Source organism: Pseudomonas sp. Pme6b (genome assembly GCF_058129925.1).
Genome location: NZ_CM176704.1, coordinates 172549 through 287891, shown reverse-complemented (window position 1 = coordinate 287891; position 115343 = coordinate 172549). Strand labels below are relative to the sequence as shown.

Genomic DNA, 115343 nt, shown 5'->3' with positions numbered 1-115343 from the left:
CCGAAGTCCATCGGTGTCGGTCAGTATCAGCATGACGTCTCGCAGCTCAAACTGGCGCGCGGCCTGGACGCGGTGGTTGAAGACTGCGTGAACGCTGTTGGCGTGGACGTGAACACCGCTTCGGTGGCGTTGCTGGCGCGGATTTCCGGCCTTAACACCACACTGGCGCAGAACATCGTTGCGCATCGCGATGAAAACGGCGCGTTCAAGACGCGTGCAGCGCTGAAGAAAGTCAGCCGTCTGGGCGAAAAGACCTTTGAACAGGCCGCAGGCTTCCTGCGCGTGATGACCGGTGACAACCCCTTGGACTCTTCTGCCGTTCACCCGGAAGCCTATCCACTGGTGCAGCGTATTGCGGCAGAAACCGACCGCGATATTCGCTCGTTGATTGGCGATGCGAGCTTTCTCAAACGCCTGGACCCGAAGAAATTCACCGACGAGACCTTTGGTCTGCCGACCGTGACCGACATTCTGCAGGAACTCGAAAAACCGGGTCGCGACCCGCGTCCGGAGTTCAAGACGGCAGAGTTTCAGGACGGTGTCGAAGAACTCAAGGACCTGCAACCGGGCATGATTCTCGAAGGCGTGGTCACCAACGTCACCAATTTCGGTGCGTTCGTCGATATCGGCGTGCATCAGGACGGTCTGGTACACATCTCGGCATTGTCCGAGAAGTTCATCAAGGACCCGCGTGAGGCGGTCAAGGCCGGTGATGTGGTGAAAGTGAAGGTCATGGAAGTCGACATTCCGCGCAAACGCGTCGGCCTGTCGATGCGCATGAGCGACACGCCCGGCGAGAAGGTCGACGGTGCACGCGGTGCACGCCCAGGCTCCTCGCCTCGCCAGCAGAACAGCGCTCCACGCAAGGAAACCACGGCACCCGCGCCCATCAACAACGCAATGGCTTCGCTGTTTGCCAATGCCAAGCAGTTGAAGAAGCGCTGATGGATATTCCTGAAGATCTGACCCAAAGTGCCTACTTCAAGATGCTCGGCTGCGAACTGCGGCGTCTGGACGAGGGCGTGGCGGAGGTTGCGTTGCCGCTGGAGGCGCATCTGCGCAATCGCGGCAACGTGATGCACGGCGGGGCAATCTTCAGTCTGGTCGATATCGCCATGGGGCTGGCCTGCTCCAGCTCCCACGGTTTCGACCAGCGCAGTGTCACCATCGAGTGCAAGATCAACTACGTGCGTGGCGTCTCCGAGGGAGAAGTCCTGTGCATCGCCAAGGTGCTGCACGCGGGTCGCCGCACGCTGGTGGTCGAGGCTGAAGTCGTTCAGGGCGACAAACTCGTCGCCAAAGCCCAGGGCACATTCGCACTCATCTAGACTGCGATAAAGGCTGATGAAAGCAATCACTGTGAACAGAACCTAGCCGTATCGACATCATTTAGGTTAATTTCGGCACCATTAGCGTGGTGCCGAGTCCATTTGGGTGGTACGACATAGAGCAGTGATTGTGAACAGGCGCTACAGACCAACCAGGCGACTACGCCAGTTCCTTTCTTCACCCTTGTAGACCGTCAAGTCCACCCCCATATCGGGGCGACCGATGCGTGAAGGATTACACCTTGAGCGAACTTTTAAACCGTCGTCTTGCATTGCTCGGCGAGCGCAACAACCTCTCTCTGCTGGAGCAGTGCCTGCACGGTATCGAGCGCGAGTGCCTGCGCGTTACCGCAACCGCAGAACTGGCACAGACGCCTCACCCGCAAGCTCTGGGTGCTGCACTGACCAACGGTCAGGTCACGACCGACTATTCCGAATCGCTGCTGGAGTTCATCACGCCTGCGCTGAAGAACCCGGCCGAGACCATCGATAGCCTGGACAAGATCCATCGCTTCGCCTACAGCAAGCTGGGCGACGAGTTGCTCTGGAGCCCGTCGATGCCATGCCCGCTGCCCGATGAAGAGCACATACCGATTGCCTATTACGGCACGTCGAACATCGGCAAGCTCAAATACGTGTACCGCAAAGGCCTGGCGCTGCGCTATGGCAAGACCATGCAGTGCATCGCTGGCATTCATTACAATTTCTCGTTGCCGGAGGACGCCTGGGCGCTGCTCAAGCAGACCGAAGACTTCGCTGGCGACGCGCGCGACTACCAATCGCATTCCTACATCGCGCTGATCCGCAACTTCCGCCGCTACAGCTGGCTGCTGATGTACCTGTTCGGTGCTTCACCAGCGCTGGATGCGGGCTTCCTGCGCGGCCGCAAACATCAGTTGGAACAACATTTCGACGCCGACACACTGTATCTGCCGTACGCCACCAGCCTGCGTATGAGCGATCTGGGCTATCAAAGCGACGCCCAGGCCGACCTGACCCCTTGCTATAACGACTTGGTCAGCTACACCGACAGCCTGCGCAAGGCCGTGGCCACGCCTTATAAGCCTTACGTCGATGTCGGCACTCATGACCAGAACGGCGAGTGGGTTCAGTTGAACACCAACGTGTTGCAGATCGAGAACGAGTACTACTCCAACATTCGCCCCAAGCGTGTGACCTATAGCGGCGAGCGCCCTATTCAGGCGCTTGTGGCCCGTGGTGTGCAGTACGTTGAAGTGCGCTGCCTGGACATCAACCCGTTCCTGCCTACCGGTATCAGCCTGGAGCAATCACGCTTCATCGATGCGTTCGTGCTGTACTGCGCGCTTGAGGAAAGCCAGCAACTGGCAAGCCATGAGTGTTCCAATGCAAGCTCGAACTTCCTGGCAGTGGTCAAGGAAGGTCGCCGTCCGGGCCTGAGCCTGCAGCGCAACAACAGCCCTGTTGATCTCAAGACCTGGGCAACCGAGCTGCTGGAAAAAATCACACCGATTGCCCGACTGCTGGATCAGGCCCAGGGCATCGATGAGCATATCAAGTCGATTGCCGTGCAACAGGCAAAGATCGACGATACCGCGCTCACACCGTCTGCTCAGGTGCTGGCCAGCATGGAAGCGCATAACGAGGGCTTTACCGCGTTCTCCCTGCGCCAGAGTCAGGTCCACGCCGAATACTTCCGCACTCACCCGCTGAGCGCTCAGGAACAGGCAGACTTCGAAGCCCAGGCCAAAACCTCGATCGAAGAACAGGCCGAGCTGGAAGCGACCGAGGAAGTGGTGGATTTCGACACATTCGTGGGGTCTTATCAGGCGAGCATTCTGTCGATCAGCAATTGATACGCGCAATTACTGTGGGAGTGAGCAAGCTCACTCCCACAAAATACTTATCGTGCGACGCTCCGCGTCGCATGCCGTTCTGGATGCTCTACGTCCACCCTCAGGCTTAAATCGCCTTTTCGAAGATCTTCGAATTACGCTGGTAGTTGTACAGCGACGCGCGGGCGCTTGGCAGGCGGTCGACGCTGCTGGGCTCGAAGCCACGCTCACGGAACCAGTGCGCGGTACGGGTGGTAAGGACGAACAGGGTCTTGATACCCAGCGCTCTGGCGCGGTTTTCAATGCGCTCCAGCAACTCGTCCCCGCGCCCACCGTGGCGATATTCCGGATTGACGGCCAGACATGCCAATTCGCCTGACTCCGAGTCCGCAATCGGGTACAGCGCCGCGCAGGCAATGATCAGCCCTTCCCGCTCGACCACGCTGAACTGTGTGATCTCGCGCTCCAGCACTTCGCGGGAACGACGTACCAGAATGCCCTGCTCTTCCAGCGGCGTGATCAGGTCCATCAAGCCGCCGACATCCTCAATGGCCGCTTCGCGCACCAGCTCGAACTGCTCCTGCGCAACCAGCGTACCGCCACCGTCGCGGGTGAACAGCTCGGTCAGCAGTGCGCCATTCTCGGCATAGCTGACGATATGGCTGCGCGCCACACCACCGCGGCAGGCCTCGGCCGCTGCATCGAGCAATTCAGCCTGATAGTTGGCACCCAGACGCTGCAAGTGCGCAGGTACCTGTTGCGGACGCAGCTCGCGCACCAGTCGGCCCTGCTCGTCCAGCAACCCGGTTTCGGCACCGAACAGCAGCAGTTTGTCGGCAGCCAGATCAATGGCCGCACGCGTGGCAACGTCTTCACAGGCCAAATTGAAAATCTCGCCGGTCGGTGAATAACCCAGCGGCGACAGCAGCACGATATGACGCTCATCCAGCAGGCGATTGATGCCCTTGCGGTCAACCCGACGCACTTCGCCGGTGTGCTGATAATCGACACCTTCCAGCACGCCGATAGGCCGTGCAGTCACCACATTGCCACTGGTCACCCGCAGCCGCGAGCCCTGCATCGGTGAAGCAGCCATGTCCATCGACAGGCGCGCCTCGATCGAGATGCGCAGCTGACCCACAGCATCGATCACGCACTCCAGCGTCTCGGTATCGGTGATGCGCATGTCGCGATGGTAACGCGGCGTAATGCCGCGCTGGGCCAGGCGGCTTTCGATCTGTGGACGCGAGCCGTGCACCAGCACCAGACGCACGCCCAGGCTGTGCAGCAGCACCAGGTCATGGACGATATTGCCGAAGTTAGGGTGCGCAACGCCGTCGCCGGGCAGCATGACGACGAAGGTGCAATCACGGTGAGCATTGATGTACGGAGACGCGTGGCGAAGCCAGTTGACGTATTCGGGCATGACAACAAGAGCCTGTAGAGAAAATGGACGAAGAGAAAAAGCACGCACAACGGTGTGGTGGTTATCGTCGGAACAGGCTTGGCAACACGCGCAATCTCCTTTTATTCAACGTTGATAGTACCGGGCTCACTGGGGAGTCAGGCAGTAATGTTCGATCAATTGACGTAACAGACGCACTGTAGGGTCCAGACGTGACATTTCGAGGTATTCCCCCGGCTGATGCGCACAGGCGATATCGCCCGGGCCGAGCACCAGCGTTTCACAGCCAAGGCGCTGAAGATAAGGCGCTTCGGTGCCGAATGCTACTGCTGCAGCCGTATGACCGGTCAGTCGTTCAGCAACGCGCACAAGTTCAACGTCAGCAGCCTGTTCGAAGGGCGCACACTCGGGGAACAGCGGAGCATAGTCGATCTTTACCTGGTGCAGCTCGGCCAGCGGCTCAAGCTTGTGGCGAATGGCTGCCCGCAGCACCTCAGGGTCCATGCCCGGCAATGGGCGCAGGTCAAATTCCAGCGAGCACTGGCCACAAATCCGGTTCGGGTTATCGCCACCATGAATGCAGCCCAGGTTCAGGGTCGGTTGCGGCACAGTGAACTGCGGGTTGCGGTATTGCGCTTGCCATTGCGTACGCAGGCCTTTGAGTTCGCTGATCGCGTCGTGCATGGCCTCCAGCGCGCTGTGGCCAAGGCTGGGGTCTGAAGAATGGCCGCTGCGCCCAAGGATGTGGATGCGTTCCATCATTACGCCTTTGTGCAGGCGAATCGGCTTGAGCCCGGTCGGCTCTCCGATAACTGCTGCGCGGCCCAGCGGACGTCCGGCCTCTGCCAGTGCGCGAGCCCCGGCCATCGAGCTTTCTTCATCGCAGGTGGCGAGGATCAGCAGCGGCTGTTTGAACGGTTGATCAATAAGCCCACGCACCGCCTCGATGATCAGCGCAAAGAAGCCCTTCATGTCGCAGCTGCCCAGCCCGACCCAGCGGCCATCGACTTCGGTGAGCTTCAACGGGTCGGTTTTCCACAGCGCCTCGTCGAAAGGTACGGTGTCGCTGTGGCCCGCCAGCACCAGGCCGCCCGGACCTGTGCCATAAGTTGCCAACAGATTGAACTTGCCGGGGGAAACCTGCTGGATGTCGCAGGCAAAACCCAGATCCCCGAGCCATCCGGCGAGCAGATCGATGACAGGCCGGTTGGTCTGGTCCAGAGAAGGCTGCGTGCAGCTCACCGATGGCGCAGCGATCAAGGCGGCGAACTGGTCTTTCATGGACGGCAACGGCATGGGCGCTTCCTGTAATCAAGACGAAACACGGCCCATCATAGGGCCATAGCAACCCAGGAATAAACCGTTTCGGGCCATGTCCTGTACACTGACGGCCTTAGCAGCCGTTCAGTCATGGGCTGCGCTCCCGTTTATCAGTATCAGCGTTTGGATTCCCCCGGCCATGCAAAAAGAAACAGAAATCAAACTCCGCGTCAGCCGCGAGACCCTCGCTGCACTGCGCGAACACCCGTTGCTCAAGAAGCGCAACAAGAGTGGCTGGGAGCGCCTTGAACTGTCGAACCAGTATTTCGATACCCCAGAGGGCGAGCTGGCACAGGCCAAAGTCGCCCTGCGCATCCGTCGCGATGGCGATCAGATCATCCAGACCATGAAGACGCGCGGGCAAAGTGTTGCCGGCCTGTCCGAGCGCAATGAATACAACTGGGACCTGAGCAAAGCCAAGCTCGACCTGAAAAAGCTCGAAGGCGATTGCTGGCCCGAGCAACTGGCCGGGCTGGACAAGAAAACCATCAAGCCGTTGTTCACCACCGATTTCATCCGTGAAAAGGCCGAAATTGCCTGGGGTCGTGGCAAGGCCAAAGTGGTGATCGAAGCCGCGCTGGACCTGGGCCAGGTGGTTGCAGGCAAGCAAAAGGAAGAAATCTGCGAGCTGGAGCTTGAACTGCGCGAAGGCGAACCTGCCGCGCTGCTGGAACTGGCCGCCGAGCTGGCTGCAACGCTGCCGTTGATGCCGTTGATGCCGTGCGATATCAGCAAGGCAGAGCGCGGTTATCGTCTGCTTGATGCCGGCAGCTACTCGCTGAGCCTGCCAGCACCCGCACTGAATGCAGAAACTCCGCTCGACGAAGCCTACTCCGCGCTGGCCTGGCACCTGCTGGGCAGCAGCCAGCGTCTGGCCGAGCAATACCGTTTCAACGGCCACTGGCGTCTGCTGCAGGACTGGGTCGAGATGCTCGCCGAGTTGCGTGCCCTGACCAGCAGCCTTGGCCAGGCCGCCCCACGGGCCTCGACCGCGCAACTGCGTACCTCGCTGGACGCCTTGCTGGAAGACTGGCGCCCGCTGGTTCAGGCCGGGCAGGAAGATGCCGATGTACGCGGTGCCGCCCACGAGCAGTTTCTGGAAGAGTTGCAGGACACCCGCTGGGGCGAGTTCTCGCTGAACACTTCGCGTTGGTTGCTGGCGCGCAGCTGGACCACAGAGCGCAATACCCGTGGCAATCGTCAGGGCGCTGCGCTGTTGAGCAGCTGGCTGCCACGCCTGCTGGGTGAAGAAGCGACGTCGCTGCAACTGAGCCGCTATCAGCAGCAGCCAGAAGACCTGGCCGAACAACTACCGCGCATCGAGCGCATTCAGGCCTGGCTGCACTGGGCACGCGGCGCGCTTGAGCTGCCGGAGCTGGACCGCCTGTACGGCGAACTACGCAAGCTGGAAGAACTGGCCAATATGGACATCAGCGATGAAGTCCTTGATGCACGCGTGCAACAGGCAATCACCGTATTCCAGAGCCGCGCGTGGAAAACCCTGTTGCGTTTGTAACGGCTGGATTTCGTGGCGTTGATTATCGTCCCCACGCTCCGCGTCCGATCTTGAACATGTGGTGCGGCGCAAATTTGTGACGCAGAGCGTCACGAACTGCATGCCAACGCGGAGCATTGGCACGATAGTCATCTTGATGCGTAGGTTAACTATCGTTCCCACGCTCTGGTATGACCCCCGAAGGTTGGACGCAACCTTTGGAGGCGTCATGGGTAAATATACAGTGCAGGCAAAACTCGCAGCCGTGAAAGAATATTGTGCCGGCAAGGCAGGGTTGAGGGATGTTGCGCATCGCCACGATGTGGACTTTTCCTGTCTTCGTCAGTGGGTCGCGGCTTATCAGATCCACGGCCCAGCGGCTCTTAAAGAGAAAAAGCGGCAGCGTTACAGTGACGAGTTCAAGCTAGCTGTTTTGAAGCGCATGCATGATGAGCGATTATCACTGCGCCAGACAGCGGCCTTGTTCGATATCCGTCAGTTCGGCATCATCAATCTATGGCAGCGCCTTTTTGACGAAGGTGCGCTTAACGCCTCCTCAAAGCCCCCTGAGAAAGCTGGACGCCCAAGAAAGATGACGACGACCCTTCCCCCTGTGAATTCCGCTCCAGTCGACGATGAATCGCGTTCGCGTGACGAGTTGCTTGCCGAGGTGAAGCAACTGCGGATGGAGGTCGATTATCTAAAAAAGCTCGATGCCTTGGTTCAGAAGAAGCAACGAATAGCGCAGCAGAAAAAGCGCAAATCGTAATAGAACTGAGGCCTTTGCATTCTCTGGACGGCCTGCTGAAGTTTGCCGGTCTGGCACGCAGCACTTTTTACTATCAACAAAAGGTACTGCTGGCAGACGACAAATACGCAGGGCTGAAGGACCTGATTCAGGCAACGTTCTACGAGCATAAGGGCCGGTATGGCTATCGTCGCATCACGGCAGTCTTGCGCAGGGCGGGCCATCTTGTGAACCACAAGACGGTGCAGAAACTAATGGGGCAGCTAGGCCTGAAGAGCCTGATACGCGTGAAGAAATACCGTTTCTACAAAGGCGAAACAGGTAAGGCCGCGCCTAACCTGCTAAAGCGTGATTTCAAAGCGCAATACCTTAACCAGAAATGGGCCACCGACGTGACCGAATTCAAAGTAGGAGGCCAGAAACTCTATCTGTCGCCGATCATGGATTTGTACAACGGCGAAATCATTTCCTATGCGATTGCCAGGCGCCCGCTGTACTCCATGGTCGACGAAATGCTTGACGGAGCATTCACGCGGCTTGGACCGGATGAAAAGCCGATTTTGCATTCTGACCAGGGCTGGCAATATCGGATGCCTATTTACCAGCGACTGCTCCATGAGAATTCGATCACAGCCAGCATGTCGCGCAAGGGTAACTGCTATGACAACGCGGCTATAGAGAGCTTTTTTAGCACGCTGAAATCCGAATTTTTCTACCTGAACAAATTTAACGATCTGGATGAGCTTCAAGCGGGTATCGAAGAGTACATTGAGTATTACAATCACTCACGCATAAAACTGAAGCTTAACGGCCTGAGTCCTGTGGAATTCAGGATGCAGGCCGCCAAGGCAGCGTAAGTGGATAATTGTCCAACCTTCGGGGGGCATACCACTCCGCGTGGGGACGCCGTTCTGGACGCTCTGCGTCCGATCTTGAGCATGCGGGATGGTCAAAAGCGCACGTTCAGCCACCCTGGCGCAGCAGCGGCAGGCTGGTGGTGGATTTGATCTCGGACAGCGCCACTGTCGAGTTCACTTCCTGGATGCCGGGCACCAGCGACAGCTTTTCGAAGAAGAACCGCTCGTATGCCTCGATATCCGGCGTCACGATGCGCAGCAGAAAATCCACCGACCCCATCAGTACATAGCACTCCAACACCTCCGGGAAGCCACGAATCGAGTCGGTGAACTCGGTGAAGTTGGAGCGCCCGTGGGCGTTGAGTTTTACCTCGGCGAAAATCTGTGTGTTCAGGCCGATTTTCTTGCGATCCAGCAACGCAACCTGACGACGAATGACCCCTTCATCCTTGAGCCGCTGAATGCGCCGCCAACAAGGCGATTGCGAGAGGCCGACCTGCTCGGCAATCTGCGCGCTGGAGAGCGACGCGTCCTCTTGTAGCAGCGCCAGAATCTTGCGGTCGTAAACGTCCAGCTCGGTTTGCATAATTAATTTTCCGCATTGGCTTTTTACGCATTAACAAGTCCAATCAAGCCTAATCCAGACGATGATGGACCAGAAATTTCTTTTTTGGCATGTAAAGATTTTCCCACTGTTCTGGAGTATCCACATGCCTGACCTTGAAGCCGTTACCGCCCCCTTGCAGCGTCCCGACAACTGGTCATCCAGCAATGCGGCATGCTGTGCGCGCTACCAAATTGTTGCTGCAGCCGAGCCTGCATTGCTTTGTCAGGTGCTGAACCTGTTTGCAATGCAGTACCTGATTCCCGACCAGCTCAGTGTGGCGCGACAAGAGAAGACGCTGCTCATCGGCCTGCAAGTTGCCAGCCTGAGCTGGCACAGAGCGCAGGTGATCGGCGAAAAAATGCGTAACCTGATCGATGTATGCTCCGTGGAAGTCGAACAGATCGACGCGCAGAACAGCCCACAAACGCACGTGGCCCTGGCGACCGGCTGACTCAATTTAGCCGCTTCGGCAATTCCCGGTCGCATAGAACGAGTAACGCTGTCACGCTTGGCGTCTACTCTTGTTCATCGTCCAATGACGAAGTGCCTCAAGGAGCCCACATGGCAGCCCTGGCCCCCTCTTCACAGGATCGCTGGCTCGATCTGAATGATGTGTTGCGTGATCTGGTTGCCGAAGGCTATCTCGGCCAGGACGACGCGGAAACGGCACTCACCCAACGTCGCAGCGCGGTGAACATCCAGCTGCATCCCCTCGAGTTTCTCGCTTCGCTGCAGTTTGACGACCTCAAGCGGCCGGGCAAGAAGCTGGACGTGGAAACCCTGACCGCCTGGCTGGCCAAAACCTGTGGCCAGCCTTACATGCGTATCGATCCGCTGAAGATCAACGTCGCGGCGGTCACGCCACTGATGTCCTACGCCTTTGCCCAGCGCCACAAGATTCTGGCCGTGGCGGTTGACCGCGAGTCGGTGACCATCGCCAGCGCCCAACCCTACGTGCGCTCCTGGGAAGGCGATCTTACGCATGTGCTCAAGCTGCAGATCAAGCGTGTGGTCGCCAACCCTACAGACATTCAACGCATGGCGATGGAGTTTTTCAGGCTGGCCAAGTCGGTCAGCGGTGCCAGCGCCTCTGAGCAAAAAATGAGCAACATGGGCAATTTCGAACAGTTGCTCAAGCTAGGCGCCAGTGATCAGGAGCCGGACGCCAACGACGCGCACATCGTCAATATCGTCGACTGGCTGTTCCAGTACGCATTTCAGCAGCGCGCCAGCGATATTCATATCGAGCCGCGCCGCGAACAGGGCACCGTGCGGTTTCGCATCGACGGCGTGCTGCATAACGTTTACCAGTTTCCGGCGCAGGTGATCATGGCGATTGTCAGCCGCCTGAAAAGCCTTGGCCGGATGAACGTCGCCGAAAAACGCAAACCACAGGACGGGCGGGTCAAGACCACCACACCCGAGAATCGCGAAGTGGAGTTGCGCCTGTCGACCCTGCCGACCGCGTTCGGCGAAAAAATGGTCATGCGGATCTTCGACCCCGAGGTGTTGCTCAAGGACTTCGACCAACTGGGCTTCTCCAGTGACGACCTGCGGCGCTGGCAGGAAATGACCCGTCAGCCCAACGGCATCATTCTGGTCACCGGCCCGACCGGTTCGGGCAAGACCACCACGCTGTACACCACCCTCAAGAAACTGGCGACCTCCGAGGTCAACCTGTGCACCATCGAAGACCCCATCGAGATGGTCGAGCCGGCCTTCAACCAGATGCAGGTGCAGCACAACATCGAACTGAGCTTTGCCGCCGGCGTGCGCGCGCTGATGCGACAGGACCCGGATATCATCATGATCGGCGAGATTCGCGACCTGGAGACCGCTGAAATGGCCATTCAGGCGGCACTCACCGGGCATTTGGTGCTGTCGACGCTGCACACCAACGACGCACCCAGCGCCATCAGCCGTATGCTCGAGCTGGGTGTGCCGCATTACCTGCTCAAGGCGACCATCCTTGGCGTCATGGCCCAGCGTCTGGTGCGGACCCTGTGTCCGCACTGCAAGGCACCGATCAATCTGAACGAAACCGACTGGCAAACCCTGACCCGCCCATGGCAGGCCCCCGTACCGCCCGGCGCACATCAGGCGGTCGGTTGTGTGGAATGTCGCGATACCGGCTATCGGGGACGGGCCGGGGTTTACGAGATCATGGTCATGTCCGACAACATCAAGGCATTGATTTCTGCGGACCTGGACCTGACCGCCATGCGTCGCCAGGCCTTCAAGGAAGGGACGCGCAGTTTGCGTCTGTCCGGTGCCCAGAAAATCTCGGCAGGGCTGACTACACTTGAGGAAGTGCTGCGAGTGACACCGCAGAGCGAGCAACGCTGATCAGGGTTGAAAGCGTTGTTCCAGACGGCTGTGCATCGTGGTGAGCCAGCTAAAGTGAACTACGCGGTACACCTTGATTGAACTAGTTCGTAGCTTTGGCTATCCAACCCCTCAGAACCACCACAGCTGGAGTAATTCATCATGCGTCTCAAGTTCGCTGTCGCCACCGTAGCCTTGCTTTCCATCCCAATGGGTTCAGCGATGGCTGACACCTTCTGGCGTAATGTGCTGTCTTCCGGTGCAACCACCGGCTCGACTTACCTGACCTTCAAGGATCACAAGCTGATCGTTGCCGCCCAGGACGACGCAGGCAGCTTCGTCGCCAGCGACGGCGGCATCCGCGGTCCGTTCCTGGAAGCTGCCATCGAACAGGTACGCAAAGACAATCCAGGCCTGAAAGCCACAGATATGGAACTGGCCAACGCGATCCTGGATAAGAATCTGGTCGCTGAAAACCAGTAAGCCCTGCTGGCAAATACTGCGCATAAAAAATGCCGCTCGATGAGCGGCATTTTTTTGTCCGGCGATTGGTTATTCGCCGATCGCGCTTTTGTAACCTGCAGCATCCAGCAATTTGGCCAGATCGCGGCTTCAGCGGCAGTTGGCTTGAGCTTGAAGATCCAGGCGTCGTACGGATCACTGTTGAGCGACTCGGGCGAATCGCCCAGCGCTGCGTTGACTTCGATCACCTCGCCAGCAACCGGCGAGTAGATATCCGAAGCAGCCTTGACCGACTCCACAACACCAGCGGTGTCAGCGGCAGCAAACACTTTGCCGATTTCCGGCAGCTCGACGAAGACCACATCGCCCAGCGCTTCCTGTGCGTGGTCCGAGATGCCGACGGTCACGGTGCCATCTGCTTCAACACGTGCCCATTCATGACTTTCGGCGAAACGCAGCTCGGCGGGAATATTGCTCATTTAGTCATCCTCAACATCGGGTCAGCGGAAAACCCGCCATAGGTTAAATCAGGGCCTTGCCGTGGCGCACAAACGCTGGCTGCACCACCCTCACCGGATACCACTTGCCGCGGATTTCCACCTCGGCCCGGTCAGCGGTTGCCATCGGAACGCGCGCCAGAGCAATGGATTTGCTCAGCGTAGGAGAGAAACTACCACTGGTGATCTCTCCTTCGCCAATTTCTGCGACACGTACCACCTGATGCGCCCGTAAAACGCCGCGCTCTTCGAGCACCAATCCCACGAGTTTGAAGGCGGTTCCTTCAGCCCGTTCGCTCTCCAGCGCCTCGCGACCGATAAAATCACGGTCGGCAGGTTCCCAGGCAATGCTCCAGGCCATATTCGATGCCAGCGGCGAAACATGCTCGCCGATGTCCTGACCGTACAGGTTCATGCCTGCCTCCAGGCGCAACGTATCGCGAGCGCCCAGACCGATCGGGGAGATACCCGCGCCGACCAGTTCATTGAAAAAACGCTGGGCCTCTTCGGCAGGCAGCATGATTTCCAGGCCGTCTTCACCGGTATAACCGGTGCGCGCGATGAACCAGTCGCCATCATCAAGACCTTCAAACGGCTTGAGCTGGTGGATCAGTTCGGCGCGGGCGCTTGAAACCAGCTCGGCGATACGGGTTCTGGCCTTTGGCCCCTGAATCGCGAGCATCGCCATTTCGCTGCGCGCGATCAGTTGTACATCGAAGTCGCCCAGCTGCGACTGCATCCAGGCTAGATCCTTGACCCCGGTCGCGGCATTGACCACCAGCCGATAACCTTCGGGCGTGAGGTAGACGATCATGTCATCGATGACCCCGCCTCTTTCGTCCAGCATGGCGCTGTACAAGGCTCGACCCGGGGTCTTCAGTTTTTCCACATCGTTGGCCAGCAGGTAACGCAGCCAGGTTCTGGCTTGACGGCCAACCACATCGATCACGTTCATGTGTGAGACATCGAAGACCCCACAGTCGCGACGCACCTGATGGTGTTCCTCGACCTGCGATCCGTAATGCAACGGCATGTCCCAGCCACCAAAATCGACCATTTTCGCGCCAAGGGCGAGGTGCAGGTCGAACAGGGGGGTACGCTGTCCCATGGGTTTCTCCTTCCGGGCGTGGCGAAGGTGCGGGCAGAAAAGATCGGCAAGCCCCCAATAAACCGGAGTTTGCAGCACTTACAGCTGGCCGAATTTTCTGACAGACCGCACCAATTGCGGCGCATTGTAGCGGCAAGGTGAAGGGCCCGCACCTAGCCAATCTGACGGGCAGAGCGACGAATCAACCCGATGACGGGTAATAATCCTACAAGCACCAGCGACAAAGCTGGCAATGCCGCTCGTGCCCACTCACCCTCGCTGGTCATTTCAAACACGCGTACCGCCAGCGTATCCCAGCCAAACGGGCGCATCAGCAGGGTCGCAGGCATCTCTTTGAGTACATCGACGAACACCAGCAACCCAGCACTCAAGGCTCCCGGAACCAAAAGCGGCAGATACACGTTGAGAAACAACTTTGGTCCGCTGACCCCCAGACTGCGTGCGGCTTCAGGCAATGAGGGACGGATACGCGACAGGCTGTGCTCCAGCGGGCCGAAGGCGACCGCGATGAAACGTACAAGGTAAGCCAGCAGCAGCGCCGAAAGGCTGCCCAGCAACAACGGCTTGCCTGCACCGCCCAGCCAGCCGGAAAGCGGAACGACCAGCTCACGGTCCAGATAACTGAACGCCAGCATGATTGAAACGGCCAGTACCGAACCCGGCAGCGCGTAACCCAGGTTGGCGAGGCTGACGCCAGAGCGGATCGCAGGTGTGGGTGCCATGCGCCGCGCGAAGGCCAGAATCAGCGCCACGCTGACAGTGATCAACGCCGCCATACCGCCCAGATAGAGCGTGTGCAAAATCAGGCCGGTATAGCGCTCGTCGAGGTCGAATCGGCCGCGCTGCCAGACCCAGACAATCAATTGCAGCACCGGCACGACGAAGGCACAGAGAAAAACCAGCCCGCACCATAAACTGGCTCCCCAGGCCTTGATACCGCTAAGCGGATAAAGCGCAGCGCCACGCGGCCGTTCATTGGTCGGTCGGCTTGCACCGCGGGCACGACGTTCGCCATACAGCAGCACCAGGACTGCCAACAGCAGCAGGCTGGCCAGTTGCGCGGCGCTGGACAGGCTGAAGAAGCCGTACCAGGTCTTGTAGATGGCGGTGGTGAACGTGTCGAAATTGAACACTGATACCGCACCGAAATCGGCCAGGGTCTCCATCAGCGCCAAAGCTACGCCCGCACCGATGGCTGGACGCGCCATTGGCAGCGCCACACGCCAGAACGCCTGCAAGGGCGTGTTGCCCAACACTCGTGCAGCTTCCATCAGCCCCTTGCCCTGCGCCAGAAACGCCGTGCGCGCCAACAGGTAGACATAGGGATAGAAGACCAGCACCAGCACGATGATCACCCCACCGGTGGAGCGCACCCGAGGCAGGCGCAGGCCGGAGCCGAACCATTCACGCATCAGGGTTTGCACCGGGCCGGAAAAATCCAGCAGCCCGACAAATACAAACGCCAGTACGTAGGCAGGGATTGCGAACGGCAGCATCAACGCCCAGTCCAGCCAGCGCCGCCCGGGAAACTCACACAGGCTGGTCAGCCACGCCAGACTCACCCCCAGCAGCGTTACACCCACACCGACACCCAGCACCAGAATCAACGTGTTACCCAGCAGACGGGACATCTGGGTTTCCAGCAGGTGTGACCATATCTGTTGGTCAATGGTCTCCCACGACAGCAGCAGCACGCTCAGCGGCAATAACACCAGCGCAGCGATGGCGAAGACCAGTGGGTACCAGCGGCGTTGGACAGGATGGGCCACGGAGGTTCTCGAAATGAGGGGGTTCAAGAGGGTAAGCAGAGCGTGCGCACAGGTCTGCTTCTGATTCTGGCTGAAAGCCGTAGGAGCGGACTTGTCCGCGAAGCCGTCAGTTCAGATAGTGCATTTTCTGAGAATGTACCGGCCCTTTCGCGGACAAGTCCGCTCCTACGCCCTGCGGGCAGAAGCCTGAAAGCCACGCTTTTCGGGCTATTCAAGATTTGTGTAATTAGCGCGAAGCGTATCAACGAGAGCCAGGCACTGGGTATTAAATCAATTCCAGCCCGCGCGATCCATCATGCGGATCGCTTCTGCCTGACGCTTGCCTGCCACTTCGACCGGAATGGTGTCGGCCTTGAACCGGCCCCAGCTCGCCACTTCTTCTGACGGCGCCACGTTCGGGTTGGCCGGGAACTCCTGATTGACGCTTGAGAAGATCTTCTGTGCATCGGGACCGGTCATCCACTCGACCAGCGCCTTGGCAGCCTCAGGGTGCGGTGCGTACTTGGTCAGGCCGATACCCGACAGGTTTACGTTTACACCCCGGTCCGCCTGATTCGGCCAGAACAGCTTCACCGCCAGGTCAGGTTTTTCCTTGTGCAGGCGACCGTAATAGTAGGAATTGACGATGCCCACGTCGCACTGCCCGGCGTTGATCGCCTCAAGCACTGCGATGTCGTCGGAAAAAACATCGGTGGACAGGTTGTTCACCCAGCCCTTGAGGATTTTCTCGGACGCTTCGGCGCCATGGGTTTCGATCAATGTAGCGGTCAGCGACTGGTTGTAGACCTTCTTCGCGGTGCGCAGGCACAGGCGCCCTTCCCAGTTCTTGTCGGCCAGCGCTTCATACGTGGTCAGCTCGACAGGTTTCACCCGGTCAGTGGAGTAGGCGATGGTTCGTGCGCGAAGGCTCAGGCCGGTCCAGCCGTGAGTGGATGAGCGGTATTGCGGCGGAATGTTGGCTTCTATCACCGGTGAGGTGAATGGCTGCAGAATGCCCATCTGTTCGGCTTGCCAGAGGTTACCGGCATCGACCGTCAGCAACAGGTCGGCAGTGGCATTCTCGCCCTCGGCCTTGATGCGCTGCATCAATGGCGCTTCCTTGTCGGTGATGAACTTTATCTTCACCCCGGTCTTGGCCGTATATGCATCGAACACCGGCTTGATCAACTCGTCGATCCGGGACGAATAGACCACCACTTCATCAGCAGCCTGAGCGGTACTGCCCAGTAAAGTCAGTGTCAGAGCAGCCAGAAGACGCTTGCTTGCCTGCATCGGGGGTATCTCGCGTTCGCAAATGAGGCGAAATGGTAGTGAATCCCATTTGCTATCTCAATCGAAGAGGCAGTGGAGCCGTTACCGGATGTTTCTGGCTGACAGCCTGATCAACAAACGGTCCTGGCTTTGGAAAAGTTCGCAACCCTGCGCAGCTTGTCCACATCGAACACTTCCAGCTGCCCTTCTCCCAGGCGCACGATCTTGCGTTCATGCAGATCCTGAAGCACTTCCAGCAAGGCCGGCGGGGATAGCGCGAGGCACTCCACGGCCTGAATGTCCTCCAGCACAATCAGGCGGCGTGCATGGCTCAACGGACCATAACCCTCACTGAGCATCAACAGACGCCATGCGACCCTCGCTCTGGGAGGCAGTCGGCGCATTTTCTCGGGGTTCTGCAGCGGCAAACCGATTTTCTGGCTGAGTAACGCGGCAAACCAGCGCCAATATTCCGGGTGCCTGTCGAGCAACTCGAGCAGAAATTGCTGAGGGACATGCAGAAAGATACTTTGCTCCAGTGAGCAGACCTCGAAACGGCGCGGCAACCCGTCGAACAGCGAGACTTCGCCAAACCACATAGGCGCACGCATCGGCTCCACACCCGAAAGCCGCTGCTCATGGGCAGCGCCGATACGCACACAGCCCTCCAGCAACACATAAAGACCGCAAGGCAGATCGCCTTTCTCGAACAGCGTCCTGCCAGGCGTCCTGCGCTGCTGGCGAGCAGCGTCCAGCAGGCTATCCTGCAAACCGGCAGGTAAATGAGAAAACCAGTAATCGGATAGCAGTCGTGACCGCCACGACACTCCATTTGTCATTTTTGCTCCCTTTTATTTCAGGCATGCGTGTTGTACAACAACCCTGGCTCAAACCGATCATCGTCTCAGGCAGGAATAATAATGAAAACCCTTGTCGATCATCTCAGCCAATACGCTGCGTATCACCGTGATTCACGCAATATCGTGACGCACTTCGTGGGCATTCCATTGATTGTACTGGCCGTGGCGGTACTTCTGTCGCGTCCGGGCTGGACTGTAAGCGGCGTGTGGGTTTCGCCTGCGGCCCTGCTAGCCCTGGGTTCGACGATTTTCTATCTGCGCCTGGACCGTCCGCTGGGCGTGGTCATGGCAGTGCTGCTGGCACTGTGCATCTGGGCCGGGGCCAACCTTGCGCAACAGAAGACCATGGTTTGGCTGAGCGCGGGCGTCGGGCTCTTTGTGATCGGCTGGATCATCCAGTTCATCGGCCATTACTACGAAGGGCGCAAACCGGCGTTTATCGATGACGTGACTGGCCTGATCATCGGCCCGCTGTTCGTGATTGCGGAGCTGGCGTTCCTGATGGGCTTGCGCAAACCGCTGCAATACGCCATCGAAGAACGCTCCGGCCCAGTGGGGCGCAATACCCGTAAGGCTGCGATGTAGCGACTGTTAACGATCAGTCTCCGTGCTCTGGCCCGTCAGTCCGCTGGTCCCGCTGGTGTGGTGCAGCCCGGCCAGCAGCAGTCGCTGATACAACTCTTCGCGCAAGCCCTGAGGCTGGTCGAGTTGCATTCGTTGCAAGTGCTCCGGGAAGGCTTCGGGGTCGGGAGCGTCCAGAGTGGCCTTGCCCAACTCGAGGATTTCGGTGAGTTTGAGCTTGCTCTTCAGCCAGTTCAACGCACGCATCAGGTCGCGCTCTTCACCTGTAAAATCGCATCCCAGCGGGTATTCAGTAAACAGCGACGGATAGCGCGATGCCGTGTCCTTGAGGCGTTTCGGGGTGTTTTCTGTGAAGCGTGGATCAAGGCGGAATTCCTTGGGCAGCTTTCCGGCCTTTTGCGCCTGCTCGATCAAGCCGGGCTGAAAGCGCGAGTCAGTGATGTTGAGGATGCGCTCGATCACCGTGGCGTCGGTCTGACCGCGCAGATCGGCAATGCCGTATTCGGTCACGACAATATCGCGCAGGTGCCGGGGGATCGTGGTGTGGCCGTACTGCCAGACGATATTGGAGCTGACCTCGCCACCTGACTCACGCCAGCTGCGCAGCATCAGGATCGAACGAGCGCCCTCCAGGGCATGAGCCTGCGCCACAAAGTTGTATTGGCCACCCACACCGCTGAGCACTCGGCCATCTTCCAATTGATCGGCCACGGCTGCGCCCATCAGGGTGACGGTGAACGCACTGTTGATGAAGCGCGCATCGCGGCGTTGCAGGCGTTTGAGTTCTTCCTGACCGTAAAGCTCGTTGATATAGCTGATGGCAGTCATGTTGAACTGCGCCAGTCGCTCGGCGGGCAGCTCGCGCAATCGCTCATAGAAACTGCGCGGGCCGAGGAAAAAACCACCGTGCACCACCACGCCATCAGGATGGGCGTCTTCATCCAGCGTGCCCAGGTTGGCCAGCCGTTGCAGCTCTACGTTGGCGTACACCTTGCGTCGCACGATGCCGGCATCGGCCAGTACCAGCAGGCCGTTAACGAACATTTCGCTGCAACCGTAAAGGCCGCTGGCGAACGGCTGAACGCCGCCTTCGCGGTCGATCAGGGTCTGCCAGTTACTCATGTTCAACTCGGCCAGCAGACTGCGCCAGGTTTCATTGTCGGCTTGCCTGGCCAGCAGTGCGCCGGTCAGCGCATCGCCCATCGAGCCGATGCCGATCTGTAGCGTGCCGCCGTCGCGCACCAGTGTACTGGCATGCAGACCAATCAAATGGTCTTGATAACCCACCGGCATGTTCGGGGTGGAAAACAGCGTACTGCGCTCATCTTCGTTGATCAGCAGGTCAAACGCATCGACATCCAGCTCCGAGTCGCCCGGCATGTAAGGCAGGTCGGCGTGGACCTGACCCAGCATGAGGATGGTTTCTCCGGCAGCGCGGCGTTTGGCGATCATGGGCAGCAGGTCGAGGGTCACATCAGGGTTGCAACTCAGGCTCAGCTTGCCCGGGTACTGATCGTCACGGGACACCAGTTGCGCGACCAGATTCAGGCCGTTGGCATTGATATCGCGGGCGGCATGACTGTAATTGCTGCTGACGTAGTCTTGCTGGGCTGACTCGCTGTTCAGCAGGCTGCCCGGCTGCATGAAGAATTGCTGCACGCGAATGTTGTGTGGAAGTTTGTCGCGACGCAGCGCGGCTAGAAACTCCAGTTCCGGATAGTCACCGAAGACCCGCTCCAGAAACGGTTCCAGAAACCGCGCCTGCAAACCCTCTCCCGGCGTTGGCCGCCCGAGTGTCAGCGCGGTGTAGATCGTCAGCCGTCGCTCGGGCAACTGGCTGATGCGCTGGTACAGCGCATTGACGAACCGATTGGGCTTACCCAGCCCGAGCGGCATGCCGAGGTGAATATGCTCGGGCAATTGCGCCAGAACGTGATCGACAGCGTGCTCGATGGAACAGGAATACGGCATCCCAGCTCTCCTGAATTGTTATTGGTGCAGCTTGGACCGGTGGCAATCTGAAATTGCTGCATGCTCGCTGCGCAACTATCGTTCCCACGCTCCAGCGTGAGAACGGAGTGCACGTCACTTCAACCCGGACATGCTCTGGATAGCGCTCTTCAGTTCGTCGTCAGTGCAATCGCCGCAGGTGCCTTTCGGCGGCATGATGCCAATGCCTTTGATGGTGCTGGCCAGCAGGCCGTCAAGGCCGCCTTTTTGTCTGGCCCGTTCTTCCCAGGCGGCCGTGTCACCGGTTTTCGGCGCGTTGAGCAGGCCGACGCTGTGACACGCGACGCAATGGGCGGCGATGATGTCGTCAGGGGCTCGGGCGGTATCGGCGGCTTGCACATTGAACGCCCATAACGTCAGAACGCCTGCGGTGCTCAGAATCTTCCGGGTCAGCTTCACGCGTCACTCACTGAAAGGGGCGGGTCAGAAATTGGCTGGCGTTGCCGCACTGATCAATCGTGCCGGTACGTCGAACGGGTTGCGGAAGCGATGCGGCCGGGTGCTTTCAAAATAATAGCTGTCCCCGGCTTCCAGTACGTAGGTGTCGAGACCCACCACCAGCTCCAGTCGCCCCTCGACGAGGATTCCGGTTTCTTCACCGTCGTGGACGAGCATTTCTTCACCGGTATCGGCACCCGGCGGGTAGGTTTCGGTAAGAAAGGCGATGGCACGGCCCTGGTGCGACTTGCCGACCAGCTTCATGGTCACGGCACCGTCCGAGATATCAATCAACTCGCTGGCCTTGTACACCACCTGCGCTGCGTTTTCCGGAACGGTTTCTTCCGAGAAAAACTCGACCATGGACATGGGAATGCCGCCGAGCACTTTGCGCAGCGAGCTGATCGAAGGGCTTACGCTGTTTTTTTCGATCATGGAGATGGTGCTGTTGGTCACGCCTGCGCGCTTGGCGAGTTCACGCTGGGACAGGCCCTTGAGCTTGCGGATCGATTGCAGTCGTTCACCCACGTCCAATGCGATATTCCCCCAGGTTTTGTCAGGTCTAGTCGAGATGAACGCCATCATGGCAACAGCGTTCAATATTTACAACACTTCGACAGACACCAGACATACAGCGGCCTGACGGACAGGAGCTCGATCAGTCTTGGGAATAGATACGCGGAACGCGACGCAGATTGCAGAAGATTTCGTAGGGAATCGTTTCTGCCCGTGTGGCCACTTCACTGGCGAGCACGTGCTTGCCCCATAACTCGACCCGGCTGCCAAGCCCGGCCTGCGGAACGCCGGTCAAGTCTACGCAAAGCATGTCCATGGACACTCGCCCGAGCAGCCGGGAGGGCTGACCGTCGATCTGCACAGGCGTGCCGGTCGGCGCATGACGCGGGTAGCCGTCGGCGTACCCCATCGCCACCACGCCAATACGTAATGGCCGATCACAGACAAACGTCGCGCCATAGCCCACGGCTTCACCGGCAGGCAGCTCACGCACACTGATGATCTTCGATTCAAGGGTCATGACCGGTTGCAGGCGGTCAGCCAGCGGGTGCGCCTGACCAAACGGCGTGGCACCGTAGAGCATGATGCCGGGGCGCGACCAGTCGCTTGGAATATGCGGCCAGCCCAGAACGGCCGGGGAGTTTTTCAGGCTGGTTTCTGCAACCAGGCCTTTGCGAAAGCTCTCGAATACAGCGAACTGTTCATCACTGCATCCACTGTTCAGTTCATCGGCGCGGGCGAAGTGGCTCATCAGGACGATTCTGGCCACTTTGCCGGTTACCAGCAGGCGTTGATAGGCGGCCTGATATTCATGCGGGTACAGGCCGACGCGGTGCATGCCCGTGTCAATCTTGAGCCAGACCGTTAAAGGTTTGGCAAGCTGCGCCTGTTCGATGGCCTCCAGCTGCCAGGTCGAATGCACGACCGTCCAGAAGTCGTGCTCGACAATCAGCGCCAGTTCATCGGCTTCGAAAAAACCTTCAAGCAGCAGAACAGGTGCGTGGATGCCTGCCGCGCGTAGCTCGAGCGCTTCTTCGATGCAGGCCACTGCGAAACCGTCGGCCTGGGCTTCCAGTGCCTGGGCAACACGTACCGCACCGTGACCATAGGCATCGGCCTTGATCACCGCGAGCGCTTTGCCGCCGCTGTTTTCACGAGCCAGTTGGTAGTTGTGACGCAGTGCCTGAAGATCAATTAAGGCGCGGGCTGGACGCATGATGACGTTTCTTGCCTGAAGGGTGAAAAGGGTCAGAAAAACCCCGACGCAGAGATGCGTCGGGCACAACAGTATAAAGACAGCAGACTCAAGGCAGCGCGGCGACAACCGACAGTTCGACGAGGATTTCCGGCTCGCACAACTTGGCCTCGACGGTTGCACGCGCAGGCGCGACACCCTTGGGCAGCCATTTGTCCCAGACGCTGTTCATGCCGGCAAAATGAGCATCGATGTCTTTCAGATAGATCGTGACCGACAGAATGCGAGTCTTGTCAGTACCGGCCAGGTCGAGCAAGCGCTCGATACTGTTCAGAACCTCGCGGGTCTGTTGCTCGACACCTGCAGTCATGTCATCGCCGACCTGGCCCGACAGATAGACGGTGCCGTTGTGGACAACGACCTGACTCATGCGCTCATTGGTGAGCTGGCGCTGGATTGACATGCTGTGCATTCTCCTGAGTGTTGCCGTAACGAGAGATATCGAGGCCTTCGGCACTGATACAGGGTGTCTTGCGGGCAATGAGGTCTGCCAGCAAGCGACCGGAACCACACGCCATCGTCCAGCCCAATGTGCCATGGCCGGTATTGAGGAACAGGTTACGGAACGGTGTTGCACCCACAATCGGTGTGCCATCGGGAGTGGTCGGACGCAACCCGGTCCAGAAACTGGCCTGGCTCAGGTCGCCACCCTGAGGATAGAGGTCACCGACGATCATCTCCAGTGTTTCGCGTCGACGAGGGTTGAGCGACAGGTCGAAACCGGCGATTTCCGCCATGCCGCCGACCCGGATGCGGTTGTCGAAGCGGGTGATGGCGACCTTGTAGGTTTCATCGAGAATGGTCGAGGTCGGAGCCATGGCCGGGTCAGTGATCGGCACCGTCAGCGAATAGCCCTTCAGCGGGTAAACCGGAGCCTTGATACCCAGCGGTTTGAGCAGTTGCGGAGAATAGCTGCCCAGCGCCAGCACGTAGCGGTCGGCTGTTTCCAGCTTACCGTCGATCCACACACCATTGATGCGGTCGCCAGCGTGGTCGAGGCGCTCGATGTTCTGTCCGTAGCGGAACTCGACACCCAGCTCTACGGCCATTTCTGCAAGGCGCGTGGTGAACAACTGGCAATCGCCGGTCTGGTCATTGGGCAAACGCAGCGCACCGCTGAGAATGCCGGTCACACCGGCTAGCGCGGGCTCGACACGGGCGATGCCGTCGCGATCGAGCAGCTCGTACGGAACACCGGACTGCTCAAGCACGGCAATATCCTTGGCGGCGTTGTCCAGTTGCGCCTGAGTGCGGAACAGCTGAGTAGTACCCAGGCTGCGCCCTTCGTAGGCAATACCTGTTTCCAGGCGCAGTTCATCCAGGCAATCACGGCTGTATTCGGACAGGCGCACCATGCGCTCTTTATTCACGACATAGCGGCTGGCGGTGCAGTTGCGCAGCATTTGCGCCATCCACAGGTATTGATCTATATCTGCCGTGGCCTTGATCGCCAATGGCGCGTGGCGCTGCAGCAACCACTTGATCGCCTTCAGCGGAACACCCGGCGCGGCCCATGGCGAGGCATAGCCTGGCGAGACCTGGCCGGCATTGGCAAAGCTGGTCTCCATGGCGGCGGCTGGCTGGCGGTCTACCACGGTCACCTGAAAACCGGCACGCGCCAGATAATAAGCACTGGTTGTACCGATGACACCACTTCCAAGGACCAGAACGCGCATGTAGATGACCTCATCGCGGATATCCGCTGACGTTTTGAAGTTTTAAGCAAGAATGTGCGCAGTATATTGAGCAATGGGCAGTGCTTCTCACTGTATAAACATCTATATTTGGCGTTTATTCCCGGCGATAAACGCTTTGGTAGAGGGGAAATAACCCATGCGCACTCAACACCAGTCAAATCGTGAACTGGACAAGATCGACCGCAATATCCTGCGCATCCTCCAGGCAGATGGGCGTATCTCGTTTACCGAACTGGGCGAGCGCGTCGGCCTCTCGACCACTCCGTGTACCGAGCGGGTTCGCAGGCTGGAACGCGAGGGCATCATCATGGGCTACAACGCCCGCCTGAATCCGCAAAGCCTGAAGGCCAGCCTGCTGGTGTTTGTGGAAATCAGTCTGGACTACAAGTCTGGCGACACCTTCGAGGAGTTCCGCCGTGCCGTGTTGAAGCTTCCGCATGTGCTGGAGTGCCACTTGGTATCAGGCGACTTTGACTATCTGGTCAAGGCGCGCATTTCCGAGATGGCGTCCTACCGCAAACTGCTGGGCGATATCCTGCTCAAGCTGCCGCACGTGCGTGAGTCCAAGAGCTATATCGTGATGGAAGAAGTGAAAGAGAGCCTGAACCTGCCGATTGCCGACTGATTGCGCTAGACCAGCACTTGTCGGGTGGAAGCCATATATTCGTGTATCTGCTTCTCTACCCGCGGGTGAATCAGTTCGACCGGGCGACGGCCATTCGGGCATGGCAGGCTTTCGGTGGTGCCAAACAGACGGCAGATCAACGGGCGTTCGTCATACACGGTGCAGCCCTGTGGGCCAAGGTGCACGCAATTGAGCTCATCGAGCGCGGCGTCCTGTTCGGCGGCAGTCTTGCGCGGCAGGCGCGACATTTCTTCGGGCGACGTGGTAACCGGGCCGCAGCAGTCGTGGCAGCCAGGCACACACTCGAACGAGGGAATCTGGCGGCGCAGATCACTTATTTTCTGACGGTTGCAGCTCATTGAATCAACCATTCCTACACAATGCGCTGATTTTGCCCCAGTTGGCAGGCTCATGACAGCGGCTTATCCTCCCCACACGCAAACCGCCACCGACAGGACCCGCTCATGAACGCCCGCGTTCAGCACCCGACTCTTCACGACGACCAGCATGTTGCCTCCTACTACGCCGCCAGCAGCCATCCGCAACCGGATCACCCTGCGCTGCAAGGCGAGGTGAAGGTTGATGTGTGCGTGGTGGGCGGCGGATTTTCCGGCCTCAACACTGCCATCGAGCTGGCCGAGCGCGGGCTGAGTGTCGCGTTGCTTGAGGCACGCAGGATTGGCTGGGGTGCCAGCGGACGCAATGGCGGCCAGCTGATTCGCGGGGTCGGCCACGGTGTCGAGCAGTTCGCCAATGTCATCGGCAGCGAGGGTGTGCGGCAGCTGAAGCTGCTGGGCATCGAGGCGGTCGATATCGTGCGTCAGCGCATCGAGCGGCACGCTATCGATTGCGACCTGAAATGGGGTTATTGCGACCTGGCCAACAAGCCGCGCGACCTGCACAGCCTTGCCGAAGATGCCGATGAACTGCGCAGCCTGGGTTACCGTCATGAGCTTAAGTTGCTGCAAGCCGATCAGATGCGCAGTGTCGTAGGCTCCGACCGTTACGTCGGCGGTTTGATCGACATGGGTTCCGGACATCTGCACCCGTTGAATCTGGCTTTGGGAGAAGCTGCCGTAGCGCAGTCATTGGGCGTTCGGTTGTTCGAACATTCTGCAGTGACGAGAATCGACTACGGCCCGCAGGTCAAAGTGCATACGGCTCAGGGGGCGGTGCTGGCGAAAACTCTGGTGCTGGGCTGCAATGCCTACCTCAACGATCTGAATCCGGAAATAAGCGGCAAGGTATTGCCCGCGGGCAGTTACATCATCGCGACCGAACCCTTGAGCGAGGCTCAGGCCCGGGAAGTGTTGCCGCAGGACATGGCGGTCTGTGATCAGCGCGTGACTGTAGATTACTACCGGCTGTCAGCGGATCGGCGTTTGCTGTTCGGGGGCGCCTGTCACTATTCGGGCCGCGACCCACGGGACATCGCCGCTTACATGCGGCCGAAGATGCTCGATGTGTTTGCGCAACTGGCTTCAGTGAAGATCGATTACCAGTGGGGTGGGATGATCGGCATAGGTGCCAATCGCCTGCCGCAAATTGGCCAGCTCAAGCAGCACCCCAACGTTTTTTATGCGCAGGCTTATTCGGGGCATGGTCTGAACGCGACACACCTTGCAGGTCGCTTGCTAGCCGAAGCCATCGCCGGGCAACACAGCGATGGCTTCGAGCTATTCGCCAAAGTGCCACACATGACCTTTCCGGGCGGTAAACACTTGCGCTCGCCGTTACTGGCATTGGGCATGCTCTGGCACCGACTCAAAGAGCTGCGCTGAACGGCTCAGGACCTCCAGAACGGTTTCATCGCTTCGACCCGCGCCTGCTGGAAATCCAGCCCGATGTCGCGCAGCTGATCGTCCGTCAGCTCCAGCAAAGTGCGGCGAGAGGTCCAGCGGTGACGATACAGCGCCCAACGACCCATGCCGGCCAATAGATCGGCCTTGTTTGAGCGGACCGTTCTGACCGCAGTTGGCCGATAGTCATTCAATTCCTGGCTGTGAAGCGCAAGGCGTACATCGCTGAACCCGTTCATTTCCGTTTCCCTCATCCTGGGTGGGTGTGGGTCTATGATGAAACGAACGGCCAAACCATTACAGATTCAAAAACAGGTTATATTTTCCATACAGATGAGACGAAAACAGCACTGAATGCTATATTTTTGACCAATCTGTATTGCTATACCACGCTCACCAGCCTGAGAGTACGTCATGACGCTTTACGTCAACCTCGCCGAACTGCTCGGCTCGCGGATCGAAAACGGCTTCTACCGCCCCGGCGACCGCCTGCCATCGGTGCGTGCGTTAAGTGTCGAACATGGCGTCAGCCTGAGCACCGTGCAGCAAGCGTATAGGGTGCTGGAGGACAACGGCCTGGCAGCGCCGAAACCCAAATCCGGCTATTTCGTATCGGTCAGTCGAGCGGCACCTGCACTGCCTGCTGTCGGGCGACCCGTCCAGCGGCCTGTGGATATCTCTCAATGGGATCAGGTGCTGGACCTGATTCGGGTGGCACCTCTCGAAGCGGTCACGCAACTGGGACGCGGCATGCCCGATGTCACCAGCCCTACCCTGAAACCGTTGATGCGTGCGTTGAGTCAGTTGAGTCGCCACCAAGACATGCCGGGGCTGTATTACGACAACATCTACGGCGTTCGCAGGCTGCGTGAGCAAATCGCCCGACTGATGCTCGACTCGGGCTGCAACCTGACCGCCAATGACCTGATCGTCACCAATGGCTGCCATGAAGCGCTGTCAGCGAGTGTCCGGGCCATTTGCTCGCCGGGTGACATCGTTGCGGTGGACTCGCCCAGTTTCTTCGGCGCCATGCAGACGCTCAAGGGTGTGGGCATGAAGGCCCTCGAAATTCCCACCGACCCATTGACCGGCATTAGCCTCGAGGCGCTGGAACTGGCCCTTGAGCAATGGCCGATCAAGGTCATTCAGCTGACGCCCAATTGCAACAACCCGCTGGGTTACGTCATGCCCGAAGCCCGCAAACGTGCGTTGCTGACGCTGGCGCAACGTTTCGATGTGGCGATCATCGAGGACGATGTGTATGGCGATCTTGCTTACAACTACCCTCGCCCGCGCACCATCAAATCCTTCGATGAAGACGGTCGTGTCCTGCTGTGCAGCTCGTTTTCCAAGACCCTGGCACCCGGCCTGCGAATTGGCTGGGTAGCGCCGGGGCGGTATCTGGAGCAGGTGCTGCACATGAAATACATCGGCACTGGCTCGACTGCACCGCAGCCACAGTTGGCCATCGCCGACTTCATCGAAGGCGGCCATTACGAGCCGCATGTGCGGCGCATGAGAACCCAATACCAGCGCAGTCGCGACCAGATGATCGACTGGGTGATGCGCTACTTTCCCGAAGGCACCCGCGCCAGCCGCCCGCAAGGCGGTTTCATGCTGTGGGTGGAACTGGCCGAAGGCTTCGACACGTTGCGTCTGAACCGCGCCCTGCTGAGCAAGGGTGTACAGATCGCGGTGGGCAGTATTTTTTCCGCCTCGGGCAAGTACCGTAACTGCATGCGCATGAACTTCGCGTCTAAACCGAGCCGCGAAATCGAGAACGCTGTGCGTACCGTGGGCGAGACAATTGCACTACTGAATGCGCAAACTGACTGACACAGGCAAATCTTTCCCGGTTTTTCGGGTCATAACGCCAAGTCGAGCCATGTACAGACGCGGAAGATCAATTTGAATAACTCATGGGCCTTGCCCTTTTGCCTGCTGGTTGCACTGTGCGTCAGCGGTTGCGCACATCAGCAACTTGCCAGCGAGCCGAGCCAGGCCATGCCGCCATCAAGTTCTGCTTTCGGCCGCTCTATTCAAGCCATGGCGATGCCCCACGACGGGCGTTCCGGCTTTCGCCTGCTGCCCGACAGCAGCGATGCATTCAAGGCGCGCGCCGAACTGATCCGTAACGCCAAAAGCAGCCTCGACCTGCAGTATTACATCGTCCATGACGGCCTGAGCACGCGCGCTCTGATCGACGAACTGCTCAAAGCGGCAGACCGTGGCGTGCGGGTGCGCATCCTGCTGGACGACACCACCAGCGACGGGCTGGATCAGGCCATCGCCACCCTCGCCGCGCACCCGAACATTCAGATTCGCCTGTTCAACCCGCAAAATCTGGGGCGCGAGACCGGCATCACGCGCAGCCTGGGGCGTTTGATGAACCTGTCGCGTCAGCACCGGCGCATGCACAACAAACTGTGGCTGGCCGACAGCAGTGTGGCCATCGTTGGCGGGCGCAATCTGGGCGATGAATACTTCGACGCCGAGCCGAACCTGAACTTCACCGATATCGACATGCTAAGCGTGGGACCGGTCGCCGAACAGCTCGGCCAGAGCTTCGATCAATACTGGAACAGCACGCTCAGCAAGCCCATCGATGCGTTCATGTACTTCCTGCCCGACGGTGAGGATCTGGCCCAGGCGCGGCAGCGACTGGACGATTCACTGGAGCAGGCGCATCAGCAACACAAGGCTCTGTATGAGCGATTGATGGCCTACAAGACTCAGCCATGCATGAAGACCTGGCTCAACGAGCTGGTCTGGGCGCACAACCAGGCATTGTGGGACGCGCCGACCAAGGTACTGGCGCAGGGAGATCCGGATCCGCACCTGCTACTGACTACGCAACTGGCCCCCGAGCTGCTGAACACTCGCAAGGAACTGATGCTGATTTCGGCGTACTTTGTACCGGGTCAGGAAGGTTTGCTGTACCTGACCGGCCGTGCCGATGCCGGTGTCAACGTCAGCCTGTTGACCAATTCACTGGAAGCCACCGACGTGCCTGCCGTGCATGGCGGCTACGCGCCTTACCGCAAGGCGCTGCTGGAGCATGGCGTGAAGCTGTTCGAACTGCGCCGCCAGCCTGGCGATACCGAAACCATGCGCGGCAGCGGTCCGCACTTGTTCAAGAAAAGCAGCTCGTTGGTCAGTTCGGAATCAAGCCTGCACAGCAAGGCGATGATCTTCGATCGGCAGAAAGTCTTTGTCGGCTCATTCAATTTCGACCCGCGTTCTGTGCTGTGGAACACCGAAGTCGGCGTGCTGGTCGACAGTCCGCAACTGGCCGAAGAGCTGCGCGAGCTGACGCTGCAAGGCATGGCTCCGTCGCTCACTTACCAGGCGAAGCTGGAGGATGGCAAAGTGGTGTGGGTGAGCGAAGACAATGGCCAGATCCACACGCTGCACACCGAACCCGGTGACTGGTGGCGACGTTTCAACGCATGGATGAGCCGTGCCATTGGCCTAGAAAGAATGCTTTAGGCGGGCGCAGCCTGGGCAACCCCGAACGCTCCACGTCGCCTGATCAGAATCAGCAGGCCAAAGGCACCTGCCGCCATCAGCAGCGGCAAGGCCTCACCGCTGACCCACTGACTTCCCGCGCCCGCTATCAGGGGCCCGATCAGACACCCGATGCCCCACAGTTGAGCGACATGCGCATTGGCGCGGACCAGTGAATCATCTCGGTAACGCTCGCCGATCAGGATCAGCGACAGGGTAAACAACCCCCCAGCACTGGCGCCGAACACTGTCCAGAGCGGCCAGATCAGAACGGTATCGATCAGTAACGGCACCAGCAGACTGGACGCCAGCAACAAAACGGCGCATCCGGTAAACATTGCGCGGCGCGAGATGCGATCAGCGAGCATGCCGATCGGCAGCTGCAGTAACGCGTCACCTATCACCACCACACTGACCATGATCAGGGCGATTTCCGGGGTGAACCCGTGGCGTATGCAGTAGAGCGGCAGCAGCGTGAGGATCAAGGCTTCGAATGCAGCGAACAGCGCCACCGCCCAGGCGATAGCGGGCATGCCGCGACAGAAGCCCGCCAGATCAGTGAAGGTCACGTTGCAGGATTCGGTCGATGGCGCCCCCGTGCGACCCAGCAGCAGGAATGGGGAGCCAACCAGTAGCAGCACACCAATCCAGAAGCCGTAGTCGGCCTGAGTGCCGATAACGCCCAGTAACAGCGGGCCAGCCAGTTGGCTCAAGGCGTAAGTGCTGCCATACAGCGCTACCAGCCGTCCGCGCAGACGCTCGATCACCAGTTGGTTGATCCAGCTTTCACCCAGCACGAAGACGATGGTCAGAATCACCCCGAGCGCCAGACGCAAGACCAGCCAGACTCCGTAATACGGCAGCAGCGCCAGTGCGCCGACCGAAACGGCGCCGCCCCACAGGCACAGGCGCATCAGCTTGGCGGTACCGAAGCGCGCGGCGAGACGACTGGCCAGCGCCGCACCCACCAGCACACCCACCGCAGGCATCGCCGCCATGATGCCAATGGCAAACGAGCCGTAGCCCCAGCCTGCCAGACGCAATGAAACCAGCGGCATGCTGACGCCCATTGCCAGCCCGACGCCCAACACGGACGCCAGCACGGCAAAATAAGTACCCCAACGCATTATCAAGCTCCTGCTGCCCTAACGGCGCAATCAAGACCGGACGCAGAGCGTCCAGAACGGCATGCGACGCGGAGCGTCGCACGATAGTTAAGGTTATCGTTCCTCACGCTCCAGCGTGGGAATGCCGTGCGTGACGCTCTGCGTCACGAATCTGCGCCGCGCCGCTAACGCAAGCCAGGACGCGGAGCGTCGCACGATAGTTAAGGTTATCGTTCCTCACGCTCCAGCGTGGGAATGCCTTGCGTGACGCTCCGCGTCACAAATCTGCGCCGCGCCGCAGACGCAAGACCGGACGCGGAGCGTCCAGAACGGCGTACCGACGCTGGAGCGTCGGCACGATAGGTGTCGCGCTCCTGACTTACAGCTTGATCCAGGTGGATTTCAGCTCGGTGTATTTGTCGAAGGCATGCAGCGATTTATCACGACCGTTGCCTGACTGCTTGAAGCCACCGAACGGGGCAGTCATATCGCCGCCGTCGTACTGATTGACCCATACGCTGCCCGTGCGCAGTGCCTTGGCGGTCAGGTGTGCTCTGGAGATATTGGCGGTCCACACGGCAGCAGCCAGGCCATAAGGCGTGTCGTTGGCTATCTGTATCGCTTCTTCGTCGCTGTCGAACGTCAGCACTGAAAGTACCGGGCCGAAGATCTCCTCTTGGGCGATCTTCATGGCGTTGTTCACGCCGTCGAAAATGGTCGGTTCGACGTAAGTGCCGCCGGTTTCCTGCAGAATGCGCTTACCGCCCGCAACCAGTCTGGCACCCTCGGTGTGACCGGCTTCGATGTAAGACAGCACTGTGTTCATCTGCTGGGTGTCGACCAGCGCGCCCACATTGGTCGCAGGGTCCAGCGGATTGCCGGGCTTCCAGGTGGCCAATGCCTCAAGCACCATCGGCAGGAAGCGTTCCTTGATAGAGCGCTCGACCAGCAGCCGAGAACCGGCAGTGCAGACTTCGCCCTGATTGAAAGCAATTGCGCTGGCAGCTGCGTCGGCGGCGGCCTGCAAATCCGGCGCGTCGGCAAAGACGATATTCGGGCTTTTGCCACCGGCTTCCAGCCAGACGCGTTTCATGTTCGACTCGCCTGCGTAAATCATCAGTTGTCTGGCGATTTTGCTCGAACCGGTAAACACCACGGTATCCACGTCCATATGCAGCGCCAGCGCCTTGCCGACGGTATGACCGTAACCCGGCAATACGTTGAGCACGCCCGCAGGAATGCCTGCCTCGATGGCCAACTGCGCAATACGAATGGCGGTCAGCGGAGACTTCTCCGACGGCTTCAGGATCACGGAATTGCCGGTGGACAGTGCAGGACCAAGCTTCCAGCAAGCCATCATCAACGGGAAGTTCCACGGCACGATGGCGGCGACGACACCGACCGGCTCGCGAGTCACCAGGCCCAATTGGTCATGAGGCGTTGCGGCGACCTCGTCATACAGCTTGTCGATGGCCTCACCGCTCCAGCTCAGGGCTCTGGCAGCACCAGGAATGTCGACGCCGAACGAGTCGCCAATCGGCTTGCCCATGTCCAGGGTTTCAAGCAAAGCCAGCTCTTCGGCATTTTGCTTGAGCAGCCCGGCGAAACGGATCATGGTTTCCTTGCGTTTGGCCGGAGCCAGTCGCGACCAGGCACCTGAGTTGAAGGCGCTGCGCGCACTGTCGACAGCGCGTTGCGCGTCAGCGGTGTCGCAACTGGCGACCTTGGCAAGCATCCGGCCATCGACCGGGCTGATGCAATCAAACGTCTCGCCGGAGGAGGCTGCGGTGTATTCACCTTGAATGAAGGCACGGCCTTCGATCTTCAAATGCTGGGCGCGTTGCTCCCAGTCAGCACGAGTCAGGGTGGTCATTTGCATGTCCTCCTCTTGTTGAATGTGGGTGTGTCATGGTTGATTAAAGACACAATCTGAAATTTTTCAGGAAGGCCGTTACCCTAAACCAGCGGCCCGACAAAACCAATATATTTGACATAAATAGCCGCCAAGGCGCTTTTTTGTTGATTTTATTAAACAGCTCCGCGCGCGCGGGGCACTAACGCACAGCACGCACGTCAAACCCTCAACGCATTCAGGACAAGGGGCCCATCATGAGCATCGAAAGCATCGTCGACTTCAGTGAAGCCAGCACCGCCGCCGAGCACTATCGCCCTGCACCGGAAAAGGTCTTTAAGGGCGATCCGGCACAAACCCTCTACAACCACTACAACAGCCCCTGCGGACAGATGAGCGCGGGGGTCTGGAATGGCGAGCCCGGGCAGTGGCAGGTGAGTTACTCGGAGCATGAGTATTGCGAGATTGTGCAGGGTGTTTCAGTCCTGCGCGACGAGCAGGGCAACGCGAAAACCCTGCGCGCAGGCGACCGTTTCGTGATTCCGGCCGGCTTCAAGGGCACTTGGGAGGTGCTGGAAACATGCCGCAAGATTTATGTGGTGTTTGAAGCCGCTGCGGATAAATAAGTACTGCCCTTGCAGCTATGCCAGGAGCGCAGACACAAAAAAACCCGCCGAGGCGGGTTTTTTTGTAGCCGACAGAATCAATTACTTGATTTTGCCTTCTTTGTAGATCACGTGCTTGCGTACAACCGGATCGAATTTTTTGATTTCGATTTTATCCGGGGTAGTACGTTTGTTCTTGTCGGTGGTGTAGAAATGGCCTGTACCAGCGCTCGACACCAAACGGATCAATTCACGCATGATTCTCTCCCTTAAATTTTGCCGTCGCGACGCAGTTCAGCGAGCACAACTTCAATGCCACGCTTGTCGATGATACGCATGCCTTTAGCAGATACGCGCAGACGAACAAAACGCTTCTCGCCTTCAACCCAGAAGCGGTGATGCTGCAGATTTGGCAGGAAACGACGACGGGTTTTGTTGTTTGCGTGGGAAATGTTATTCCCAGTCACCGGACCCTTACCGGTAACTTGACATACTCTCGACATGCCTCAGCCCTCTAAAACCACATGCCCAACCCGGCATGGGTTGGCCGCTTAATCTCTCAGTCATTTGGCGCCAGGCGCCGCGTTTCTTTAAGGGTCTTACCGGCTACACCTACAGTGAAGGAACCGGGCCCCTAGAAAAGAGCGCTGCTTTATACCAGAAACCCTTGGACGCAACAACAGGCAAAGCACTTTGACCCGAATGAATCCGCTCTGCGCGGCGGTATGCTCAAGCAATGCGGGGGCACAGGCAAATCGACCGCTCGTCGCACCGTAACGATTGTTCTACGCCAGTACATGGTCTAGGGTTAGTCCCTCACCAGACTGCGCCGGCAGATGGGGCCCTTTCTGAACAGGAAATAACGCCATGCGCCTAGCTGCACTCCCTTTTTTGCTTGTTCCGTTGCTGCTTCCGATTGCCGCCCAGGCATCGAACCTTGTGGTCTGCACCGAAGCCAGTCCCGAAGGCTTCGACGTTGTGCAGTACAACTCCCTGACCACCACCAACGCATCGGCCGACGTGCTGATGAACCGTCTGGTGGACTTCGATGCCCAGAGCGGCAAGCTGGTGCCGAGTCTGGCAGAAAGCTGGACCGTGTCCAAAGACGGCCTGACTTACGACTTCAAGCTGCGCGCCGGAGTGAAATTCCACACCACTGACTATTTCAAGCCGACTCGCGAGCTAAATGCGGATGACGTGCTGTTCAGCTTCCAGCGCATGCTCGACCCGCAGAACCCGTGGCACAAGATCGCCCAGAGCGGTTTTCCGCATGCGCAATCCATGCAGTTGCCCGCGCTGATCAAGAGTATCGAAGCGCCCAATGCACACACCGTGCGCTTTACGCTCAACCATGCGGACTCGACCTTCCTGGCCACGCTGAGCATGGGTTTCGCCTCGATCTATTCAGCCGAATATACCGCGCAGCTGTTGAAGGCGGGCACGCCGGAAAAACTCAACAGCCAGCCGATCGGCACCGGGCCGTTCGTGTTCAAGCGCTTCCAGAAAGACGCCGCGGTGCGCTATGAGGCGTTCGACGATTACTTCGCCGGCAAGTCTGATATCGACACGCTGGTGTATGCCATCACGCCGGACGCCAATGTGCGCCTGCAGAAAATCCGTCAGGACGAATGCCAGATAGCGCTCTCGCACAAGCCTCTGGATATTCAGGCAGCCAGCAAGGACGACTCGCTCAAGGTCGAGAAGACTGAAGCGTTCATGACCGCGTTTGTCGCGATCAACAGCCAGCACCCGCCGTTCGACAAGCCGGAAGTTCGCCAGGCCATCAACCTGGCGTTCGACAAGGACAATTACCTGAAAGCCGTGTTCGAAGGCACCGCTGAAAAAGCCAATGGCCCTTATCCGCCCAACACCTGGAGCTACGCCAAAGACCTGCCCGGCTATCAGCACGATGTCGCCAAGGCCAAGACTTTACTGGCCAAAGCCGGTCTGAAGGATGGTTTCAAGACCACTATCTGGACCCGGCCTTCCGGCAGCCTGCTTAACCCCAACCCAAGCCTGGGCGCTCAATTGTTGCAGGCTGACTTGAAGCAGGTCGGCATTGATGCCGAGATCAAGATCATTGAGTGGGGCGAACTGATTCGCCGCGCCAAGGCTGGCGAGCATGACCTGCTGTTCATGGGCTGGGCGGGCGACAATGGCGACCCGGATAACTTCCTGACCCCGCAGTTCTCGTGTGCAGCCGTGCAGTCGGGCACCAATTTCGCCCGTTATTGCGACAAGACGCTGGACAAGCTCATCACCGATGGTAAGTCCGTCAGCGATCAGGGCGAACGCAGCAAGCTGTACCATCAGGCGCAGCAGCAGGTCCAACAGCAGGCACTGTGGATACCCCTCGCCCACCCGACCGCAGCAGCCTTGGTACGCAAGGACGTCACGGGTTATCAGGTCAGCCCGTTTGGCAGGCAGGATTTCTACAAGGTGCAGGTCAAGTAAGTCGTCAGACCTAGGCCTGTCTGCGTAACTGGCGTGCCAATGCCCTGCATTGGCACGCCCCACCTCAAGACCGGACGCAGAGCGTCCAGAACGGCATTACCACGCAGAGCGCGGGAACGATAAGCCGAATCCCGCCCTATCGCTCCGCGTGAGCGCTACATCAACCCGCGCTCAACCATCGACAGTGGCTCGCCGTCGCCCACGATCACGTGGTCCAGCACATGAACATCCACCAGCATCAGTGCTTCCTTGAGGCGCTTGGTCAGGTCAATGTCGGAACGGCTGGGCGTGGTGATGCCGGAAGGATGGTTGTGGCAGAGGATCAGGCTGGCGGCGTTGTGAGCCATCGCTCGTTTCACCACCTGGCGCGGATGCACATAGGAGGCGTTGATCGTCCCGCGAAACAGTATCTCGAAGGTCATGACCCGGTGCTTGTTGTCCAGAAACAGGCAGGCGAAAACTTCATGCTGTTCATGTCTGAGCTGAGCCTTCAGGTAGTTGCGCACCTGAGTGGGGTTTTCCAGCGCTGAGTCACGGCGCAAGGACTCGGCCATGTGCCGGCGCGCCATCTCCATGACAGCCTGCAACTGAGCAAATTTGGCAGGCCCCAGCCCGAGTTGGGAGGTAAACGTGGACAGGTCAGCATCCAGTAATGATCTGAGCCCGTCGAATTGATTCAGAAGATGACGGGCAAGGTCTACGGCGCTTTTTCCGGCCACCCCGGTGCGTAAAAAGATAGCCAGCAACTCGGCGTCGGAAAGGCTCCCCGCCCCCAACTCCAACAAGCGTTCCCGCGGGCGTTCGGCCGCGGGCCAACTGCGAATACTCATAGCACCTCCATGTGATTGGGCACCGCTGTTGCGGTGCAGTCGCTGTGCTATCTTAGCCCATCTTTTTTGCGCGACGGCCTGGCCTGGGGAGGCGTCATGGACGTCGCGTATTCACTCGACCAAAAAGGCAGGTCTATGCAGCGGCTGTATCGAAAACGCATCGTTCTTGGCGTCGGCGGCGGCATCGCGGCCTACAAGAGCGCCGAGCTGGTCCGCCGCCTGCGCGATCAGGGCGCAGAAGTGCGTGTCGTCATGACCAAAGGCGGAGCAGAGTTCATTACGCCGCTGACCATGCAGGCCCTGTCCGGGCACCCTGTGCACCTGGACCTTCTCGACCCGGCCGCAGAGGCCGCGATGGGCCATATCGAACTGGCCAAATGGGCCGACCTGATCCTGATCGCTCCGGCCACCGCCGACCTGATCGCGCGCCTGGCGCAAGGCATCGCCAACGACTTGCTGACCACCATCGTGCTGGCAACCGATGCCACCGTCGCCATCGCACCGGCGATGAATCAGGCAATGTGGCGTGACGCCTCAGTGCAAGCCAATACCAGGCAGCTTGAAGAGCGTGACTTTCGTGTGTTTGGGCCAGCGTCCGGCAGTCAGGCCTGCGGCGATGTCGGCTTCGGTCGCATGCTGGAGGCCGACGATCTGGCCCAGTGCGCAGCGGACTGTTTCCAGCGCCTGAGCCTGACCGGCAAGCATGTGCTGATCACCGCTGGCCCGACCCAGGAAAACATCGATCCGGTGCGCTACATCACCAACCACAGCTCCGGAAAAATGGGCTTTGCCCTGGCCGAAGCGGCTGTGGAAGCCGGTGCGCGCGTCACGCTGATCACCGGGCCAGTCAATCTGCCGACGCCGGATCGCGTCTCGCGCATCGATGTGGTCAGTGCCCGCGACATGCTGGCGGCGTGCGAGGCTGCCATCCCCTGTGACCTGTTCATCGCCTCGGCAGCGGTGGCTGACTACCGTCCGGAAGTTGTCGCCCCGCACAAATTGAAGAAAGATCCTTCAAACGGTGACGGCTTGCTGCTGCAGATGGTCCGCAATCCGGATATTCTGGCGACCATCGCAACCCGCCCGGATCGCCCTTTCAGCGTCGGTTTCGCCGCCGAGACCGAACACCTGCTCGACTACGCTGCCCGCAAGCTCAAGGACAAGAACCTCGACCTGATTGTCGCCAACGATGTCGCCAACCCGAGCATCGGCTTCAACAGCGAGGAAAACGCCTGCAGCGTGATTGACCGAGGGTTGCACGCAACACTTTTCGCCCAGACCAGCAAGGCCAAGATCGCTCGCCAGCTGGTCACTTTTATCGCCGACCGCATGAATCAGGTTTAACTACGAATGCACGCTCTACAAGCCAAGATCCTCGACACTCGCATTGGCAACGAATTTCCACTCCCGGCCTACGCCACTGTTGGCTCGGCAGGCCTGGACCTGCGTGCCATGCTCAAGGAGGATACCGTCCTCGAGCCCGGCCAGACCCTGCTGATCCCTACCGGCCTGTCGATTTACATCGGCGATCCGGGCCTGGCCGCGTTGATCCTGCCGCGCTCCGGCCTGGGTCACAAACATGGCATCGTGCTGGGTAACCTGGTGGGTCTGATCGACTCCGATTATCAGGGAGAATTGATGGTGTCGTGCTGGAACCGTGGCCAGACTGCATTCAACATCGCGGTGGGCGAGCGTATTGCGCAACTGGTGTTGGTGCCTGTGGTGCAGGCGCATTTCGAGCTGGTTGAAGCGTTCGACGAAAGTCAGCGTGGCGCTGGCGGCTTCGGTCATTCCGGCAGTCATTGATCGCCATTCGGCACATAATCCGGGTTCGGGACAAGACTCAGGGAGAGGTCGGTGAAAGGTAGTCAGCACAGCGCTTCACAGCACGCCATACACGCCGATAACTCGCCTCCGGCTGCGAGCCTCAAAGGACTCGCGCCTGGCCTGGTGCCTGCCGCCATCGGCCTGCTGATTGCTGCGGCACTGGTCTGGACAGCTCTGGCCACCGGTCCGCAGCAACAGGACCAGCTTGTTCAGGCCTGGGGCGGCAGTCAGGCAGCAGCGGTGGGTCTGGCGCTGCATCAGATCAACGCGGACACCCAGTCGGCGGCCTCCGGCGCAGCACTTGTGCAGACGCTTCAGAGCAATGACGCCGCTGCCCTGCTGGCCGCTCAGGAGCGATTTACCCGTTGGGACGGCCTTGCAGGCGCTCGGCTGTACTCCAAGGGGCTGGCCGATGTGGACACGCAAGGCGCACTGCCCGTCAGTTTCGCCACCCTGGACATGCTAAACAAGGCCGCACAAGGTGAGACGGTCGCCCCGGAAGCGCGCAAGGTCGGCGAGCGCTGGTTGATCTACAGCGCAGCACCGGTGCGTGCCACTGCCACTCAGCCGGTGATGGGTACGCTGCTGCTGGCCTTTGACCTGCAGCGCTTGCTCAATGCCTTGCCGACGCTGCCTGCCGATGCCGGGCAAGTGGTGCTCAGCCAGCAATTCGGCAGCGGGCCCGCTCAGGTTTTCCTGCAGCGCGGTCAGGCCGTTGACGGCAAAGCACAGGCCTTCGATACCGGTTATACAGGCTGGAAACTCGAGTTCACGCCCGGTCCCGGGCTGAAAACCTCTCCATCCGTGATGCTTCTGCTGCTGGCATTGATTATCGCTGCAGCGGGCGTGCTGCTTGGCTTGCACCGTAATGAACGGGCCCTGCAGAAGCGTATTTGCGCCGACGCACGGCAACTGGATCAGTTGCTCCAAGAACTCTCACGCGGAAAAGCCGTCAAACCCTTCGGTTTGAGCCTCCCGGCCCTTAGTGGTCTGGCTCAGGCCCTTGCTCGTGTCTCGCTTCGTAGTCAGCCTCAGGCAGTGCCTGTCCTGGCGGCGGGCGAGCAGCGCGATGCAGATATTGCCAAAGGCAGTGCTTCGTCCACCGTGGCTGCATCACGCACCGACTGGACCGATCCGCTGTTTCAAGATACCGATATCCTTGATATCGACCTTCTCGACGAAAACCAGGACTTCCTGAGATCGGAGCATAACCTCGCTATGAACAGCCCAGCATCCGTGGCACCCAACCTTCCCGAGACTATTTTCCGTGCCTACGACATTCGTGGCGTGGTCGGGGACACCCTCAACGCTGAAACGGCTTACTGGATCGGCCGCGCCATTGGCTCTGAAAGCCTGGCGCAGAACGAACCCAACGTCAGCGTTGGCCGCGACGGTCGCCTTTCAGGCCCTGAACTGGTAGAGCAACTGATTCAAGGTCTGCACGACAGCGGCTGCCACGTCAGCGATGTGGGCCTGGTGCCAACGCCTGCGCTGTATTACGCAGCCAACGTGCTGGCCGGCAAGACCGGCGTCATGCTGACCGGCAGCCACAACCCCAAGGACTACAACGGCTTCAAGATCGTCATCGCCGGCGACACCCTCGCCAACGAGCAGATCCAGGCGCTGCACGAGCGTATCAAGACCAACAACCTGACTTCGCAGAAAGGCAGCATCACCAAAGTCGACATCCTCGATCGCTACTTCAAGCAGATCAAGGACGACATCGTCATGGCGCGCAAGCTGAAGGTCGTGGTCGACTGCGGCAACGGCGCGGCAGGCGTGATCGCGCCGCAGCTGATCGAAGCGCTGGGTTGTGAAGTGATCTCGCTGTTCGCGGAAGTGGACGGCAACTTCCCCAATCACCACCCGGACCCGGGCAAGCTGGAAAACCTGCAGGATCTAATCGCCAAGGTCAAGGAAACCGGTGCCGATCTGGGCCTGGCATTCGACGGTGACGGCGACCGTGTCGGTGTCGTGACCAACAAGGGTAATGTGGTTTACCCGGATCGCCTGTTGATGCTGTTCGCGCTGGACGTGCTCAAGCGCAACCCGGGTGCCGACATCATTTTCGACGTCAAATGCACACGTCGCCTGACTCCGCTGATCAGCGAACATGGCGGTCGTCCGGTGATGTGGAAAACCGGCCACTCGCTGATCAAGAAAGAAATGAAAAAGAGTGGCGCGCTGCTCGCAGGTGAAATGAGTGGCCACATCTTCTTCAAGGAACGCTGGTTCGGTTTCGACGACGGTATCTACAGCGCGGCACGTCTGCTGGAGATCCTCAGCCAGGAGTCGGCCAATGCCGAAGACCTGTTCGAAACCTTCCCGAACGATATTTCGACGCCTGAAATCAACATCAAGGTGACGGATGTCACCAAGTTCAGCATCATCAAGGCCCTTGAAACCGACGCGCAGTGGGGCGACGCCAAACTGACCACCATCGACGGTGTCCGCGTGGACTATCCGAAGGGTTGGGGTCTGGTTCGTGCGTCCAATACCACGCCGGTACTGGTGCTGCGTTTCGAGGCCGAAACCGAGGCTGAGTTGCAGCGCATCAAGGACGTGTTCCACGCTGAGCTGAAAAAAGTTGCACCGGATCTCGACCTGCCATTTTGATTGTTTTTCCTTTTGACTGGAGCCCTGAATGACCCTCGAACGTGATGCCGCCTCTAATGTAGCCAAGGTCCTTTCCGAAGCGCTGCCTTACATTCGCCGCTTTGTCGGCAAGACGCTGGTTATCAAGTACGGCGGCAACGCCATGGAGAGCGAAGAGCTGAAAACCGGCTTTGCGCGCGACATCGTGTTGATGAAGGCGGTGGGCATCAACCCGGTGGTGGTTCACGGCGGCGGGCCGCAGATCGGTGATCTGCTCAAGCGCCTGTCCATCGAGAGCCACTTCATCGATGGCATGCGCGTGACCGATGCGCAGACTATGGATGTGGTGGAGATGGTGCTGGGTGGCCAGGTCAACAAGGACATAGTCAACCTGATCAACCGGCATGGCGGCAGCGCGATCGGCCTGACCGGCAAGGACGCTGAGCTGATTCGTGCGAAGAAACTCACCGTCACGCGCCAGACGCCGGAAATGACCAAGCCCGAAATCATCGACATCGGTCAGGTCGGTGAAGTGGTCGGGGTCAACACCGGGCTGCTCAACATGCTGGTCAAAGGGGATTTCATTCCGGTCATCGCGCCTATCGGCGTGGGCCCGGACGGCGAGTCGTACAACATCAACGCCGACCTGGTCGCAGGCAAGGTTGCCGAGGCCCTCAAGGCCGAGAAGCTGATTCTGCTGACCAACATCGCCGGCCTGATGAACAAGCAGGGCGAAGTCCTGACTGGGCTGACCACCGAACAGGTCGACGGCCTGATCGCCGACGGCACGATCTACGGCGGCATGCTGCCGAAGATCCGTTGCGCGTTGGAAGCGGTTCAGGGTGGGGTCAATAGCTCGCACATCATCGATGGACGAGTGCCCAATGCGGTCCTGCTGGAAATCTTCACCGACAGCGGTGTAGGTACTCAGATCACCAACCGCAAGCGGCACTGATTCAGGCGTAACACCCAAAGGCCCCGTGAGCTGACGCTGACGGGGCCTTTTTGTTGGTTGATGATGATCGCTGATTATCGTTCCCACGCTCCAGCGTGGTAACGCCGCTCTGGACGCTCTGCGTCCTGTCCTGAATGTGTGGCGCGGCGCAGATTTGTGACGCAGAGCGTCACGACAGGCATTCCCACGCTGGAGCGTGAGGAACGATAGGTGTCTGGCTTCGACCCCTTTCGCGAACAAGTTCGCTCCTACGGCCTTCGGCCAGAATCAAAAACAGGCGTGGGCATGCGCTTCTGGACGCTCTGCGTCCTGTCATTGAGTCAGCCGCTGTACGCGCAGGCGATCTTCGGCGAAATCTGCTTCAGCCTTTACCCGTGCGGCCTGATACCCGGCGATATCGGTTTGCAGCTTCTGCTGCTGATCGCGCAAGTCATTCAACTGATCGACCAGCCCCTGCTGAACAGGACGCCCCGCACGCTCCAGGTTGGCTGCCTGACCTTGCAGATTGCGCTGCTGAGCCGCCAGCCCCTGAATGTTGCCCTGAGCAACGCCAATCAGCGCATCCAGCTCGGCCAGTTTGCGGGCCTTGACGCGGTCCACCTCATCGACACTGCTGTAAAGGCTTAACAGCTGTGCATCCGCAGCGGCCTGGCGCTTGTCTGCTTCGGACTGACGAATCTGCTCGGCAGTCGGCGCAGGCGGTACGACCTGAACCACCCGACCACGACTGTTGAGCACTTCATAGCCTTTGGCAACGTAGTCGGGCGGCACGCCTTGCGTGTCGATCACCGTCACCCCGCGGCTGTCGACGTAGCGATAAAGCCGTGGCTCAGGTGCGTCGGCCGCTTGGGCGAGCATGGGCGCAAGCATGACCACAGCCAGCAAGGCCCGAAAACCGCTCAGCGCGCCTGAAACCGATCGCCAAGACCTGCCGCCGACTGCCATAGGCACGTCCTCAGATTCCGAATTGCGCGCGATAGGCTTCGACAGCAGGCAGATGCTGCTTGAGTTGCGGATCGTCGGCCAGGAACTCGAGCACCTGATTCAGCGACACGATACTCACCACCGGAATCCCGAAGTCACGCTCGACTTCCTGAATCGCCGACAGTTCGCCATTGCCACGCTCCTGACGATTGAGCGCGATCAGCACGCCCGCAGCTGTCGCGTCCTGGTCCTTGATGATCTGCATGACCTCACGGATCGCAGTGCCCGCAGTGATCACGTCGTCGATGATCAGCACGTTACCGGTCAGCGGGGACCCCACCAGACTGCCGCCTTCGCCGTGCGCCTTGGCTTCCTTGCGGTTGAAACACCACGGCAGATCACGGTCATGATGCTCGGCCAGCGCCACAGCAGTGGCCGATGCGAGCGGAATGCCCTTGTAGGCCGGACCGAAAAGAACGTCGAAGGCAATACCGCTTTCAACCACGGCTGCCGCGTAGAAACGCCCCAGCTGTGCCAGTGCGGAACCGGTGTTGAACAGCCCCGCATTGAAGAAGTACGGACTGGTGCGCCCGGACTTGAGAGTGAACTCACCGAAGCGCAGAACACCGCGATCGATGGCAAAACGAATAAAATCGCGTTGATACGCTTGCATGAAAAAAGCTCCGAATACCACGGATTTAGCTAATTAGGTAGAGCTCGGGTATCATACACGCACGTGATTTTTGGGGCCATTTATGCGGATCATCAGTGTGAACGTAAATGGCATTCAGGCTGCGGTCGAGCGTGGTTTGCTCAGCTGGCTGCAAGCTCAGAATGCCGACGTCATCTGCTTACAGGACACCCGCGCCTCCACCTTTGAACTGGATGATCCAGCCTTTCAGCTGGACGGTTACTTCCTCTATGCCTGCGAAGCCGAGGTTCCCGCTCAGGGTGGTGTGGCGCTGTATTCGCGGTTGCAGCCGAAGGCGGTAATCAGCGGCCTCGGCTTCGAGACAGCCGACCGCTACGGGCGCTACCTGCAAGCAGATTTCGACAAGGTCAGTATCGCTACCCTGCTCTTTCCGTCAGGGATGAATGGCGATGAAGACCTGAATCAGAAATTCAAGCTCATGGACGATTTCGGCAAGTACATGGACAAGCAACGCCGCAAGCGTCGCGAATACATCTATTGCGGATCGCTCTATGTCGCGCAGCAGAAGCTCGACATCAAAAACTGGCGTGACAGCCAGCAGTCTCCTGGCTTCCTGGCGCCTGAACGCGCCTGGATGGACGAGATTGTCGGCACCATGGGCTATGTCGATGCCCTGCGTGAAGTCAGCCGCGAAGGTGATCAGTACAGCTGGTGGCCGGATAACGAACAGGCCGAGATGCTGAATCTGGGCTGGCGCTTCGATTATCAGATACTGACCCCAGGCCTGCGCCGCTTCGTGCGCAGCGCCCGTCTGCCACGCCAGCCGCGCTTCTCGCAACACGCGCCGCTGATCGTGGATTACGACTGGACCCTGACTATCTGATAGCCAGGCGAACAGCGCACACGAAAAAGCCGACTTCAAGTCGGCTTTTTGCGTTGCTCGCGCTATGCATTATTTCAACAGGCGCCAGGTGAAGGGGTAACGATATTCCAGTCCGCTGTTTGCCTTCACCCCGGCGATAACCGTAAGTATGAAAGCACCGAGGCACACCAGCATGAACAGTGCGATGCCGATTACCACGAACATCAGCATTATGCATATCAGGCCTGCAATCGCGGCAGTGATCTGAAAGTTCAGCGCTTCTTTGCCCTGCGAATCAATGAACGGGTCTGTCTCCCTCTTCATTTGCCAGAGAATCAATGGCGCAAGGAGATTGCCGAAGGGGAAGACCAGTCCAATGAGAGCGGATAAATGACAGAACATCGCCCACTGACGGGCTTCCCGGCTGGGTTTGTACAAGGGCTGCGGACTGTCATTCATCATCAAACGCTCCTTATTTATCAATCGGCCAGTGCGGCACGCTGCAGTTCAAACAACTCGGTAATGCCCTTCTGTGCCAGCGCCAGCATCGCGTTCAGCTCTTCAGGCTGGAATGGCGCGCCTTCGGCAGTGCCCTGTACTTCAATGAAGCCGCCTGCACTGGTCATGACCACGTTCAGGTCGGTTTCCGCAGCGGAATCTTCCAGGTAATCGAGGTCAAGCACCGGCTCGCCCTGATACATGCCGACCGAAACGGCTGCGATCATCTGCTTGAGCGGGTCACCGCCCTTCAGGCCGCCACGCTTCTTGATCACTTTCAAGGCGTCTGCCAGAGCAACCATTGCGCCGGTGATGGACGCGGTGCGAGTGCCACCGTCCGCTTGAATGACATCGCAATCGACGTACAGGGTCACGTCGCCCAGCTTGGACATGTCCAGCGCAGCGCGCAGCGAACGACCGATCAGGCGCTGGATTTCGAGTGTACGACCACCCTGCTTGCCGCGACTGGCTTCACGCTGGTTACGCTCGCCGGTAGCGCGCGGCAGCATGCCGTACTCGGCAGTCAGCCAACCCTGGCCCTGTCCCTTGAGGAAGCGTGGTACGCCGTTTTCGACGCTGACGGTGCAAATCACCTTGGTATCACCAAACTCGACCAGTACAGAACCCTCGGCGTGTTTGGTGTAGTTGCGGGTGATGCGGATCGAGCGGAGCTGATCGGCGGCGCGACCACTTGGACGTTTCATCTGGGATACCTGTACTGAGACGGAAAACTGCTGGGCATTATAGAGGCCACAGCTGCTGCTGGGCATCTCTAAAAGCCGCCAATGCCGATTTGCTACGAACAGAAGGCTCTGGATCAATACTTTCGACGCTCTGGCGTGATCGCAAGGAATGCCTTGTGTCACTTGTAACGCTGCCGGATTGGGAGCCTGCGCCGCACTGCGCTACAATCCTGCGCCTCTGCAGCCAGTCGGCTTTCACGACACCCATGAGCGCCGATCCTGTGCACTCATGGGTTGAATCACGCTCCTGAATCGATAAGAGGTACTTCCCATGGTGCACAGCATGACTGCCTTTGCCCGCGTAGAGCGAGCCGGTGCCCAAGGCACACTGAGCTGGGAACTGCGCTCGGTCAATCACCGCTATCTGGAGCCGCACCTGCGCCTGCCGGAGTCGTTCCGTGATCTGGAAGGTGCGATTCGCGAAGCGCTACGTCAGGGGCTTTCGCGTGGCAAGGTCGAATGCACATTGCGTTTTGTCGAGGAAACCGCTGGCAAACCGCTGCAAGTGGATCTTGAGCGTGCAGGCCAGTTGATCGCCGCAGCCGAATCGGTTGCCGGCCTGATCAAACAGCCTGCCGCGCTGAACCCCCTTGAAGTTCTGGCATGGCCCGGCGTACTGGTGGCTGATGCCAGCGATCCGCAGGTGTTGAACACCGAAGCACTGAAGCTGTTCAATGATGCGCTGACTGAATTGAAGAGCGGGCGCGGGCGCGAAGGTGCAGACCTGGCCAGATTGCTTGATGACCGACTCTCTTCCATCGTCGAGGAGGTTGCTACCCTGCGCACCCTGGTGCCGCAGATGCTGGCAACTCAGCGCCAGAAAGTACTGGATCGCTTTGCCGACATGAAAGCCGAACTGGATCCGCAGCGTCTGGAGCAGGAAATGGTTCTGTTGGCACAGAAAAGCGATGTTGCCGAAGAACTGGACCGCCTCAGCACACACGTCACCGAGGTCCGTCGCGTGCTCAAGGCTGGCGGTCAGGCAGGCCGGCGCCTTGATTTCCTGATGCAAGAGCTTAACCGCGAAGCGAATACACTGGGCTCCAAGGCCTTTGACCCACGCAGCACGCAGGCTGCCGTCAACCTTAAAGTGTTGATCGAGCAGATGCGCGAGCAAGTGCAGAATATTGAGTAAGGCTGAACCTGACATGACCCATATCACTGGCACCCTGTATATCATTTCCGCCCCGTCCGGCGCGGGCAAGACCAGCCTGGTCAAGGCCCTGATGGACGCCCAGCAAGAGCCTCAGCACGGCGCGCAGGCGAAGATCCGCGTCTCGGTCTCGCACACCACCCGGGCCATGCGCCCCGGCGAAGTGAACGGCGTGAACTACAACTTCGTCGATCGTGCCGAGTTCGTGCGCATGATCGAGCACGGCGACTTTCTTGAGCAGGCCGAAGTCTTCGGCAATCTGTACGGCACCTCGCAGAGCCACCTGCAGCAGACCCTTGACGAAGGCCACGACCTGATTCTGGAAATCGACTGGCAGGGTGCCCGGCAGGTTCGCGCGCAAATGCCGCAGGCCCGGTCGATCTTCATTCTGCCGCCTACCCAGCAGGCATTGCGTCAGCGCCTGACCAATCGCGGCCAGGACAGTGACGAGATCATTGAAGCGCGGATGCGTGAAGCGGTCAGCGAAATGAGCCACTACAACGAGTATGAATACGTTGTGGTCAATGACGATTTTGCCGGTGCGCTGGAAGACCTCAAGGCGATATTCCGCGCCAATCGCCTGACCCAGCAGCATCAGCAAGAGCAATACAGCGAGCTTTTTCAGGAATTGCTGGCTTGATCGAGTCGTTTCCAGACATCAGGCAACAGGTTAAAAGCATGCCGTTGGTGGCTTGCCGCTTGATGCCTGGTGCTGTCCGCTTGTAAACTATCGAGTCCGCTCGCCCATCCGGGCATCGCGCATCCGCATTTGCTACGAGGAATACCCATGGCCCGCGTAACCGTTGAAGACTGCCTAGAACACGTGGATAACCGCTTTGAGCTGGTCATGCTCTCTACCAAGCGTGCCCGTCAACTGGCAACCGGCGGCAAAGAACCAAAGCTGGCCTGGGAAAACGACAAGCCTACCGTTATGGCACTGCGTGAAATCGCGGCTGGCCTGATGGATTACGCTGTAATCGCAGAAGCCGAAATCGTTGAAGATGAACCATTGTTCGCAGCGTTCGAGGACGAGTCCAACGAGGCCGTCTAAGCCTATGCCAGGTCGACGTAGTACGGCGCAGGGTAAAAGCCATTGGCAAGGGGTAGCGCCTTGCCGAGCATAGACGCCCTCGCCGAAAGACTGTCGGCCTACCTCGGCAAGGACCAGGTCAACCTGGTTCGCCGAGCGTATTACTATGCCGAACAAGCCCACGATGGCCAGCGCCGTCGCAGTGGTGAAGCCTACGTTACGCACCCTCTTGCGGTAGCGAACATTCTTGCCGACATGCACATGGACCATCAGAGCCTGATGGCTGCGATGCTGCATGACGTCATCGAAGACACCGGCATTGCCAAGGAAGCGCTCAGCGCCCAATTTGGCGAAACCGTCGCCGAACTGGTCGACGGGGTCAGCAAACTGACCCAGATGAATTTCGAGACCAAGGCCGAAGCCCAGGCAGAAAACTTCCAGAAAATGGCCATGGCCATGGCGCGCGACATTCGCGTGATCCTGGTCAAGCTCGCCGATCGCCTGCACAACATGCGCACGCTGGAAGTGCTGTCGGGCGAAAAGCGTCGGCGCATCGCCAAGGAAACCCTCGAAATCTATGCACCCATCGCCAATCGACTGGGTATGCACAGTGTGCGCATCGAATTCGAGGACCTGGGTTTCAAGGCGATGTACCCGATGCGCTCCTCGCGCATCAACCAGGCGGTCAAGCGCGCCAGGGGCAATCGCAAGGAACTGGTCAACAAGATCGAAGAGTCCCTCAGTCATTGCCTGGCCGTTGACGGCATCGAAGGCGACGTGAGCGGGCGGCAAAAGCATCTTTATGGCATCTACAAGAAGATGCGCGGCAAGCGTCGCGCCTTCAACGAGATCATGGATGTCTACGCATTCCGCATCATCGTCGACAAGGTCGATACCTGTTATCGCGTACTGGGCGCTGTACATAATTTGTACAAGCCGCTGCCCGGCCGCTTCAAGGACTACATCGCGATCCCCAAGGCCAACGGCTACCAGTCCCTGCATACGACCTTGTTCGGTATGCATGGCGTACCGATCGAAATCCAGATTCGCACCCGCGAAATGGAAGAGATGGCCAACAACGGCATCGCTGCACACTGGCTGTACAAATCCAGCGACGACGAGCAGCCAAAAGGCACTCATGCCCGTGCCCGGCAGTGGGTCAAGGGTGTGCTGGAAATGCAGCAGCGTGCGGGCAACTCTCTGGAGTTCATTGAAAGCGTCAAGATCGACCTGTTCCCGGACGAGGTTTACGTTTTCACGCCCAAAGGCCGGATCATGGAGCTGCCCAAAGGCTCCACGGCGGTGGATTTCGCCTATGCGGTACACACCGACGTCGGCAACAGCTGCATTGCTTGCCGGATCAACCGCCGGCTGGCGCCGCTGTCCGAACCGCTGCAAAGCGGCTCGACCGTCGAGATTGTCAGTGCGCCCGGCGCACGTCCGAACCCGGCATGGCTGAACTTCGTCGTGACCGGCAAGGCGCGTACGCATATTCGCCACGCGCTCAAGCTGCAACGCCGCTCCGAGTCGATCAACCTCGGCGAGCGCCTGCTGAACAAGGTGCTCAACGGCTTCGAATGCAGTCTCGACAAGATCACTCAGGAACGCATTCAGCTGGTGCTCAACGAGTACCGGGTCGAAGTGCTGGAAGACCTGCTCGAAGACATCGGGCTGGGCAATCGCATGGCCTATGTCGTCGCTCGCCGCCTGCTGGGCGAGGGCGAGCAGTTGCCAAGCCCTGAAGGTCCGCTGGCGATTCGTGGCACCGAAGGCCTGGTGCTCAGCTACGCCAAGTGCTGCACACCGATCCCGGGCGACCCGATTGTCGGCCACCTGTCTGCAGGCAAGGGCATGGTTGTGCACCTGGACAACTGCCGCAACATCAGCGAAATCCGTCACAACCCGGAAAAATGCATTCAGTTGTCCTGGGCCAAGGATGTCACCGGCGAATTCAACGTCGAATTGCGTGTCGAACTCGAGCATCAGCGCGGCCTGATCGCTCTGCTGGCCAGCAGCGTCAACGCGGCCGACGGCAATATCGAAAAAATCAGTATGGACGAACGCGATGGTCGCATCAGCGTGGTCCAACTGGTGGTCAGCGTGCACGACCGTGTGCATCTGGCTCGTGTAATCAAGAAACTGCGCGCCCTGACCGGTGTCACACGCATCACCCGGATGCGCGCGTAGGCCATCCATCATCAGGAGTTCTCATGACCAAGACTGTCATCACCAGCGATAAAGCCCCTGCGGCCATCGGCCCTTACTCACAGGCCATCAAAGCTGGCAATACCGTCTACATGTCTGGACAGATCCCGCTGGACCCGAACAGCATGGAACTGGTTGAAGGCATCGAAGCCCAGATCACTCAGGTTTTCGAAAACCTCAAGTCGGTTGCCGAAGCGGCGGGCGGATCGTTCAAGGACATCGTCAAATTGAACATCTTTCTGACCGACCTGGGCCACTTCGCCAAGGTCAACGAGCTCATGAGCACCTATTTCACTCAGCCTTATCCGGCCCGTGCGGCCATCGGCGTTGCGGCATTGCCGCGTGGCGCCCAGGTTGAAATGGACGCGATTCTCGTCATCGAATAATCCCCCGACGGAGCGTGCCTTGCGCTCCGTTCTCCCTGAAGGAAGGAATCCGTTATGCGCTCCGCGCTCGCCATCTCGCTGCTCGCCGTCATTCTGGGCGGCTGCGCCAGCCACGCCGACCGCAATCCGGACGGCACCTGGATCAACCAGACCGCCATCGACGCCGCCGTCAAACAAGGCAACCTGCGTCAGGCACTGCTCGCCAACGGCCCCAATCTGGAGTGGAAAATAAACTCCAAAGCCAATCAGGCCATTTACTCCAACGGTTTCGAGCTGGGTGAAGGCAAGATCGTCAGCGCTGCTGAAGGCAAGCTGCACATCGACTTCTACGGCAACTTCTTCGAAGACCTGAGCGTAAAGGGTGATGAACTGGTTCAAGCGGCCAGCGAGTCAGGCCCTGAACAGCACTTCCAGAAGCCGGAAAACCCGGCTCCGGAAGGCGCTCAGCCTGGCACAAGCTTCGAGAAAGCCTTGTATAGCGCCTACATGGGCGGCAAATGGACTGTAGTGGAAGGCGATGGCCAAGGCAGCACCGTGCAATTCATGCCTGACGGCAGTGTGCAGGGGCTTCCCGAAAACGATCGCTACGCACTATGCCTGGCGGGCGATTGCGCAGCCATGAGCGGCGAATACGACAGCATGTGGCTGGAGAAATCCGAAAAAGGCAACCCGTGGATCTTTGCTCGCAAAGGCAAGCAACTGGAGATATTCCAGGCTATGAACAATGCCGGTGCTGACCAGATGCCCGAGCTGCGTCCAGGCCCACGTCGCTGGTTGCTCGAACAGCAATAAGCGACTCACGCTTCAGGAGCGCCCTTCAAGGCGCTCCTGACGGCGACTTGTTTACCCCAGCAATGCCGCATAGCCAGCCCGATAATCCGGGTACACCGGCACCCATCCCAGTGCGCGCGCCCTGGCATTGCTGCAACGCTTGCTGCCCACGCGCTGCACGCTGACCTCTTCCGACCATTCGGTCACCCCCAGATACTCACGTATCCACGCCACCACATCGGCAAGCGCAGCCGGATCGTCGTCAACGCCTAGATAGCAATTCTCCAGTGCCACACCTCGTTGATCCGCCTGAAGCAGATGCTCCAGCAAACTGGCGGCATCGTCCGCATGAATGCGATTGGCGTAGACCGGAGGATCAATTCTGACACTGTGCCCCTGACGCACGCGGTTCGACAGATCACTGCGTCCGGGCCCGTAGATACCGGTCAGCCTCACCGCCGTGGCTGGCAGTCCGCTGTTCAGCGCTAGCTGCTCGGCTTCCAGCATCACAGTGCCGGTGTAGTTGGCCGGTTCGGTGACGGAGTCTTCATCAACCCACTCCCCGTTCTGCTGACCGTAGACACCGCTGCTTGAGACGAAGATCAACCGCTTTGGACGCTGCCCGGTCTGCTCAAGCCAGCTCAATACATTGCGCAGCCCCTCGACATAAGCCATCCGGTAACCCGCTTCGTCACGCTGCGAAGGCGTTGCGCAATACACCACATAGTCCAGTGCCGCAGTGGGCCACAGGGCAGGCTTGCAGGTATCGAACAAATCGCCCGCCACACCGTGAACACCGGCAGGCAGCTCGGAAACAGTACGCCGCAGCCCATGCACGGTCCAGCCGTGAGGCAGCAGGCGGGTCGCAAGTCGCGAACCAATGTCACCGCAGCCGGCGATTAGAAGCGAAGGGGCAGTCATTCGGTATCTCCATAACAGGTGGTGTCAGCGCCGTACAAAATGATCATCGGCAGGCGAAAATTCGGGCGAATATGTAAAAAAGATACTGTATTACTTTTGTTAACAAGAACGATTTGCAATAATGGCAGCCCATTTGTTCCCTGTGAGCGTCGAGAGCACTGAACGACGCACTGGAACCATCCCCTATTTTTCTCTCAGGTCCGGCCAGCATGACACGCATTCAATCAATCGCTTCGCCTACCGGGATGCCTCGCCTGCCTCGTGCATGGCGCGGTGTCGCAGCCCTCGTCTTGAGCCTGATGTTCGTACCCATGGCCCTTGCAGATCAATCGGCACCGACTGCGGCCCCTGCAACCTCTGCCGCACCGGCGGCGACAGCTCCTGTCGCGCCTGATGCAGCCCCCCCCGTGCAGGCTCTGGAGCCTGCAGCCGAAGACAACAGCCTGGGCATGGCACATGACCTGTCGCCATGGGGCATGTACCAGAACGCCGACGTCGTGGTCAAAGCGGTCATGATCGGTCTGGCCATCGCATCGATCATTACGTGGACCATCTGGATCTCCAAGGGTTTCGAACTGCTGGGTGCCAAGCGCCGGTTGCGTGGTGAAATCGTCAACCTGAAAAAAGCCCGCTCCCTGAACGAAGCGAGCTCGACCGCCAGCAAGGAAGGCACCCTCGCCCACCTGCTGGTGCATGACGCTCTTGAAGAGATGCGCCTGTCGGCCAACAGCCGTGAGCGCGAAGGGATCAAGGAGCGTGTCAGCTTCCGCCTCGAGCGCCTGGTCGCAGCCTGCGGCCGCAACATGAGCATGGGCACCGGCGTACTGGCGACCATCGGCTCTACCGCACCGTTCGTGGGTTTGTTCGGTACGGTATGGGGCATCATGAACAGCTTCATCGGCATCGCCAAGACCCAGACCACCAACCTCGCTGTCGTGGCACCGGGTATCGCCGAGGCCCTGCTGGCCACGGCACTGGGTCTGGTTGCCGCAATTCCTGCGGTAGTGATCTACAACGTGTTCGCCCGCTCCATCGCCGGTTACAAGGCTCAGGTTTCTGATGCTTCGGCCCAGGTTCTGCTGCTGGTCAGCCGCGACCTGGATCATCTGCCAGAACCGACCGAGCGCAATCAACAACAACCGCACATGGTCAAGGTGGGCTAACACGTGGGCCTGCATCTTAACGAAGGCGGCGATGATCTCGCCGAGAACCATGAAATCAACGTGACGCCGTTCATCGACGTCATGCTGGTGTTGCTGATCATCTTCATGGTGGCTGCACCGTTGGCGACCGTGGACATCAAGGTCGACCTGCCGGCATCCACTGCCACGCCACAGCCCAGGCCCGAGAAGCCGATCTTCCTCAGCGTCAAGACCGACAAGAGCCTGTATCTGGGTGAAGAGAAGGTTGCCCGCGAGCAGATCGGTCAGGTGCTGGACGCCCGGACCAAGGGCAAGAAGGACACCACGATCTTCTTCCAGGCCGACAAGGGCGTGGATTACGGCGATCTGATGGAAGTCATGAACACGCTTAGGGGTGCGGGTTACCTCAAGGTTGGTCTGGTGGGTCTTGAGACGGCTGGTAAGAAATGATCAGTACGCGCCAAAAACTGACGCGCTATAGCGGTAGTCTGTTGTTGGTGCTGGCCGTGCACGCTATCGCGATCATCATCGCCGTTCGCTGGCCCGCCTCTCAGGCGATCGAGCTACCGCCAGCGGCCATGATGGTCGAGCTTGCGCCTCTGCCTGAGCCCGCACCGCCGCCACCACCAAAAGTCGTTCAGCCACCTCTGCCGCCAGCCCCTGAAGAACCAGAGCCTATGCCGGAAGTCGCGCAAGCGCCGAAGCCGGAAATCGTGGTGACCAAAAAGGTTGAAAAGCCCAAGCCAAAACCGCAGCCGCCAAAGCCGCAGAAGAAGCCTGAGCCGCCTCAGGAAAAACCTGCTGACGAAAAACCGGTCGACACGCCGCCTACGACTGCCAAACCGGAAAAAGCAGCTGCTCCGAAGCCCGCTCCTGCGCCTGCGCCGCCCAGCAATGCGCTGCCAAGCTGGCAGGGTGACCTGTTAAGTCATCTGGGCAAGTACAAGAAGTATCCCGAGGATGCGCGTCGTCGTGGCATGCAGGGTGTTGCACGCCTGCGCTTCGTTGTCGATGCTGACGGCAACGTGCTGTCTTACTCGATTGCCAACAGTTCAGGCAGCCCGGCGCTGGATCGAGCGACCATGGAAATGATCCGTCGCGCTCAGCCGCTGCCCAAACCGCCCAAGGAAATCCTCAACAACGGCACCATTGAAATCCTCGCACCGTTCGTTTATTCACTGGATAAACGCTGAATTGTACTTTTGTTACTTGTGAGTGCTTCTGATAACGTGCGTCTATCGATCGCACCCGCTATGCTGGGGTCGCAACTTCATGGACGCACGTTATGACTCTTACAGAATTACGCTACATCGTCACGCTTGCCCAGGAGCAGCACTTTGGCCATGCGGCTGAGCGCTGCCACGTCAGCCAGCCAACGCTGTCGGTGGGCGTCAAGAAACTAGAAGACGAACTCGGTGTGCTCATTTTCGAGCGCAGCAAGAGCGCCGTGCGCCTGACACCGGTCGGTGAAGGCATCGTTGCGCAAGCGCAGAAAGTGCTGGAGCAGGCTCAAGGTATTCGTGAGCTGGCCCAGGCAGGCAAGAATCAGCTGACCGCGCCGCTGAAAGTCGGCGCTATTTATACCGTCGGCCCTTACCTGTTCCCTCACCTGATTCCACAACTGCACCGGGTTGCGCCGCAGATGCCGTTGTACATCGAAGAAAACTTTACGCATGTGCTGCGCGACAAGCTGCGCAACGGTGAGCTGGATGCCGTCATCATTGCCTTGCCGTTCAACGAAGCCGACGTGCTGACCCTGCCACTTTACGACGAGCCGTTCTCCGTCCTGATGCCGGCCGATCACCCATGGACTCAGAAAGAGACCATCGACGCCTCGGCACTCAACGACAAGAGTCTGTTACTGCTGGGCGAAGGTCACTGCTTCCGTGATCAGGTTCTGGAAGCCTGCCCTACCCTGGGCAAAGGCAATGAAGGCGCCAAGCACACGACAGTAGAATCCAGCTCGCTGGAAACCATTCGGCACATGGTCGCTTCCGGGCTGGGTATTTCGATCCTGCCGCTTTCGGCCGTTGACAGCCACCACTACGCGCCTGGCGTGATCGAAGTCCGCCCGCTGACGCCGCCTGTGCCTTTCCGCACAGTCGCCATCGCCTGGCGCGCAAGCTTCCCGAGACCCAAAGCCATCGAAATTCTCGCTGACTCTGCTCGCCTGTGCTCGGTGGCACGTCCGAAAACAGTCGCAAGTTAGGCAGAAAAGAAATGAGCGAGCTTTCCAGGGTCTCGGTCACGGCGCTCAAGGGCGTCGGTGAAGCGATGGCAGAAAAGCTGGCCAGGGTCGGGCTGGAAACCCTGCAGGACGTGCTGTTCCATCTGCCGTTGCGTTACCAGGACCGGACCCGCGTCGTACCGATTGGCGCATTGCGCCCTGGCCAGGATGCCGTGATCGAAGGCGTGGTCAGCGGCGCCGATGTGGTAATGGGCAAGCGCCGCAGCTTGCTGGTACGGCTTGGCGACGGCACAGGTGTCGTCAGCCTGCGCTTCTACCACTTCAGCAACGCGCAGAAAGAAAGCATGAAGCGTGGCACGCACCTGCGCTGCTTCGGCGAAGCGCGTCCCGGTGCTTCCGGCCTGGAAATCTATCACCCGGAATATCGGGCGATCACCGGTGATGAGCCCGCGCCCGTCGAACAGACCCTCACGCCGATCTATCCCACGACTGAAGGCCTTACCCAGCAGCGCCTGCGTCAGCTGTGTCAGCAAAGCCTGGCGATGCTCGGCCCCAAAAGCCTGCCGGACTGGCTGCCGGATGAGCTGGCCCGCGACTATCAGCTGGCCCCTCTGGATGATGCGATCCGCTATCTGCATCACCCGCCCGCCGATGCCGATGTGGAGGAGCTGGCCCTCGGGCATCACTGGGCGCAGCACCGGCTGGCTTTCGAAGAATTGCTTACCCACCAGCTTTCCCAGCAGCGCCTGCGCGAAAGTCTGCGCTCACAGCGCGCACCGGCGTTGCCTGTTGCGAAAAAACTGCCGAAACAATTTCTCGCCAACCTCGGCTTCGCGCCCACGGGTGCCCAGCAGCGGGTCGGCAAGGAAGTTGCCTACGACCTGAGCCAGCCTGAGCCGATGCTGCGGTTGATCCAGGGTGACGTTGGTTCGGGCAAGACCGTGGTCGCCGCTCTGGCTGCCTTGCAAGCGCTGGAAGCAGGTTATCAAGTGGCGCTGATGGCCCCCACCGAGATTCTCGCCGAGCAGCACTACATCAACTTCCAGCGCTGGTTAGAGCCGCTGGGCGTTGGCGTGGCCTGGCTGGCGGGCAAGCTCAAGGGCAAGGCGCGCGCGACGTCCCTGGAGCAGATCGCCAGTGGCACCCCTATGGTAGTGGGCACCCATGCGCTGTTTCAGGACGAAGTGCAGTTCAAGAACCTCGCGCTGGTGATCATCGACGAGCAGCACCGGTTCGGTGTTCAGCAACGTTTGGCGCTGCGTAAAAAGGGCGTCGGCGGCCTGATGTGTCCGCATCAATTGATCATGACCGCCACACCGATTCCACGCACGCTGGCGATGAGCGCCTACGCCGATCTGGACACGTCGATTCTGGACGAACTGCCGCCCGGAAGGACACCGGTCAATACCGTGCTGGTTGCCGACAGCCGCCGCCTGGAAGTCGTGGAGCGTGTGCGCGCAGCTTGCGCCGAAGGTCGCCAGGCCTATTGGGTGTGCACGCTGATCGTAGAATCCGAAGAGCTGACCTGCAAAGCGGCTGAAACCACCTACGAAGAACTGAGCAGTGCCCTGGGTGAGGTTCGCGTCGGGTTGATACACGGGCGCATGAAGCCCGCAGAAAAGGCCGCGATCATGGCCGAATTCAAGCAGGGTGCGCTGCAATTGCTGGTGGCAACTACAGTGATCGAAGTTGGGGTCGACGTGCCGAACTCCAGCCTGATGATCATCGAAAACCCCGAGCGCCTCGGTCTGGCTCAATTGCACCAGTTGCGCGGGCGCGTCGGTCGCGGCAGTGCGGTCAGCCATTGTGTGCTGCTCTACCACCCGCCGCTTTCACAGATCGGACGGCAGCGGCTGGGCATCATGCGCGAAACCAACGACGGCTTTGTCATCGCCGAAAAGGACCTTGAACTGCGTGGTCCCGGTGAAATGCTGGGAACCCGACAAACGGGCCTTCTGCAATTCAAGGTCGCCGACCTTATGCGTGACGCAGACCTGCTACCGGCCGTACGCGACGCGGCTCAGGCCATGTTGGAGCGCTGGCCCCAACATGTCAGCCCACTGCTCGACAGATGGCTGCGTCATGGCCAGCAGTATGGCCAGGTGTGATGCAGGCTACGCTTTGAACACCACGTGCGACCGAAAACGAATAACGTGGTTATACTTCAAAAAATGTAGGAATTTGGACATAGCTCATGACAGAAGTCGCCCACGTCAATGATCCGCAGCATGCGCCGTCGGTAATCCGGCAGTTGCTTGAAAAATTGGCTATCAGCTACAACGAAGTCATGGACAACAAAAGCTTGCCCCCGGCGCGCAAGGTTCAGGCTGTGCTGGTCGAGGACGCTGTCGGTGCGCTGCTTATCCTGTTCCCGCAGAGCCAGTTGCTCGACCTCAGCCGAATCACCGAGCTGACCGGGCGCCAGTTGACCGCTGTGCCGCATGATCGTTTGCAGCGCATGCTCACCAAGCACAACCTGCAAGTGCTGCCGGGGCTCCCGGCACTGACCAGCTCACCGTGCCTTTACGATGATCGCCTGCTGCAAGAGCCGACACTGCTGGTGGGCTCGGGCGAAAAGGGCCTGTTGCTGGAAATCAGCAGTGACGACTTCAAAGGCATGCTGAGCAAGGCCAGTGCCGCGCACTTCGGCCAGTCGGTCGCAGCCATCCGTCCGAACCTGGATCGTCCTGACGACGATCCGGCAGAAATCACCCAGGCCATGCATGTTTTCACGGCGCGTCGCATCCAGCAGCGTCTGGAAGCGACCCTGGAAATACCACCACTGGCCGGAACTGCACAGAAAATCATCAAGCTGCGGGTCGACCCCGATGCCACCATCGATGACATCACCGGCGTAGTCGAAACCGACCCTGCGCTGGCGGCACAGGTCGTGAGCTGGGCGGCATCGCCCTATTACGCGTCGACCGGCAAGATCCGCTCGGTAGAAGATGCAATCGTCCGCGTGCTGGGCTTTGATCTGGTGATCAACCTGGCACTGGGCCTCGCTCTGGGCAAAACCCTGAGTCTGCCCAAGGACCAGCCGCAACAGACCACGCCGTATTGGCAGCAATCCATCTATACAGCTGCCGTCATCGAAGGTCTGACCCGCGCCATTCCACGCGCCAGTCGCCCGGAAGCTGGCCTGAGCTACCTCGCCGGTTTGCTGCACAACTTCGGCTACCTGCTGCTGGCCCATGTGTTTCCGCCACACTTCACCCTGATTTGCCGCCAGCTGGAAGTTAACCCGCACCTGCACCACAGCTTTATTGAGCAGCATTTGCTGGGTATCAGCCGCGAGCAGATCGGGGCCTGGCTGATGCGCTATTGGGACATGCCGGATGAACTCGCCATCGCGCTGCGCTTCCAGCACGACCCCCACTACAAGGGCGAACATCACGTCTACGCCAACCTGGTTTATCTGGCCGTACGTCTGTTGCGGGTGAACGGCATCGGTGCCGGGCCAGAGCAGGAGATTCCTGACGAGTTGTTCGAACGCTTGGGCCTGTCCCGCGAAAAAGCCAACGAGTCAGTGAAAAAAGTGCTGGAGGCCGAGGTACTTCTGCGCGAACTGGCTTCGCAGTTCAGCAAGTAATGCGCTGATGTAATGTGCGAACAGTGCCTAAGGCTCTGGCTCAGGCACTATTTATCTCCTCAAACCTCAGAAAGGCTCGCCTTCTACCCCTGGTAGGTGCTCATCCAGGCGTAGCCAGGGAAGCCGGTTCTCTATCCAGATGTGTCGTGAGGGCGTTGCCAGCTCCGGTTGGTCAAGTGTCGCAATGGTGACGTCGATCTCGTCCGGGCTGTTGCGCGTGAACAACGCCAAGTGAGCGCCGCACTTGCCGCAGAAATAGCGTACGCAGCTGGGTGAGGAGTCATACGCACAGGGGCTGCCTGTCAGCCACGTGAACGAAGCCAGCGGCACACTTGTCCAGGTTACAACCGTTGCACCCGAGGTGCGTCGACAGATGGAGCAATGACAGTGAGCGATGTCCCGCAACGGCGCATCGAACTGGTAACGCAGCCCGCCGCAATGGCAGCCACCCGAGTGTATCTCGCTCATCCATGCTTCTCCTTCATGCCCATAATCCGTGTGACAATAAAATTTCCACAATAGCTGATTGAAAGGTCGGTGAAAGCTTGGCCAATTAGCATCGCCTCACTTCCGGCAAAAAGACCGGCTAGCCAGGAACGGATTCCAACGTGTTTCAGGCCCAATTAACAACAATAATGGTGATTCCGATGCTTGCTGACTTCTCGTTCCACACCCTCCTTGCGCCTCCACTCCACGTACCGATCTGCTGAGCTGACTCGTTCATTTCACGTTCTGTAGCCGTATTACGTCTGGAGTATTCCCATGCTGACTTTCCTTGGCTTTGCCATGGTTATTGCGTTCATGTACCTGATCATGAGCAAGCGCCTGACTGCGCTGATCGCCCTGATTCTGGTTCCAATCATCTTCGCCCTGTTCGGTGGCTTCGCGGCCCAGATCGGCCCGATGATGCTGGCAGGTATCACCAAGCTGGCGCCGACCGGCGTGATGCTGATGTTCGCCATCCTTTATTTTGCGCTGATGATCGACTCCGGCCTGTTCGACCCGGCCGTGCGCAAGATCCTGAAAATGGTCAAGGGCGACCCGATGCGCATTTCGGTCGGCACCGCCGTGCTGGCGCTGGTGGTGTCCCTCGACGGTGACGGCGCGACCACCTACATGATCTGCGTCGCCGCCATGCTGCCGCTGTACAGCCGCGTCGGCATGAGCCCGCGCATCATGGCCGGCCTGATCATTCTGGCCGGTGGCGTGATGAACATGACCCCGTGGGGTGGCCCGACCGCTCGTGCGGCCAGTGCCCTGCATGTCGATGCATCCGACATTTTCGTACCGATGATCCCGGCAATGCTGGCTGGCGTGGTTGCGATCCTCGCAATTGCCTACTTCTACGGCAAACGCGAACGCGCTCGTCTGGGTGAACTGCACCTTAAGGGTGATGAAGTCGATCACAGCGAAATCAGCGTCTCGCAATTCCCGGATGCACGTCGTCCAAAGCTGATCTGGTTCAACGGCGCTCTGACCTTCGCACTGATGGTTGCCCTGATCATGGGCCTGCTGCCGCTGCCGGTACTGTTCATGATCGCGTTCAGTATCGCGATGATCATCAACTACCCGAACCTGCAGGACCAGAAGGACCGCGTATCAGCCCACGCCGGTAGCGTTCTGGCAGTGGTCGGCCTGATCTTCGCCGCAGGTATCTTCACCGGTATTCTGTCCGGCACCGGCATGGTCGACGCCATGTCGAAAAGCCTGCTGGCAGTGATCCCGGATGCGCTCGGCCCGTACCTCGCCGTCATCACCGCGCTGGTGAGCATGCCGTTCACTTTCTTCATGTCCAACGACGCGTTCTACTACGGCGTACTGCCAGTGCTGTCCGAAGCCGCTGCCCACTACGGCATAAGCCCGGTTGAAATGGCCCGCGCCTCGATCGTCGGTCAGCCGGTCCACTTGCTCAGCCCTCTGGTGCCATCGACCTACCTGCTGGTTGCCTTGGCCGGTATCGAGTTTGGCGACCATCAGCGCTTCACCCTGAAATGGGCGATTCTGGTGTGCCTGTGCATTCTGGTTGCCGCGCTGCTGATGGGGATCTTCCCGTTCTATAGCAGCATGTAAAACGCAGTACCTGTCACAAAGGCTCGCCGTTGACTTGATCGTTGACGGCGAGTTTTTGCGTTTGGGCGGTCAATTGGTTGAAGGCCGGTACTGCAACGCCTCGGCCAGATGGCTACGAGTGATCGCGTCCACCTGCTCCAGATCAGCCAGCGTTCGCGCCACTTTCAGCAGGCGATGCGCCGAACGTAATGAGAGAGTCAGGCGCTCGCAGGCCGTCTCCAGCCAGCGTTCATCGACGCTGGACAGCGCGCAGTGCTCGCGCAGCCCTGGTAGGTCGAGAAAGGCATTGGCACAGCCCTGACGACGTTGCTGCCGTTCTCTGGCCTGCGCAACCACCGCTGCCGCGCTTGCAGTGTTCTCACTGGTGGTCGGGTCGGGGTTGAGGGCTGTGGCTTCGCGGGCGACGGTCAGGTGCAGATCAATCCGGTCCAGCAGCGGGCCGGACAACTTGTTGCGATAACGCTGCACCTGCTCGGAGGAACAACGGCAGCGCCCGGTCGGCTCACCCAGATATCCACAGGGGCATGGGTTCATCGCTGCCACCAGTTGGAACCGCGCCGGAAAGCGCACGCGATCCCGCGCCCGGGAAATCACGATATGCCCGGACTCCAGCGGCTCACGCAAAACCTCCAGCACTCGGCGATCGAACTCCGGCAGCTCATCGAGAAACAGCACGCCGTGATGTGCCAACGTGATTTCGCCAGGTTGCGGACGACTGCCACCGCCCACCAATGCCGGCCCGGACGCCGAGTGATGCGGCTGTCGAAACGGCCGCTGCGGCCAACTGGTCAGCGGCACTTGGCTGGCAACCGACTGAATCGCCGCCACTTCAAGCGCTTCGTGCTCATCCAGCGGCGGCAACAAACCCGGCAGGCGGCTGGCGAGCAATGTCTTGCCGGTGCCGGGTGGCCCACTGAACAGCAGGTTGTGCGCACCCGCAGCGGCAATCACCAACGCACGCTTCGCGGCGGTCTGGCCCTGCACTTCGCTAAGGTCCGGATACGGCTTGGGCTGATGCAGCAGGCCGCTGGACTGATACGGCGCAATCACCGTGCGCCCGTTGAAATGCGCAACCAGCTCCAGCAAGTGATTCACCGCAATCACCCGCAGCCCCGACGCCAGACAGGCTTCTTCGGCGTTCACCTCCGGAATGATCAGCGTCCGCTCCGCTGCACGTGCCGCCAGCGCAGCAGGCAGCACGCCCTGAATCGGCCGAATCGCTCCCGACAGCGCCAGCTCGCCCAGGCATTCAACATCCTGCAACGCAACCAGCGGCACCTGCCCGCTGGCGGCCAGCAAACCCAGCGCAATCGCCAGATCGAACCGCCCGCCATCCTTGGGCAAATCAGCCGGCGCAAGGTTGAGCGTGATCCGCCGCGCCGGAAAATCCAGTCCGGAATTGAGAATGGCACTGCGCACCCGGTCCTTGCTCTCCTTGACCGCCCCCTCCGGCAACCCCACCAGCGTCAGGGCCGGCAGGCCGTTGGCCAGATGCGCTTCAACAGTAACCGCCGGGGCTTCCACCCCGACCTGGGCACGACTATGGACGATAGCCAGCGACATGGATCATTCCTTGATATGAGCGATGGGCGGGTATCGTGCTTTATTTGCGGGATGGGGGTGAGGGGGGAATGGATACAGGGTGTGAGTGGGACAAGAAAGACGGATATATGTTTTGGTTGCGTAGAAATGCCATAAACATTGCTTTAAATGCTCAAACACACCGAGCAGGAGCATTGATATGAGCATCCGCCTTGCCCTTCCCGAGGACTCGTTGCAGATAGCGACGATTCATCTGGAGTCATGGAGAAGTGCCTATGAGGGCATCATTCCCTCTGCCTATATCAATCGGATAACGCTTGAGGCAAGGCTGTCCCACTGGAACAAGGTGATCGCTTCGGGCGAATCTGGCCTGTACGTCAAAGTCGACAGGTTAGATCGGGTCTTGGGCTGGGTGGCCACGGGGATTGACAGGGAACATCCCGAAGACCGCAGCGTCGCAGAAATACAGGCCATCTATATCTGAATCGCCCCGGATTCTCTAGACACCTTGCAAGCTCATTGCGTAACGTTTTTCAAACTCTACCGGTGACAGCTGATTGTTGAAACCATGGCGGCGTTTTGGGTTGTAGAACATCTCGATGTAATCGAACACATCACTACGAGCATCTTGCCGTGAGGTGTAGATTTTCCGCTTGATTCGTTCCCGTTTCAGAAGCTGGAAAAAGCTCTCAGCCACGGCGTTGTCATGACAATTGCCTCGGCGGCTCATGCTGACAACCAAATTGTTTGCCTTCAAAAAACTGCGCCAATCGGAGCTGCTGTACTGGCTGCCCTGGTCGGAGTGAACCATCACCTCTTGTTTCGGTTTTCGCCTCCAAACCGCCATCAATAACGCATCAATGGCCAAATCACTGGTCATCTGCGACTTCATTGACCAGCCAACGACCTGACGAGAAAACAGATCCAGCACCACCGCCAAATACAGCCAGCCTTCATACGTACGAACGTAGGTGATGTCGGTGACCCAAACCTTGTTGGGTTCCACGACATCGAACTCGCGCTTCAGTAAATTGGGTGAGGCGACCGCTGGCTTACCGCCGTACTTTCCAGGGCGACGTCGATACCCTGTCTGAGAGCGCAGACCTTCAAGACGCATCAACCTCGCCACACGATGCCGACCACAATCTTCACCGACCTCGCGCAGGTCGTCATGGATTTTGCGATAGCCATAAACTGCGCCGCTCTCCAGCCACGAGTGCTTGATCAAACCGAGCAATCGCTGGTCGTCTTTAGCGCGTGCAGATTGCGGCTCAGACAACCAAGCGTAATAACCACTGGGATGGACTTTCAGCGTCAGGCAAAGCCGTCGAATGGAGTAGTCGCCCGCGCGCTGCTTGATAAAGGCGTACTTCAGCCGCACTCCTTGGCAAAGTACGCGGCGGCCTTTTTTAAGATGTCTCGCTCTTCAGTGACCCGCTTGAGTTCCGCTCGCAGACGACGCAGTTCAGCGTGCTGATCATCGTCTTGCTGCCGTTCTGCCTGAGGTTTGCTGTAGCGCTTTATCCAGGCATAGAGGCTATGCGTCGACACGCCAAGACGCGCTCGCCACATCAGCGACAGGCAGCTTCTTTTCGGTCACTTGATTGACCGCTTGGATTTTGAATTCTTCGGGATAACGTGGGTTGCTCATGGCACCTCCTGATTGGCCTCAGTTTAAGGCATGGAGGTGTCTACAAAACCCGGGGCGATTCATCCAGCCCGCACTAACCGCCACCCTTCGACTAGCGCCGCTATCGAAATCGCTGCCAAGAAAGTCGTTAAGCTCGTTCCAGCCAAGGTGCTGAACGACGCGATCAACAAGGGGAGCCCGCAGAATTCGGGAAAAATCGTACTACAAGGGCTTCCCCATTGAGCACAAGCCCAATAGTTTCTGTTTGACTCCGCTGCATGTGCCGGACCTTCGGAAAGAAGGTGAAGGACTGCGGTACTACAAACGGTCATCTTGAGCTGATCGCTCGGACCCTGATGAAAGACGCACGTGAGGGCCTCGTTCGCTAACCGGGACTGAATTTCCCATACGATTTTTCAGGTATCCCCCACGCAGGTCCAACCCGCTTCACATCAACGACGGCAGTGCACATTGATCCTTTTATCCGCTCATGATCCTCGCCCTAACGCCTTACAAGGTGATCAGTCATGACCTCTGGTGTTTACGCGCCCGTTGGTTCTGCCTGTTCAGGCTTGAACGTGTCGCCGTAATGCAGAACGGCCCAGGCCATCCTCGCATTCTTGGCGGCAATCGCCACGGCCGCACGCCAGTAACCCCGTCGCTCCATGAGGTTGCGGATCCAGCGACTGAGAGGGTCTTGCTTATCGCCCAGGTTGGCCATGACAGATCGAGCTCCAAGCACCAGTAGACTGCGTAAATAGGCATCCCCGGCTTTGGTGATACTCCCCAGGCGCTGCTTGCCGCCGCTACTGTATTGGCCTGGCGTCAAACCGAGCCAGGCAGCCACTTGGCGTCCGTTTCTGAAGTCGTGCCCATCTCCAATACTGGCCACTAAAGCACTTGCAGTGGTCGAGCCAACCCCACGCAATTGCAGCAGCCTACGGCTACGATCATCTTCGCGAGCGATCTGATTGATGGCTCGATCAAGTTCCACCAGCCGATCCTCGATATGGCTGGTGTGCTCCAACAGTTCACTCATGCACCGTCTTGCCCAGCCAGGCAAGGTGTCCAGACAGGGACCAATCTCTTTTCTCAATCGCTCTGGGCTTTGTGGCAGGACCACGCCGAATTCAGAAAGTAATCCGCGCAGTCGGTTGTACGTAGAGGTGCGTTCTTCGATGAATCCCTGGCGGGTTCGATGAAGGCAAAGAGTGGCCTGCTGATGCTCGTCTTTAACAGGGACAAACCGCATGCTGGGTCGGGTCACTGCCTCACAGATCGCGGCAGCATCTGCGGCATCGTTCTTGCCGCGCTTACCCGACATTCGATAAGGCGAAACGAGTTTAGGAGCCATCAACTTGACCGTATGGCCGTGCTCGGCGAACACCCTCGCCCAATGATGAGCGCCTGAGCAAGCCTCCATACCAATCAAGCACGGGGGCAACTGGGCGATCAATGGCACCAGTTGATCCCGCGCAACCTTGGGCTTCACCAAGGTGGCTTTACCAGCCTCATCGACGCCGTGAACGGCGAATACGGCCTTGGCTAGATCGATTCCCACGGTAATAATTGGCATGGACTTCCCCTCCTGTGGTTTTGATGCAGGTTTGACACTTCATCATGGCACTTCGATGCCGATTCGCGACTTTCGCCGCGCCCTCTGGACGGGGAAGTCCCTTTCATTCGCTAAGCATTCTACCTGTCAGTTGAAACCATAAAGATAGACGCCTCGGCGTCAGAAAATGCAGAAAACGGCCCTAGTCTCACGCGGTGCCAGTGAGTAGCCTGACGCCGGATTGAGGTGTGCTTCAATCGGACACATTCCAGGTTGCGCGAAGGCATGCCTCCTGTCGGCAGTGCTTAACGAATGAAAGGGACTTCCCCGTCCAGAGGGCGCGGCGAAAGTCGCGAATCGGCATCGAAGTGCCATGATGAAGTGTCAAACCTGCATCAAAACCACAGGAGGGGAAGTCCATGCCAATTATTACCGTGGGAATCGATCTAGCCAAGGCCGTATTCGCCGTTCACGGCGTCGATGAGGCTGGTAAAGCCACCTTGGTGAAGCCCAAGGTTGCGCGGGATCAACTGGTGCCATTGATCGCCCAGTTGCCCCCGTGCTTGATTGGTATGGAGGCTTGCTCAGGCGCTCATCATTGGGCGAGGGTGTTCGCCGAGCACGGCCATACGGTCAAGTTGATGGCTCCTAAACTCGTTTCGCCTTATCGAATGTCGGGTAAGCGCGGCAAGAACGATGCCGCAGATGCTGCCGCGATCTGTGAGGCAGTGACCCGACCCAGCATGCGGTTTGTCCCTGTTAAAGACGAGCATCAGCAGGCCACTCTTTGCCTTCATCGAACCCGCCAGGGATTCATCGAAGAACGCACCTCTACGTACAACCGACTGCGCGGATTACTTTCTGAATTCGGCGTGGTCCTGCCACAAAGCCCAGAGCGATTGAGAAAAGAGATTGGTCCCTGTCTGGACACCTTGCCTGGCTGGGCAAGACGGTGCATGAGTGAACTGTTGGAGCACACCAGCCATATCGAGGATCGGCTGGTGGAACTTGATCGAGCCATCAATCAGATCGCTCGCGAAGATGATCGTAGCCGTAGGCTGCTGCAATTGCGTGGGGTTGGCTCGACCACTGCAAGTGCTTTAGTGGCCAGTATTGGAGATGGGCACGACTTCAGAAACGGACGCCAAGTGGCTGCCTGGCTCGGTTTGACGCCAGGCCAATACAGTAGCGGCGGCAAGCAGCGCCTGGGGAGTATCACCAAAGCCGGGGATGCCTATTTACGCAGTCTACTGGTGCTTGGAGCTCGATCTGTCATGGCCAACCTGGGCGATAAGCAAGACCCTCTCAGTCGCTGGATCCGCAACCTCATGGAGCGACGGGGTTACTGGCGTGCGGCCGTGGCGATTGCCGCCAAGAATGCGAGGATGGCCTGGGCCGTTCTGCATTACGGCGACACGTTCAAGCCTGAACAGGCAGAACCAACGGGCGCGTAAACACCAGAGGTCATGACTGATCACCTTGTAAGGCGTTAGGGCGAGGATCATGAGCGGATAAAAGGATCAATGTGCACTGCCGTCGTTGATGTGAAGCGGGTTGGACCTGCGTGGGGGATACCTGAAAAATCGTATGGGAAATTCAGTCCCGGTTAGCGAACGAGGCCCTCACGTGCGTCTTTCATCAGGGTCCGAGCGATCAGCTCAAGATGACCGTTTGTAGTACCGCAGTCCTTCACCTTCTTTCCGAAGGTCCGGCACATGCAGCGGAGTCAAACAGAAACTATTGGGCTTGTGCTCAATGGGGAAGCCCTTGTAGTACGATTTTGTCCGTTTTCTCTACTCCCCCCGTAAACACCAGAGGTCATGACTGATCACCTTGTAAGGCGTTAGGGCGAGGATCATGAGCGGATAAAAGGATCAATGTGCACTGCCGTCGTTGATGTGAAGCGGGTTGGACCTGCGTGAGGGATACCTGAAAAATCGTATGGGAAATTCAGTCCCAATTAGCGAACGAGGCCCTCACGTGCGTCTTTCATCAGGGTCCGAGCGATCAGCTCAAGATGACCGTTTGTAGTACCGCAGTCCTTCACCTTCTTTCCGAAGGTCCGGCACATGCAGCGGAGTCAAACAGAAACTATTGGGCTTGTGCTCAATGGGGAAGCCCTTGTAGTACGTTTTGTCCGTTTTCTCTATCGACCCCATATGCATCAGTAGTGGAACCATTTATGTCCGATCGCCAACTCATGTCCAATTGCCGAAGCCGGAACAGTTCGCAACCATGAGATCAGGAGTGGAGAGTCTATATGCCGGGTATCAACGGAGCAGGACCATCAAATTTTTTTTGGCAGTGGCGCACAGACGGCGAGCCAGTAACTGAGCGCGAACATGACTCCAGTCGCAGTGCCAGCTCGGCGAACAGTCCGGAGTTGCCGCCGCCCGCATCTCCTGCGGAATCCGGACGCCAGAGGTTGCTACGATCCAGCGCGTTGTCGCGGCAAACCAGAGAATGGCTGGAGGCAACGCCTGCCCGTGTCCAAGGCGCCAATCCGCCCGCAGAAGCCAGGCAGTCGCCTGAGGCACAACAGGCAGAGCGCATCGTTCAGGAGTTGGTCAGGGGAGGCGCTGATCTTAATAATGTTCGCACCATGCTCAGAAATGTAATGGATAACAACGCCGTAGCTTTTTCTCGAGTCGAACGGGATATCTTGCTTCAACATTTTCCTAACATGCCTATGACTGGAATCAGCAGCGACTCGGTGCTCGCTAACGAGCTCCGGCAGAGGCTTCGTCAAACGGTCCGCCAACAAAGAGCTTTGGTACAATCGTCAACGCCTGCCCGCCTCGCAGACTCATCATCAGGAAGCAGCCAGCGTTCGTTAATTGGGCGGTCCACTATGTTGATGACACCGGGCCGAAGCTCGTCTTCGAGCGCGGCGGCTTCTAGAACATCGGTCGACAGGCATCCTCAAGGCCTGGACCTGGAATCAGCACGCCTCGCCAGTGCTGCGAGGCATAATCATAGTGCCAACCAGACTAACGAAGCACTGCGCAGATTGACTCAAGAGGGAGTGGACATGGAGCGCCTGCGCACCTCTCTTGGTCGCTATATAATGTCGCTTGAACCGCTACCCCCAGATTTGAGGCGCGCGTTAGAAAGTGTAGGCATTAATCCCTTTATACCAGAGGAGTTGAGCTTGGTGGATCACCCCGTGTTGAACTTCAGTGCTGCGCTGAACCGCATGCTCGCTTCGCGTCAGACCACTACGAACAGTCCGGAATTGCCGCCGCTCGCATCTTCTGCGGAATCCGGACGCCGGAGGCTGCTACGTTCCCCACCGTTGTTGTCTGGCCAAAGAGAATGGATTGAGCAGAACATGCGGCAAGGAGCAGAGCCTCAATCCTCACGCCTCAATAGGGCTGTAAGATTGGCGGTGATGCCACCGCAGAAGGAAAATGAAGATAATGTGGCTTACGCAATACGCTTGCGTAGACTGAACCCGGGTGCGGATGTAAGTAGGGTAGTTGCATCCTTTATAACTGACCCGGCGGCTCGACAGCAAGTTGTGGATGATATCCGCGCAGCCTTGGATATAGCTCCACAATTTAGTCAATTGCGTACAATCTCGAAGGCAGATGCTGAATCTGAAGAGTTGGGTTTCAGAGATGCGGCAGATCACCCCGACAACGCGACGTCCTGCCTTTTTGGTGAAGAGTTGTCACTGAGTAATCCGGATCAGCAGGTAATCGGTCTAGCGGTTAATCCGACGGATAAGCCGCAGCCTTACAGCCAAGAGGTAAACAAGGCTCTTACATTCATGGATATGAAAAAACTTGCCCAATACCTGGCAGACAAGCCCGAGCATCCGCTGAACAGACAAAGGCTTGATGCCAAAAATATCGCTAAGTACGCTTTTAAAATTGTTCCATGACCGTCAGCGTTTTTCAAGAGAGCATCGGTCGCCAAGGCGAAATCCGTGATCGGACCACTGAGGGTCAACATTACCGTATTGCCGACCTGCATTTGCTTGCGGCGGTCATCAACGGTACATCTCGGTCGTGCGGTCACAGAGCGGCGAAATGAAGGGCTTGATGCATAGGAATTTCAAAATGCCTATGCATCAGGCTGACGCTATGAAGGAGGCGTCATGCCTTCATAGCGATGCGTAGTAAGACGCTGATGCGTTACTTATGCAGTGCAAATACCTATAAATAAGCGTTAACGCAGGTTATTTAACCGCGAAGCTTAGGTGCGGACGCACCTTCCCCCTGTCAGGGCTTCACGTACCTCATCTGCGCGATCGCCTGAGCGTTGAGGATCAGTCCCAGCACCGTCAGCCCGCTGATTGCCGCCGTGTATATCATCCGCGCGCCACACAGCCACGCAACGGAGCGGATCGACGTTTAGAAAGGCTTTGGCCATCTGCACAAAATACAGCTTCGGTGTTGGTCCTGGCGTCGCCATCTTCAGTGCTTCATAGACCTTTGGCAGGTACTGCCCGCAGACCCGATTGGCCAGAAAACCAAAATACCGGATCATCCGGAAATGCTTCTCCGGGATGTGCTGCACCACCCGGCGCAGGATGTCGGCCTGGCTTAGCGTTTCCTGCTGATAGGTCTGCGTGCGGTGATCCAGGTAGGTGAAGCTCAACGTGGCCCCGCAGGTGTAATGCGCCAGACGACTGCCCGAGATCGGCGGTTTTTTCAGGTAGCGGCCCAGGTAATTGACGGTCTTTCGCCCGTTTTTCGTCTTCTTCGACAAGTGGATGTGCCAGTGCTGACCACCAGCGTTGAGCACAAGGTGACGCCAGTCATTTTCGCTCTGCAGATGAGCGTTTTCAGGTGGGACGGTGGTGTGCTCCCACTGACTGAGCAGGTACTGGCGTACATTCCACATCCAGCGTCGACGCAAGGCTGATGGATGAAACGACAGATCTTTCCATACACCTGCGTCATCGATTCCACCCAAGGTGACCGAGACATGGATGTGTGGGTGCCAGTTAAGTCGCCGGCCTTAGGTGTGAATGGCGCAGAAAACACCCACCTCCACGCCCCGGCGTCGGCCCGCATAGAGCAGGTTGTCGACGGCCAGGCGACACAAGGCATCGAGCCAGTGACGGTTATGAAAGAACAGCGGCCACAGGGTGTCAGGCAATGTGAACACCAGGTGTTGCCAGGTACACTCGGGTAAGCGGTGCTGTTGATTGGCGATCCACTGATCGGTAGCCTTTTTGCCGCAGGATGGACAGGCGCGGCAACTGCAGGTGTTGCAGAGGTATTTGACGTGCGGGCAGCTGTCGTTGCCGCAGGTGTAGTGTTTGACGCCCAGGATCGAGGTGCCGCAGGCCAGCATTTTGCTGACGGACTCGACTTCGATGTCGCGCAAGCCGCCCTCCTCGAGGAGGTGTGCCTAGCATTGATTGGCGGTGAAGAGGTTTTTGAGCGGTCGAGGTGTGTAGGCTGGACTCATCTGAAGCAGCGGCGGTGGGTAAGCAGGCTTCATGATGATCAATAACGGGCCTCATGACAAAGCTCAAATCCATGTTTCTGCTGCTACGCGATCGCAAGAACGGGGCGATTTGCAGCCGCAGGCTGCCCTGTTCTAACCCGGAGCGAGCTGCACTTGACCCTGGTGATGAAACCGAAACGGCGTTGCTTGCCACACAGCAGGTTCATCTATCCAGGAGGTCGACTCAATGCATCGTCCTATCACCGCAGGCCATACCACCTCACGTCTCATCCTAGATCAGTTACAACAAATATCACGTACCCCATCGGAAAGTACCGCGCAATCAGCACTTTCTCAGCAAGCAAGCATGAGCAGCCCAGTTTTGGAGCGGTCGAAAAGTGCGCCAGCTTTATTGACTGCGGCACAGCGCACGATGCTTGCACAAGTGGGAGCCTGTAACTCTCATCTGACCTCAGACGAAAACATGGCCATCAATGAACTGAGATTACACAAGCCCCGGTTACCTAAGGATACGTGGTTTTTCACTGATCCTAACAAGGACCCGGATGATGTCGTGACCTACACCTTGGGCAAGCAATTGCAGGCTGAGGGCTTTGTGCACATCACGGACGTAGTGGCAACACTGGGTGATGCTGAAGTTCGCTCTCAACGTGCCGAGATGGCCAAAGGCGTGTTCAACAAGCTTGGGTTGCATGACGTGCATGTGTCGCGTGGTCGGGATTACGCGATGAATTCGCTTCAGTCGAAGGAACATGCCAAATTTTTACTGGAAGGTCATGCTTTAAGGGCTGGACCTGGTGAAATACACCGCGACAGCTTGCAGGACATGAGCAGGCGCTTGGCCCGTGCGCCACATGGAGTCGGTATTGTCGTAATTGCAGGCATGAGTGATATCAATGCTCTCATCACTACCTGCCCGGATATGGTGCGCGAACGGGTTGATGGCATCACCATCATGGGCGGCGTCGAGCCTTTAAAGGACGCAGATGGTTTTGTACAGCCTGATGCACGCGCTTACAACAATGCGACCGACATGGATGCTGCGCGCAGTCTTTATCGGAAAGCGCAGGAGCTTGGCATTCCACTTCGTATAGTGACAAAGGAGGCGGCCTATAAAACGGCGGTTTCGCCTTCATTTTACGAAGGGATAGCGGGGAGCGGACATCCAGTAGGCCACTACCTGAGAGACGTTCAGAAGAGTGCGTTGAAAGGCCTCTGGGAAGGTATTCAAGCTGGATTGCTTCCCGGGTTGGATGACTCATGGTTCTTTCGGACGTTCATGCCGAATGCACAGATTGAAGCAGCACAACTGGATAAAAATAAAGAGAGTTCGTTTGAAGATATCTGGCCTAAGGTGACGAAGCTAAACCTGTATGATCCTCTGACATTACTGGCCTCAGTGCCAGGGGCGGCAAAACTGCTATTTAAACCAAAAGCTATACACACAGAAGGATTTGGTGTTGTAGAGCAAGTAGGTCCAGATGATGTGACGCATCCAGAGAAAGCAAGGTTATTGATGTCCGCTTTAGCCAAATCTGCGCTTGCCCAGTCGACGGTAGCCCCAGATTGACCCGTAGTGCCGACAAATGTGGGAGCATCCGCGATGGCGAGGGTAGCACGGTGAAAAACCATGCTACCCGCCTGACTGCTGCTCGTGAAGTCCAGTAGATCGCGTCGACTATGATTCAGGGTGCGGGCTGCCGCGACGTGTCGGGCACAGCCAGGTCTTGATACGGAATACGTTCGGCCAATGGAGCCTCACCATATCCAAGCTTCCGAACCAGGGCGGGAATTGCCTCAAAGCTGGCATTCATGCCGTTGACAATCGCAGATCCCACATGGCGCAGGAACTCGCTCCGGGGAGCCAGCATTTGATGTAGCTCCTCTGCGGAAATGTCACGGTCTCCAGCTTCCATGTGCTGGCTGGCCCGCGCAAGGATGGTTTGTACCACGCGTGCATGCTTGGCATTGTCGGAATCAAATAGCCCGGGAACGTTGACACGCCCGCCAAGCGCCAACGCGTTCAGAGCGATGGCTTCGATTGGATTGAAGACGGCGCTCCGGAAAATACGCAGTACCTGTTCCGACAGCAGCCCGGTTGCCTTGTTGCTGGCAATCAGTGGAATCATCCCGACAATCGATGCGAGCCCCATGGACTTGACAGCGGTGCTTTCGCCCGGAGCGATATCCAGCGCATGGCGCGTCATCCGCTCAATCGTCTTTTTGGTGTCCACCCCCTCGCCTGGATGAGCCATCACGCCGTCCTTCATGCTCTGGAATAAGCCAGCACGCATCAGCTCTTCACTTTCCTTGACCTCGGGTGGAATACCGGAGGCGGCGCCAAAGATGGCCGCTTCAGTTGTCACTGAGTTTGCCGCAAGATCGCCGACTCTGGATTTGAAACCTGCATACTGCAAAACATTATTGGGGAATGACACCACCGAGGAAATGGCACCGGCCTTCAACGCCTTGGGAAGTAGATCGCTCATGGACCACTCCTCACCTTTCATGCCCTTGATGATGGCGAGTACGCACATGGTGTCCATGGACTCGATAATCAAAGGAGGCACTGAATCGATTCCAGCCAATTGCAGGGCATATTGGCTCGGTGAGAAATTTTTGCCGAAGATGGCATTTTTCAACAGCTCAGAAGCGCCAAGCTCCCATGCCGAGCCGAGTATGCTGCTGACCCCGATGCTGCCGGCTAGACCGCCGAGCTGGAATTCCTTCTTGGTGGCTACATGCAACAATTCCTGTGCGCCCAGGCGAACCTGAAGATCGTCATCCCCCTTGAGTTTCTGGTTGATGAACTCGGAGAGGACATCGTCATTGGACGTGATCTTGGGAGCACATGAGGCGAGAAACGCTTTCGCGCTATTCTGGCCGATTGATGCGTTTGGACCAAATGCCGCAGCCCCCCGCTCGATGGCCTTGAGCAATAAGGGGATATGGATGTCTGCGTTGACATCCTCATCTACCCGCTCCGACGAGTTGGCACCGGACATCAGTTGCGCCTTCTCCACCGTAAAGGCGCCTTTGAATTCCTCAAGTGCTTTCTCAATATCCCGACGTGGCCGCATTTCCAGCTGGACCCCGGCAATGCTCGCGGCCTGTGGTGGAAATGCCTGGTCGGCCTGCGCAAACGATAGCAGGGCCTGCACTACCGGGTTATCGGAAACAAGGCTGCCAGATTCCCTGCGGACCGACCCTAGATGCACGGGCTTTGGCTGTGATGGCGGACGAGAATGGTCTGGCGAGCTCAGTAACGAAGTTTCCAGTCTACTGCTATCTACTGCATCTTGTGAGAGAACGCGACTCATAACTAGATGGGTCCGTTCACTCAAGACAGAAGATGCTGAACCATGTGCGGGCGGGGGGCTGGGTACGTCGAAGGATATGGCTTTCGAAGAGCCATGCAAATGTGCGCTGACGATGTCGTACTCTGATTGATCATTTAATCGGGCCTTAACCGTCAGCTCGTTATTAATCAAGAGGTCGGTTCTCACGGTATCGGTGTCAGCTGGCAGACAGATTGACGCTTTATAGGTTACTTGCGTGTGGTTACTGGATTGAAATTGAAATGTGCCATCCTGCAGAGCTTTGCGTACCAGTGATGCAAGGCGTTGGTGTTCGGCATTAGCTGAAAGGCGTTCTAGAGCCTGGTGAGCGCTTTGGCTCAATTGAGAAGGTGAAATCCTTTTAGGATGGGATTTCTGGGCCTGAGGGCCCACCGCGTCTAATGGCTGACCGCCACTGATTGGGGGAGTTGTAATGTTGTGTTGAATAGATTGTAGAGGATTCATAGCGCTGTCAGCTGTCCCGGATGAATTAATCGGATCCAATGTGTGGTCGCAAGAGCTCTTGGGTTCCAAAGACAGACTCAAAACCGGCGAATGCGTCGAGCGGGAAGCACACCACTGACATGGACACACTGCGCGACGAAATGCTCGCGGCGGATTTGCCGATCTGCCCCGTTCATTTTCACTCGCAGCTAATGTGAGTTGCCAGCGATGTAATGCAAGCAGACGCAGCTGAATGCAAGCTCGCTCGCAACTAATGTGAGCCAGAGGGCTGCGTCAGTCGCAGTTAATCTGAGCCTAAAAGTGTGCTGATTGCGAGCACGGTCGTTTTCGATTGCAAGCCGCTACAACTACGGCCTCGATGTTGCTGTTGACCCGTCGCTCGCAAAACGCGATAAAACGTCGCTTCCGACGCCAGATAGCGCCCTTGATCGGCCAGGCGCGGCACGATCTGGCTCGGCGGCAGGTGAGCGTACTCCGCGCTGTTGCACAGCGTCACAATGGTCTGTCGCTCTGCCTCGTTCAGCGCATTTGGCGGCGTTGGCCTTGTGGCAGTCGTTTGCGCATCGGTCTGGATAGCGTCTGTCTGAGTCCACCGTTGCAAGGTGCGCAGCGACAGAACAACTTCCCGACAGGCCCTGATTTTTCTGGCTCACGCCGCGACCGCTTCGCCCAGCCAGGCCACGAGTAACTGCCGCTCTGGCAGAGACGTTAGTTGTCCTCGTCGTCGGTCGTCCCCCAATAGTCGTTGAGCTTTTTTCGCAGCACCAACAACGCGGCTGTTTCAGCGAGCGCCTTGTCTTTGCGGCGCAGTTCGCGCTCAAGTTCCTGGATGCGTTTCTTGTCTTTGCGCGCCTGGTCTCGTTCTTCTTTTTGCAGGGCCTTTTCCGATTTCTGGCCGGTGATGAAGGCTTGTCGCCAGGCCGTGATTTGCTCGGGGTAAAGGCCTTTGCGGCGGCAGTATTCACCCAGGTCGATCTCGGACAAACCGGCGGCTTCAAGCACGACAGCAAACTTGGTTTCGGCTGACCAGTTCTCGGTCAACGGCTTGTTTTCAGACACTGCACTTCCTTCGGCACCGAGCTGCTTGCGCCAGTTGGACAAAGACATTTCACTGACCCCTTCGCGCCGGGAAACCTCGGCCATCGACAGGTTCAGCGGGGGAAGCAGCATTTTGAGTAATGCGGCTCTGCGTTCAGGTGAATAGTACGGCACGACCAGTCTCTTTCCGCCCCCGATATACTTTTTTAGGAAAAATCGGAGAGGCGACAACTATCCTGACACCGGGGGGAACTGGGCGCGTGAATCAGCGTGGCATCGACGATGGTGCCTTGACGCAACGACAAGCCACGGTCGCCCAGATAACCATTAATTACGCCGAGAATCCCGGTCGCCAACTCGTGCTTTTCCAGCAGACGACGGAAGTTGAGAATGGTGGTTTCGTCTGGAATTCGCTCCAGGCTCAGGCCTGAAAACTGACGCAGGATGGTCGTCTCATACAGCGCTTCTTCCATCGCCGGATCGCTGTAGCCGAACCAGTTCTGCATCAGATGAACACGCAGCATCGCCATCAGTGGGTAGGCGGGCCGGCCACCTTCTCCTTTTGGATAATAGGGCTCAATCAGGGCAATCAAACCTTTCCAGGGCACCACCTGATCCATCTCGATCAGGAACAATTCCTTACGGGTCTGCTTGCGCTTGCCGGCATACTCGGCGTCGGCGAAGGTCATCTGTTTCATCATCGAAAAGCTCGGCGACTGGTGTCCGGAGATTTTGCCAAATTAGGAAGTCTTTTTCAGAGTTTCCTTAAGATAATTGCATCTGAAGGGGTGTCTCGTATAAATAAGATGGTGTAAACAAAATAAATTAAGCTTTCACTCCCTTGTCTGAATAGCCTTCAAGCCATACCTAAAGGCCATCACTGCGGGCACTGCTTGCCTAACACTGTCCATAGTGGTGATGACCACGCTGGTGTGTTCGCACAGCTTGGACAGCAGGTGAAATAGCAGTGCGCCACCGCTTTGGCATAAAGGCAAATACCCCAGTTCATCAAGTATCACCAGATATGTGCGAAGCAGTCCTTGGGCGATTCGCCCTGCCTTGCCAAAGAGAACACGCCGGAGTGGTGGTCAGGCCAGACTCGTTGTGACATTTTGATGACGGTCGTGGGAACCGATCTGGCTGCACAGCCACTCAGTTACTGTTGTTTATTACCGCAACGAAGAAGGCTCTAATCGGTAGACCCCATAGTATTCCAGTCACAAGCTTGTAATGGAGATGTAGACCACGTCCTATTCGGCATGATGCCGTTGGTTCTTCGTGGGTAATAAACAGGACATATTTTTTATATACAGGAGTTTAATAATAACGATGGTAAAGGTTACCTCTTCCGGATTTACTGCCAACCCTCTCCCTCATCCTGCAGACAGTGTCTCGCCTGCTAACAGCCCGCCTCAGCTACCTGAACCATTGCCCTTGGTTGATGAAAGCCCGTCGTCTCACAAGGGCGGCATGCGAAATCGGGCTCATGCAAGTTTGAATAGTCAGGTGCTCGGACTGCAAGCGGTGCCGTCGCAACGCGGAAGGCATGTTCGTATCAGAAGTCATACAGATGGGGTGAGCGTCATTAATGACTGGCTGGCAAAGCGACCGTCGGTTCAAAGCGAAACCAGCCTTGATAACAATGGCAAGCTAGTGCGCTATACCGCCATGCATCACGAGCCGCTAGCGCCGCGTAATGAGGCGTTTTTCACCTCCGTACCAGGCATGTTGATGGCCGTTTTGACGGTCCACCCTGACATTGAATACGGCATCAGCGGAGAAATAACTGCCGATGCTGTGGCTGCCCGGCTTGCCGAACCGCCGATAGGATTATTAACAGGACTCTGGCAGTCCTCCCATGATCGAGCATACATAGAGCGCGGCGGTGTGGTTCATACCGCAAATATGGAAGAGCGCTGGACGTCATTGACGCTGCCTGGCGCGGATCCCCGAGAGCCCCTGCGGATGATTGGTTTGCAGGCCGATGGCGATGTCTATCTACACAACGGCAGGCAACTCTGGCGCGCAACCGACACGTCTGCCGAGTCCGTGTCGACCGAACGGCTTCCCGAAGGCGCGGCGGTGCGCATTGGCGCCGGTCGCGAGGTGCAATGGCTGCATGAGGGCGCGGTTCATTCAAATGGCATTTCCCGTCCTGTCGAGCTTTTGCGGCCAGAAGCCAGCGGCCTGGGGGTCGAGCAGAGTCCGGCCCGCCCCGTTGATTTACTACCATTGCCGCGCGGCAACGCTGCGCTGATCCTCGATGATAAAGGACGTATTTATCAGGCCGATCTGAAAGGCATCGGGCCTGTTGAAGCCCACCGGCTGAAATTACCTGGCGATTTTGCGCAGGGCAAAGGTTGGGCCGTGACCACCATGGGGTTGTCCAGGGACAACACTGTTCATCTCATGTTGCAGGATCAAAACGGGCGGCGCATGAGCTTGCAGCGAGCGCAGAACGAGGTGCTGTTTCGGCCGGCGTATCTGCTGGATCGCCCGTTGCTGCTGCTCTACACCGAGGGGCTGCATGTTCCGTCGGAGACGGCTGTGCAGTCGCACGTTCAGCTTGATGGTCATGCTCAGGTGGGGCATATCGACGGCGTGCTGCATTATCAACCGGCTCCTGACCAGCCATGGGAGCGGTTAAGACAGCCGGGCGGCGAACCGCTGACGGGTGTGACCGCTCTCTATTCCTCTGCGTTGGGATTTATCGACAGGAAACCGGTTTTTGCTTTATTGGGGGATGCACGGCAGGTCGTCGAACTGAAACTGGAGGGCCGTACCTCTTGGTTGCCGACTGATGCCGAACTGCCGCGTCATCCTGCGGGGGGACCTTTGGCGGTTATCCCGGATACAGTGGAGTTACGCGCCAGGCTTATCGCGCAGTTTGACGAGCCAGTGCAGGCGCTGGCGGTTCACAACAATCGCCAGAGCGTCGCGCTGATGGAATCAGGTCTGCTGATCGCCGCCGACGCGGATGGCAAAGCCCGCCGACTTCCCCTGTTGCAGCGCCCCATCGCCCTCGCCATAGGGCTCAACGATCAGTTGCTCGTGTTGCATCATCCTCGTAACCAGCGACCTCAGTTGAAACGTTTGAGCGCGAAAGATGACTGGGAGCCGGTGCCGATAATTCTGCCGGGGATTGATCACCCTTCGAATCTTCGCGCCACTCGAACTGGGCAAATACAATTGCAGCTGGGTGATAACTGGCACACGTTGCTGCCTGCAATGACGTCGCACGACAATCGTCCCTTGCCAGCACGCGTAAAGCCCGAACCGGAGGCAGACGAACTGCCGCCGGAGAACTTCCTTGCAGGCACCAACGCCCGCGTCAACCAGCAGCAAGCCAGTCGTATCAGCACACCGCATCATGATGCATCTGCGGTTACGACGCTGATGGGGACAGCAGCGAACAACCCGTTGACGATGACGTCGAGCGTACAGGCAGCGGTTGATACGACGCGCGCTCAGGTTGGCGCATTGGCGAGAGATGTGTTGGGCGGAGTGACGAAAAACACGATGCGGGCAATGGCGCACAAGCTTGGCGTCGTACTGCCGCCGACAACCCAGGAGAGGCGTCTGGCCAGTTTCCATTATGAGGCGAAGCAGGCGTATACGTCAGGTAAAACGCTGTTCGAACAGTTGCCGACGCTCGCGCAAGTACGCGTCGCTTCAGCCGTAGGACCGTCCGACGGAGAAAAGTTCGGGCTGTCACATCAGCAAACGCAACGCTTGTTGAACCTGCGGGAAGAGAAGCTGGAAGCGCTGTTACGCGACTTGCGCAAGATAGGCTTCCATGAAGGCGTGATCATGGGCGATATGGGGGACGGCGAGAGTGCTGGCGATCTGACGTCTACCACCTCTACGCCAACGTTCCGGCTGGCCGAGCTATGGCGGCGGCAGCATTCGCAAGTGAATAAAGCGCTGTCTTCGGTCGGCTTGTCCAGATCAGAAGATATTTTGCCGAACCTGAACCAGAGTATTAAAGCCTTGGCGGGTGGCGCGGCGCTGCACGCTGATCGTATGGGCGAACGTGAGGCTGAGCTGTTGAGCGTCTTGTGCGAGGTCAGCGAAAAAATGATGCGTGCTGGCGTACGCTTGCCGGCGGATGATGGAAGCGCTGACAGTGCCAGCAGCCATGCGCCACACGGCTTGCGAACATCAGGGTTGATGGCGGGTTTGGTGGACTATGATGCGCTGTTGACCAGCACCGATACGCAGGCGCTGGAAATGGCGGAGAGGCTTCAGCAAGATGCCAAGCTTCCGGGGTTGTGCAAACTCGGCCTGTCTTCTTGGGTTCAATTAGCGGCCTTCGATGATGTGGTGACGACGTTTCGCGAACAGATATCGTTGCCGGGCTCGGCACGCCGCACCCAGTTGCTCAAAAATCTTGGCTTGCCGCCCGATGCCGCTCCGGACGAAATGGCCGCGCGTATGTCCGATTTACTCCTGGATCTGTTCAACAGGAGTACCTTTTTCTCGACGCAGTCGCGCGGTCTGGAAATTCGCGGGTCGTTGGGGGGCGCCGACTGGAAACATCTTAATGCGTTTAGCGTCGGCATAACTGGCGAGGCGCTTCAGGTACTCGGCGTGGAGCGCATCGGTGACGGCAAGGACGACGATGCCGGGTTGGTCGCGTTTTTTGTGCGCCACGCCAAGGCCTCCGTATCAGCGACGTCAGGGGTCGGAATCGACTTCAAGCCAGGCCTTGGCACTGGTGGCCGTGTTCTTGATTCGCGGCCGGGTCGCTCGATGAACTCAACGTGGGGAGGCTCCGCCAACCTGGGTATTTCCGGGGCATACCAGCATGGTCAAGGCGCCGCCGTGATTATCGCGCCTTCGACGATCTCTGATTTCGTGCGGCTGTTATTCGACGTCAATCACCCCGATAGCACTCAGATCCTGCGCACTGGCGTGAACGGTGGTTCGATTGGTCTGGATCTGTTCGAAACCAATTTGAATGGCTCGGTGGGGGCAAACGTCAGCGTATCGCCGTTTAGCCTGAGCCAGAAATATGGACCACAGAAACCGTCGGCAGATGCTGCTGCATCCGGCGCCGACAACCGACGCAGTACCGCGTCGGGGGCGCTGTCGGTAGGCGCGACGGCGCAGGCTGGCGCGCACTGGGGACAAATGGAGTTGCACCTGGATCACGCCTGGGCAGAGATTATCGGCCTGGAATTTCAGGGGCGCACGGATTTCAATCTGGAATTCAACAGCAACTTGAATCTGGGAGGCGCGCTCTCTTCAGCGCTCGGCGATCGCCCTCAAAAGTTGATAAATGCGTCTACTGGAAACGGTAACCTGCAGCTCGCCGGCATCCGCGTTGCGTCAAGCGATGTGCAACTGCCGACCGATAGCGTGGTGGACGATAAGCGCCGCGGCCCCTTCCTGTCGACGGCCAGCTATAAACGCACCTTCGATACGCAAGTCGCCAAGCCCATTACGGCCGACGAGTGGAGCCAGATGCGTCAGCGCCTGGCCAGCGCCTTTCCTGACAATATCGGGGAGTTGGGTGCGCTCGCTTATTCGACCAGCCCCAGCGAGCGTATCGCGACAATCAATCAGGTGATTGACCGTATACAAGGTTCGAAGGCGCGTAACGTGGAAGCCGGTGGTGCCCTGGATGGAAATGCATTGCGCCGTCAGCGCCTTGATGCGGCCCGAGAGATGTCGAACGCAGGCAACAGTGTGTGGCAGGCGAGCTCCGAAATTGATCGCGCCTCGGTAGTGGAGATGCTGCATCAATTGCGTCAGCAGGAACAAAGCGCCGTCCAGCATCATGCCCGCGCAATTCCCGGAGCGCGGGTGGAGTTCAACCTGTTCGGGCGTGAATCGCTGGAAACCGTAGTCTTTCACGCCATCGGCCATATAGGGCTTGGCAGCAAACTGAACGACATGGCGGAACTGCGTCGCAAAACACCTGGCCTCGATCAGGTCATGCGCTGTTTCCAGTCGTTGCCCAACATCAATCAGGTGCGATACGTGTTCGAGATGCGTCCGCAGGCGAGGTTCGCCATCAATGACGCGCTACTGGCGCGCGAGCAGCAGGCGTCGGCACGTACGCTGGGTTTGCCGGGCTCCTCAGCAAGCGAACTGAATTGGCGCGGCGTTCTGGACAAGATCAAAAACACACCTGACCTGTACCGGCTGGCGGCGATCGCCGTACATAACACCGATGAAAACCCCGTGACTTCAAGAATAGGGCTGCCGCTGCTGAACGTTTCGGCCACTGGCGCGACATCGCATCAGTTGTTCGAAGCGGAAATCCAGTTCCAATACGGTCTTTATGACGGTTTGCAAGGTATTGAGGTGCTGGAAGCCGGAAGCAGAGCGCTGCAGTCGCCGTTACGGGTATTACAGCAATCCGGTATTCAGGCTCTGGGGCAGAGAACCCAGGCCGGGGATGTTCCGTATGGCCCTCCGTCGCCGCGTAAAGAGGCGACGATGCGCACCGCAGGGGAGGCTGCTGCCCTGACAACCAATGACGTATGGCGACAACTTGACGGCAAAATTCAGCGTATGAATTCGGCGCATGAACGTGAGGCGAATGCTATCGGTTCGTTCCAGCATGCTTATGGGACGGCGTCCGCGCATGTAGACAGACTGCTTTTGCGCATTCCTGAATTGCCAGCGCCTGAAATTGATGACCGCAACGCCGATGGAGAAAGTGTGCGGGGTGCATTTGCGTCGCTCAAACGAAATCATCAGGCACTGGATGAAGATGTAAAGGCCATGCGCCAGGCTAGCGAAATGGTGTACTCGATACCCGGCGAGCGGACCAGGCAGACGGAAACTTCGGCTTTGGCCCATGTGCTCAGTGTTGAAAAAAGTCGGCGTTCGCTCGGACATGCCATGGAAATATTGGCTCGCAAAGGGGTGGAAGCTGGCACGGCAACAGGACTTGAACTTAACAGGGTCTCATCGCAAGTGAACGCTCTGGTCGTTCGCCGCGACGAGTTGCTGACGCAACTTGAACGAGGTGCTCAGGAGGGCGGTTCGAACAGCGAAGAGATGGCGATGGAGCTTCAACAGACAATATCATTGCTGCAGAGGCTGCGCGCCGACTTGCTCGGCGAGCGGCAAGCGGCAAGCGATGGACGCTACTGCCAAGCGCCTGGATCAGGCAAACCGTGTTGCCCTCGAAGGTGAGCGCAGCTTCAGCGATGCCGTTCGTGATATGACGTGGGGTGAACTCGATAAGATGCCGCAGTAATTCCGTTACTCACTGAAACAACAAAGGAAGCGACCTGAGGGGCGCTTTTTTTGTTGTGGTTCGTCGTTCGTCTGGTTGAATCTCAACGACCGCTATACAAGCAGTAAGTGCTCAGCGTTGATGCGTGATCCCTTGCAAGTCGCTCATAACGATTCCCTGACCACCAGCGGACAATCCACTGGCTGGACTCGGCTGGGCTCCCGAGACTTCGAGGCTTTCTATCAAGTGCCGGGCAGCATTACGACCGATCTCGTAGTACGGCAACTGCACCGTGGTCAGCGCAGGAATGAACAGTTCGGAGATGCCGATCATGTTGTCGTAACCGAGCACGGCGACATCGCCGGGGATTTTCAGGCCTCGGCCCAGCAGCAACTGGTAGGCACAGAAGGCAATCCGGTCATTGCCGCAGATCAGAATGTCGAACTGCGGACGGCCATCAATCATGGGCCGTTCGAGAATGGCGGCGGATTCCCAATGATTGATAAACAACGGGCGTCGATAGCCCTGGCTGAACGCGTAGTGCAAGGCGCGGTACTGCCCTGTTTCGTCGTCTGGCACATAACTGACGAGGCTACTGTCATCGGCTATGCAATTGGCGAGCACCAGCGGTTTACTCTTCAAACGCTGGGGAATACTCACGTTGCGCAACCCCATGGCGCTGAAGATCTACCCGTCGGGTCGATGCGACAGCATCAGGTCAACATTCTGGTCGGTGGGAGGGTTGCTTAGCAGGTTGAGGATAAATACGTTCCAGCCTGCTTGCTGTGCGGTCTGTTCGATGGACAGTAGCAGCTCGACCGCGAACGGTGTCGTGGCGGTGTCCAGGGCGAACACTCCGATGGTTCGTGTCTGCAAGTTGTTGCCCCGAATCCTGCGCGCCGACAGGCTGGGTACGAATTGAAGCTCGTCAATTGCGCTATGGACTCGCTGATAAGTCTCGGGGCCGGATTATTGAGTGCCCGAGACACCGTCATCAGGGACACACCGGCCAATCGTGCAACGTCTTTAACTGAGGTCATGCGAGGCGGGGCCTGTCAGGTTGACGGATAATCATGCTACAGAGGCCTGTAAATATTAGTCTGTTCGTTTCAGTTTCGTGGACTCTGACCTCTGACGCTTCCGAATCCTCCAAAAAACTGCACCGACACAGCAAAAGGCCCCGTCGGTGCAGTTGCTCACTCGTTCACATCAACCATTCAGTTTCGGCGGTCGATGATGTAGAGCATTTTGCCTCGCTCCGAGACGGCATAGTCTCTGGCATCCTTGCGCAAGACCGACACGCTGCCTTGGTCTTTCTGATACGCCTCGTTGATGTCGGGGATATCGGCGATGGCTGTTTCGATTCTGGCGCGTTCCTCTTCGTCGACTTCGGAGGCTTGAACGAAAACGGTCACCAGTTCCTTGCGTGCTTCGGTCACTGACAGGTGGACCTGAATTTCCAGGGGGCGGCCCAGTGTCTGTTTGATCGCCTGCTGGATGATGCCCAGACCGATAAGGTTGCCCATGAAGTTAAAGCTCATGTCCTCCCGCTGGATGTCAGTCAGGTAGAGCTTGTCGCCTTTCATCGAAAGGGTTGCGGTGTCTCCCAGGCGGTACCTGAGCAGCGGCGTGAAGTTCTCTCGGGTCAGCGAGGTGATGAGGATGCTGTCGCCTTCTTTTTCGATGAAATACTTGTCGGACAGAAACTCGTATTCAGTGTGGCAAGGGCTGTTGGTGAAACCGAGAATGCCGCCCTCGGAACTGCCATACACACCGACGATGGAGACTTGTTCGCCAAAGGCTTGCCTGATGATTTTCTTCTGGAAAGTTTTCAGGCTCTCGCCGGTGAAGACAACCTTCTCGATATTGATGTGCACACCGTTATGTTGCATGGCATTGATGAACTGCAAGATAGTGGATGGCACGCCGAGCAGTACGTTGAGCTTGATCGAGTTAAGCGCTTCGAAATGGCTCTTGGTCACCAGGGTGATGTCACCTACGGACACGACGTGAGCACCGCAGTTACCGGCCATCATGGTAATCGTGTTGTTCAGAGCAGAAAACAGGTTGATCGTGAACAGGTTGGCGCAGCGATCACCGGGCAGAATAAAGCCGTTGCTGCGGAAGACGTTGGAGAGGGAGCTGTCTTCATCGACTTCGCAGTCGTAGTAGTAATAACAGCGTTTGATGTTGCCGCTGGTGCCACTGGTAAAGCCGATCAGGCAGTTTCGCTCATTGCGCTCTAGACAGCGTTCAGTCTGTGCCGCGAAGCCGTCTTTGTCCATGATCGGTACGTGGGTTCTGAAGTCCTGATAAGTGAATCCTTCAAAATCGTTGTTCTGGTGGATTTTAGCGGCAGTGCTGGAAATTCTGCTCCATTCCTTTTCCATATCGTAGGCAGTCATGCGAGTCCTCTATAGTCCGTTTTTTGATTTCCTGGACATCCTGCCCACCTGACGACAGCCAAGGGTGGGCAAAACGTGGATTATGAGTTACTCCTGTGGAGGGATCGGTTCCCTATTGAATGGATCTCGATGTCCAACATCTTTTTCATGAGCAGATGCGCGAGCCAGCAGGCACAAAAGGCCACTATGGTGTTACCCAGCAACTGCCCGAGCATTACCCCGACGCTGCCAAATTTATGTGCCCCATACCACACGAACGGCATGGTTCCCAGGCTGGCGCGCAACCAGCCGAACAGTGTGACGTACGCCGGTCGCCCCATACTGAGGAAGACTGAGGTGGCAATGAATTGCAGCCCGATGAGCGTCCAGAGGGCGCCGCCCCATCGGCAGAACGCGAAGAACACGACTTGGCCTTCACCGGCGACATGAAACAAGCTGGCTAATGGCTCAGCGAGCAGAATGAGTAACAGCGAGGTCACTGAGCCGTAGCCGATCAACAATCCGTACGTCATCTTTATGGCTTGCGACACGCGAGCAGTGTTCATTGCGCCCAGGTTTTGCCCCAGTATCGGGATCAGCGCACCGGGCAAGGCGAACACGACACAAAAAGCAACCTGAATGACCCTGTCGATCACCCCGATAGTCGCCAGCGCCTGAGATCCGAACGGCGCCATCGCAGCCATTACGTAGGCCATGCCCACTGGAGTTGCCAGGTTGCCAATCACCGCTGGCAAGGCGGTTCGCCCGATATTTCTGATGTCACCTGACAGGTTCTTCAGGCTGACCCGACAGGTCAGATGGGCGACTCGGTGAACGTAGTAAAACCCCAGACAGGCCGATACCAGGCTCGATATCAGGTAGGCGATGCCGGCACCCACCAGGCCCAGATCGAACACCACAATAAGCAGCGGATCTGCGATGGCAACGGCGGCCGTCGCCGTCAGCAGGGTCCACATCGCCTGTTTGCCGAAGCCTGCACTGCGCAGGATCTGCACGCATAGCTGCTCGACAGCGACCAGCACCGAAGCCGGAAGGGTTAGCCACAGATACTCACGCGCCGCGGTAAAACTGTTGCCCTCTCCGCCCAACATGCGGATGGCTTGATCGAGAACTACTAGCTCAAGCGCAGCGCCACAAACAGTAGCCATGCTGGCAAGCAGCACACCACTACTGGCGAGGCGTCTGGCTTGATCCGGCACGCCGCTGCCCAGGCTTCTCGAAACGGTTGTCGAGACCGCCACGGCTATGCCAAGAATCATCGAAATGAGGAAGAACAGCAGGGTTTTGGCTATAGCGAACGCAGCCAACAAACTGTCGTCACGCAGCATCGCGATGTAAACCACGGTCAGCACTTCGATCAGAAAGATCGACAGCAGGCTGGTCGCACTGGTGCTGGTCATGAACACAACATGCCGCAACACCGAACCCCTGGTGAAGACTGCTTTGATAACTACCATTGATCCTTATCTTCTCACTGATCCCAGATGAGCAACGGCATTGCATCACCTCAAGCTTTATATGAAAAGTGGCTGCGCTCCGGGATGCTGCGTTAAAAACTAGCTCAGAACTCATTTACAATCCGTAAAATCCGCTTCCTCGCTTTTTTTGCCTTGCATGAACCCCACTCCCGGACGTTTCGTACAGGGCATAATAGGTGGTCATCAGGGCTTGTGGGTTCCGAAGAAAGATTCAAAACTGGCGGATATGTCGCTCAAGAAGCTGCACGCTGATGTGGACATATGGCCATCCTGATTTGTCATTGCTTCCGTATAAACGATCTGGTGGAGCAATTCGACGCTAGGCCAATCAGGTCAAAACGCTGCTCACTAACGTGTTCATCCGCCTGCGCTTGAGCTGCACGAAAAAATGCTCGCGGCTGACTTGCCGATCTGCTTCGCTCATTTTCATTCGCAGCTAATGTGAGCCAGAGGACTGCGTCAGTCGCAGTTAATCTGAGCCGAAAAGTGCGCTGATTGCGAGCACGGCCGTTTTCGATTGCAAACCGCTACATCTAGGCCGGTACCGGCCCAGGACAGCCCCAACACAAAACAGCTTCAGACCGTTGCTTTATCATCGAGGCTGGCCGGGATATCTTTACGATACACTTGGCCAGGCTGCTAGGGTTTTTCTGAAAAGTCAGCCCGCAAGCATTTTTCGATGCAGGCCAGTGTGACCATGGCTTTAAAGCTGCTGGCCAGTTTGTCGTAACGCATAAAGATCCGACGTTTTTCCTTAAGCCAGCTGAACACCCGCTCAATAACGTTGCGTTTTTTGTACTGAGGCCTGTCAAACAGCCGAGGCAGGCCGGGTCGAGGCTTGCGATGCATCTTGCGCAGCGGAATCACCGGCTGCATGCCGTAGCGGTCGCAGTACTGACGTATAACCTGGCTGTCATAACCCTTGTCGGCAAGCACATAACGGCAACGCTTGCGCGGGCGACCCCTGCTTCCAGGAAGGCTGATCTGATCCAGCAACGGCATGAAGTAGCGCGAGTCAGCCTGCTCGCCGGGCGACAGCATAATGGCCAGCGGGATGCCATGACTGTCGCAGGCGAGGTGTATTTTGGTGGTCAGTCCGCCCCTGCTTCGGCCGAGACAGTGGTGTTGCGGTTCCTGCGGGCCCCTTTTTTTCAGCACCGCTGGCAGCCCGGCTGGCCCGGATTGACGTGGAATCGACCATCCAGGTATCCAGATCGATGAATCCGTCCTCTCGCAAACGAAGATGAAGGTGGCGCAGAACCTGCTCGAACTTGCCGTTGTCACGCCATTGCCTGAAGCGCTGGTAAACGGTCCTCCAAGGCCCAAAACGCTCTGGAAGATCCCGCCATTTGGCGCCAGAGCACAAAATCCAGAAGATTCCATCAAGCATCTGACGATCATCGCGCCTTGGCCGCCCCATGTGTTGAGGAGGGGAAATAATGGCTTCAATGATCGCCCAACGCTCAGATGAAATTTCATAACGGTCTGTCATGACGGCTCTCCTGGCAACCAGAGGGCATCATTCTGGCGAAAGCGACTTTTCAGACAAACCCTAGGAGCGACGGGTTACGAATACCAGCCTGTTTCAGTCGCATCTATTTCGAAAAATTCGCATTTAATTCGAAAACCTACACATGCTGATAAGGGTTGTGTAGCGTTAACAGCAAATCAGTCGATGACACAGCACGCTCTGTTACGGGACCAATAAGACTGAAAGCTTTCGGCGGTGCACAGGTCTTTGAAAGCGTAGGTTTTCAACAGCCAGCGGGACGCCGCACTTTCAGGGTTCAGAATGTCGATCTTTTCCCGGTTGTGCAGACCGTCCTGATTGGCGAAGGTCAACAGGTCGCCAGTCAGTATGCGGTGGCGCTTGCAGTGCGAACTCATTGCACTTTTGAATGCGATGAAGGCATCGCGTGCTTCGACAGGGGCTTGTTCGGCAACGCAGGTCATGGTGTCGAGAAAGCGGATGGAATGGTCGTTGCTCAGAATGGCATGTTTTTCAGAGGTGCTGAGTTGCTTGTTCATGTCACGGGAAAAGATATCGAACACGGTATAGAAATGCGGCTCACGTAAGCAGGCAATGTGCCGGGGCTCCAGGTTTCTGACGATGTCGACACCATCGATATAACCGGTATAGATCAAGTCATCTTCCGGGCAACGCATGCCCAGCAACGTGATGTAGTCGGCCCTGACTTTATGCGCGGTACGATCATTGTGGAACACCAGTTCACTGTCACTGAAGCCGGTCAATTGCCCGCTGTACTTCTTGATGGCAATAACATCGGTGAAGAAATCACCTTCATTTCTGGTCTCATAAGACAGTAACGGTGTGCCGGTAAGTTGCGCAAACAGCTCAAGAAAGGCCTCACTGACAAACGGTGTTTTCTTGACGTGTTTATCCTTACCGGATCCTCCGGATCAAGCTCGGGAATCAACCTGTCCATAGGGCAGTTGCGAATAACGTGAATCTTTTGCTGATGATTCGCTCTTTCGCTGCGGATAATCTGACAGGCACTCAGGAAACGAGCGGGCACATCGGAGTGCAAGCGCCGTATTCCTTCCGAGAAACCTGTGTAGCTTTTATAGGGGGATAAATGTAGCGGTTCCAGAAGATTCAGCAGGTGTGCTTTCTCTTCAGGCTCAAAGGTAAATAGCGGGATCATGCCTCTCCTCCATGGAAAGAGTTCAGTTCAATTAAGAAAGCGTCAGGCCGGTGGCGTCTATCGTCAGTGCGAGGGCGTGCTGCTCAAACTAGTTGGCAACACGGTTTACGATAGCGGTCAGCAGGGGAATCGGTCTCAGGTTGAACGGGGTGCCAGTGCATAGCTTTTTTCAACGCGCGGGAACAACGGCACCGTCAACAGCGCGCAGAAGGCTGCTGCCAGCCACACCACTCCCCAGGAAAAGTGAGTCATGAGAGAGGATGCAGCGATGGGCGTTGCGAACAGCACCACAAACACGCAGGTATTGCCCATGGCCAAGGCTGTACCCACCCGACTCGCACCCGCCAGTGTGGCAAGTTCGGTATAGGCGACACCGTGCCAGGCGGACACGCTTATTCCAGCAATGATCATGACGCCGATAATCAGACCGCTGGCCAGCGCAGTTTCACTCAGGCCATAAAAGCCCGCTGCCGACACCAAGGTGCCCAGCGCCAAAAAAGTCAGGGTGCTTAACCAGGCACACGTCTTGAGGTAGGCACGTCGGTTTTTGTTTTTGTCGGTCCAGCGTCCGCTCCATATTCTGCTGACAATCGCGCCGACCTGGATAATCGCCAACGTGGTTGAAATCAGCGTGATGTCCATCTTGCTGAAATCATGGAAGAACACCGCCGCATAGGTGAGGATCGCGAATTGAGGCGCGCATAACAGACCGATGGCTAATACGATGCGCCAGACCCTCAGATCCTTTAACGGGCTAGCACTTGTCTCCATGCTCTGTTTTTTTTGCAGCGCTGCTGGAGAAGTCGGGTTCATAGAGCCAGAACCCGGCGAACAACGCCGCTATCAGGCAGAACAAGGCTGATGCAGTAAAGACCTCTACAAACCCGTAGGTATAAGCGAGATAGGGCAGCACGATGGCCCCCAAGGCGTAACCGCCCGGAACGGCCGTCTGGCGAATGCTCATGGCCAACCCCCGTTCACCCTCTTTGAACCAGGCCATGATCGCTCGCCCACGGGATCTCGCTGATGGCGATACCCAATCCTAAAACGCCGAGTACAAGCCCCAGCTCGCTGTTATCCAACTGGTAGGTGGCACGCATATAGACCGCCGTCGCGGGCAGCCCCCCTACGACGCTTGAAAAGCTCGCATTGGCGGCCACGCCGACGCCAAGCACTTTCCAACGGTGACCGTTATCGACAGTCATAAGAATCCCACTATTTAATTGGTTGTGGGTCGCAAGATTCTCATGAGAGTATCGTCTCGAATATCAAATTATTTTGCGTGTTCGTCCCAAAAAGCAGGATTGTTATGAGACCGGTGAATTTCGATTTGGATGTCATGCGCAGTTTTGTAACAGGGGTCGAATTGGGCAGTTTTGCCAAGGCCGCGCAGAAACTTGCCCGCTCTACGTCAGCCATTAGTGCCCAATTGAAAAAACTGGAAGCTCAGGCAGGCTCTCCACTCTTCAAGAAAGCCGGACGCAAGCTGGCGTTGACGGACACCGGGGAGGTGTTACTTAACTATTCCAAGCGCCTCTTGAGCCTTAACGACGAGACCATAACGGCAGTGTCGGAGCTCAAACTCAAAGGCTGGGTACGCCTCGGGCTTCAGGAAGACCTGGGCAGTTTCTTGCCGACAGTGCTTGGACGATTCGCCAGAGCCCACCCCGATGTTCGAGTCGAGGCACGTATTGCACGTAATGCAGATCTGTTGAACCGCATCGAAAATGGTTCTCTCGATCTTGCGGTGGCGTGGGGGGATGTAAAAAAGAATGGGTACCAAGAAACGATCGTAGAGCTGCCCATGCAATGGATCGGATCGTCACACCGGTATCTGGACTGGCGTGTCGAGTCAGGCAACCCACTTCCTGTGATTGCATTTGATGCGCCTTGTCCCTTCCATTCAAAGGCCACTGACGCATTGAACCTTGCCGGGATCCCTTGGCATCTTTCCTTTACCAGCTCGAGTCTCAATGGTCTGTCTGCGGCCACCGAGGCTGGATTGGGCTACACCATCAGAACGGCTCTTGGTCTTCAATCGGGCACTGAGCTTCTGAATATCGAAGACCGGGGTTTGCCGGCTCTGCCTTCGATAGCCCTGACGTTGCACAGGCACGAGGCGAATCCCAATCCTCTGACCGAGCGATTGTCGAGCATGGTGGTACAAGCGATCAGAAGCGAGATCGCCTGATCACAATGGCCTGACGACCGACGAAGATATCAGGCCAGGAATTACTCGGCCTTTTCAACACCGCCAGCCTTCTCTTCCAGCTCGGCCATCTTGGCCTCCAGCGCTTCCAGGCGGGCGCGGGTGCGGGCGAGGACGGCCATCTGGCTATCGAATTCTTCACGGCTGACCAGGTCCAGTTTGCTGAAGCCGCTTTGCAGCAGGGCCTTGAACTGGGCTTCGAATTCGCTGCGGGGTACTGGCGTTTCGCCGTTGAAAAGACGGGAAGCGTGGCCGCTGAGGGCGTCAAGAAAGGCTTTGGGCGCGAGCATGATGATTTTCCTGAATCAGAAGCCGGCAGTGTAACACGCAGTGTCTATAGTCAATTTGACGGGGCGAGTCGCACGCTTATGGAGCGCTGCGGCGTGCACATGAGCACCATTAGTGTGCATTACCTTGGTCGCGAAGCCGGTTTGACCCGGCAAAACCTGCCCAAGAGCCTGTATTCAATGAATATTCACGAGATGGCAAGCTTTCTGCTTAGTGGCTTATGACCCATGCACTGATGCAGTCGCTGTGACGAATGCAGTGCGGCAGGCGGAGCGGGGAAGTGTTTCGTCAGAAGCGGTTTTCTGGAGTTGGCCTGGCCTGATCAGGCGGCCGACACGTTACAAAGCCAGGCACTGCGCTTAGACTTGAGTCGGGTTTGTTTTCCTGGGGCAAGTCCACCAAATTCGGGAGAAAGTTTTCATGAAGCTAGTCACTGCCATCATCAAGCCGTTCAAACTGGATGACGTTCGCGAGTCGTTGTCTGAAATCGGCGTGCAGGGCATCACCGTCACTGAAGTCAAAGGCTTCGGGCGTCAGAAGGGTCACACTGAGCTTTATCGCGGTGCTGAATACGTCGTCGACTTCCTTCCCAAAGTGAAGATCGATGTCGCCATTGATGACAAGGATCTGGATCGTGTCATCGAAGCCATAACCAAGGCCGCCAACACCGGCAAGATCGGTGACGGCAAGATTTTTGTGGTCAATCTGGAACAGGCCATTCGCATCCGTACCGGCGAGACCGATACAGACGCTATTTAAGCCGCCAAACCCAACGCCCCAGGAGAAAACAATATGACTCTGCGTCAACTCGCAGGGCTCGGTGCCCTGTTGTCCCTCGCATTACCTGGTCTTGCCCTGGCGGCTGACCCAGTGGCCGAGCCGGTGCTGAACTCTGGCGACACTGCATGGATGCTGACCTCGACCGCTCTGGTCCTGTTCATGACCATCCCCGGTCTCGCGCTGTTCTACGGCGGTATGGTTCGCTCGAAGAATATTCTGTCCGTGATGATGCAGTGTTTCGCCATCACCGGTCTGATTAGCATCCTGTGGGTCGTGTACGGCTACAGCATTGCGTTCGATACAACCGGTATGGAAGCGGGCGTCGTCAACTTCAATTCCTTCTTTGGCGGTATGGGTAAAGCGTTCCTGGCAGGCATCACGCCGGCAAGCATTACCGGTCCTGCTGCGTTGTTCCCTGAGGCGGTGTTCGTCACCTTCCAGATGACCTTCGCAATCATCACCCCCGCCCTGATTGTCGGCGCTTTCGCAGAACGCATGAAGTTCTCCGCAATGCTGGTGTTCATGGGTATCTGGTTCACTCTGGTCTACGCGCCAATCGCCCACATGGTCTGGGGCGGCGTCGGTGGTTTGCTGTGGGACTGGGGCGTTCTGGACTTCGCTGGCGGCACCGTCGTACACATCAACGCCGGTATAGCCGGTCTGGTGGCCTGCCTGGTACTGGGCAAGCGCAAAGGCTTCCCGACCACGCCGATGGCACCGCACAACCTGGGTTACACCCTGATCGGCGCAGCAATGCTCTGGGTCGGCTGGTTCGGCTTCAACGCCGGCTCCGCGGCTGCAGCCAACGGCACTGCCGGTATGGCCATGCTGGTTACTCAAATCGCTACCGCGGCCGCCGCACTGGGCTGGATGTTTGCCGAGTGGCTTACTCACGGTAAGCCAAGCGCTCTGGGCATCGCGTCGGGCGTGGTTGCCGGTCTGGTCGCCATTACCCCGGCTGCCGGTACAGTCGGCCCGATGGGCGCTCTGATCATCGGTCTGGCGGCAGGCGTGATCTGCTTCTTCTGCGCTACCAGCCTCAAGCGCAAGCTTGGCTACGATGACTCCCTGGATGCGTTCGGCGTTCACGGTATCGGCGGTATCGTCGGCGCGATCCTGACCGGCGTGTTCGCAGCACCTGCACTGGGCGGCTTCGGCACCGTGACTGACATCGGTGCCCAGGTCTGGATTCAGTTCAAGGGTGTCGCGTTCACCGTCGTCTACACCGCAATCGTGACCTTCATCATCCTTAAAGTCCTGGATGCTGTAATGGGTCTGCGGGTTACCGACGAGGAAGAGTCTGTCGGTCTGGACCTTGCGCAACACAACGAGCGTGGCTACAACTTGTAAGCAGCCGCAGATGCAAAAAAGAATGCCCGGTCTCCGGGCATTCTTTTTGTCTGACGTTTGCGGATATACCGCGGATTTTTGCTGTCATTGACTTTGCCCGCGTCAATGATTTCGGCACCGTGACGCAGCGCAGGTAACGATGTATCGACAGTCTTCGTCAACTTGCAGGGAAGCCGGTTTATTGCGCGCTTTGCTTTTTTCTCAGTCGAGTTAGAATGCGCGCCGAAGGTGCGGAGAACGGTATGTGGCATCAATCCAGAATTGCCTTGCGGGCCAGGCCCCGCGGGTTCCATCTGGTGACTGACGAAATAGTCGCGGGCTTGCCCCCGTTGCGCGATTGTCGTGTCGGGCTACTGCATGTGTGGCTGCAACATACCTCGGCTTCGTTGACCATCAACGAAAATGCCGATCCGGCGGTACGTCGTGACTTTGAGCGTTTTTTCAACCGTCTGGTGCCCCAGGGCGTGGACGGCTACGAACATGACGACGAAGGCCCTGATGACTTGCCAGCGCATTTCAAGGCCAGTCTGCTGGGCTGCCAGTTGGTTCTGCCGGTGACGGCAGGGCGACTGGCGCTGGGCACCTGGCAAGGTATTTATCTGGGCGAACATCGAGACGCTGGTGGGTCTCGTAACGTCCTCGCCACCCTTCAGGGTGAGTGGATATAACCGCTGGAGTCAGCGGTTATGGAATTTTTCCGATCGCCTTAGCATTTCCGGGCGGTTGGGCTATAACTAATCAGCTTTCGCAAGTCATGAGGTAGAACATGAGCGACGACGACGATACTAACGACGATCTGGTAGACGACCTGGAAGGCGAAGACGGTGAGGAGCTTGCAGCAGCCTCCCCGGAAGACGACGCAGCCGAGCCAGACGATTCCGACGTTCCGGCAGCACCCGCAAAAGGCAAGGCCAAGGCCGCTGTCTCGGTCGATGAACTGCCTAGCGTAGAAGCCAAGAACAAAGAGCGCGATGCTCTGGCGCGTGCCATGGAAGAGTTCCTGGCGCGTGGTGGCAAGGTGCAGGAAGTGGAGGCCAACGTGGTCGCCGATCCGCCCAAGAAGCCTGACAATAAATACGGTAGCCGCCCGATTTAAGGCTGCAGACGCTGTATGAGAAAAAGCCCGCCGTCGCTGCGGGCTTTTTCTATTGAGCGAACATCAGACCGTTTTCAGGCCCAGCGTGCCAGGACTTCCGGCAGCTGCGACAGGTTGTGGATCTCGGCATCCGGCAGCCGGTCTGCGTCCCAGGCCTTGCCTTGCGGGTTGTACCAGATGGCGCGCATGCCCGCCTGTTGGGCACCTGCGATATCGTCCTTCGGGTGATCGCCTACGTGCACGGCTGCGCTGGCATCGACTTTTGCGCGCCGTAACGCTTCCACAAACGGTGCGGGGTCGGGCTTACCGATACCCAGGTCCTCGGCGCACAGCGCGAAGGCAAAATAGTCAGCCAGCCCCAAACGACGCACATCGGCATTGCCATTGGTAATCACGCCAAGCGTGAAGGTCTTGGCGAGAATTTCCAGCATGGGTTGCACCTCAGGGAAAATCTGCACCTGATGGCGGCCATGCAGGAAGACTTCAAAGCCGCGGTCGGCAAGGTCCTGCGCCTCGTCCGGGTCGTAGCAGGCATCTTCGAGCGCATGGAACAGCACGCGGCGTCGCAAGGCGCTGATGCGGTGCTTGAAGGATGGGTCTTCAGCCACAAGGCGCGAGCGAATTTCCCACAGGTGCTCGACAGGAATCGCCCCCAGCCTGGGCGCGTTTTCGCCCAGCCAGTCACGTAGCGTGACTTCGGCACCGGCAATGGCAGGGGCGGTGTCCCAGAGCGTGTCGTCAAGATCAAACGTCACCAGCTTAATCATCTGCAGCTCCTTTACGTTTGGCTCGGGGATGGGCGCTGTCATAAACAGTAGCCAAATGCTGGAAGTCCAGGTGCGTATATATCTGCGTGGTCTTGATGTCCACATGACCCAGCAGCTCCTGCACGGCGCGCAAGTCCTGTGACGACTCCAGCAGGTGGCTGGCGAACGAGTGACGCAGCATGTGCGGATGCAGGTTCTGCCCTAACTCCCTCTCACCAGCCGCCTTGAGCCGCACTTGAATCGTGCGCGGGCCGAGGCGCTTGCCTTGCTGGCTGACGAACACGGCGTCGTCCTGCGGATTGGTCAGGGCACGCAGCGGCAACCATATTTCCAGCGCCTGGCGAGCCTTGCTTCCGACCGGCAGTACGCGGGTCTTGCTGCCTTTGCCCAGGACCTGCACCAGCCCGTCGCGCAGGTCCAGCTGGTCCAGGTTCAGGCCCGTCAGTTCGGACAGTCGCAACCCTGATGAGTAAAGCAGCTCCAGAATGGCTTGATCGCGATGAGCCAGAAAATCATCTTCGACGCCGCCATCCAGCAATTGCGCGGTGCGGTCGGTGTCCAGCGTCTTGGGCAGACGCCGTTCACCCTTGGGCGGTGACAGGCCGTTTGCCGGGTCGTGCTGGCAGATGCCTTCGCGATTGAGGTATTTGTAGAAACCGCGCACCGCCGACAGCATGCGCGCCAGACTGCGTGAAGACTGGCCCTGTTGGTGCTGGCGGGCGGTAAAGCTGCGCAGGTGCTGGATATCCAGATCATTCCAGCTCGACAGTTGCGCCTTCTGGCAATATGCCAGAACCTTGCCCAGATCGCGCCGGTAGGCTTCAAGCGTATGAGGCGACACCTGGCGCTCACTGCGCAGGTGCATGCAGTAGGCGTCCAGATGCTGTTCCATGGCTAGCGAACCGAGCGTAAAGAGTGAGCGAAACGCGGCAGCAGGCGGCTCAGGACGTCGGCGATGTAACTGAGGAACAGAGTGCCGACCGAGCTTTTGTAATGCTGCGGATCACGACTGCCGATGGCCAGCACGCCATGCAGGCCCAGGTGATTGAGGCTGGCGATGGCGGTAGAGCCCACTTCCTTGCCTTGCTCTGCGCCAAACAGGAACGCCAGTTCATGCTCACGCAACGCGCCGCAGATGATCTTCTCGCCAATCAGGCCGCCGATTGCTTTCTGTGCTTCGGCGCTGCTGACCCATCGCCCCACTTGCATCGGGCTGTCACTGAACAGGATCAGGCTGACGAAGGGCACCTGAAAATCCTGACGCAGGCTGTCTTCGACAGCGATGACCAGCTCGTCCAGGCTGGTGGCATCCATCAGGGCGAGGTTCAGGCGTCGGGTCTTTTCGAACAGGCGGTCGTTGTCCCGAGCGACGTCCATCAGCTGCGACAGGCGATGACGCATTTCGATGTTGCGCTCGCGCAGCAGCTTTAGCTGACGCTCGACCAGCGAAACGGTATTGCCACGCTGGTGCGGGATGCGCATCGACACCAGCAGCTCGTCGTGCTCGGCGAAAAAGTCCGGGTGCTCAAGCAGGAAGGCGATGACCGCCTCTGCTTCAAGGTCTGGCGCTGCGCTATCGACAGGCGATTCGCAGGGTGTGCCTGTTGAAGCGGGAGGTTGATCGGTCATGGCAGTTACTCACTCAAAGACGAACTTGGCCTTCATAAACCCTGACGGCGGGGCCGGTCATCATGACAGAATGTCCCGGGCCAGCCCATTCGATGGACAGGCGACCTCCGGGCAGGTCGATCAGCAGCGGCGAATCCATCCAGCCCTGGCTGATGGCAGCAACCGCCGCCGCACAGGCGCCGGTGCCACAGGCCTGGGTTTCCCCGGCACTACGCTCCCAGACACGCAACTGCGCACGCTGACGATCCACCACGTGAAGAAAGCCCACATTGACCCGTGCCGGAAAGCGCGGGTGATGCTCGATCTTCGGCCCCAGCTCGTGGACCGGCGCGTTATTGATGTCATCGACACGCAGTACGGCATGCGGGTTGCCCATGGACACAGCAGCCAGTTCGATATTCTGCCCGTCTACCTCGACGTTGTAACGGGTGGCCTGCTCTGCGGCCTCGAAAGGTATTTCTTCCGGGACAAACCTGGGTGGCCCCATATCGACGCTGATCTGCCCGTCGCTGCGGATATCCAGCTCAATGATGCCGCTCTTGGTCTCGACGCGTATCTGCTTCTTGGCCGTCAGGCGCTTGTCGAGTACGAAACGGGCAAAGCAGCGCGCGCCGTTGCCGCACTGTTCGACTTCGGAACCATCGGAGTTGAAGATTCGGTAGCGAAAGTCCACATCCGGATTGTTCGGCGCCTCGACCAGCAAAAGCTGATCGAAACCGATACCGGTGTGGCGGTCGCCCCATTGTTTGGCATGCTTGGGCAAGATGTGCGCGTGCTGACTCACAAGATCCAGGACCATGAAGTCGTTACCCAGCCCGTGCATCTTGGTAAAACGCAGCAGCATGGGATTACTCCGGCAGCAGGCTTTCGCCAGCGAACAGCTCGGCCACGGTTTCGCGACGACGCACTTCAAAAGCCTGGGAACCGTCGACCAGTACCTCAGCAGCACGGCCACGGGTGTTGTAGTTCGAACTCATGACGAAGCCATAGGCACCGGCCGAATGGACCGCCAGCAGATCGCCTTCGGCCAGCGCCAGCTCGCGCCCTTTGGCGAGAAAGTCGCCGGTCTCGCAGATCGGCCCGACGATGTCGTACGCACGAGGTTCGCCGTCGCGCGGGCGCACCGCTGTGACGTCCATCCACGCCTGATAAAGCGCTGGGCGGATCAGATCGTTCATCGCCGCATCGACGATGGCGAAATCCTTGTGCTCGGTGTGCTTGAGGTATTCGACGCGGGTCAGCAGCGCGCCTGCGTTGGCCACGATGAAGCGCCCCGGCTCGAACAACAGCCCCAGATCACGACCAGCCAGTCGCTCACGCACGGCTTTGATGTAGTCGGCCGCCAGCGGAGGCTCTTCGTCGCGATAACGCACACCAAGACCGCCACCCAGATCGATATGGTGCAGGTGAATGCCGCAATCGCCCAGGCGATCAACCAGGTCCAGCAGGCGATCCAGCGCATCAATGAACGGCTCGAGCGTGGTCAGTTGCGAGCCAATATGGCAGTCGACCCCGATCACTTCCAGGTTTGGCAGTTGCGAGGCGCGAATGTAAACGTCTTCGGCATTTGCAATGGCGATGCCGAATTTGTTTTCTTTAAGGCCGGTGGAGATGTAAGGGTGAGTGCCTGCATCCACATCCGGGTTGACCCGCAGCGATATCGGCGCACGAACGTCGAGCTCGGCAGCCACTTCCTGCAGACGCTCAAGCTCGTCGGTGGATTCGACGTTGAAGCAATGCACGCCGACTTCAAGAGCGCGACGCATGTCTTCACGGGTCTTGCCGACGCCGGAAAACACGATCTTCTCGGCTTTGCCGCCTGCGGCCAGCACACGCTCCAGTTCGCCGCGCGAAACAATGTCGAAACCGGCGCCAAGACGCGCCAGGACATTTAACACGCCCAGATTGGAGTTGGCTTTTACGGCGAAGCAGACCATATGCGGCATGCCGCTCAGCGCATCGGCGTAGGCACGGTATTGCGCCTCTATATGAGCGCGCGAGTAGACATAGGTCGGCGTGCCGAAGCGCTCGGCAATGGCAGACAATGCTACCCCTTCCGCGAACAGCTCACCGTCGCGGTAGTTGAAGGCGTCCATTGAATTCCCTTAAAGGTGCTTGTGCGATTGCGATTTGGCTTGTTCATCCGGAGTTTTGGTGTCATCCGGCAGATACAGCGGGCCTTTCTGGCCGCAGGCTGTAACAAGACAAGCGACCGCGACAAGCGCAGCAAGCGAAGAGATCAGGCGCTTCATGGCGAAATCCTTTGTAAAAGCATTAATTGCGCCCGAGTATACCGACCACCCGGCAGCTTGCCTATGCGAGCGGCGTCCCGTCTGGCGTGCCTTTGACGTGAAAGCCGCAGCAGAGCGGTGGTTGATCGGGATTAAAGTGCTCGTGCATCGTCAATGATGAGTAAGCTTTGCATTTGCCTGGCTGCGTCCGTATCTTGCCCCTCTGCGCTATTTGCAGACACTTATCGAGGTTCCCGCAATGAGTTTGACCGAAGCCCGTTTTCACGACCTCGTCGATGCGACGCAGCAGGTGCTGGAAGATGTTTTCGACGAGAGCGGCCTGGATGTCGACCTGGAAAACTCGGCCGGCGTCCTCACCGTCAAGTTCGAAAACGGCTCGCAACTGATCTTCAGTCGTCAGGAGCCGCTTCGTCAGCTTTGGCTGGCAGCCCGCTCCGGCGGTTTCCATTTCGATTATGACGAAGAGAACAGCCGTTGGGCATGCGACACCAGTGATGAGCTGCTCAGCGAAATGCTTGCGCGCATCACCCTTGAGCAAGCCGGTGTCGAACTGGATTTCGACGAGATCTGATCGTGAGCCAGTCCCCCGTTCGACCGCCCAAACCGCTTTTCAGCAACGTCAGCCCGGCTGTAGCGTCGCCCTGTATCAGCCTGTGCCGGCTCGATGAGCAGAAGGTTTGCCTCGGGTGCTTCCGTCATGTCGAAGACATCCGCGAATGGCGCTCGGCCGATGACCATCGTCGTCGACAGATTCGCCATGAAGCGGAACAGCGTCGAGCCAGCGCGGGCCAGACCGCAGGCTGATGCCGCGTCGGGTTGTGTATTTACTGCGCTGTGTTAGTGTCGGAACCTGCTTCTCCAGATTGAGAGGCCCGTAGAACCCCGCCCACCCCGGCGGGGTTTTGTTTTATTCATGGAGAATAAAGGAGTCTGCCCAGACCATGACCACAGCACCTTCGATCATCCTCACCCGCCTCGACGTACAGCGTCTCGAGAGTTTTATCGCCAGCCAGGACGAAGACACGCCGGGCATCCAGGCGTTGCAGGCCGAACTGGACCGCGCCGATCAGGTAGTGGGCCACGATGAAGTGCCTGCGGGCGTTGTGACCATGAATTCGCGTGTGCATTGCCGTGAAGAAGTCAGCGGCAAGGATTACCACCTCAAGCTGGTTTATCCCCAGGATGCAGGCGCAGACGGCACCGTCTCGGTCCTCGCGCCAATGGGCTCGGCGTTGCTGGGTTTGCAGGTCGGCCAGCACATCGACTGGCCAGCACCGGGCTGCAAGACCCTCAAGCTGACCTTGCTGGCGGTGGAATATCAGCCGGAAGCAGCGGGCGAGTACGAGTAATCGAAGGCGCTGCATCCGTAAAGCGCCTCCGCATTCAAGAGCGGACGCAGAGCGTCCAGAACGGCATTCCCACGCTGGAGCGTGCGGAACGAGAGGCGGCCCGCAGAACACCTATCGTGCCAATGCTCCGCGTTGGAACGTTAGGCGCGAGGGGCAGAACAAGCGTACGTCAGGCCTGGTCCATCGCCTCGTTCAACAGCTTTTCCAGCTCGGCCTTGTGATGCAGGAAGAGGATGCTTTGTCCATGCCGGTCATCCAGCAGCCCGGACAGGTCCAGGTCGGTGATGTAACAGCGATAGCGCTGGGGTTCCAGGCGCTTGCCGAGAATTTGCCGGGCAACGGCGGCATACAGCTGATCGCCATATTCCAGCTCGGAAAACTCGCAGTTATCGCAGTACAGCGTGGCGCTCAGCTGTCCGGGCGAGGTTTCTTCGATGATTGCCTGCACGTCATAAAACGCCTTGTCCGCCGCAGTCGGTGCCAACCGATGTTCGACACGCCGGGCAAGCCCAGGGCCAGAAGGCAGCACTTGGTAATAAAGGGTTTCCAGCGAAACCGGCTCGGACGGGTCGTCCAGCGGCAATGACGCGCCTCGGCGATAAACCAGCGAGTGAAGAAAACGCTGCAGTGGCGTCAGCAGGCTTTGTTCGTCGTGATACGGCAGGCGCTGGTGCCAGAGCGAATTGTGTTCGTCCAGCACGTACACGTCGGCATCCGGCTCGTTGATTCGGTAGAACACCTGAATGCATTCAGGCTGACCAAGTGGCAGGATCAGCGCCAGATCGTGGCCATCGAGTGCCTGAGGGTCCAGATGCAAAGGGCTGTACAACGGCAGCTCTTCACCCAGGTACTTGAACAGGCCTGGCAGGCTGTTGACCACTACATGACCGACCTGTCCGGGTTTGATCTCCAGCACGTGATACTGCTGCTGCACTTGAATCAGATAACGATGGTTCAACCGCCTGGCGAGTAATAACCGAGCCGTGCTGATCAGTTCTTCAACCCGCTGAGCGATGGCAGGTGCCCGGTTATGACAGAAGCAGCGCACGCGAATCTGCGGCTGCTTACCGCTCTGCGGCAGGCTGCCGAGCAGTTCGCTCATGCAGTCGAGCAGGGCATGCGGGCCGTCATAGCGGCTGACCAGCGTTTCGTTCCAGGTATTGAGGGTGATCTGGTCCAGCGTCAGCACCAGATTCTCCCGGACACCCGCGTAACTGAGCGAGTCGGTGCGCTCGGTGGTCATCAGAATATTAAGGTCGCGGTGATGCCTGAGCGGGTCGACACCGACATTGACCAGCAACAGTATCTCGCTGGATGTACTGGGCATGAGCAGCTCGTCGTCGCTGACCTCGGGCAGCGGCAGTTCAATACTCTGCTGCAAGGCACCGAGCAGGTTGAACAACTCGAACTCGCTCAAGTCACTGGTGCCAGGATGCAGCGCCACGCGGGTCGTGGTGTCGATCACGTTGTTGCGGTGGCACCAGGTCAGCAGCTCGAGCAATTCCCGGCTGCGCTTGATCGGCGAAAAGTTCGGCCACTCGTGAATACCCAGGTTGCCGTTGTACAGGGCCCACTGATGCTTGCCTGGCTCGCGTTTATCAGGGGAATGCACCAGCGTCAGCGTATCTTCTGCAAGGTCCGGAGCGATGCCCGGATTGATGAACTCGACCTTGCCCGCCTTGCGCTCGAAAGCGGCATACAGGCGCCGACCGAGTATGGTCAGGTCACGAGCATTGAGCGCGTCGGCGGTGCTTTGCGTTCTGGCGAACCGGGTCTGAAAGCGATAGCTGTAATTGAGTTCGTTAACCAGTGCACGACGCTCGCTGGCCACCTGGCGCACTTTCCACTGGCTGCGGCTGTCGAGCAGCGCCAGTTGTCGTTCATCCCAGCCCCACTCAGAGGTCAGGCGCTCCAGCAGCAGGCGTTGCCAACCGGTGTTGCGCTGACGGCTCGAGCCGGTGAGCTTTTTGTTGACCTTCAGGTACAGGCTGCGCCGCACCAGTTCGAGGCGCTCTTGCTCGTTGCGTGCCTGCAAATGCTCTTCGATACGCCGGTACACAACCACGTACGGGTCCAGCTCATCCAGGTCCAGTTGGTTGGCAAACACCGCTTGCTTGAAACGCAGGCTCAGGCACTGCACGCGGGGATGTTCACTGGAGTAAACCTCGATCAGCAGCAGCTTGAGAACAGACTTGTAGGGCGACTCGATACCCTTGAACAACTGCCACAAGCCGGCACCAATAAATTCCGCCGCAGGAATGTGCGACATCGGCCCGAGGTCGAGCACTTCGCTGGCGCGAATGAAGCGTTTGCTCAGCAGGGTATGGGCGTAATCCTCATAGTTCTGCTCTTCATAGACTGGCACCAGCCACCACATCGGGGTGCGCCCTGCGAGCCAGATCGCCGTGCGATAAAACTCATCGAGCAACAGGTAATGCTGGGTAGTGCCGCAGTCGTCAGAGCTGAGCTGCGAGTCGCGGTCCCCGCGCTTGAAACGTTGCGGGTCAATCAGGAAAAAGTGCGCTTCTGCCCCCATAGTGGCGGCCCAGGCTTCAAGGGCATGGCATTTCCTGCGCAGTTCGGCGATGGCCTCCGGCTCCAGTTCGCTGTCGTGGCAGACCCATACGTCCATGTCGCTTTGTTCAGCCTGGGCCAGCGTACCGAGGCTGCCCATCAGGAACAGGCCGTGAATCGGCTGAGGAGCGTTACCACGCCGGACCTTGTAAGAGAAGGAGCGTGTCAGGCGTTGCGCTTCGGCCAGCGCCAGCGTGTCCGGTTCGTACTGCGAGACGCCAGCAGGCGTACCACCGGAAACGTAACCGGGCAGCAGAGGGTGGTTGACGTGAAAGAACAGCGGCAGCAGGGTCAGAACGCTTTGCTGGCGGGTCGACATACCTTCCAGCGCACGCGCATATCGCCCGTCATTGAGGGACAGGAAACGGTTGCGCAGCTGGCTGAGAACCTTGCGGTCGATGCCCTCATCCAGGTCGGGGCGAATTTCAGGATTACGCGTCATCGCAACTCAAGGCATCTAGCCTGTGCAGGCGTGGAATTACTGAGCAAAGATGGCGGAGAAGTTTTGCAGCCGAGAGAAGAGGATTCAGTCGGGTTGTTATTCTGACGCCAGAATCCTGTATCGACCGGCGTTCAGATAAGTGAAGGGCCTGCCACGCTTTTTTGTGCGCAGGCCCTGCGCCTGTCAGGCAGCTTGTTTGGAAACGTTGAGGATGGTCAACAGTGATTGGGCATGTTGAGCGGCCTCAAGCCCGAGGCTGGTCAGATAACCGCCATCGACCTGGGTCGTCAGTCCTTTATCGAAGAGTCTTTTTGCTGCTGCAACGGCAGTGGGTGCCGCTACATGGTGGACTTTCAGGCCTTCCTGGGTGTTTCCCAGATTGAACAGTGCAAGGATTTCCAGTTCGGCAACCAACTCAGGGGTATACGACATAGGTACTCCAGACTTTTTGTAGTAGTACGACCTCGCCGGCTGGCGGGTGTGCTCTGGAATCGACGTGTCCAATCTGCGCTCGTCGGTTCTGGATGACCGTTGAAGCCGGTTTGGCGTGGCAGCCCCGGAGGATCATGCGGCAGCGGGGCATTTGCAGTGTAGTCAGCGTCTGGAGTGTTTGCAGCATATATCTTGCTGGCACGACCTGACCGCAAGGTTACTTTTCCGGGGGCAGGGCGCGCAGGGCGCGCAGCGCTGCTTCGTACCATTGCGTATCGAACGGACGGTCCTGCTCCAGCAAGGCGTCGATTTCGATGGCCAGGACGTGCGCCATCATTTCGAGAATGTCTTCACGCTCGTAGTTAACCAGGGTAAGCATGTTGAAAACAGCCTTGGCCGCTGGCGGGTTACCGGATTCGATCTGGTTCTCGATGGCTTCGATCAGGGTCGAGGCGGCAAATTCTTCTTCGTCATTGTCGAGTGCGTCGTTCATGTTCATTCCTCTGGTAAGGCAGGCAGTCTAACCGGCGACCTGAAAACAACAAACCCCGGAGGTCCGGGGTTTGTCAGCACATTGGCGAAGATCAGTCAGCCGTCGGCTGGCCCATCGGTACAGGTTCCTTGCTGCGCCAGTGCGGCAGGGAGTTCCAGTAGCGCTCGCCCTTTTCATCGTCGTACATGCCTTCCCAGCGCGAGATGACCAATACGGCCAGCGCGTTGCCGATCACATTCAGGGCCGTACGCGCCATGTCCATGATCCGGTCGACACCGGCAATAAACGCCAGGCCTTCCAGCGGGATACCGGCGCTGCCCAACGTTGCCAGCAGTACCACGAAGGAAACACCCGGCACACCCGCGATACCTTTGGACGTGACCATCAGGGTCAGAACCAGCATCAGTTGCGCGCCAATCGACAGGTCAATGCCATACAGCTGGGCAATGAAGATCGCCGCAATGCTCTGATAAAGCGTAGAACCATCGAGGTTGAACGAATAACCCGTCGGCACCACGAAGCTGCAGATCGCCTTCGGCGCGCCATACGCTTCCATTTTCTGGATCACGCGTGGCAGTACGGTTTCGGAGCTGGCGGTGGAGTAGGACAGAATCAGCTCGTCCTTGAAGATGCGCATCAGCCTGATCACCGAGAAGCCGAACGCCCGAGCGATCAGCCCCAGCACCACGAAGGCAAAGAAGGCGATGGCCACATATACCAGAATCACCAGCTTGGCGAGCGGCAACAGGGAGGCGAAACCGAAGTTGGCGACGGTCACCGCAATCAGCGCGAACACGCCGATCGGCGCGTAGTTCATGATCATGTGCGTGACCTTGAACATGGTTTCCGAGACGCCCTGAAACAGCTTCACCAGAGGCTCACGGACCTCTGCCTGCAGGCTGGAAAGCCCGAGACCGAACAGCACTGAAAAGAAGATGATCGGCAGCATCTCGCCACGCGCCATGGCAGCAAAGATGTTGGACGGGATCAGGTTGAGAATGGTCGCGATAAACGCGTGATCATGCTGAACTTCGGCCGTTGTCTGCTGGTATTTGGAGATATCCACCGTACCCAGCGTGCTCATGTCGATACCCGTGCCCGGATGGAACACATTGGCCAGCACCAGGCCCACCAGAATGGCGATGGTGGTCACGACTTCGAAATAGAGGATGGTCTTCAGACCGATGCGCCCCAGTTTCTTGGCGTCGCCCACACCCGCGATGCCTACAATCAGCGATGCGACAACGATAGGGATAACGATCATCTTGATCAGACGAATGAAGATATCGCCCGCAGGCTGCAGGAGATTGGTGATCCACCAGGCCTTCTCGGCGCTGAAATGGTTGAGCAGCGCCCCCACCGCGATACCCAGTACCAGTCCGATCAGAATCTGCCAGGCCAGACTCAGCTTTGCCTTCTTCATATTATTACCCTTGTTCAAAGTGGCTTGGGCAAGTCCAAGACCGATGCGCCGAGCGTGCTTTTCAAAGCAGTTTCAGGGCAGGGGATCCCTTTGGAAATGTCCCGAGAAGGTCACCGCAGACGAGCATCCCGGCTCTGTAGCAGGCGAAAAAAGTCGCAACTATTCCCATGGCACGCGCATACGTCTAATGCCGTAAACGACTACCTCATGCTCAATCGGCATACAAATAAGCAGAAATGTGTTGATTTATGTCGCGAGGCGAGAGGGCGATTCGGCGCGAAGGTGGCTAAAACGTCGTCTTCGGCCTGATGGAGAGAAGCGGGTTTGCAGAAAGAACATAGCGGTGCTGAATCGATTACTCGGCGCATTTAACAGATGTACGGTAGTGCAGTGCTCAGGCCAGCTTATCCGCAGACAAGCTCATGGCCTGAGCGATTGAGTCGAGTCGCCGCCCTGTCAGCCTTTTCCTTTGGTGCGGGTCATGTGCGGGCCGCTGTTTTTCTCCAGATACTCGATAATCATCCCGGCCACATCCTTGCTGGTGGTGACTTCAATGCCTTCCAGGCCAGGTGACGAGTTGACCTCCATCACCAGCGGGCCGTGATTGGAGCGCAGAATATCCACACCCGCCACACTCAAGCCCATGACCCTGGCTGCACGCAATGCAGTCATGCGTTCTTCCGGGGTGATCTTGATCAGGCTGGCACTGCCGCCACGGTGCAGGTTGGAGCGAAACTCGCCCGGTTTGGCCTGACGCTTCATCGAGGCGATGACCTTGTCACCGACAACGAAGCAGCGAATATCGGCACCGCCCGCTTCCTTGATGTACTCCTGCACCATGATGTCCTGCTTGAGCCCCATGAAGGCTTCAATCACCGATTCGGCTGCCGTAGCGGTTTCGCACAGCACCACGCCGATGCCCTGAGTGCCCTCCAGCACCTTGATGACCAGCGGCGCGCCGTTGACCATCTGGATCAGGTCGGGAATATCGTCAGGCGAGTGGGCAAAGCCTGTCACCGGCAAGCCGATGCCCCGACGTGACAGCAGTTGCAGCGAGCGCAACTTGTCGCGCGAGCGGGCAATGGCGACCGACTCATTGAGCGGAAACACGCCCATCATTTCAAACTGACGCAACACCGCACAGCCATAGAAAGTCACCGAGGCACCGATGCGCGGAATCACCGCATCAAAGCCCTCCAGAGGTTTGCCGCGGTAGTGGATCTGCGGCTTGTGGCTGGCGATGTTCATATAGGCGCGCAGGGTGTCGATCACCACCATCTCATGGCCACGCTCGATGCCAGCTTCGACCAGACGACGGGTGGAATACAGACGCGGATTACGCGAAAGCACAGCGATCTTCATGCAACACCTGAGGAAGTAGAGGCCGGGAACACCGGCTTGTCTTGTACGTAAGTTATGCCCGGATTGACCACCAGTTGGCCGTCGATCAGCGCCTTGGAACCCAGCAGCAGTCGATAACGCATCGACTTGCGGCAAGCCAGTGTGAATTCCACTGGCCAGATACGATCACCCAGGGCCAGCGTAGTGCGAATGACGTAACGCACCTGCGCGTGGCCATTGGAGCTTTTAATGGTTTTCATGGCGACCAGTTGCGCCTCGCAGCGGCGATGCCGCAACTGAACCACAGTGCCCAGATGCGCGTTGAAGCGCACCCATTTCTGGCCATCGCGCTCAAAAGGTTCGATTTCGGTGGCATGCAGGCTTGACGTGCTCGCACCGGTATCGATTTTTGCCCGCAGGCCCGCCACCCCCAGGTCGGGAAGCGCTACCCACTCGCGCAGGCCGATGACTGTCAGATGGTCGAATGTTTTCAATGCAATTCCGTATGTCTCAAGACTTCTGCCAGACGTCAGGTGCTATCTGCGCCAGGGCTTTGAATGCAGGTTTGGCGAACAGATAGCCCTGCATCAGGAAAATGCCGCAATCGGCGAGAAAGTCCCGTTCCTCAACCTGCTCTATACCTTCGGCAATGAGCTTAATCCCCAAGTCCGAACACATTGTGACAACACCCCGAACAATAGCCTGACGCGCGCGATCACGATGAATGTCGCGAATCAGGTTCATGTCGAGCTTTATCAGGTCTGGCTGAAAGTCCGCGAGCAGCGTCAGCCCGGAATACCCGGCACCGAAATCATCGATGGCGGTCATGAAGCCGAACTCGCGATACTCGCGCAGAATATTGCTCAAGTGCCCGTTGTTATCCACATGCTCGCTTTCGATGGTTTCGAAAATCAAACGCTCGACAGGAAAGTCATGCTGCCTGGCGGCCTCCAGCGTGCTGCGGATACACAGCTCGGGACGATACACGGCGTTGGGCAAAAAGTTGATCGATAAACGCTCGTTCATGCCCAGTTTCGCGGCACCGGCGATGGCGGTGGTCCGACACGCCTGATCGAAGCGGTAGCGGTTCTGGTCGTTGACCTGACTCAGAACGGACATCGCACCTTCGCCATTGGGGCCACGAACCAGCGCCTCGTGAGCGAAAATCGACTGGTCGTGAAGGTTCACGATCGGTTGATACGCGTAGTCAAACGAGAAATCCAGTTCCGGACTGCCCGTGCATCCCGCGCACCCTTTTCTGGGGGCGGTCAACGAAGTTGGAAAATCTGTCACGTCGCGCTCCATGTAGGGGTCGGGCAATGAAAAGGGGAATAGCTGTTTTTGACAAGCAAGGATCGGTTACTTCATGTTCGTGTGGGTATGTACACATCAGGCGAGCGACGCAGTCGCGTTTCCTGATGAGCCCGATAACGTTCAGACTGCTGCACTGATGAGGAATTCAAATGGCGCAAAAGCCGGAAGAAGATGACAAGGTCCGTCTGGATAAATGGCTGTGGGCCGCACGTTTTTTCAAAACACGCGCATTGGCCAAAGCAGCTATCGAAAGCGGCAAGGTGCACTGTCGCGGCGAACGTTGCAAGCCCGGCAAGGAGCCTCGTCCAGGCGACGAGTTTCAGATTCGCATGGGCTTCGATGAGCGCACGATAGTGGTCGAGGCGTTGTCCACCGTTCGCCGGGGTGCGCCTGAGGCGCAGACGCTGTATAGCGAGACACCCGACAGCATCGCCAAAAGAGAAAGCGCGGCCGCTCAGCGCAAGGCTGGCAACCTGGGTGTAACTACCGACGGAAAGCCCACCAAGAAGCAACGCCGGGAGCTTTTTGGTTTCCGTGCCAGCCACAACAACGACTGAAAACAGCGCATGGCGGCTCCGGCGATCAGCCCGAACGGCCAACCCGCTTGGAAGCGCACCGGATAGCTCCTAAAATGCCGGTCAATCCGCATGGCCACGGCGCTTTCGAGTGCCGGACGGTGCTTGCTCAGCCGCGAGCCATCCAATGTCATTACTTCAGATACCTTCCCTATGCATGATTTACCGGACACCGATTTCACCCAGCGCTTCATCTTCGACGAAAGCGACGTTCGTGGAGAGCTGGTAGCCCTTGAACGCAGTTATGCCGAAGTACTCGCCAAGCACCCGTACCCGGAGCCGGTCGCGCAGTTGCTGGGAGAACTGATGGCTGCCGCCGCTCTGCTGGTCGGCACCCTCAAGTTCGACGGACTGCTGATTTTGCAGGCGCGCTCCAGCGGCGCTGTACCGCTGCTGATGGTCGAATGCTCCAGCGAACGCGAGCTGCGCGGCATCGCCCGCTATGACGAAACGCTCATCACGCCAGCCGCTGGCCTGCAGGACCTGATGCCTGACGGTTCGCTGGCATTGACTGTCGACCCGCACAAGGGCAAGCGCTATCAGGGCATTGTGGCGCTGGATGGCGTCGACCTGTCGGAAAGCCTCTCTAACTACTTCGTGATGTCCGAGCAGTTGGGCACCCGTTTCTGGCTCAAGGCTGACGGTCATCGCGCCCGCGGCCTGCTGCTGCAGCAACTGCCTGCCGCACAGATCACCGACCCGGAAGAGCGCGATGCCAGCTGGGAACATGTCATTACCCTCGCCAGCACCCTGACTGCCGAAGAAATGCTCGGCCTGGACAACCAGACCATTTTGCATCGCCTGTATCACGAAGACCCAGTGCGCCTGTTCGACGCCCAGCCAATCTGTTTTCGCTGCAGTTGCTCGCGCGAGCGCTCGGCCAACGCACTGGTCAGTCTTGGCCTGGAGGACGCGCAGCAACTGATCATCGAGCACAACGGCAGCATCGAGATCGACTGTCAGTTCTGCAACGAGCGCTACCTGTTCGATGCCACTGACGTTGCACAGCTGTTTGCTGGCGGCGGTGTCGATTCGCCATCTGACACGCGCCATTGATCAACGCGTAAAGCCCCTCAGAATACGGTATGGGCCCTTGTAATGCTGTTCTGACAGGAGGGTCCTACCATTTCTGGGCATTTCTGGCATAATCCGGCCCACTTTTACGCTGTAGTAGTGGTTGTTTTTTACTACAAAACCGTTTGGAGCACTCGGCTACAGGCCGACGGGGAACCTCATGACGCAAATCAACAACGCTGTGCACACCGATCTGAGCACCGACGAACTGGTCAAGGAAGCCCTTGCCCGTAACGAAGGCGTACTTTCCGACACTGGCGCACTGGTTGTGGAGACAGGCCATCGTACTGGCCGTTCGCCGGTCGATCGTTTCATTGTTGAAGAGCCGAGCACCCAGGACGCCATCGCCTGGGGCCCGATCAACCGCAAGTTTCCGGCCGAGAAATTCGACGCCTTGTGGAACCGTGTCGGTGCATACCTGGCCGAGCGCGAGCTCTTCGTTTCCCACGTTCATGTAGGCTCCGATCCTGCGCACTACCTGCCCGTCAAGATGACCACCGAAACTGCGTGGCACAACCTGTTCGGCCGTTGCCTGTTCATCAACCCTGAACAGTACAACCCGGCTGGCAAGGACGAGTGGGAAATCCAGAACGCGCCATGGTTCGTCTGCGACCCTGAGCGTGACGGCACCAACTCCGATGGCACCGTCATCATCAACTTCGCCGCGCGCAAGGTACTCATCGCAGGCATGCGTTATGCCGGCGAAATGAAAAAAGCCATGTTCTCGGTACAGAACTTCCTGCTGCCAGCTTCGGACGTGCTGCCGATGCACTGCGCCGCCAACATGGGCGAAGAGGGCGATGTAACCCTGTTCTTCGGCCTGTCCGGCACCGGCAAGACCACCCTGTCCGCCGATGAAAGCCGTTACCTGATCGGTGACGACGAGCACGGCTGGGGCGAAGGTGTGGTGTTCAACATCGAAGGCGGTTGCTATGCCAAGTGCATCGACCTGTCCGAGAAGAACGAGCCGGTCATCTGGAAAGCCATTCAGCACGGCGCCGTACTGGAAAACGTCGTACTTGACCCGGTCACCAAAAAAGCCGACTACGCCGACAGCAGCCTGACCCAGAACAGCCGTGCGGCCTACCCGCGTGAACTGATCGAAAAACGCGCACCGAAAAACCTCGGCGGCGAGCCAAACGCCGTGATCTTCCTGACCTGCGACCTGACCGGCGTCCTGCCACCAGTGTCGATCCTCAGTGAAGAACAGGCTGCCTACCACTTCCTGTCGGGTTACACCGCACTGGTCGGTTCGACCGAAATGGGTTCGGGTTCGGGCATCAAGTCCACCTTCTCCACCTGCTTCGGCGCCCCGTTCTTCCCGCGTCCGGCTGGCGAATACGCTGAACTGCTGATCAAGCGCATCCGCGGCTTCAAATCCAAGGTCTACCTGGTCAACACCGGCTGGACCGGCGGTGGCTACGGCGTCGGCAAGCGCTTCAACATCCCGACTACCCGTGGCGTGATCGCAGCCATCCAGAGCGGCGCACTGATCGGTGCAGAAACCGAGCACCTGGACACCATCAACCTCGACGTACCGAAATCGGTACCCGGCGTCGACACCGGCCTGCTCAACCCACGCAACACCTGGGCTGACAAAGCGGCCTACGACGAAGCCGCCAAGGCCCTGGCTGGCCTGTTCGTGGAGAACTTCAAGAAGTTCGACGTGAGCGACGCCATCAAGGCTGCGGGTCCGAAGTTGTAATTAGCGTCCTCTAAAAAAACCGCCTTTATCAGGCGGTTTTTTTTGGTCCTGGAATTGAGTACTTGATGTAGAACCGTTCAGATTGCGACTCGACGATTGAATAGCGTCCGCACAACCTCCGTGTAAATATAAGCGTTGGCATCAGTCATTTATTATCTTGCCTGTAGGTATGGCCCGGCTTTATTACAAACTTCTTTACCAGAGCATTGAGTTCTTTACCGGGGTAGAGATCAAGGCACTTCAATAAATAAAACTTTACGCCCTTTACTTCAGAGTCAATCAGAGGGCTCGTATAGTCTCTGGCTAAATCCTTATCAATGAGCGCTTCCACTGCATCAGGGCTTCTCTAATATCCGTAATAAGCCCATTCGTATGAGGACCAAAATTATAGGGGAAGCCTTGCCCGAATCCACTCCAAGCGTGTAGGAGGCATAGTGATTGCGTGATCTTTCTGCTCCTTGTCGTCTTGATAGGTAATACTGCTTTCAGAAAACTTAAGCGGCTCATGTCCGGGCTGGCCGTCCCAAAAGATCCTATAGTATCTCCTGGCTAACAGCTCGCCTTGATCGTCGAAGATAGTCAGCCGGACCCTCTCCATGCCATCGCCATTAAAAAGACTGTTATTGAGTCCGGCTCCGCAAATATTTATTATAAATTTCTCATTGTCGAAGTTTTTTGTGCCTCCTTTTAATTCTTTAGTGTGATTGTAGCTCTGGCAGTCAGTATTGTCTAGCACGTTAAATGCAGTGGAGTAAATAACCAAAGCAATAAATATAAAAACAAAGAAGAAAAAAGACCAGAGGTACATTTTTCTTACATGGGCTCTGAGGGTTTGCATAATGTATCCAGCTTTATGATAATAGGCTTTTTTAGTTTATGTATTTCAGGTCTGCTGTAAATCATAAAATCGCCACCCCGACCATGCTTCTCTCTCCACTCACTATAAGAGCTATTGTACACAGGCCAGTAAACATCTTTCTCCATAAATTTTCTGACAATACCTGTTCTTTTATCTACTGGCTTGTCAATCTGCCCGCCAGGCAAATAGTCCCAATTGATTTTAGTTTCAGTTATAGGGGTACTACCCATATTAGTATGAATTTTCTTACCGTCAACAAGATCACTGACAACGGCAGAGTAGGAAAGAATCATCTCATTTTTGTTCCAGTGCCCTAGATATTGACTATTGCCATCATTTTTGTCGTTAAAGGAATAGTTATCTTTCAGGTAGGTATATACACTAGTAATGGTCGCCGTAGCTTCAGCGCAAAAAGTTTTGGTTCTGGCTGTATCGTCATATCTGTAAAATTTTTCCACAGCAACTTCAACCCTGCCAATAGCAGCATAGATATTAAAATTTCCTAGCGTGGCAGTGAGATCAGTTAAACTCATGCCGTCAAGAGTGTTACTTGTTGATATTGCCTGAAACTGAATTTGCCAGTCAATATGAAACTGCCTGATATCCCCTATCCAAGGAGACGTATCAAAGGAAAGATTTGCTGCCGAACTAGAATCATCGAATTTATTTTTTACATGCTTGAGGATTTTTTGTTTAGCACCTGCAATTGCTTTTTCAGAATGAATTTTTTCTTCAATTAATTCATTAAATTTTTCTGCTACGCTTCCATACTTAAAAGCCCATTTTAATGTCACTGTTGTGTCATCAATGGGTTGAACTGAATTGGGTTGATCATTGTAGATATGCTTAGGGCTAGCGAACCACCGTTTGGCGATCTTGGCAGCTGTCGGCCAACCTATTTTGTCCATGGCCAAAGGAATATCCTGAAGATCAAACTCTGGAAGCTTTTCCTTATCTTCCGCATCGCGCTCTAGCGTATAGGGCTTTGAGGGTTTGGTTTCCCCGGAGGATGGTTTATT

General features: G+C 57.9%; 102 protein-coding genes and 10 pseudogenes (2 of these 112 only partly in view). 51 read left to right on the top strand and 61 right to left on the bottom strand.

Going from position 1 to position 115343, the window contains the following annotated elements; all coding sequences use genetic code 11:
* The 3 genes from AC4ANE_RS01350 to gshA all read left to right on the top strand — a co-directional run.
* A protein-coding gene (locus AC4ANE_RS01350; RefSeq protein WP_002555675.1) for a Tex family protein crosses the window boundary here: on the top strand, positions 1-945 show its end. 1377 nt of this gene lie to the left of the window's left edge; only the last 945 of its 2322 coding nucleotides appear in the window; its start codon lies beyond the left edge, outside the window; the stop codon is at positions 943-945.
* Complete coding sequence (locus AC4ANE_RS01345) at positions 945-1328, top strand: PaaI family thioesterase (RefSeq protein WP_002555674.1); 384 nt, start codon at positions 945-947, stop codon at positions 1326-1328. Before AC4ANE_RS01350 ends, AC4ANE_RS01345 begins: the two co-directional genes overlap by 1 nt.
* Before the next feature lie 242 nt (positions 1329-1570).
* A complete protein-coding gene (gene gshA, locus AC4ANE_RS01340; RefSeq protein ID WP_002555673.1) occupies positions 1571-3163 on the top strand; it encodes a glutamate--cysteine ligase in 1593 nt (530 codons plus the stop codon).
* Positions 3164-3269: 106 nt separating this feature from the next.
* Here the strand turns inward: gshA and argA are convergent, their stop codons facing one another.
* On the bottom strand, positions 3270-4568 hold the full coding sequence (gene argA / locus AC4ANE_RS01335; RefSeq protein ID WP_002555672.1) for an amino-acid N-acetyltransferase: 1299 nt from the start codon (positions 4566-4568) through the stop codon (positions 3270-3272).
* Positions 4569-4694: 126 nt separating this feature from the next.
* On the bottom strand, positions 4695-5843 hold the full coding sequence (argE, locus tag AC4ANE_RS01330; protein WP_002555671.1) for an acetylornithine deacetylase: 1149 nt from the start codon (positions 5841-5843) through the stop codon (positions 4695-4697).
* Positions 5844-6006: 163 nt separating this feature from the next.
* On the opposite strand from argE, the gene AC4ANE_RS01325 reads away from it, so the two are divergent.
* Together AC4ANE_RS01325 and AC4ANE_RS01320 are read left to right on the top strand one after the other, a co-directional pair.
* Positions 6007-7383, top strand: a complete 1377-nt coding sequence (locus AC4ANE_RS01325; protein ID WP_460408668.1) for a CYTH domain-containing protein — start codon at positions 6007-6009, stop codon at positions 7381-7383.
* Positions 7384-7591: 208 nt separating this feature from the next.
* Positions 7592-8967, top strand: a protein-coding gene (locus AC4ANE_RS01320) for an IS3 family transposase (RefSeq protein WP_095178871.1) whose coding sequence is annotated in 2 segments (ribosomal slippage) — positions 7592-8063 and positions 8063-8967 — 1377 coding nt in all. Because the reading frame shifts where the segments join, the coding sequence is not laid out codon by codon here.
* A 106-nt stretch (positions 8968-9073) separates the two neighbouring features.
* Here the strand turns inward: AC4ANE_RS01320 and AC4ANE_RS01315 are convergent.
* Positions 9074-9553, bottom strand: coding sequence for an Lrp/AsnC family transcriptional regulator (locus tag AC4ANE_RS01315; RefSeq protein ID WP_002551538.1), 480 nt, complete (start codon positions 9551-9553; stop codon positions 9074-9076).
* Positions 9554-9677: 124 nt separating this feature from the next.
* Between AC4ANE_RS01315 and AC4ANE_RS01310 the strand changes: the two genes are divergently transcribed.
* From AC4ANE_RS01310 to AC4ANE_RS01300, 3 genes are all read left to right on the top strand, one after another.
* Entirely contained in the window at positions 9678-10025 is a 348-nt protein-coding gene (locus AC4ANE_RS01310; protein ID WP_002551537.1) for an ACT-like domain-containing protein, read from the top strand.
* Between the two features lie 110 nt (positions 10026-10135).
* Positions 10136-11920, top strand: coding sequence for a type IV pilus assembly ATPase TfpB (gene tfpB / locus AC4ANE_RS01305; protein ID WP_002551536.1), 1785 nt, complete (start codon positions 10136-10138; stop codon positions 11918-11920).
* A gap of 141 nt (positions 11921-12061) precedes the next feature.
* Entirely contained in the window at positions 12062-12382 is a 321-nt protein-coding gene (locus AC4ANE_RS01300) for a DUF2388 domain-containing protein (RefSeq protein ID WP_002551535.1), read from the top strand.
* A 69-nt stretch (positions 12383-12451) separates the two neighbouring features.
* On the opposite strand, the pseudogene gcvH reads toward AC4ANE_RS01300, so the two are convergent.
* From gcvH to AC4ANE_RS01275, 5 genes and pseudogenes are all read right to left on the bottom strand, one after another.
* Positions 12452-12840: pseudogene (gcvH, locus tag AC4ANE_RS01295) on the bottom strand (glycine cleavage system protein GcvH).
* 43 nt (positions 12841-12883) lie between these two features.
* Positions 12884-13966 (bottom strand): glycine cleavage system aminomethyltransferase GcvT, encoded by a 1083-nt coding sequence (gene gcvT / locus AC4ANE_RS01290; RefSeq protein ID WP_031595930.1) that lies wholly within the window; start codon positions 13964-13966, stop codon positions 12884-12886.
* Positions 13967-14118: 152 nt separating this feature from the next.
* Positions 14119-15735 (bottom strand): ABC transporter permease, encoded by a 1617-nt coding sequence (locus AC4ANE_RS01285; protein WP_031595929.1) that lies wholly within the window; start codon positions 15733-15735, stop codon positions 14119-14121.
* 270 nt (positions 15736-16005) lie between these two features.
* On the bottom strand, positions 16006-17007 hold the full coding sequence (locus tag AC4ANE_RS01280) for an extracellular solute-binding protein (protein ID WP_460408667.1): 1002 nt from the start codon (positions 17005-17007) through the stop codon (positions 16006-16008).
* Positions 17008-17117: 110 nt separating this feature from the next.
* Positions 17118-17825: a Crp/Fnr family transcriptional regulator gene (locus AC4ANE_RS01275; RefSeq protein ID WP_002551530.1), complete on the bottom strand. Its 708-nt coding sequence runs from the start codon at positions 17823-17825 to the stop codon at positions 17118-17120.
* An 81-nt stretch (positions 17826-17906) separates the two neighbouring features.
* Here AC4ANE_RS01275 and AC4ANE_RS01270 point away from each other — a divergent pair, with 81 nt between their 5' ends.
* The gene (locus AC4ANE_RS01270; protein ID WP_002551529.1) at positions 17907-18431 is read left to right on the top strand and encodes an Mpo1 family 2-hydroxy fatty acid dioxygenase; all 525 of its coding nucleotides are present in this window, start codon (positions 17907-17909) and stop codon (positions 18429-18431) included.
* Positions 18432-18437: 6 nt separating this feature from the next.
* On the opposite strand, the gene AC4ANE_RS01265 is transcribed toward AC4ANE_RS01270, so the two are convergent.
* The 6 genes from AC4ANE_RS01265 to dadA all read right to left on the bottom strand — a co-directional run bounded on the left by AC4ANE_RS01265 (position 18438) and on the right by dadA (position 24323).
* Entirely contained in the window at positions 18438-20399 is a 1962-nt protein-coding gene (locus AC4ANE_RS01265) for an acetyl-CoA hydrolase/transferase C-terminal domain-containing protein (protein WP_002551528.1), read from the bottom strand.
* Positions 20400-20513: 114 nt separating this feature from the next.
* Positions 20514-20837 (bottom strand): c-type cytochrome, encoded by a 324-nt coding sequence (locus AC4ANE_RS01260; protein WP_002551527.1) that lies wholly within the window; start codon positions 20835-20837, stop codon positions 20514-20516.
* 24 nt (positions 20838-20861) lie between these two features.
* Complete coding sequence (locus AC4ANE_RS01255) at positions 20862-21410, bottom strand: cupin domain-containing protein (protein ID WP_004655316.1); 549 nt, start codon at positions 21408-21410, stop codon at positions 20862-20864.
* Positions 21411-21534: 124 nt separating this feature from the next.
* Positions 21535-22608 carry an alanine racemase gene (alr, locus tag AC4ANE_RS01250; RefSeq protein WP_002551526.1) on the bottom strand — a complete coding sequence of 358 codons (1074 nt, stop codon included), beginning with the start codon at positions 22606-22608 and terminating at the stop codon, positions 21535-21537.
* An 88-nt stretch (positions 22609-22696) separates the two neighbouring features.
* A complete protein-coding gene (locus AC4ANE_RS01245; protein ID WP_002551525.1) occupies positions 22697-23050 on the bottom strand; it encodes a RidA family protein in 354 nt (117 codons plus the stop codon).
* Entirely contained in the window at positions 23022-24323 is a 1302-nt protein-coding gene (gene dadA, locus AC4ANE_RS01240) for a D-amino acid dehydrogenase (protein ID WP_002551524.1), read from the bottom strand. The genes AC4ANE_RS01245 and dadA overlap by 29 nt, the downstream gene beginning before the upstream one ends.
* A 157-nt stretch (positions 24324-24480) precedes the next feature.
* Between dadA and AC4ANE_RS01235 the strand changes: the two genes are divergently transcribed.
* A complete protein-coding gene (locus AC4ANE_RS01235; RefSeq protein ID WP_004655323.1) occupies positions 24481-24969 on the top strand; it encodes an Lrp/AsnC ligand binding domain-containing protein in 489 nt (162 codons plus the stop codon).
* Between the two features lie 5 nt (positions 24970-24974).
* Here AC4ANE_RS01235 and AC4ANE_RS01230 read toward each other — a convergent pair whose 3' ends face one another.
* Positions 24975-25328, bottom strand: coding sequence for a YkgJ family cysteine cluster protein (locus tag AC4ANE_RS01230; RefSeq protein ID WP_002551522.1), 354 nt, complete (start codon positions 25326-25328; stop codon positions 24975-24977).
* Positions 25329-25433: 105 nt separating this feature from the next.
* Between AC4ANE_RS01230 and AC4ANE_RS01225 the strand changes: the two genes are divergently transcribed.
* Positions 25434-26750, top strand: a complete 1317-nt coding sequence (locus AC4ANE_RS01225) for an NAD(P)/FAD-dependent oxidoreductase (RefSeq protein WP_005744842.1) — start codon at positions 25434-25436, stop codon at positions 26748-26750.
* Positions 26751-26755: 5 nt separating this feature from the next.
* On the opposite strand, the gene AC4ANE_RS01220 is transcribed toward AC4ANE_RS01225, so the two are convergent.
* Complete coding sequence (locus tag AC4ANE_RS01220; RefSeq protein WP_002551521.1) at positions 26756-27007, bottom strand: DUF1127 domain-containing protein; 252 nt, start codon at positions 27005-27007, stop codon at positions 26756-26758.
* Between the two features lie 175 nt (positions 27008-27182).
* On the opposite strand from AC4ANE_RS01220, the gene AC4ANE_RS01215 reads away from it, so the two are divergent.
* Together AC4ANE_RS01215 and AC4ANE_RS01210 are read left to right on the top strand one after the other, a co-directional pair.
* On the top strand, positions 27183-28604 hold the full coding sequence (locus AC4ANE_RS01215) for an aminotransferase-like domain-containing protein (RefSeq protein WP_002551520.1): 1422 nt from the start codon (positions 27183-27185) through the stop codon (positions 28602-28604).
* Positions 28605-28676: 72 nt separating this feature from the next.
* The gene (locus AC4ANE_RS01210; protein ID WP_002551519.1) at positions 28677-30257 is read left to right on the top strand and encodes a phospholipase D family protein; all 1581 of its coding nucleotides are present in this window, start codon (positions 28677-28679) and stop codon (positions 30255-30257) included.
* On the opposite strand, the gene AC4ANE_RS01205 is transcribed toward AC4ANE_RS01210, so the two are convergent.
* Positions 30254-31402, bottom strand: a complete 1149-nt coding sequence (locus AC4ANE_RS01205) for an MFS transporter (RefSeq protein WP_002551518.1) — start codon at positions 31400-31402, stop codon at positions 30254-30256. The two genes, AC4ANE_RS01210 and AC4ANE_RS01205, sit on opposite strands and share 4 nt — an antisense overlap.
* A 358-nt stretch (positions 31403-31760) precedes the next feature.
* Positions 31761-33254: an aldehyde dehydrogenase gene (locus tag AC4ANE_RS01200; RefSeq protein WP_460408665.1), complete on the bottom strand. Its 1494-nt coding sequence runs from the start codon at positions 33252-33254 to the stop codon at positions 31761-31763.
* Between the two features lie 236 nt (positions 33255-33490).
* Between AC4ANE_RS01200 and AC4ANE_RS01195 the strand changes: the two genes are divergently transcribed.
* Positions 33491-33859, top strand: coding sequence for a cupin domain-containing protein (locus AC4ANE_RS01195; RefSeq protein WP_002551516.1), 369 nt, complete (start codon positions 33491-33493; stop codon positions 33857-33859).
* 81 nt (positions 33860-33940) lie between these two features.
* On the opposite strand, the gene rpmG is transcribed toward AC4ANE_RS01195, so the two are convergent.
* Positions 33941-34096, bottom strand: coding sequence for a 50S ribosomal protein L33 (gene rpmG, locus AC4ANE_RS01190; RefSeq protein ID WP_002551515.1), 156 nt, complete (start codon positions 34094-34096; stop codon positions 33941-33943).
* 11 nt (positions 34097-34107) lie between these two features.
* Positions 34108-34341, bottom strand: a complete 234-nt coding sequence (gene rpmB, locus AC4ANE_RS01185) for a 50S ribosomal protein L28 (RefSeq protein ID WP_002551514.1) — start codon at positions 34339-34341, stop codon at positions 34108-34110.
* A gap of 364 nt (positions 34342-34705) precedes the next feature.
* Here rpmB and AC4ANE_RS01180 point away from each other — a divergent pair, with 364 nt between their 5' ends.
* Positions 34706-36292 carry an ABC transporter substrate-binding protein gene (locus AC4ANE_RS01180; RefSeq protein WP_031595926.1) on the top strand — a complete coding sequence of 529 codons (1587 nt, stop codon included), beginning with the start codon at positions 34706-34708 and terminating at the stop codon, positions 36290-36292.
* Between the two features lie 155 nt (positions 36293-36447).
* Here the strand turns inward: AC4ANE_RS01180 and radC are convergent, their stop codons facing one another.
* On the bottom strand, positions 36448-37122 hold the full coding sequence (gene radC, locus AC4ANE_RS01175; protein WP_002551512.1) for a RadC family protein: 675 nt from the start codon (positions 37120-37122) through the stop codon (positions 36448-36450).
* A 135-nt stretch (positions 37123-37257) separates the two neighbouring features.
* Between radC and coaBC the strand changes: the two genes are divergently transcribed.
* The 4 genes from coaBC to argB are packed head-to-tail and all read left to right on the top strand — an operon-like array spanning position 37258 to position 42499.
* On the top strand, positions 37258-38466 hold the full coding sequence (gene coaBC, locus AC4ANE_RS01170; protein WP_002551511.1) for a bifunctional phosphopantothenoylcysteine decarboxylase/phosphopantothenate--cysteine ligase CoaBC: 1209 nt from the start codon (positions 37258-37260) through the stop codon (positions 38464-38466).
* A 6-nt stretch (positions 38467-38472) separates the two neighbouring features.
* Positions 38473-38928, top strand: coding sequence for a dUTP diphosphatase (dut, locus tag AC4ANE_RS01165; RefSeq protein WP_002551510.1), 456 nt, complete (start codon positions 38473-38475; stop codon positions 38926-38928).
* Between the two features lie 51 nt (positions 38929-38979).
* A complete protein-coding gene (locus tag AC4ANE_RS01160) occupies positions 38980-41565 on the top strand; it encodes a phosphomannomutase/phosphoglucomutase (RefSeq protein ID WP_002551509.1) in 2586 nt (861 codons plus the stop codon).
* 28 nt (positions 41566-41593) lie between these two features.
* On the top strand, positions 41594-42499 hold the full coding sequence (gene argB / locus AC4ANE_RS01155; protein WP_002551508.1) for an acetylglutamate kinase: 906 nt from the start codon (positions 41594-41596) through the stop codon (positions 42497-42499).
* A 312-nt stretch (positions 42500-42811) separates the two neighbouring features.
* Here argB and AC4ANE_RS01150 read toward each other — a convergent pair whose 3' ends face one another.
* Both AC4ANE_RS01150 and pyrE read right to left on the bottom strand, forming a co-directional pair.
* Entirely contained in the window at positions 42812-43444 is a 633-nt protein-coding gene (locus AC4ANE_RS01150; RefSeq protein ID WP_044423868.1) for a hypothetical protein, read from the bottom strand.
* A 10-nt stretch (positions 43445-43454) separates the two neighbouring features.
* Positions 43455-44096: an orotate phosphoribosyltransferase gene (gene pyrE / locus AC4ANE_RS01145; protein WP_002551506.1), complete on the bottom strand. Its 642-nt coding sequence runs from the start codon at positions 44094-44096 to the stop codon at positions 43455-43457.
* Between the two features lie 82 nt (positions 44097-44178).
* Between pyrE and crc the strand changes: the two genes are divergently transcribed.
* Positions 44179-44958 (top strand): catabolite repression control protein Crc, encoded by a 780-nt coding sequence (gene crc / locus AC4ANE_RS01140; protein WP_002551505.1) that lies wholly within the window; start codon positions 44179-44181, stop codon positions 44956-44958.
* Between the two features lie 69 nt (positions 44959-45027).
* On the opposite strand, the gene AC4ANE_RS01135 is transcribed toward crc, so the two are convergent.
* Together AC4ANE_RS01135 and rph are read right to left on the bottom strand one after the other, a co-directional pair.
* Positions 45028-45396, bottom strand: coding sequence for a DUF4870 domain-containing protein (locus tag AC4ANE_RS01135; RefSeq protein WP_031595921.1), 369 nt, complete (start codon positions 45394-45396; stop codon positions 45028-45030).
* A 20-nt stretch (positions 45397-45416) separates the two neighbouring features.
* Positions 45417-46139: a ribonuclease PH gene (gene rph / locus AC4ANE_RS01130; protein ID WP_002551503.1), complete on the bottom strand. Its 723-nt coding sequence runs from the start codon at positions 46137-46139 to the stop codon at positions 45417-45419.
* Between the two features lie 310 nt (positions 46140-46449).
* Between rph and AC4ANE_RS01125 the strand changes: the two genes are divergently transcribed.
* From AC4ANE_RS01125 to AC4ANE_RS01100, 6 genes are all read left to right on the top strand, one after another.
* Positions 46450-47313: a YicC/YloC family endoribonuclease gene (locus tag AC4ANE_RS01125; RefSeq protein WP_002551502.1), complete on the top strand. Its 864-nt coding sequence runs from the start codon at positions 46450-46452 to the stop codon at positions 47311-47313.
* Positions 47314-47326: 13 nt separating this feature from the next.
* Positions 47327-47971, top strand: a complete 645-nt coding sequence (gene gmk / locus AC4ANE_RS01120) for a guanylate kinase (RefSeq protein ID WP_002551501.1) — start codon at positions 47327-47329, stop codon at positions 47969-47971.
* A 147-nt stretch (positions 47972-48118) separates the two neighbouring features.
* The gene (gene rpoZ / locus AC4ANE_RS01115; RefSeq protein WP_002551500.1) at positions 48119-48382 is read left to right on the top strand and encodes a DNA-directed RNA polymerase subunit omega; all 264 of its coding nucleotides are present in this window, start codon (positions 48119-48121) and stop codon (positions 48380-48382) included.
* Positions 48383-48442: 60 nt separating this feature from the next.
* Entirely contained in the window at positions 48443-50548 is a 2106-nt protein-coding gene (gene spoT / locus AC4ANE_RS01110) for a bifunctional GTP diphosphokinase/guanosine-3',5'-bis pyrophosphate 3'-pyrophosphohydrolase (RefSeq protein ID WP_002551499.1), read from the top strand.
* 23 nt (positions 50549-50571) lie between these two features.
* Positions 50572-50952: a RidA family protein gene (locus tag AC4ANE_RS01105; protein ID WP_031595916.1), complete on the top strand. Its 381-nt coding sequence runs from the start codon at positions 50572-50574 to the stop codon at positions 50950-50952.
* Between the two features lie 54 nt (positions 50953-51006).
* A complete protein-coding gene (locus tag AC4ANE_RS01100) occupies positions 51007-51744 on the top strand; it encodes a hypothetical protein (RefSeq protein WP_002551498.1) in 738 nt (245 codons plus the stop codon).
* A gap of 51 nt (positions 51745-51795) precedes the next feature.
* Here AC4ANE_RS01100 and AC4ANE_RS01095 read toward each other — a convergent pair whose 3' ends face one another.
* Positions 51796-52644 carry an SDR family oxidoreductase gene (locus tag AC4ANE_RS01095; protein ID WP_002551497.1) on the bottom strand — a complete coding sequence of 283 codons (849 nt, stop codon included), beginning with the start codon at positions 52642-52644 and terminating at the stop codon, positions 51796-51798.
* 209 nt (positions 52645-52853) lie between these two features.
* Here AC4ANE_RS01095 and exbB point away from each other — a divergent pair, with 209 nt between their 5' ends.
* The 6 genes from exbB (at position 52854) to AC4ANE_RS01065 (ending at position 59566) form a co-directional block, all read left to right on the top strand.
* Positions 52854-53807: a tonB-system energizer ExbB gene (gene exbB / locus AC4ANE_RS01090; protein ID WP_002551496.1), complete on the top strand. Its 954-nt coding sequence runs from the start codon at positions 52854-52856 to the stop codon at positions 53805-53807.
* A gap of 3 nt (positions 53808-53810) precedes the next feature.
* Entirely contained in the window at positions 53811-54236 is a 426-nt protein-coding gene (gene exbD, locus AC4ANE_RS01085; protein WP_002551495.1) for a TonB system transport protein ExbD, read from the top strand.
* Positions 54233-54979 (top strand): energy transducer TonB, encoded by a 747-nt coding sequence (locus AC4ANE_RS01080; RefSeq protein ID WP_002551494.1) that lies wholly within the window; start codon positions 54233-54235, stop codon positions 54977-54979. The genes exbD and AC4ANE_RS01080 overlap by 4 nt, the downstream gene beginning before the upstream one ends.
* Before the next feature lie 92 nt (positions 54980-55071).
* Complete coding sequence (locus tag AC4ANE_RS01075) at positions 55072-55995, top strand: hydrogen peroxide-inducible genes activator (RefSeq protein ID WP_002551493.1); 924 nt, start codon at positions 55072-55074, stop codon at positions 55993-55995.
* A gap of 11 nt (positions 55996-56006) precedes the next feature.
* Positions 56007-58082, top strand: a complete 2076-nt coding sequence (recG, locus tag AC4ANE_RS01070; RefSeq protein WP_002551492.1) for an ATP-dependent DNA helicase RecG — start codon at positions 56007-56009, stop codon at positions 58080-58082.
* 86 nt (positions 58083-58168) lie between these two features.
* Positions 58169-59566, top strand: a complete 1398-nt coding sequence (locus AC4ANE_RS01065) for an aminoacyl-tRNA deacylase and HDOD domain-containing protein (protein WP_002551491.1) — start codon at positions 58169-58171, stop codon at positions 59564-59566.
* A 66-nt stretch (positions 59567-59632) separates the two neighbouring features.
* On the opposite strand, the gene AC4ANE_RS01060 is transcribed toward AC4ANE_RS01065, so the two are convergent.
* Complete coding sequence (locus tag AC4ANE_RS01060; RefSeq protein ID WP_002551490.1) at positions 59633-60034, bottom strand: GFA family protein; 402 nt, start codon at positions 60032-60034, stop codon at positions 59633-59635.
* Between the two features lie 294 nt (positions 60035-60328).
* Between AC4ANE_RS01060 and AC4ANE_RS01055 the strand changes: the two genes are divergently transcribed.
* The gene (locus AC4ANE_RS01055; protein ID WP_002551489.1) at positions 60329-61636 is read left to right on the top strand and encodes a CitMHS family transporter; all 1308 of its coding nucleotides are present in this window, start codon (positions 60329-60331) and stop codon (positions 61634-61636) included.
* Between the two features lie 69 nt (positions 61637-61705).
* Here the strand turns inward: AC4ANE_RS01055 and AC4ANE_RS01050 are convergent, their stop codons facing one another.
* On the bottom strand, positions 61706-63199 hold the full coding sequence (locus AC4ANE_RS01050) for a YifB family Mg chelatase-like AAA ATPase (protein WP_460408663.1): 1494 nt from the start codon (positions 63197-63199) through the stop codon (positions 61706-61708).
* A gap of 178 nt (positions 63200-63377) precedes the next feature.
* On the opposite strand from AC4ANE_RS01050, the gene AC4ANE_RS01045 reads away from it, so the two are divergent.
* Positions 63378-63662, top strand: a complete 285-nt coding sequence (locus tag AC4ANE_RS01045) for a GNAT family N-acetyltransferase (protein ID WP_031595912.1) — start codon at positions 63378-63380, stop codon at positions 63660-63662.
* Positions 63663-63677: 15 nt separating this feature from the next.
* On the opposite strand, the pseudogene AC4ANE_RS01040 reads toward AC4ANE_RS01045, so the two are convergent.
* Positions 63678-64829, bottom strand: a pseudogene (locus AC4ANE_RS01040) (IS3-like element ISPsy29 family transposase).
* Between the two features lie 54 nt (positions 64830-64883).
* On the opposite strand from AC4ANE_RS01040, the pseudogene AC4ANE_RS01035 reads away from it, so the two are divergent.
* A pseudogene (locus tag AC4ANE_RS01035) lies at positions 64884-65051 on the top strand (HU family DNA-binding protein); the annotation flags it as partial.
* Between the two features lie 298 nt (positions 65052-65349).
* Here AC4ANE_RS01035 and AC4ANE_RS01030 read toward each other — a convergent pair.
* Entirely contained in the window at positions 65350-66384 is a 1035-nt protein-coding gene (locus AC4ANE_RS01030) for an IS110-like element ISPsy16 family transposase (RefSeq protein ID WP_015060660.1), read from the bottom strand.
* 398 nt (positions 66385-66782) lie between these two features.
* Between AC4ANE_RS01030 and AC4ANE_RS01025 the strand changes: the two genes are divergently transcribed.
* The gene (locus AC4ANE_RS01025) at positions 66783-67817 is read left to right on the top strand and encodes an IS110-like element ISPsy16 family transposase (RefSeq protein ID WP_015060660.1); all 1035 of its coding nucleotides are present in this window, start codon (positions 66783-66785) and stop codon (positions 67815-67817) included.
* Positions 67818-68623: 806 nt separating this feature from the next.
* Positions 68624-70249, top strand: a complete 1626-nt coding sequence (hopAB1, locus tag AC4ANE_RS01020) for a type III secretion system effector protein HopAB1 (RefSeq protein WP_057425337.1) — start codon at positions 68624-68626, stop codon at positions 70247-70249.
* Positions 70250-70589: 340 nt separating this feature from the next.
* Here hopAB1 and AC4ANE_RS01015 read toward each other — a convergent pair.
* Positions 70590-71703, bottom strand: a pseudogene (locus AC4ANE_RS01015) (IS91 family transposase).
* 430 nt (positions 71704-72133) lie between these two features.
* Between AC4ANE_RS01015 and hopQ1-1 the strand changes: the two are divergent.
* Positions 72134-73357: a type III secretion system effector HopQ1-1 gene (gene hopQ1-1 / locus AC4ANE_RS01010; protein WP_031598314.1), complete on the top strand. Its 1224-nt coding sequence runs from the start codon at positions 72134-72136 to the stop codon at positions 73355-73357.
* A 115-nt stretch (positions 73358-73472) separates the two neighbouring features.
* Here hopQ1-1 and hopD1 read toward each other — a convergent pair whose 3' ends face one another.
* The 4 genes and pseudogenes from hopD1 to AC4ANE_RS00990 form a co-directional block, all read right to left on the bottom strand.
* Positions 73473-75590: a type III secretion system effector HopD1 gene (hopD1, locus tag AC4ANE_RS01005; RefSeq protein WP_080719030.1), complete on the bottom strand. Its 2118-nt coding sequence runs from the start codon at positions 75588-75590 to the stop codon at positions 73473-73475.
* A gap of 346 nt (positions 75591-75936) precedes the next feature.
* Positions 75937-76802 (bottom strand): annotated as a pseudogene (locus AC4ANE_RS01000) (transposase); the annotation flags it as partial.
* A gap of 50 nt (positions 76803-76852) precedes the next feature.
* Positions 76853-77326 (bottom strand): annotated as a pseudogene (locus AC4ANE_RS00995) (IS5 family transposase); the annotation flags it as partial.
* A gap of 213 nt (positions 77327-77539) precedes the next feature.
* Positions 77540-77692 (bottom strand): annotated as a pseudogene (locus tag AC4ANE_RS00990) (ATP-binding protein); the annotation flags it as partial.
* 406 nt (positions 77693-78098) lie between these two features.
* On the opposite strand from AC4ANE_RS00990, the pseudogene AC4ANE_RS00985 reads away from it, so the two are divergent.
* Positions 78099-83844, top strand: a pseudogene (locus AC4ANE_RS00985) (type III effector).
* 143 nt (positions 83845-83987) lie between these two features.
* Here AC4ANE_RS00985 and AC4ANE_RS00980 read toward each other — a convergent pair.
* The 9 genes and pseudogenes from AC4ANE_RS00980 to AC4ANE_RS00940 all read right to left on the bottom strand — a co-directional run bounded on the left by AC4ANE_RS00980 (position 83988) and on the right by AC4ANE_RS00940 (position 91577).
* A pseudogene (locus tag AC4ANE_RS00980) lies at positions 83988-84863 on the bottom strand (LacI family DNA-binding transcriptional regulator).
* A gap of 177 nt (positions 84864-85040) precedes the next feature.
* On the bottom strand, positions 85041-86228 hold the full coding sequence (gene iaaL, locus AC4ANE_RS00975; protein ID WP_460408662.1) for an indoleacetate--lysine synthetase: 1188 nt from the start codon (positions 86226-86228) through the stop codon (positions 85041-85043).
* 80 nt (positions 86229-86308) lie between these two features.
* Positions 86309-87685 carry an MATE family efflux transporter gene (locus AC4ANE_RS00970; RefSeq protein WP_002556044.1) on the bottom strand — a complete coding sequence of 459 codons (1377 nt, stop codon included), beginning with the start codon at positions 87683-87685 and terminating at the stop codon, positions 86309-86311.
* 660 nt (positions 87686-88345) lie between these two features.
* Positions 88346-89198 (bottom strand): IS5 family transposase gene (locus tag AC4ANE_RS00965; RefSeq protein WP_460408660.1). Its coding sequence is split into 2 segments (ribosomal slippage): positions 88346-88859 and positions 88858-89198, totalling 855 coding nucleotides; the frame shifts between segments, so codons are not numbered across the junction.
* A gap of 176 nt (positions 89199-89374) precedes the next feature.
* Positions 89375-89959 (bottom strand): Fe(II)-2OG oxygenase family protein, encoded by a 585-nt coding sequence (locus AC4ANE_RS00960; protein ID WP_002555801.1) that lies wholly within the window; start codon positions 89957-89959, stop codon positions 89375-89377.
* Positions 89956-90372 (bottom strand): hypothetical protein, encoded by a 417-nt coding sequence (locus AC4ANE_RS00955; protein ID WP_223216239.1) that lies wholly within the window; start codon positions 90370-90372, stop codon positions 89956-89958. Before AC4ANE_RS00955 ends, AC4ANE_RS00960 begins: the two co-directional genes overlap by 4 nt.
* A gap of 135 nt (positions 90373-90507) precedes the next feature.
* Positions 90508-91143, bottom strand: coding sequence for an MFS transporter (locus tag AC4ANE_RS00950; RefSeq protein ID WP_002555802.1), 636 nt, complete (start codon positions 91141-91143; stop codon positions 90508-90510).
* Positions 91127-91372 (bottom strand): MFS transporter, encoded by a 246-nt coding sequence (locus AC4ANE_RS00945; RefSeq protein WP_223216238.1) that lies wholly within the window; start codon positions 91370-91372, stop codon positions 91127-91129. The genes AC4ANE_RS00950 and AC4ANE_RS00945 overlap by 17 nt, the downstream gene beginning before the upstream one ends.
* Complete coding sequence (locus tag AC4ANE_RS00940) at positions 91350-91577, bottom strand: hypothetical protein (protein ID WP_002555804.1); 228 nt, start codon at positions 91575-91577, stop codon at positions 91350-91352. The genes AC4ANE_RS00945 and AC4ANE_RS00940 overlap by 23 nt, the downstream gene beginning before the upstream one ends.
* A 104-nt stretch (positions 91578-91681) precedes the next feature.
* Between AC4ANE_RS00940 and AC4ANE_RS00935 the strand changes: the two genes are divergently transcribed.
* A complete protein-coding gene (locus AC4ANE_RS00935) occupies positions 91682-92563 on the top strand; it encodes a LysR substrate-binding domain-containing protein (protein ID WP_031595735.1) in 882 nt (293 codons plus the stop codon).
* 41 nt (positions 92564-92604) lie between these two features.
* On the opposite strand, the gene AC4ANE_RS00930 is transcribed toward AC4ANE_RS00935, so the two are convergent.
* Entirely contained in the window at positions 92605-92871 is a 267-nt protein-coding gene (locus AC4ANE_RS00930) for an accessory factor UbiK family protein (RefSeq protein WP_002555806.1), read from the bottom strand.
* 99 nt (positions 92872-92970) lie between these two features.
* Between AC4ANE_RS00930 and AC4ANE_RS00925 the strand changes: the two genes are divergently transcribed.
* From AC4ANE_RS00925 to sutA, 5 genes are all read left to right on the top strand, one after another.
* Positions 92971-93093 (top strand): hypothetical protein, encoded by a 123-nt coding sequence (locus AC4ANE_RS00925; RefSeq protein ID WP_255872753.1) that lies wholly within the window; start codon positions 92971-92973, stop codon positions 93091-93093.
* A 196-nt stretch (positions 93094-93289) separates the two neighbouring features.
* Positions 93290-93628, top strand: coding sequence for a P-II family nitrogen regulator (gene glnK, locus AC4ANE_RS00920; RefSeq protein ID WP_002555808.1), 339 nt, complete (start codon positions 93290-93292; stop codon positions 93626-93628).
* Between the two features lie 33 nt (positions 93629-93661).
* On the top strand, positions 93662-94999 hold the full coding sequence (locus AC4ANE_RS00915) for an ammonium transporter (protein WP_002555809.1): 1338 nt from the start codon (positions 93662-93664) through the stop codon (positions 94997-94999).
* Between the two features lie 242 nt (positions 95000-95241).
* Positions 95242-95667 carry a secondary thiamine-phosphate synthase enzyme YjbQ gene (locus tag AC4ANE_RS00910; protein ID WP_002555810.1) on the top strand — a complete coding sequence of 142 codons (426 nt, stop codon included), beginning with the start codon at positions 95242-95244 and terminating at the stop codon, positions 95665-95667.
* Between the two features lie 98 nt (positions 95668-95765).
* Positions 95766-96095, top strand: a complete 330-nt coding sequence (gene sutA, locus AC4ANE_RS00905) for a dormancy-specific transcriptional regulator SutA (protein WP_002555811.1) — start codon at positions 95766-95768, stop codon at positions 96093-96095.
* Between the two features lie 74 nt (positions 96096-96169).
* Here sutA and AC4ANE_RS00900 read toward each other — a convergent pair whose 3' ends face one another.
* Genes AC4ANE_RS00900 through lptM form a run of 6 tightly spaced genes read right to left on the bottom strand, consistent with a single transcriptional unit; the run spans position 96170 to position 100743 of the window.
* The gene (locus AC4ANE_RS00900; RefSeq protein ID WP_002555812.1) at positions 96170-96862 is read right to left on the bottom strand and encodes an HAD family hydrolase; all 693 of its coding nucleotides are present in this window, start codon (positions 96860-96862) and stop codon (positions 96170-96172) included.
* The gene (gene xerC, locus AC4ANE_RS00895; protein ID WP_460408658.1) at positions 96855-97754 is read right to left on the bottom strand and encodes a tyrosine recombinase XerC; all 900 of its coding nucleotides are present in this window, start codon (positions 97752-97754) and stop codon (positions 96855-96857) included. The genes AC4ANE_RS00900 and xerC overlap by 8 nt, the downstream gene beginning before the upstream one ends.
* A gap of 2 nt (positions 97755-97756) precedes the next feature.
* On the bottom strand, positions 97757-98491 hold the full coding sequence (locus AC4ANE_RS00890) for a DUF484 family protein (protein WP_002555814.1): 735 nt from the start codon (positions 98489-98491) through the stop codon (positions 97757-97759).
* A gap of 13 nt (positions 98492-98504) precedes the next feature.
* Positions 98505-99335, bottom strand: a complete 831-nt coding sequence (dapF, locus tag AC4ANE_RS00885) for a diaminopimelate epimerase (RefSeq protein ID WP_002555815.1) — start codon at positions 99333-99335, stop codon at positions 98505-98507.
* A gap of 4 nt (positions 99336-99339) precedes the next feature.
* Complete coding sequence (gene lysA / locus AC4ANE_RS00880) at positions 99340-100587, bottom strand: diaminopimelate decarboxylase (RefSeq protein ID WP_002555816.1); 1248 nt, start codon at positions 100585-100587, stop codon at positions 99340-99342.
* Positions 100588-100596: 9 nt separating this feature from the next.
* The gene (gene lptM, locus AC4ANE_RS00875) at positions 100597-100743 is read right to left on the bottom strand and encodes an LPS translocon maturation chaperone LptM (protein ID WP_002555817.1); all 147 of its coding nucleotides are present in this window, start codon (positions 100741-100743) and stop codon (positions 100597-100599) included.
* A 238-nt stretch (positions 100744-100981) separates the two neighbouring features.
* On the opposite strand from lptM, the gene cyaY reads away from it, so the two are divergent.
* The 3 genes from cyaY to rnk all read left to right on the top strand — a co-directional run bounded on the left by cyaY (position 100982) and on the right by rnk (position 102092).
* Complete coding sequence (gene cyaY / locus AC4ANE_RS00870; protein WP_002555818.1) at positions 100982-101314, top strand: iron donor protein CyaY; 333 nt, start codon at positions 100982-100984, stop codon at positions 101312-101314.
* Between the two features lie 2 nt (positions 101315-101316).
* Positions 101317-101547 carry a DUF1289 domain-containing protein gene (locus tag AC4ANE_RS00865; RefSeq protein ID WP_002555819.1) on the top strand — a complete coding sequence of 77 codons (231 nt, stop codon included), beginning with the start codon at positions 101317-101319 and terminating at the stop codon, positions 101545-101547.
* Between the two features lie 137 nt (positions 101548-101684).
* Positions 101685-102092, top strand: coding sequence for a nucleoside diphosphate kinase regulator (rnk, locus tag AC4ANE_RS00860; RefSeq protein ID WP_002555820.1), 408 nt, complete (start codon positions 101685-101687; stop codon positions 102090-102092).
* 169 nt (positions 102093-102261) lie between these two features.
* On the opposite strand, the gene AC4ANE_RS00855 is transcribed toward rnk, so the two are convergent.
* From AC4ANE_RS00855 to rimA, 7 genes are all read right to left on the bottom strand, one after another.
* Complete coding sequence (locus AC4ANE_RS00855) at positions 102262-105108, bottom strand: class I adenylate cyclase (protein WP_031595726.1); 2847 nt, start codon at positions 105106-105108, stop codon at positions 102262-102264.
* 183 nt (positions 105109-105291) lie between these two features.
* On the bottom strand, positions 105292-105540 hold the full coding sequence (locus tag AC4ANE_RS00850) for a TIGR02647 family protein (protein ID WP_002555822.1): 249 nt from the start codon (positions 105538-105540) through the stop codon (positions 105292-105294).
* Between the two features lie 217 nt (positions 105541-105757).
* Entirely contained in the window at positions 105758-106033 is a 276-nt protein-coding gene (locus AC4ANE_RS00845; protein WP_460408657.1) for a hypothetical protein, read from the bottom strand.
* Between the two features lie 91 nt (positions 106034-106124).
* Positions 106125-107456, bottom strand: coding sequence for a glutamate/aspartate:proton symporter GltP (gene gltP / locus AC4ANE_RS00840; protein ID WP_002555824.1), 1332 nt, complete (start codon positions 107454-107456; stop codon positions 106125-106127).
* A 456-nt stretch (positions 107457-107912) separates the two neighbouring features.
* The gene (rimK, locus tag AC4ANE_RS00835) at positions 107913-108818 is read right to left on the bottom strand and encodes a 30S ribosomal protein S6--L-glutamate ligase (RefSeq protein WP_002555825.1); all 906 of its coding nucleotides are present in this window, start codon (positions 108816-108818) and stop codon (positions 107913-107915) included.
* Positions 108815-109291 (bottom strand): retropepsin-like aspartic endopeptidase RimB, encoded by a 477-nt coding sequence (gene rimB / locus AC4ANE_RS00830; RefSeq protein ID WP_002555826.1) that lies wholly within the window; start codon positions 109289-109291, stop codon positions 108815-108817. Before rimB ends, rimK begins: the two co-directional genes overlap by 4 nt.
* A gap of 16 nt (positions 109292-109307) precedes the next feature.
* Positions 109308-110090 (bottom strand): S6 modification regulatory phosphodiesterase RimA, encoded by a 783-nt coding sequence (rimA, locus tag AC4ANE_RS00825; RefSeq protein WP_002555827.1) that lies wholly within the window; start codon positions 110088-110090, stop codon positions 109308-109310.
* A gap of 170 nt (positions 110091-110260) precedes the next feature.
* Here rimA and AC4ANE_RS00820 point away from each other — a divergent pair, with 170 nt between their 5' ends.
* The 3 genes from AC4ANE_RS00820 (at position 110261) to AC4ANE_RS00810 (ending at position 113465) form a co-directional block, all read left to right on the top strand.
* Positions 110261-110668: an RNA-binding S4 domain-containing protein gene (locus AC4ANE_RS00820; protein WP_002555828.1), complete on the top strand. Its 408-nt coding sequence runs from the start codon at positions 110261-110263 to the stop codon at positions 110666-110668.
* A 171-nt stretch (positions 110669-110839) separates the two neighbouring features.
* Complete coding sequence (gene hslO / locus AC4ANE_RS00815) at positions 110840-111742, top strand: Hsp33 family molecular chaperone HslO (protein ID WP_002555829.1); 903 nt, start codon at positions 110840-110842, stop codon at positions 111740-111742.
* A 178-nt stretch (positions 111743-111920) separates the two neighbouring features.
* Positions 111921-113465: a phosphoenolpyruvate carboxykinase gene (locus AC4ANE_RS00810; protein WP_002555830.1), complete on the top strand. Its 1545-nt coding sequence runs from the start codon at positions 111921-111923 to the stop codon at positions 113463-113465.
* A 145-nt stretch (positions 113466-113610) separates the two neighbouring features.
* Here AC4ANE_RS00810 and AC4ANE_RS00805 read toward each other — a convergent pair.
* The 3 genes and pseudogenes from AC4ANE_RS00805 to AC4ANE_RS00795 form a co-directional block, all read right to left on the bottom strand.
* A pseudogene (locus tag AC4ANE_RS00805) lies at positions 113611-113805 on the bottom strand (T6SS amidase immunity protein Tai4 family protein); the annotation flags it as partial.
* A gap of 45 nt (positions 113806-113850) precedes the next feature.
* Positions 113851-114303: a hypothetical protein gene (locus AC4ANE_RS00800; RefSeq protein ID WP_054071596.1), complete on the bottom strand. Its 453-nt coding sequence runs from the start codon at positions 114301-114303 to the stop codon at positions 113851-113853.
* Positions 114279-115343, bottom strand: partial view of a DUF6402 family protein gene (locus AC4ANE_RS00795; protein WP_031595719.1) — the 3' portion only. 240 nt of this gene lie beyond the right edge of the window; 1065 of the gene's 1305 nt are visible here — the last part of the coding sequence; the start codon falls outside the window, past its right edge; the stop codon is at positions 114279-114281. Before AC4ANE_RS00795 ends, AC4ANE_RS00800 begins: the two co-directional genes overlap by 25 nt.

Coding starts and splice junctions, on each gene's coding strand:
- AC4ANE_RS01345 (WP_002555674.1), top strand. CDS start 945: ATGGATATTCCTGAAGATCTGACCCAAAGTGCCTACTTCAAGATGCTC.
- argA (WP_002555672.1), bottom strand. CDS start 4,568: ATGCCCGAATACGTCAACTGGCTTCGCCACGCGTCTCCGTACATCAAT.
- argE (WP_002555671.1), bottom strand. CDS start 5,843: ATGCCGTTGCCGTCCATGAAAGACCAGTTCGCCGCCTTGATCGCTGCG.
- AC4ANE_RS01325 (WP_460408668.1), top strand. CDS start 6,007: ATGCAAAAAGAAACAGAAATCAAACTCCGCGTCAGCCGCGAGACCCTC.
- AC4ANE_RS01315 (WP_002551538.1), bottom strand. CDS start 9,553: ATGCAAACCGAGCTGGACGTTTACGACCGCAAGATTCTGGCGCTGCTA.
- AC4ANE_RS01310 (WP_002551537.1), top strand. CDS start 9,678: ATGCCTGACCTTGAAGCCGTTACCGCCCCCTTGCAGCGTCCCGACAAC.
- tfpB (WP_002551536.1), top strand. CDS start 10,136: ATGGCAGCCCTGGCCCCCTCTTCACAGGATCGCTGGCTCGATCTGAAT.
- AC4ANE_RS01300 (WP_002551535.1), top strand. CDS start 12,062: ATGCGTCTCAAGTTCGCTGTCGCCACCGTAGCCTTGCTTTCCATCCCA.
- gcvT (WP_031595930.1), bottom strand. CDS start 13,966: ATGGGACAGCGTACCCCCCTGTTCGACCTGCACCTCGCCCTTGGCGCG.
- AC4ANE_RS01280 (WP_460408667.1), bottom strand. CDS start 17,007: ATGCAGGCAAGCAAGCGTCTTCTGGCTGCTCTGACACTGACTTTACTG.
- AC4ANE_RS01275 (WP_002551530.1), bottom strand. CDS start 17,825: ATGACAAATGGAGTGTCGTGGCGGTCACGACTGCTATCCGATTACTGG.
- AC4ANE_RS01270 (WP_002551529.1), top strand. CDS start 17,907: ATGAAAACCCTTGTCGATCATCTCAGCCAATACGCTGCGTATCACCGT.
- AC4ANE_RS01265 (WP_002551528.1), bottom strand. CDS start 20,399: ATGCCGTATTCCTGTTCCATCGAGCACGCTGTCGATCACGTTCTGGCG.
- alr (WP_002551526.1), bottom strand. CDS start 22,608: ATGCGTCCAGCCCGCGCCTTAATTGATCTTCAGGCACTGCGTCACAAC.
- AC4ANE_RS01245 (WP_002551525.1), bottom strand. CDS start 23,050: ATGTCAATCCAGCGCCAGCTCACCAATGAGCGCATGAGTCAGGTCGTT.
- dadA (WP_002551524.1), bottom strand. CDS start 24,323: ATGCGCGTTCTGGTCCTTGGAAGTGGTGTCATCGGTACAACCAGTGCT.
- AC4ANE_RS01235 (WP_004655323.1), top strand. CDS start 24,481: ATGCGCACTCAACACCAGTCAAATCGTGAACTGGACAAGATCGACCGC.
- AC4ANE_RS01230 (WP_002551522.1), bottom strand. CDS start 25,328: ATGAGCTGCAACCGTCAGAAAATAAGTGATCTGCGCCGCCAGATTCCC.
- AC4ANE_RS01225 (WP_005744842.1), top strand. CDS start 25,434: ATGAACGCCCGCGTTCAGCACCCGACTCTTCACGACGACCAGCATGTT.
- AC4ANE_RS01220 (WP_002551521.1), bottom strand. CDS start 27,007: ATGAACGGGTTCAGCGATGTACGCCTTGCGCTTCACAGCCAGGAATTG.
- AC4ANE_RS01215 (WP_002551520.1), top strand. CDS start 27,183: ATGACGCTTTACGTCAACCTCGCCGAACTGCTCGGCTCGCGGATCGAA.
- AC4ANE_RS01205 (WP_002551518.1), bottom strand. CDS start 31,402: ATGCGTTGGGGTACTTATTTTGCCGTGCTGGCGTCCGTGTTGGGCGTC.
- AC4ANE_RS01200 (WP_460408665.1), bottom strand. CDS start 33,254: ATGACCACCCTGACTCGTGCTGACTGGGAGCAACGCGCCCAGCATTTG.
- AC4ANE_RS01195 (WP_002551516.1), top strand. CDS start 33,491: ATGAGCATCGAAAGCATCGTCGACTTCAGTGAAGCCAGCACCGCCGCC.
- rpmG (WP_002551515.1), bottom strand. CDS start 34,096: ATGCGTGAATTGATCCGTTTGGTGTCGAGCGCTGGTACAGGCCATTTC.
- rpmB (WP_002551514.1), bottom strand. CDS start 34,341: ATGTCGAGAGTATGTCAAGTTACCGGTAAGGGTCCGGTGACTGGGAAT.
- AC4ANE_RS01180 (WP_031595926.1), top strand. CDS start 34,706: ATGCGCCTAGCTGCACTCCCTTTTTTGCTTGTTCCGTTGCTGCTTCCG.
- radC (WP_002551512.1), bottom strand. CDS start 37,122: ATGAGTATTCGCAGTTGGCCCGCGGCCGAACGCCCGCGGGAACGCTTG.
- coaBC (WP_002551511.1), top strand. CDS start 37,258: ATGCAGCGGCTGTATCGAAAACGCATCGTTCTTGGCGTCGGCGGCGGC.
- dut (WP_002551510.1), top strand. CDS start 38,473: ATGCACGCTCTACAAGCCAAGATCCTCGACACTCGCATTGGCAACGAA.
- argB (WP_002551508.1), top strand. CDS start 41,594: ATGACCCTCGAACGTGATGCCGCCTCTAATGTAGCCAAGGTCCTTTCC.
- AC4ANE_RS01150 (WP_044423868.1), bottom strand. CDS start 43,444: ATGGCAGTCGGCGGCAGGTCTTGGCGATCGGTTTCAGGCGCGCTGAGC.
- pyrE (WP_002551506.1), bottom strand. CDS start 44,096: ATGCAAGCGTATCAACGCGATTTTATTCGTTTTGCCATCGATCGCGGT.
- crc (WP_002551505.1), top strand. CDS start 44,179: ATGCGGATCATCAGTGTGAACGTAAATGGCATTCAGGCTGCGGTCGAG.
- AC4ANE_RS01135 (WP_031595921.1), bottom strand. CDS start 45,396: ATGAATGACAGTCCGCAGCCCTTGTACAAACCCAGCCGGGAAGCCCGT.
- rph (WP_002551503.1), bottom strand. CDS start 46,139: ATGAAACGTCCAAGTGGTCGCGCCGCCGATCAGCTCCGCTCGATCCGC.
- AC4ANE_RS01125 (WP_002551502.1), top strand. CDS start 46,450: ATGGTGCACAGCATGACTGCCTTTGCCCGCGTAGAGCGAGCCGGTGCC.
- gmk (WP_002551501.1), top strand. CDS start 47,327: ATGACCCATATCACTGGCACCCTGTATATCATTTCCGCCCCGTCCGGC.
- rpoZ (WP_002551500.1), top strand. CDS start 48,119: ATGGCCCGCGTAACCGTTGAAGACTGCCTAGAACACGTGGATAACCGC.
- AC4ANE_RS01105 (WP_031595916.1), top strand. CDS start 50,572: ATGACCAAGACTGTCATCACCAGCGATAAAGCCCCTGCGGCCATCGGC.
- AC4ANE_RS01100 (WP_002551498.1), top strand. CDS start 51,007: ATGCGCTCCGCGCTCGCCATCTCGCTGCTCGCCGTCATTCTGGGCGGC.
- AC4ANE_RS01095 (WP_002551497.1), bottom strand. CDS start 52,644: ATGACTGCCCCTTCGCTTCTAATCGCCGGCTGCGGTGACATTGGTTCG.
- exbB (WP_002551496.1), top strand. CDS start 52,854: ATGACACGCATTCAATCAATCGCTTCGCCTACCGGGATGCCTCGCCTG.
- AC4ANE_RS01080 (WP_002551494.1), top strand. CDS start 54,233: ATGATCAGTACGCGCCAAAAACTGACGCGCTATAGCGGTAGTCTGTTG.
- AC4ANE_RS01075 (WP_002551493.1), top strand. CDS start 55,072: ATGACTCTTACAGAATTACGCTACATCGTCACGCTTGCCCAGGAGCAG.
- recG (WP_002551492.1), top strand. CDS start 56,007: ATGAGCGAGCTTTCCAGGGTCTCGGTCACGGCGCTCAAGGGCGTCGGT.
- AC4ANE_RS01065 (WP_002551491.1), top strand. CDS start 58,169: ATGACAGAAGTCGCCCACGTCAATGATCCGCAGCATGCGCCGTCGGTA.
- AC4ANE_RS01060 (WP_002551490.1), bottom strand. CDS start 60,034: ATGAGCGAGATACACTCGGGTGGCTGCCATTGCGGCGGGCTGCGTTAC.
- AC4ANE_RS01055 (WP_002551489.1), top strand. CDS start 60,329: ATGCTGACTTTCCTTGGCTTTGCCATGGTTATTGCGTTCATGTACCTG.
- AC4ANE_RS01050 (WP_460408663.1), bottom strand. CDS start 63,199: ATGTCGCTGGCTATCGTCCATAGTCGTGCCCAGGTCGGGGTGGAAGCC.
- AC4ANE_RS01045 (WP_031595912.1), top strand. CDS start 63,378: ATGAGCATCCGCCTTGCCCTTCCCGAGGACTCGTTGCAGATAGCGACG.
- AC4ANE_RS01030 (WP_015060660.1), bottom strand. CDS start 66,384: ATGCCAATTATTACCGTGGGAATCGATCTAGCCAAGGCCGTATTCGCC.
- AC4ANE_RS01025 (WP_015060660.1), top strand. CDS start 66,783: ATGCCAATTATTACCGTGGGAATCGATCTAGCCAAGGCCGTATTCGCC.
- hopAB1 (WP_057425337.1), top strand. CDS start 68,624: ATGCCGGGTATCAACGGAGCAGGACCATCAAATTTTTTTTGGCAGTGG.
- hopQ1-1 (WP_031598314.1), top strand. CDS start 72,134: ATGAGCAGCCCAGTTTTGGAGCGGTCGAAAAGTGCGCCAGCTTTATTG.
- hopD1 (WP_080719030.1), bottom strand. CDS start 75,590: ATGAATCCTCTACAATCTATTCAACACAACATTACAACTCCCCCAATC.
- iaaL (WP_460408662.1), bottom strand. CDS start 86,228: ATGACTGCCTACGATATGGAAAAGGAATGGAGCAGAATTTCCAGCACT.
- AC4ANE_RS00970 (WP_002556044.1), bottom strand. CDS start 87,685: ATGGTAGTTATCAAAGCAGTCTTCACCAGGGGTTCGGTGTTGCGGCAT.
- AC4ANE_RS00955 (WP_223216239.1), bottom strand. CDS start 90,372: ATGATCCCGCTATTTACCTTTGAGCCTGAAGAGAAAGCACACCTGCTG.
- AC4ANE_RS00950 (WP_002555802.1), bottom strand. CDS start 91,143: ATGGAGACAAGTGCTAGCCCGTTAAAGGATCTGAGGGTCTGGCGCATC.
- AC4ANE_RS00945 (WP_223216238.1), bottom strand. CDS start 91,372: ATGGCCTGGTTCAAAGAGGGTGAACGGGGGTTGGCCATGAGCATTCGC.
- AC4ANE_RS00940 (WP_002555804.1), bottom strand. CDS start 91,577: ATGACTGTCGATAACGGTCACCGTTGGAAAGTGCTTGGCGTCGGCGTG.
- AC4ANE_RS00935 (WP_031595735.1), top strand. CDS start 91,682: ATGAGACCGGTGAATTTCGATTTGGATGTCATGCGCAGTTTTGTAACA.
- AC4ANE_RS00930 (WP_002555806.1), bottom strand. CDS start 92,871: ATGCTCGCGCCCAAAGCCTTTCTTGACGCCCTCAGCGGCCACGCTTCC.
- AC4ANE_RS00925 (WP_255872753.1), top strand. CDS start 92,971: ATGAGCACCATTAGTGTGCATTACCTTGGTCGCGAAGCCGGTTTGACC.
- glnK (WP_002555808.1), top strand. CDS start 93,290: ATGAAGCTAGTCACTGCCATCATCAAGCCGTTCAAACTGGATGACGTT.
- AC4ANE_RS00915 (WP_002555809.1), top strand. CDS start 93,662: ATGACTCTGCGTCAACTCGCAGGGCTCGGTGCCCTGTTGTCCCTCGCA.
- AC4ANE_RS00910 (WP_002555810.1), top strand. CDS start 95,242: ATGTGGCATCAATCCAGAATTGCCTTGCGGGCCAGGCCCCGCGGGTTC.
- sutA (WP_002555811.1), top strand. CDS start 95,766: ATGAGCGACGACGACGATACTAACGACGATCTGGTAGACGACCTGGAA.
- AC4ANE_RS00900 (WP_002555812.1), bottom strand. CDS start 96,862: ATGATTAAGCTGGTGACGTTTGATCTTGACGACACGCTCTGGGACACC.
- xerC (WP_460408658.1), bottom strand. CDS start 97,754: ATGGAACAGCATCTGGACGCCTACTGCATGCACCTGCGCAGTGAGCGC.
- AC4ANE_RS00890 (WP_002555814.1), bottom strand. CDS start 98,491: ATGACCGATCAACCTCCCGCTTCAACAGGCACACCCTGCGAATCGCCT.
- dapF (WP_002555815.1), bottom strand. CDS start 99,335: ATGCTGCTGCGTTTTACCAAGATGCACGGGCTGGGTAACGACTTCATG.
- lysA (WP_002555816.1), bottom strand. CDS start 100,587: ATGGACGCCTTCAACTACCGCGACGGTGAGCTGTTCGCGGAAGGGGTA.
- lptM (WP_002555817.1), bottom strand. CDS start 100,743: ATGAAGCGCCTGATCTCTTCGCTTGCTGCGCTTGTCGCGGTCGCTTGT.
- cyaY (WP_002555818.1), top strand. CDS start 100,982: ATGAGTTTGACCGAAGCCCGTTTTCACGACCTCGTCGATGCGACGCAG.
- rnk (WP_002555820.1), top strand. CDS start 101,685: ATGACCACAGCACCTTCGATCATCCTCACCCGCCTCGACGTACAGCGT.
- AC4ANE_RS00855 (WP_031595726.1), bottom strand. CDS start 105,108: ATGACGCGTAATCCTGAAATTCGCCCCGACCTGGATGAGGGCATCGAC.
- AC4ANE_RS00850 (WP_002555822.1), bottom strand. CDS start 105,540: ATGTCGTATACCCCTGAGTTGGTTGCCGAACTGGAAATCCTTGCACTG.
- AC4ANE_RS00845 (WP_460408657.1), bottom strand. CDS start 106,033: ATGAACGACGCACTCGACAATGACGAAGAAGAATTTGCCGCCTCGACC.
- gltP (WP_002555824.1), bottom strand. CDS start 107,456: ATGAAGAAGGCAAAGCTGAGTCTGGCCTGGCAGATTCTGATCGGACTG.
- rimK (WP_002555825.1), bottom strand. CDS start 108,818: ATGAAGATCGCTGTGCTTTCGCGTAATCCGCGTCTGTATTCCACCCGT.
- AC4ANE_RS00820 (WP_002555828.1), top strand. CDS start 110,261: ATGGCGCAAAAGCCGGAAGAAGATGACAAGGTCCGTCTGGATAAATGG.
- hslO (WP_002555829.1), top strand. CDS start 110,840: ATGCATGATTTACCGGACACCGATTTCACCCAGCGCTTCATCTTCGAC.
- AC4ANE_RS00810 (WP_002555830.1), top strand. CDS start 111,921: ATGACGCAAATCAACAACGCTGTGCACACCGATCTGAGCACCGACGAA.
- AC4ANE_RS00800 (WP_054071596.1), bottom strand. CDS start 114,303: ATGCAAACCCTCAGAGCCCATGTAAGAAAAATGTACCTCTGGTCTTTT.